108 protein-coding genes, 4 tRNA genes, 2 pseudogenes and 1 riboswitch (1 of these 115 running past the window's edge) are annotated in these 110,723 nt (G+C 69.6%); of the genes and pseudogenes, 36 read left to right on the forward strand and 78 right to left on the reverse strand.

Annotation, left to right across the window (positions count from 1 at the left end):
- The 5 genes from rplA to ACIQBL_RS39550 all read right to left on the reverse strand — a co-directional run.
- Window positions 1-181: the start of a 50S ribosomal protein L1 gene (gene rplA / locus ACIQBL_RS39530; RefSeq protein WP_401951341.1), read on the reverse strand. The gene continues 545 nt to the left of window position 1, outside the view; the window shows 181 of its 726 coding nt (coding positions 1-181); its start codon is at window positions 179-181; its stop codon lies off the left edge, out of view.
- Between the two features lie 77 nt (window positions 182-258).
- Complete coding sequence (rplK, locus tag ACIQBL_RS39535) at window positions 259-693, reverse strand: 50S ribosomal protein L11 (RefSeq protein ID WP_019072313.1); 435 nt, start codon at window positions 691-693, stop codon at window positions 259-261.
- A gap of 208 nt (window positions 694-901) precedes the next feature.
- A complete protein-coding gene (gene nusG, locus ACIQBL_RS39540) occupies window positions 902-1,765 on the reverse strand; it encodes a transcription termination/antitermination protein NusG (protein WP_401951344.1) in 864 nt (287 codons plus the stop codon).
- Window positions 1,766-1,843: 78 nt separating this feature from the next.
- On the reverse strand, window positions 1,844-2,131 hold the full coding sequence (gene secE, locus ACIQBL_RS39545; protein ID WP_043682763.1) for a preprotein translocase subunit SecE: 288 nt from the start codon (window positions 2,129-2,131) through the stop codon (window positions 1,844-1,846).
- Window positions 2,132-2,244: 113 nt separating this feature from the next.
- A tRNA-Trp gene (locus ACIQBL_RS39550) sits at window positions 2,245-2,317 on the reverse strand.
- A 260-nt stretch (window positions 2,318-2,577) separates the two neighbouring features.
- On the opposite strand from ACIQBL_RS39550, the gene ACIQBL_RS39555 reads away from it, so the two are divergent.
- Both ACIQBL_RS39555 and ACIQBL_RS39560 read left to right on the forward strand, forming a co-directional pair.
- The gene (locus ACIQBL_RS39555) at window positions 2,578-3,804 is read left to right on the forward strand and encodes a pyridoxal phosphate-dependent aminotransferase (protein ID WP_401951347.1); all 1,227 of its coding nucleotides are present in this window, start codon (window positions 2,578-2,580) and stop codon (window positions 3,802-3,804) included.
- 130 nt (window positions 3,805-3,934) lie between these two features.
- A complete protein-coding gene (locus ACIQBL_RS39560; RefSeq protein WP_401951350.1) occupies window positions 3,935-4,975 on the forward strand; it encodes an adenosine deaminase in 1,041 nt (346 codons plus the stop codon).
- Here ACIQBL_RS39560 and ACIQBL_RS39565 read toward each other — a convergent pair.
- Both ACIQBL_RS39565 and ACIQBL_RS39570 read right to left on the reverse strand, forming a co-directional pair.
- A complete protein-coding gene (locus ACIQBL_RS39565) occupies window positions 4,956-5,621 on the reverse strand; it encodes a hypothetical protein (RefSeq protein WP_401951353.1) in 666 nt (221 codons plus the stop codon). The genes ACIQBL_RS39560 and ACIQBL_RS39565 overlap by 20 nt on opposite strands.
- A gap of 30 nt (window positions 5,622-5,651) precedes the next feature.
- On the reverse strand, window positions 5,652-6,290 hold the full coding sequence (locus ACIQBL_RS39570) for a TetR/AcrR family transcriptional regulator (RefSeq protein WP_401951656.1): 639 nt from the start codon (window positions 6,288-6,290) through the stop codon (window positions 5,652-5,654).
- Window positions 6,291-6,415: 125 nt separating this feature from the next.
- Between ACIQBL_RS39570 and ACIQBL_RS39575 the strand changes: the two genes are divergently transcribed.
- A complete protein-coding gene (locus tag ACIQBL_RS39575) occupies window positions 6,416-7,048 on the forward strand; it encodes an NAD(P)-dependent oxidoreductase (RefSeq protein WP_401951356.1) in 633 nt (210 codons plus the stop codon).
- Window positions 7,049-7,067: 19 nt separating this feature from the next.
- On the opposite strand, the gene ACIQBL_RS39580 is transcribed toward ACIQBL_RS39575, so the two are convergent.
- The 3 genes from ACIQBL_RS39580 to ACIQBL_RS39590 form a co-directional block, all read right to left on the reverse strand.
- A complete protein-coding gene (locus ACIQBL_RS39580; protein ID WP_401951359.1) occupies window positions 7,068-8,123 on the reverse strand; it encodes a UDP-N-acetylmuramate dehydrogenase in 1,056 nt (351 codons plus the stop codon).
- A 393-nt stretch (window positions 8,124-8,516) separates the two neighbouring features.
- A complete protein-coding gene (locus tag ACIQBL_RS39585) occupies window positions 8,517-10,016 on the reverse strand; it encodes a DHA2 family efflux MFS transporter permease subunit (protein WP_401951361.1) in 1,500 nt (499 codons plus the stop codon).
- A 94-nt stretch (window positions 10,017-10,110) separates the two neighbouring features.
- Window positions 10,111-10,683 carry a TetR/AcrR family transcriptional regulator gene (locus tag ACIQBL_RS39590; protein WP_401951363.1) on the reverse strand — a complete coding sequence of 191 codons (573 nt, stop codon included), beginning with the start codon at window positions 10,681-10,683 and terminating at the stop codon, window positions 10,111-10,113.
- 47 nt (window positions 10,684-10,730) lie between these two features.
- Here ACIQBL_RS39590 and ACIQBL_RS39595 point away from each other — a divergent pair, with 47 nt between their 5' ends.
- Window positions 10,731-11,189 carry a hypothetical protein gene (locus ACIQBL_RS39595; protein WP_401951366.1) on the forward strand — a complete coding sequence of 153 codons (459 nt, stop codon included), beginning with the start codon at window positions 10,731-10,733 and terminating at the stop codon, window positions 11,187-11,189.
- A 97-nt stretch (window positions 11,190-11,286) separates the two neighbouring features.
- Here the strand turns inward: ACIQBL_RS39595 and ACIQBL_RS39600 are convergent, their stop codons facing one another.
- The 5 genes from ACIQBL_RS39600 to ACIQBL_RS39620 all read right to left on the reverse strand — a co-directional run bounded on the left by ACIQBL_RS39600 (window position 11,287) and on the right by ACIQBL_RS39620 (window position 12,705).
- A complete protein-coding gene (locus ACIQBL_RS39600) occupies window positions 11,287-11,715 on the reverse strand; it encodes a MaoC family dehydratase (RefSeq protein WP_401951368.1) in 429 nt (142 codons plus the stop codon).
- 1 nt (window position 11,716) lies between these two features.
- Window positions 11,717-12,169, reverse strand: coding sequence for a MaoC family dehydratase N-terminal domain-containing protein (locus tag ACIQBL_RS39605; protein ID WP_401951371.1), 453 nt, complete (start codon window positions 12,167-12,169; stop codon window positions 11,717-11,719).
- Between the two features lie 91 nt (window positions 12,170-12,260).
- Window positions 12,261-12,425 carry a 50S ribosomal protein L33 gene (rpmG, locus tag ACIQBL_RS39610; RefSeq protein WP_003948671.1) on the reverse strand — a complete coding sequence of 55 codons (165 nt, stop codon included), beginning with the start codon at window positions 12,423-12,425 and terminating at the stop codon, window positions 12,261-12,263.
- Window positions 12,426-12,513: 88 nt separating this feature from the next.
- Window positions 12,514-12,586 (reverse strand) — tRNA-Met (locus ACIQBL_RS39615).
- A gap of 46 nt (window positions 12,587-12,632) precedes the next feature.
- Window positions 12,633-12,705 (reverse strand) — tRNA-Thr (locus ACIQBL_RS39620).
- Window positions 12,706-12,971: 266 nt separating this feature from the next.
- Here ACIQBL_RS39620 and ACIQBL_RS39625 point away from each other — a divergent pair.
- A complete protein-coding gene (locus tag ACIQBL_RS39625) occupies window positions 12,972-14,249 on the forward strand; it encodes an amidohydrolase family protein (RefSeq protein WP_401951374.1) in 1,278 nt (425 codons plus the stop codon).
- Window positions 14,250-14,392: 143 nt separating this feature from the next.
- Window positions 14,393-15,049, forward strand: coding sequence for an NAD(P)H-binding protein (locus ACIQBL_RS39630; protein ID WP_401951377.1), 657 nt, complete (start codon window positions 14,393-14,395; stop codon window positions 15,047-15,049).
- Window positions 15,050-15,106: 57 nt separating this feature from the next.
- Here the strand turns inward: ACIQBL_RS39630 and ACIQBL_RS39635 are convergent, their stop codons facing one another.
- The 3 genes from ACIQBL_RS39635 to ACIQBL_RS39645 all read right to left on the reverse strand — a co-directional run bounded on the left by ACIQBL_RS39635 (window position 15,107) and on the right by ACIQBL_RS39645 (window position 15,777).
- On the reverse strand, window positions 15,107-15,319 hold the full coding sequence (locus ACIQBL_RS39635; protein ID WP_401951379.1) for a hypothetical protein: 213 nt from the start codon (window positions 15,317-15,319) through the stop codon (window positions 15,107-15,109).
- Window positions 15,320-15,366: 47 nt separating this feature from the next.
- A complete protein-coding gene (locus ACIQBL_RS39640; RefSeq protein ID WP_401951382.1) occupies window positions 15,367-15,597 on the reverse strand; it encodes a polysaccharide lyase family 7 protein in 231 nt (76 codons plus the stop codon).
- Between the two features lie 98 nt (window positions 15,598-15,695).
- A tRNA-Tyr gene (locus ACIQBL_RS39645) sits at window positions 15,696-15,777 on the reverse strand.
- Window positions 15,778-16,010: 233 nt separating this feature from the next.
- On the opposite strand from ACIQBL_RS39645, the gene ACIQBL_RS39650 reads away from it, so the two are divergent.
- Complete coding sequence (locus ACIQBL_RS39650; protein WP_401951384.1) at window positions 16,011-16,499, forward strand: YajQ family cyclic di-GMP-binding protein; 489 nt, start codon at window positions 16,011-16,013, stop codon at window positions 16,497-16,499.
- A gap of 136 nt (window positions 16,500-16,635) precedes the next feature.
- Here the strand turns inward: ACIQBL_RS39650 and ACIQBL_RS39655 are convergent, their stop codons facing one another.
- The 15 genes from ACIQBL_RS39655 to ACIQBL_RS39725 form a co-directional block, all read right to left on the reverse strand.
- On the reverse strand, window positions 16,636-16,902 hold the full coding sequence (locus ACIQBL_RS39655; protein WP_401951386.1) for a GlsB/YeaQ/YmgE family stress response membrane protein: 267 nt from the start codon (window positions 16,900-16,902) through the stop codon (window positions 16,636-16,638).
- A 202-nt stretch (window positions 16,903-17,104) separates the two neighbouring features.
- Complete coding sequence (locus ACIQBL_RS39660; RefSeq protein WP_401951389.1) at window positions 17,105-17,671, reverse strand: SMI1/KNR4 family protein; 567 nt, start codon at window positions 17,669-17,671, stop codon at window positions 17,105-17,107.
- A 110-nt stretch (window positions 17,672-17,781) separates the two neighbouring features.
- Window positions 17,782-18,939, reverse strand: a complete 1,158-nt coding sequence (locus tag ACIQBL_RS39665; protein ID WP_401951392.1) for a barstar family protein — start codon at window positions 18,937-18,939, stop codon at window positions 17,782-17,784.
- A gap of 12 nt (window positions 18,940-18,951) precedes the next feature.
- On the reverse strand, window positions 18,952-19,344 hold the full coding sequence (locus ACIQBL_RS39670; protein WP_366489084.1) for a YccF domain-containing protein: 393 nt from the start codon (window positions 19,342-19,344) through the stop codon (window positions 18,952-18,954).
- Window positions 19,341-20,204: a zinc metalloprotease HtpX gene (gene htpX, locus ACIQBL_RS39675; RefSeq protein WP_401951396.1), complete on the reverse strand. Its 864-nt coding sequence runs from the start codon at window positions 20,202-20,204 to the stop codon at window positions 19,341-19,343. Before htpX ends, ACIQBL_RS39670 begins: the two co-directional genes overlap by 4 nt.
- Window positions 20,205-20,393: 189 nt before the next feature.
- Window positions 20,394-21,917 carry an NADH-quinone oxidoreductase subunit N gene (locus ACIQBL_RS39680; RefSeq protein ID WP_401951399.1) on the reverse strand — a complete coding sequence of 508 codons (1,524 nt, stop codon included), beginning with the start codon at window positions 21,915-21,917 and terminating at the stop codon, window positions 20,394-20,396.
- Window positions 21,914-23,512, reverse strand: a complete 1,599-nt coding sequence (locus ACIQBL_RS39685) for a NuoM family protein (protein ID WP_401951401.1) — start codon at window positions 23,510-23,512, stop codon at window positions 21,914-21,916. The genes ACIQBL_RS39680 and ACIQBL_RS39685 overlap by 4 nt, the downstream gene beginning before the upstream one ends.
- Before the next feature lie 6 nt (window positions 23,513-23,518).
- The gene (locus ACIQBL_RS39690) at window positions 23,519-25,513 is read right to left on the reverse strand and encodes an NADH-quinone oxidoreductase subunit L (protein WP_401951404.1); all 1,995 of its coding nucleotides are present in this window, start codon (window positions 25,511-25,513) and stop codon (window positions 23,519-23,521) included.
- A complete protein-coding gene (nuoK, locus tag ACIQBL_RS39695; RefSeq protein WP_401951406.1) occupies window positions 25,510-25,923 on the reverse strand; it encodes an NADH-quinone oxidoreductase subunit NuoK in 414 nt (137 codons plus the stop codon). The genes ACIQBL_RS39690 and nuoK (ACIQBL_RS39695) overlap by 4 nt, the downstream gene beginning before the upstream one ends.
- Window positions 25,923-26,693, reverse strand: coding sequence for an NADH-quinone oxidoreductase subunit J (locus tag ACIQBL_RS39700; protein WP_401951659.1), 771 nt, complete (start codon window positions 26,691-26,693; stop codon window positions 25,923-25,925). Before ACIQBL_RS39700 ends, nuoK (ACIQBL_RS39695) begins: the two co-directional genes overlap by 1 nt.
- Window positions 26,694-26,755: 62 nt before the next feature.
- Window positions 26,756-27,337: a NuoI/complex I 23 kDa subunit family protein gene (locus ACIQBL_RS39705; protein ID WP_401951408.1), complete on the reverse strand. Its 582-nt coding sequence runs from the start codon at window positions 27,335-27,337 to the stop codon at window positions 26,756-26,758.
- Window positions 27,337-28,305: an NADH-quinone oxidoreductase subunit H gene (locus ACIQBL_RS39710; protein ID WP_401951410.1), complete on the reverse strand. Its 969-nt coding sequence runs from the start codon at window positions 28,303-28,305 to the stop codon at window positions 27,337-27,339. Before ACIQBL_RS39710 ends, ACIQBL_RS39705 begins: the two co-directional genes overlap by 1 nt.
- Complete coding sequence (locus tag ACIQBL_RS39715; RefSeq protein ID WP_401951413.1) at window positions 28,302-29,606, reverse strand: NADH-quinone oxidoreductase subunit C; 1,305 nt, start codon at window positions 29,604-29,606, stop codon at window positions 28,302-28,304. Before ACIQBL_RS39715 ends, ACIQBL_RS39710 begins: the two co-directional genes overlap by 4 nt.
- Complete coding sequence (locus tag ACIQBL_RS39720) at window positions 29,603-30,349, reverse strand: NADH-quinone oxidoreductase subunit B (RefSeq protein WP_401951416.1); 747 nt, start codon at window positions 30,347-30,349, stop codon at window positions 29,603-29,605. Before ACIQBL_RS39720 ends, ACIQBL_RS39715 begins: the two co-directional genes overlap by 4 nt.
- A complete protein-coding gene (locus ACIQBL_RS39725; RefSeq protein WP_329265568.1) occupies window positions 30,340-30,735 on the reverse strand; it encodes an NADH-quinone oxidoreductase subunit A in 396 nt (131 codons plus the stop codon). The genes ACIQBL_RS39720 and ACIQBL_RS39725 overlap by 10 nt, the downstream gene beginning before the upstream one ends.
- A 319-nt stretch (window positions 30,736-31,054) precedes the next feature.
- Between ACIQBL_RS39725 and ACIQBL_RS39730 the strand changes: the two genes are divergently transcribed.
- The 5 genes from ACIQBL_RS39730 to ACIQBL_RS39750 all read left to right on the forward strand — a co-directional run bounded on the left by ACIQBL_RS39730 (window position 31,055) and on the right by ACIQBL_RS39750 (window position 38,267).
- Window positions 31,055-32,281: a sensor histidine kinase gene (locus tag ACIQBL_RS39730; protein WP_401951418.1), complete on the forward strand. Its 1,227-nt coding sequence runs from the start codon at window positions 31,055-31,057 to the stop codon at window positions 32,279-32,281.
- Between the two features lie 274 nt (window positions 32,282-32,555).
- On the forward strand, window positions 32,556-33,905 hold the full coding sequence (locus ACIQBL_RS39735; RefSeq protein WP_401951420.1) for a sensor histidine kinase: 1,350 nt from the start codon (window positions 32,556-32,558) through the stop codon (window positions 33,903-33,905).
- Window positions 33,906-34,309: 404 nt separating this feature from the next.
- Window positions 34,310-34,969 (forward strand): response regulator transcription factor, encoded by a 660-nt coding sequence (locus tag ACIQBL_RS39740; RefSeq protein WP_026179104.1) that lies wholly within the window; start codon window positions 34,310-34,312, stop codon window positions 34,967-34,969.
- A gap of 297 nt (window positions 34,970-35,266) precedes the next feature.
- Window positions 35,267-37,195, forward strand: a complete 1,929-nt coding sequence (locus ACIQBL_RS39745; RefSeq protein ID WP_401951423.1) for a 2-oxoacid:acceptor oxidoreductase subunit alpha — start codon at window positions 35,267-35,269, stop codon at window positions 37,193-37,195.
- Complete coding sequence (locus ACIQBL_RS39750; protein ID WP_401951426.1) at window positions 37,188-38,267, forward strand: 2-oxoacid:ferredoxin oxidoreductase subunit beta; 1,080 nt, start codon at window positions 37,188-37,190, stop codon at window positions 38,265-38,267. The genes ACIQBL_RS39745 and ACIQBL_RS39750 overlap by 8 nt, the downstream gene beginning before the upstream one ends.
- A gap of 107 nt (window positions 38,268-38,374) precedes the next feature.
- Here ACIQBL_RS39750 and ACIQBL_RS39755 read toward each other — a convergent pair whose 3' ends face one another.
- Together ACIQBL_RS39755 and ACIQBL_RS39760 are read right to left on the reverse strand one after the other, a co-directional pair.
- On the reverse strand, window positions 38,375-38,632 hold the full coding sequence (locus tag ACIQBL_RS39755; protein WP_401951429.1) for a hypothetical protein: 258 nt from the start codon (window positions 38,630-38,632) through the stop codon (window positions 38,375-38,377).
- Window positions 38,633-38,742: 110 nt separating this feature from the next.
- The gene (locus ACIQBL_RS39760) at window positions 38,743-39,171 is read right to left on the reverse strand and encodes a winged helix-turn-helix transcriptional regulator (RefSeq protein WP_401951431.1); all 429 of its coding nucleotides are present in this window, start codon (window positions 39,169-39,171) and stop codon (window positions 38,743-38,745) included.
- A gap of 89 nt (window positions 39,172-39,260) precedes the next feature.
- On the opposite strand from ACIQBL_RS39760, the gene ACIQBL_RS39765 reads away from it, so the two are divergent.
- The 3 genes from ACIQBL_RS39765 to ACIQBL_RS39775 all read left to right on the forward strand — a co-directional run bounded on the left by ACIQBL_RS39765 (window position 39,261) and on the right by ACIQBL_RS39775 (window position 41,882).
- On the forward strand, window positions 39,261-40,115 hold the full coding sequence (locus ACIQBL_RS39765) for an SDR family oxidoreductase (RefSeq protein ID WP_401951434.1): 855 nt from the start codon (window positions 39,261-39,263) through the stop codon (window positions 40,113-40,115).
- A 271-nt stretch (window positions 40,116-40,386) separates the two neighbouring features.
- A complete protein-coding gene (gene rarD, locus ACIQBL_RS39770; RefSeq protein WP_401951437.1) occupies window positions 40,387-41,358 on the forward strand; it encodes an EamA family transporter RarD in 972 nt (323 codons plus the stop codon).
- A 38-nt stretch (window positions 41,359-41,396) separates the two neighbouring features.
- The gene (locus ACIQBL_RS39775) at window positions 41,397-41,882 is read left to right on the forward strand and encodes a VOC family protein (protein WP_401951440.1); all 486 of its coding nucleotides are present in this window, start codon (window positions 41,397-41,399) and stop codon (window positions 41,880-41,882) included.
- Window positions 41,883-41,903: 21 nt separating this feature from the next.
- Here ACIQBL_RS39775 and ACIQBL_RS39780 read toward each other — a convergent pair whose 3' ends face one another.
- Window positions 41,904-43,598: a tetratricopeptide repeat protein gene (locus ACIQBL_RS39780; protein ID WP_401951442.1), complete on the reverse strand. Its 1,695-nt coding sequence runs from the start codon at window positions 43,596-43,598 to the stop codon at window positions 41,904-41,906.
- A 210-nt stretch (window positions 43,599-43,808) separates the two neighbouring features.
- On the opposite strand from ACIQBL_RS39780, the gene ACIQBL_RS39785 reads away from it, so the two are divergent.
- Together ACIQBL_RS39785 and ACIQBL_RS39790 are read left to right on the forward strand one after the other, a co-directional pair.
- Window positions 43,809-44,339: a DUF6668 family protein gene (locus tag ACIQBL_RS39785; RefSeq protein ID WP_401951445.1), complete on the forward strand. Its 531-nt coding sequence runs from the start codon at window positions 43,809-43,811 to the stop codon at window positions 44,337-44,339.
- 179 nt (window positions 44,340-44,518) lie between these two features.
- Window positions 44,519-45,106 carry a flavodoxin family protein gene (locus ACIQBL_RS39790; protein ID WP_401951447.1) on the forward strand — a complete coding sequence of 196 codons (588 nt, stop codon included), beginning with the start codon at window positions 44,519-44,521 and terminating at the stop codon, window positions 45,104-45,106.
- Between the two features lie 37 nt (window positions 45,107-45,143).
- On the opposite strand, the gene ACIQBL_RS39795 is transcribed toward ACIQBL_RS39790, so the two are convergent.
- The 3 genes from ACIQBL_RS39795 to ACIQBL_RS39805 are packed head-to-tail and all read right to left on the reverse strand — an operon-like array spanning window position 45,144 to window position 48,249.
- Window positions 45,144-46,013: an ABC transporter permease gene (locus tag ACIQBL_RS39795; RefSeq protein ID WP_401951450.1), complete on the reverse strand. Its 870-nt coding sequence runs from the start codon at window positions 46,011-46,013 to the stop codon at window positions 45,144-45,146.
- Complete coding sequence (locus ACIQBL_RS39800; RefSeq protein WP_401951452.1) at window positions 46,000-46,974, reverse strand: ABC transporter ATP-binding protein; 975 nt, start codon at window positions 46,972-46,974, stop codon at window positions 46,000-46,002. Before ACIQBL_RS39800 ends, ACIQBL_RS39795 begins: the two co-directional genes overlap by 14 nt.
- A gap of 51 nt (window positions 46,975-47,025) precedes the next feature.
- Complete coding sequence (locus ACIQBL_RS39805; RefSeq protein ID WP_401951455.1) at window positions 47,026-48,249, reverse strand: outer membrane lipoprotein carrier protein LolA; 1,224 nt, start codon at window positions 48,247-48,249, stop codon at window positions 47,026-47,028.
- A gap of 367 nt (window positions 48,250-48,616) precedes the next feature.
- Here ACIQBL_RS39805 and ACIQBL_RS39810 point away from each other — a divergent pair, with 367 nt between their 5' ends.
- Window positions 48,617-49,144 (forward strand): hypothetical protein, encoded by a 528-nt coding sequence (locus ACIQBL_RS39810; RefSeq protein WP_401951457.1) that lies wholly within the window; start codon window positions 48,617-48,619, stop codon window positions 49,142-49,144.
- Between the two features lie 6 nt (window positions 49,145-49,150).
- On the opposite strand, the gene ACIQBL_RS39815 is transcribed toward ACIQBL_RS39810, so the two are convergent.
- Complete coding sequence (locus tag ACIQBL_RS39815; RefSeq protein ID WP_401951459.1) at window positions 49,151-50,161, reverse strand: polyprenyl synthetase family protein; 1,011 nt, start codon at window positions 50,159-50,161, stop codon at window positions 49,151-49,153.
- Window positions 50,162-50,385: 224 nt separating this feature from the next.
- Here ACIQBL_RS39815 and ACIQBL_RS39820 point away from each other — a divergent pair.
- The 3 genes and pseudogenes from ACIQBL_RS39820 to ACIQBL_RS39830 form a co-directional block, all read left to right on the forward strand.
- Window positions 50,386-50,673: pseudogene (locus ACIQBL_RS39820) on the forward strand (MFS transporter); the annotation flags it as partial.
- Window positions 50,674-50,677: 4 nt separating this feature from the next.
- Window positions 50,678-51,178, forward strand: a pseudogene (locus ACIQBL_RS39825) (peptidase S15); the annotation flags it as partial.
- 231 nt (window positions 51,179-51,409) lie between these two features.
- A riboswitch (cyclic di-AMP (ydaO/yuaA leader) is annotated at window positions 51,410-51,612 on the forward strand.
- 5 nt (window positions 51,613-51,617) lie between these two features.
- A complete protein-coding gene (locus ACIQBL_RS39830) occupies window positions 51,618-52,091 on the forward strand; it encodes a transglycosylase SLT domain-containing protein (RefSeq protein WP_401951461.1) in 474 nt (157 codons plus the stop codon).
- 102 nt (window positions 52,092-52,193) lie between these two features.
- Here the strand turns inward: ACIQBL_RS39830 and ACIQBL_RS39835 are convergent, their stop codons facing one another.
- From ACIQBL_RS39835 to ACIQBL_RS39855, 5 genes are all read right to left on the reverse strand, one after another.
- The gene (locus ACIQBL_RS39835) at window positions 52,194-53,009 is read right to left on the reverse strand and encodes an HAD family hydrolase (protein ID WP_401951463.1); all 816 of its coding nucleotides are present in this window, start codon (window positions 53,007-53,009) and stop codon (window positions 52,194-52,196) included.
- 106 nt (window positions 53,010-53,115) lie between these two features.
- Window positions 53,116-54,144 (reverse strand): LacI family DNA-binding transcriptional regulator, encoded by a 1,029-nt coding sequence (locus ACIQBL_RS39840; protein ID WP_401951465.1) that lies wholly within the window; start codon window positions 54,142-54,144, stop codon window positions 53,116-53,118.
- Window positions 54,145-54,202: 58 nt separating this feature from the next.
- Window positions 54,203-55,084, reverse strand: coding sequence for a carbohydrate ABC transporter permease (locus ACIQBL_RS39845; protein WP_401951468.1), 882 nt, complete (start codon window positions 55,082-55,084; stop codon window positions 54,203-54,205).
- Window positions 55,081-56,061 (reverse strand): carbohydrate ABC transporter permease, encoded by a 981-nt coding sequence (locus ACIQBL_RS39850; protein ID WP_401951471.1) that lies wholly within the window; start codon window positions 56,059-56,061, stop codon window positions 55,081-55,083. The genes ACIQBL_RS39845 and ACIQBL_RS39850 overlap by 4 nt, the downstream gene beginning before the upstream one ends.
- Window positions 56,058-57,392 carry an ABC transporter substrate-binding protein gene (locus ACIQBL_RS39855; RefSeq protein WP_401951474.1) on the reverse strand — a complete coding sequence of 445 codons (1,335 nt, stop codon included), beginning with the start codon at window positions 57,390-57,392 and terminating at the stop codon, window positions 56,058-56,060. Before ACIQBL_RS39855 ends, ACIQBL_RS39850 begins: the two co-directional genes overlap by 4 nt.
- A gap of 222 nt (window positions 57,393-57,614) precedes the next feature.
- Between ACIQBL_RS39855 and ACIQBL_RS39860 the strand changes: the two genes are divergently transcribed.
- The 4 genes from ACIQBL_RS39860 (at window position 57,615) to ACIQBL_RS39875 (ending at window position 61,999) form a co-directional block, all read left to right on the forward strand.
- Window positions 57,615-59,621 carry a beta-galactosidase gene (locus tag ACIQBL_RS39860; RefSeq protein WP_401951476.1) on the forward strand — a complete coding sequence of 669 codons (2,007 nt, stop codon included), beginning with the start codon at window positions 57,615-57,617 and terminating at the stop codon, window positions 59,619-59,621.
- Between the two features lie 60 nt (window positions 59,622-59,681).
- Complete coding sequence (locus tag ACIQBL_RS39865) at window positions 59,682-60,824, forward strand: arabinogalactan endo-beta-1,4-galactanase (protein ID WP_401951479.1); 1,143 nt, start codon at window positions 59,682-59,684, stop codon at window positions 60,822-60,824.
- 129 nt (window positions 60,825-60,953) lie between these two features.
- Window positions 60,954-61,808, forward strand: a complete 855-nt coding sequence (locus ACIQBL_RS39870) for a helix-turn-helix domain-containing protein (RefSeq protein WP_401951482.1) — start codon at window positions 60,954-60,956, stop codon at window positions 61,806-61,808.
- The gene (locus tag ACIQBL_RS39875; protein ID WP_401951485.1) at window positions 61,805-61,999 is read left to right on the forward strand and encodes a DUF397 domain-containing protein; all 195 of its coding nucleotides are present in this window, start codon (window positions 61,805-61,807) and stop codon (window positions 61,997-61,999) included. Before ACIQBL_RS39870 ends, ACIQBL_RS39875 begins: the two co-directional genes overlap by 4 nt.
- Window positions 62,000-62,118: 119 nt before the next feature.
- Here the strand turns inward: ACIQBL_RS39875 and ACIQBL_RS39880 are convergent, their stop codons facing one another.
- The gene (locus ACIQBL_RS39880) at window positions 62,119-62,391 is read right to left on the reverse strand and encodes a hypothetical protein (RefSeq protein WP_401951488.1); all 273 of its coding nucleotides are present in this window, start codon (window positions 62,389-62,391) and stop codon (window positions 62,119-62,121) included.
- Window positions 62,392-63,351: 960 nt separating this feature from the next.
- Between ACIQBL_RS39880 and ACIQBL_RS39885 the strand changes: the two genes are divergently transcribed.
- Window positions 63,352-64,071, forward strand: coding sequence for a formylglycine-generating enzyme family protein (locus ACIQBL_RS39885; protein ID WP_401951491.1), 720 nt, complete (start codon window positions 63,352-63,354; stop codon window positions 64,069-64,071).
- Window positions 64,072-64,118: 47 nt separating this feature from the next.
- On the opposite strand, the gene ACIQBL_RS39890 is transcribed toward ACIQBL_RS39885, so the two are convergent.
- Together ACIQBL_RS39890 and ACIQBL_RS39895 are read right to left on the reverse strand one after the other, a co-directional pair.
- Window positions 64,119-65,351 carry an FAD-dependent oxidoreductase gene (locus ACIQBL_RS39890; protein WP_401951493.1) on the reverse strand — a complete coding sequence of 411 codons (1,233 nt, stop codon included), beginning with the start codon at window positions 65,349-65,351 and terminating at the stop codon, window positions 64,119-64,121.
- 98 nt (window positions 65,352-65,449) lie between these two features.
- A complete protein-coding gene (locus ACIQBL_RS39895; RefSeq protein ID WP_401951496.1) occupies window positions 65,450-66,715 on the reverse strand; it encodes an ATP-grasp domain-containing protein in 1,266 nt (421 codons plus the stop codon).
- A 220-nt stretch (window positions 66,716-66,935) separates the two neighbouring features.
- Here ACIQBL_RS39895 and fahA point away from each other — a divergent pair, with 220 nt between their 5' ends.
- Together fahA and ACIQBL_RS39905 are read left to right on the forward strand one after the other, a co-directional pair.
- Window positions 66,936-68,174, forward strand: a complete 1,239-nt coding sequence (gene fahA / locus ACIQBL_RS39900) for a fumarylacetoacetase (RefSeq protein WP_401951499.1) — start codon at window positions 66,936-66,938, stop codon at window positions 68,172-68,174.
- A gap of 225 nt (window positions 68,175-68,399) precedes the next feature.
- Window positions 68,400-69,341: a M56 family metallopeptidase gene (locus ACIQBL_RS39905; protein ID WP_401951502.1), complete on the forward strand. Its 942-nt coding sequence runs from the start codon at window positions 68,400-68,402 to the stop codon at window positions 69,339-69,341.
- Window positions 69,342-69,610: 269 nt separating this feature from the next.
- Here the strand turns inward: ACIQBL_RS39905 and recQ are convergent, their stop codons facing one another.
- Complete coding sequence (recQ, locus tag ACIQBL_RS39910) at window positions 69,611-71,671, reverse strand: DNA helicase RecQ (RefSeq protein ID WP_401951505.1); 2,061 nt, start codon at window positions 71,669-71,671, stop codon at window positions 69,611-69,613.
- 255 nt (window positions 71,672-71,926) lie between these two features.
- On the opposite strand from recQ, the gene ACIQBL_RS39915 reads away from it, so the two are divergent.
- Window positions 71,927-72,496 (forward strand): hypothetical protein, encoded by a 570-nt coding sequence (locus ACIQBL_RS39915; protein WP_401951508.1) that lies wholly within the window; start codon window positions 71,927-71,929, stop codon window positions 72,494-72,496.
- A 58-nt stretch (window positions 72,497-72,554) separates the two neighbouring features.
- Here the strand turns inward: ACIQBL_RS39915 and nuoN are convergent, their stop codons facing one another.
- The 14 genes from nuoN to ACIQBL_RS39985 are packed head-to-tail and all read right to left on the reverse strand — an operon-like array spanning window position 72,555 to window position 88,509.
- Entirely contained in the window at window positions 72,555-74,210 is a 1,656-nt protein-coding gene (nuoN, locus tag ACIQBL_RS39920) for an NADH-quinone oxidoreductase subunit NuoN (RefSeq protein ID WP_401951511.1), read from the reverse strand.
- Window positions 74,207-75,778: an NADH-quinone oxidoreductase subunit M gene (locus ACIQBL_RS39925; RefSeq protein ID WP_401951514.1), complete on the reverse strand. Its 1,572-nt coding sequence runs from the start codon at window positions 75,776-75,778 to the stop codon at window positions 74,207-74,209. Before ACIQBL_RS39925 ends, nuoN begins: the two co-directional genes overlap by 4 nt.
- 5 nt (window positions 75,779-75,783) lie before the next feature.
- Entirely contained in the window at window positions 75,784-77,679 is a 1,896-nt protein-coding gene (nuoL, locus tag ACIQBL_RS39930) for an NADH-quinone oxidoreductase subunit L (RefSeq protein ID WP_401951517.1), read from the reverse strand.
- Between the two features lie 14 nt (window positions 77,680-77,693).
- The gene (gene nuoK, locus ACIQBL_RS39935; RefSeq protein ID WP_016437642.1) at window positions 77,694-77,993 is read right to left on the reverse strand and encodes an NADH-quinone oxidoreductase subunit NuoK; all 300 of its coding nucleotides are present in this window, start codon (window positions 77,991-77,993) and stop codon (window positions 77,694-77,696) included.
- Complete coding sequence (locus ACIQBL_RS39940; RefSeq protein WP_401951521.1) at window positions 77,990-78,835, reverse strand: NADH-quinone oxidoreductase subunit J; 846 nt, start codon at window positions 78,833-78,835, stop codon at window positions 77,990-77,992. The genes nuoK (ACIQBL_RS39935) and ACIQBL_RS39940 overlap by 4 nt, the downstream gene beginning before the upstream one ends.
- Window positions 78,832-79,434, reverse strand: a complete 603-nt coding sequence (nuoI, locus tag ACIQBL_RS39945) for an NADH-quinone oxidoreductase subunit NuoI (RefSeq protein ID WP_401951524.1) — start codon at window positions 79,432-79,434, stop codon at window positions 78,832-78,834. Before nuoI ends, ACIQBL_RS39940 begins: the two co-directional genes overlap by 4 nt.
- Window positions 79,427-80,797 (reverse strand): NADH-quinone oxidoreductase subunit NuoH, encoded by a 1,371-nt coding sequence (gene nuoH / locus ACIQBL_RS39950; RefSeq protein ID WP_401951527.1) that lies wholly within the window; start codon window positions 80,795-80,797, stop codon window positions 79,427-79,429. Before nuoH ends, nuoI begins: the two co-directional genes overlap by 8 nt.
- Entirely contained in the window at window positions 80,794-83,322 is a 2,529-nt protein-coding gene (locus ACIQBL_RS39955) for an NADH-quinone oxidoreductase subunit G (protein ID WP_401951529.1), read from the reverse strand. Before ACIQBL_RS39955 ends, nuoH begins: the two co-directional genes overlap by 4 nt.
- On the reverse strand, window positions 83,319-84,665 hold the full coding sequence (nuoF, locus tag ACIQBL_RS39960) for an NADH-quinone oxidoreductase subunit NuoF (RefSeq protein ID WP_388113623.1): 1,347 nt from the start codon (window positions 84,663-84,665) through the stop codon (window positions 83,319-83,321). The genes ACIQBL_RS39955 and nuoF overlap by 4 nt, the downstream gene beginning before the upstream one ends.
- Complete coding sequence (nuoE, locus tag ACIQBL_RS39965; protein ID WP_401951531.1) at window positions 84,665-85,513, reverse strand: NADH-quinone oxidoreductase subunit NuoE; 849 nt, start codon at window positions 85,511-85,513, stop codon at window positions 84,665-84,667. Before nuoE ends, nuoF begins: the two co-directional genes overlap by 1 nt.
- Window positions 85,510-86,847, reverse strand: coding sequence for an NADH-quinone oxidoreductase subunit D (locus tag ACIQBL_RS39970; protein WP_401951534.1), 1,338 nt, complete (start codon window positions 86,845-86,847; stop codon window positions 85,510-85,512). Before ACIQBL_RS39970 ends, nuoE begins: the two co-directional genes overlap by 4 nt.
- A complete protein-coding gene (locus ACIQBL_RS39975; RefSeq protein WP_401951537.1) occupies window positions 86,844-87,584 on the reverse strand; it encodes an NADH-quinone oxidoreductase subunit C in 741 nt (246 codons plus the stop codon). The genes ACIQBL_RS39970 and ACIQBL_RS39975 overlap by 4 nt, the downstream gene beginning before the upstream one ends.
- Window positions 87,581-88,135, reverse strand: a complete 555-nt coding sequence (locus ACIQBL_RS39980) for an NADH-quinone oxidoreductase subunit B family protein (RefSeq protein ID WP_007383964.1) — start codon at window positions 88,133-88,135, stop codon at window positions 87,581-87,583. Before ACIQBL_RS39980 ends, ACIQBL_RS39975 begins: the two co-directional genes overlap by 4 nt.
- A gap of 14 nt (window positions 88,136-88,149) precedes the next feature.
- Window positions 88,150-88,509 carry an NADH-quinone oxidoreductase subunit A gene (locus ACIQBL_RS39985; protein ID WP_007383963.1) on the reverse strand — a complete coding sequence of 120 codons (360 nt, stop codon included), beginning with the start codon at window positions 88,507-88,509 and terminating at the stop codon, window positions 88,150-88,152.
- Window positions 88,510-89,253: 744 nt separating this feature from the next.
- On the opposite strand from ACIQBL_RS39985, the gene ACIQBL_RS39990 reads away from it, so the two are divergent.
- Together ACIQBL_RS39990 and def are read left to right on the forward strand one after the other, a co-directional pair.
- On the forward strand, window positions 89,254-90,063 hold the full coding sequence (locus ACIQBL_RS39990; protein WP_401951541.1) for a C40 family peptidase: 810 nt from the start codon (window positions 89,254-89,256) through the stop codon (window positions 90,061-90,063).
- 210 nt (window positions 90,064-90,273) lie between these two features.
- Window positions 90,274-90,900, forward strand: a complete 627-nt coding sequence (gene def / locus ACIQBL_RS39995; RefSeq protein WP_401951543.1) for a peptide deformylase — start codon at window positions 90,274-90,276, stop codon at window positions 90,898-90,900.
- Window positions 90,901-90,930: 30 nt separating this feature from the next.
- On the opposite strand, the gene ACIQBL_RS40000 is transcribed toward def, so the two are convergent.
- Window positions 90,931-92,214: a geranylgeranyl reductase family protein gene (locus ACIQBL_RS40000; protein WP_401951546.1), complete on the reverse strand. Its 1,284-nt coding sequence runs from the start codon at window positions 92,212-92,214 to the stop codon at window positions 90,931-90,933.
- A gap of 97 nt (window positions 92,215-92,311) precedes the next feature.
- Between ACIQBL_RS40000 and ACIQBL_RS40005 the strand changes: the two genes are divergently transcribed.
- Both ACIQBL_RS40005 and ACIQBL_RS40010 read left to right on the forward strand, forming a co-directional pair.
- Entirely contained in the window at window positions 92,312-92,818 is a 507-nt protein-coding gene (locus ACIQBL_RS40005; protein WP_401951548.1) for a GNAT family N-acetyltransferase, read from the forward strand.
- A 120-nt stretch (window positions 92,819-92,938) separates the two neighbouring features.
- On the forward strand, window positions 92,939-93,253 hold the full coding sequence (locus ACIQBL_RS40010) for a PASTA domain-containing protein (protein WP_401951551.1): 315 nt from the start codon (window positions 92,939-92,941) through the stop codon (window positions 93,251-93,253).
- Here the strand turns inward: ACIQBL_RS40010 and ACIQBL_RS40015 are convergent.
- From ACIQBL_RS40015 to ACIQBL_RS40030, 4 genes are all read right to left on the reverse strand, one after another.
- Window positions 93,246-93,959 carry a demethylmenaquinone methyltransferase gene (locus ACIQBL_RS40015; protein WP_401951554.1) on the reverse strand — a complete coding sequence of 238 codons (714 nt, stop codon included), beginning with the start codon at window positions 93,957-93,959 and terminating at the stop codon, window positions 93,246-93,248. The two genes, ACIQBL_RS40010 and ACIQBL_RS40015, sit on opposite strands and share 8 nt — an antisense overlap.
- 92 nt (window positions 93,960-94,051) lie before the next feature.
- Window positions 94,052-95,416 (reverse strand): acyltransferase, encoded by a 1,365-nt coding sequence (locus ACIQBL_RS40020; protein ID WP_401951557.1) that lies wholly within the window; start codon window positions 95,414-95,416, stop codon window positions 94,052-94,054.
- Window positions 95,416-97,809, reverse strand: coding sequence for a bifunctional polysaccharide deacetylase/glycosyltransferase family 2 protein (locus ACIQBL_RS40025; protein WP_401951559.1), 2,394 nt, complete (start codon window positions 97,807-97,809; stop codon window positions 95,416-95,418). Before ACIQBL_RS40025 ends, ACIQBL_RS40020 begins: the two co-directional genes overlap by 1 nt.
- Window positions 97,810-97,828: 19 nt before the next feature.
- The gene (locus ACIQBL_RS40030) at window positions 97,829-98,137 is read right to left on the reverse strand and encodes a hypothetical protein (protein ID WP_401951562.1); all 309 of its coding nucleotides are present in this window, start codon (window positions 98,135-98,137) and stop codon (window positions 97,829-97,831) included.
- A gap of 401 nt (window positions 98,138-98,538) precedes the next feature.
- Here ACIQBL_RS40030 and ACIQBL_RS40035 point away from each other — a divergent pair, with 401 nt between their 5' ends.
- Window positions 98,539-99,585: a chitinase gene (locus tag ACIQBL_RS40035; protein WP_401951565.1), complete on the forward strand. Its 1,047-nt coding sequence runs from the start codon at window positions 98,539-98,541 to the stop codon at window positions 99,583-99,585.
- 94 nt (window positions 99,586-99,679) lie between these two features.
- Here ACIQBL_RS40035 and ACIQBL_RS40040 read toward each other — a convergent pair whose 3' ends face one another.
- The 5 genes from ACIQBL_RS40040 to ACIQBL_RS40060 form a co-directional block, all read right to left on the reverse strand.
- Entirely contained in the window at window positions 99,680-100,093 is a 414-nt protein-coding gene (locus tag ACIQBL_RS40040) for an imidazolonepropionase-like domain-containing protein (RefSeq protein WP_401951568.1), read from the reverse strand.
- A 7-nt stretch (window positions 100,094-100,100) separates the two neighbouring features.
- Window positions 100,101-101,300, reverse strand: coding sequence for a cyclic dehypoxanthinyl futalosine synthase (gene mqnC, locus ACIQBL_RS40045; protein WP_401951570.1), 1,200 nt, complete (start codon window positions 101,298-101,300; stop codon window positions 100,101-100,103).
- A gap of 73 nt (window positions 101,301-101,373) precedes the next feature.
- Window positions 101,374-101,952 carry a hypothetical protein gene (locus ACIQBL_RS40050; protein WP_401951573.1) on the reverse strand — a complete coding sequence of 193 codons (579 nt, stop codon included), beginning with the start codon at window positions 101,950-101,952 and terminating at the stop codon, window positions 101,374-101,376.
- A 7-nt stretch (window positions 101,953-101,959) separates the two neighbouring features.
- Complete coding sequence (locus tag ACIQBL_RS40055) at window positions 101,960-103,738, reverse strand: serine/threonine-protein kinase (RefSeq protein WP_401951576.1); 1,779 nt, start codon at window positions 103,736-103,738, stop codon at window positions 101,960-101,962.
- 60 nt (window positions 103,739-103,798) lie between these two features.
- Window positions 103,799-104,647, reverse strand: coding sequence for a menaquinone biosynthetic enzyme MqnA/MqnD family protein (locus ACIQBL_RS40060; protein ID WP_401951579.1), 849 nt, complete (start codon window positions 104,645-104,647; stop codon window positions 103,799-103,801).
- Between the two features lie 286 nt (window positions 104,648-104,933).
- On the opposite strand from ACIQBL_RS40060, the gene ACIQBL_RS40065 reads away from it, so the two are divergent.
- Together ACIQBL_RS40065 and ACIQBL_RS40070 are read left to right on the forward strand one after the other, a co-directional pair.
- The gene (locus ACIQBL_RS40065) at window positions 104,934-105,137 is read left to right on the forward strand and encodes a cold-shock protein (protein ID WP_003992177.1); all 204 of its coding nucleotides are present in this window, start codon (window positions 104,934-104,936) and stop codon (window positions 105,135-105,137) included.
- Between the two features lie 227 nt (window positions 105,138-105,364).
- Window positions 105,365-106,063 (forward strand): class I SAM-dependent methyltransferase, encoded by a 699-nt coding sequence (locus tag ACIQBL_RS40070; RefSeq protein WP_401951582.1) that lies wholly within the window; start codon window positions 105,365-105,367, stop codon window positions 106,061-106,063.
- Here the strand turns inward: ACIQBL_RS40070 and ACIQBL_RS40075 are convergent.
- The 5 genes from ACIQBL_RS40075 to kstD all read right to left on the reverse strand — a co-directional run bounded on the left by ACIQBL_RS40075 (window position 106,004) and on the right by kstD (window position 110,601).
- Window positions 106,004-106,582 carry a hypothetical protein gene (locus ACIQBL_RS40075; RefSeq protein WP_401951585.1) on the reverse strand — a complete coding sequence of 193 codons (579 nt, stop codon included), beginning with the start codon at window positions 106,580-106,582 and terminating at the stop codon, window positions 106,004-106,006. The two genes, ACIQBL_RS40070 and ACIQBL_RS40075, sit on opposite strands and share 60 nt — an antisense overlap.
- Window positions 106,560-107,834 (reverse strand): WXG100 family type VII secretion target, encoded by a 1,275-nt coding sequence (locus tag ACIQBL_RS40080; protein ID WP_401951588.1) that lies wholly within the window; start codon window positions 107,832-107,834, stop codon window positions 106,560-106,562. The genes ACIQBL_RS40075 and ACIQBL_RS40080 overlap by 23 nt, the downstream gene beginning before the upstream one ends.
- Window positions 107,834-108,136 carry a DUF6317 family protein gene (locus tag ACIQBL_RS40085; RefSeq protein WP_401951591.1) on the reverse strand — a complete coding sequence of 101 codons (303 nt, stop codon included), beginning with the start codon at window positions 108,134-108,136 and terminating at the stop codon, window positions 107,834-107,836. The genes ACIQBL_RS40080 and ACIQBL_RS40085 overlap by 1 nt, the downstream gene beginning before the upstream one ends.
- Window positions 108,136-108,624: an SAV_915 family protein gene (locus ACIQBL_RS40090; RefSeq protein ID WP_401951593.1), complete on the reverse strand. Its 489-nt coding sequence runs from the start codon at window positions 108,622-108,624 to the stop codon at window positions 108,136-108,138. The genes ACIQBL_RS40085 and ACIQBL_RS40090 overlap by 1 nt, the downstream gene beginning before the upstream one ends.
- A 201-nt stretch (window positions 108,625-108,825) precedes the next feature.
- A complete protein-coding gene (gene kstD / locus ACIQBL_RS40095) occupies window positions 108,826-110,601 on the reverse strand; it encodes a 3-oxosteroid 1-dehydrogenase (protein ID WP_401951596.1) in 1,776 nt (591 codons plus the stop codon).
- Window positions 110,602-110,723 lie beyond the last annotated feature (122 nt).

The following is a 110,723-nucleotide window of genomic DNA, read 5'->3' on the forward strand; positions in this document are numbered from 1 at the left end:
CACGGACCATCTGGTCGGCCTTGCGCGGGTCGACACCCAGGCGGAAGGCGACCTCGACGGTGCCGTCGAACTTGGTCGTGGAGGTCTCCTTGGCGAGACGGACGGCCTCGAGCGGGGCGTAGAGCTTGTCCCAGTCGATCTTGGCGTCCGCAGCGCGGAGAGACTTGCTGCGCTTGCTCACTACTGCTCCTGTGTATGTCTGAGGAGTCGTGGTACGGGCCGAGCAGGCCCCACCACGGTACTTCTACGGGGTGAAGGTCAGCCCTCGACCGTGATGCCCATGGAACGGGCGGTGCCGGCGATGATCTTCGACGCGGCGTCCAGGTCGTTGGCGTTCAGGTCGGGGAGCTTGGTCGTGGCGATCTCACGGACCTGCGCCTGGGTGATCTTGGCGACCTTGGTCTTGTGCGGCTCGCCCGAGCCCTTCTCGACACCGGCGGCCTTGAGGATCATCTTCGCGGCCGGCGGGGTCTTGGTGACGAAGGTGAAGGAGCGGTCCTCGTAGACCGTGATCTCCACCGGGATCACCCAGCCACGCTGCGACTCGGTGGCCGCGTTGTAGGCCTTGCAGAACTCCATGATGTTGACGCCGTGCTGACCGAGCGCGGGGCCGACCGGCGGAGCCGGGTTCGCCGCACCGGCGTTGATCTGGAGCTTGATGAGCCCCGTGACCTTCTTCTTCTTGGGAGGCATTGCTCTCCGGGTCCTTTCGATTCGGGTCCTGCCCACCTCCGGGAATCACCCGGACGCAGGCATACCGCACAACGATAGCGGGTATGACGCCGTGGCCAAAAACGAGAAAGGTCAGGGGGTTCACTGGGAACCCACCTGACCTGCCCCACCTAGGGGCGCGGGGAACTGCGCGACCAGCCCCCACGACCCGCAGTCGAAGTACTACTGGTTAGTTCTTCTGAATCTGATCGAACGAAAGCTCGACCGGCGTCTCGCGACCAAAGATCTCCACGAGACCCTTGACCTTCTTCGAGTCCGCGTTGATCTCGTTGATGGTCGCCTGCAGCGTCGCGAACGGCCCGTCGGTGACGGTGACCGAGTCGCCGACCTCGAAGTCCAGCACCTGGACCTCGACCTTGCGCTGCGGCATCGGCTTGCCCTCGGCCTCGGCCGCCTCACGCGCGGCCTTCTCCTCGGCCTCCGGAGCGAGCATCTTGACGATCTCGTCCAGGGTCAGCGGGTACGGGTCGTAGGCGTTGCCCACGAAGCCGGTGACACCCGGGGTGTTGCGGACGACGCCCCAGGACTCGTTCGTCAGGTCCATGCGGACCAGGACGTAGCCCGGGAGCTTGTTCTGCTTGATGGTCTTGCGGTCGCCGTTCTTGATCTGGACGACCTCTTCCTGCGGCACCTCGGCCGCGAAGATGTAGTCCTCGACGTTCAGCGAGACGGCGCGCTGCTCCAGGTTCGTCTTCACGCGGTTCTCGTAACCGGCGTACGTGTGGATGACGTACCACTCGCCGGGCAGGAGGCGAAGCTCCTCGCGCAGGGCGGCAACGGGGTCGACGGGCTCGGCCGGCTCGGCCTCTTCCTCGTCGCCCTCGACCGCGTCCTCGGCGTCGAGTTCCTCGGTCGCTTCCTCGTCCTCGTCCTCGTCGTCGACGTGTACGGCGGCTTCCTCGGCGGGCTCGCCCGCGTCTGCGTCTGCAGCCTCGACCTCGTCCAGGTCGTCGTCCGCGCCCTCGACGATGTCGAGTTCGTCTTCCACGGACTCGTCCGGCTCGACGGCCTCGTTCAGGTTCGGGTCAGACACGGTGGCTGCTTCTTCCTGGATACATGGGGGTGGAACACGCGAAAGGGGCGCCGGTCAGGGCGCCCTTCGCTTCCGGCCTCAGCCGAAGACGTACTTCGCGGCGTGATTGAGTCCATAGTCAATCACGGTCACCAGACCGATCATGATGAGGACGAAGAAGATCACGACCGTCGTGTACGTCGTGAGCTGGTTGCGCGTCGGCCAGACGACCTTGCGGAGCTCCGCGACGATCTGGCGGTAGAAGATGCCGAGGCGCTTCAGCGGGCCCTTCTTGGCGCGCTTGCCACCCTTGCGGGCCTTCTTCTTGGACTCCGACACCTCGTCCTGGGCATCAGGCATGTCGATGGAGCCCACGGCGTCCGCCATTCGTCCTCACCTGTTCCCGGGTCGTGGCCGTGCCGCGCCCGGTCTGAGCCGCACGGCGGTGCATTGCTGTGTAAACATGCGCTGCGCACACATCCTGGCGAAGGTGTGTGTAGCAGGGCCGGAGGGACTTGAACCCCCAACCGCCGGTTTTGGAGACCGGTGCTCTACCAATTGAGCTACGACCCTTTGTGACGTTCTCCAACGTACCGCATCCGCCCGAGTGCTCGGTGTGCACCAAGTAGGGCGCGGCTGTTGAAGGCCAACGAGCTAGGAGTGTACGTGCTCCGGGGCCGGTCGTCGAACAGAAAGTGCCTGTACGGGGATTGCCGGAGGAAGATCGCCCAGGCCTGGGCGGAAAACCGGACGGTTGTTCAGTGCCTTCCCGATCCTGTTCAGTCTGTGAAACCGGTGTGCCGGGCGGGTTTCCGGTCTGAAACGATGGGCCCATGAGCGCCTCAACCCCTCCCACCGAGCGCCGGGTCTCCGCCCGAGTCGGCGCGATCTCCGAGTCCGCCACCCTCGCCGTGGACGCCAAGGCCAAGGCCCTCAAGGCCGCCGGGCGTCCGGTGATCGGCTTCGGCGCGGGTGAACCGGACTTCCCGACCCCGGACTACATCGTGCAGGCCGCGATCGAGGCCTGCTCGAACCCCAAGTACCACCGCTACACACCGGCCGGCGGCCTGCCGGAGCTGAAGGCCGCGATCGCCGCGAAGACGCTGCGCGACTCGGGCTACGAGGTGGACGCCTCGCAGATCCTGGTCACCAACGGCGGCAAGCAGGCCATCTACGAGGCCTTCGCCGCGATCCTCGACCCGGGCGACGAGGTCATCGTCCCGGCGCCGTACTGGACGACGTACCCGGAGTCGATCCGGCTCGCGGGCGGTGTCCCGGTGGACGTCGTCGCCGACGAGACGACCGGTTACCGCGTCACCGTCGAGCAGTTGGAGGCGGCCCGCACCGAGAACACCAAGGTCGTCCTCTTCGTCTCGCCGTCCAACCCGACCGGCGCCGTCTACAGCGAGGCCGACGCCGAGGCGATCGGCCGCTGGGCCGTCGAGCACGGCCTGTGGGTCATGACCGACGAGATCTACGAGCACCTGGTCTACGGCGACGCCAAGTTCACCTCGCTGCCCGCGATCCTGCCGGAGCTGCGCGACAAGTGCATCGTCGTCAACGGCGTCGCCAAGACGTACGCGATGACCGGCTGGCGGGTGGGCTGGATCATCGGCCCGAAGGATGTCGTCAAGGCCGCGACCAACCTCCAGTCGCACGCCACCTCGAACGTCTCAAACGTGGCGCAGGTCGCCGCTCTGGCCGCCGTCTCCGGTGACCTGGAGGCCGTGGCGAAGATGGGCGAGGCCTTCGACCGCCGCCGGAAGACGATCGTGCACATGCTGAACGAGATCGACGGCGTGCTGTGCCCGGTACCCGAGGGCGCGTTCTACGTGTACCCGTCGGTGAAGGCGCTGCTCGGCAAGGAGATCCGCGGCAGGCGCCCGCAGGACTCGGTCGAGCTGGCCGCGCTGATCCTGGAGGAGGCCGAGGTCGCGGTCGTCCCGGGCGAGGCCTTCGGCACCCCCGGGTATCTGCGGCTGTCGTACGCCCTGGGTGACGAGGACCTCGTCGAGGGCGTCAGCCGCATCCAGAAGCTGCTGGCGGAGGCCACGGACTGACGTTTTCGTACCTCCACGCGTGCGTGCGGGCCGTTTCCCTCCGGGGAGGCGGCCCGCTGCTTTGTGCGAGCAAGACCACTATCGGGGAAAGTGGTACCGGCACGGAGGGAACGTACGGCAGGATTCCCGGATGGAGCGTGTACGTGATGTCTCTGAACTGCCGAAAGCCCATCTGCACCTGCACTTCACCGGGTCGATGCGGCCGGCCACCGTGCTGGAGCTGGCCGACAAGTACGGCGTGCGGTTGCCCGACGCCCTGACCGAGGCGCTGACCAGCGGGGAGCCGCCGAAGCTGCGGGCGACGGACGAGCGGGGCTGGTTCCGTTTCCAGCGGCTGTACGACGCGGCGCGGTCGTGCCTGCGGGAACCCGAGGACATCCAGCGGCTGGTGCGCGAGGCCGCCGAGGAGGACGTCAGGGACGGCTCGGGCTGGCTGGAGATCCAGGTGGACCCGACGTCGTACGCGCCCCGCCTGGGCGGGCTGATCCCGGCGCTGGAGGTCATCCTGGACGCGGTGGAGACGACCTCCCGCGAGACGGGGCTCGGGATGCGGGTGCTGGTGGCCGCGAACCGGATGAAGCACCCGTTGGACGCCCGCACACTGGCGCGGCTGGCCGTGCGGTACGCGGACCAGGGCGTGGTCGGTTTCGGCCTCTCGAACGACGAACGCCGGGGTATGGCACGGGACTTCGACCGGGCCTTCGCGATCGCCCAGGAGGGCGGCCTGCTGTCGGCCCCGCACGGCGGCGAGCTGGCGGGCCCGGCCTCGGTGCGGGACTGCCTGGACGACCTCCACGCGACCCGGGTCGGCCACGGGGTGCGCGCGGCCGAGGACCCGCGGCTGATGAAGCGGCTCGCGGACCGGGGCATCACCTGCGAGGTGTGCCCGGCGTCGAACGTGGCGCTGGGCGTCTACGAGAAGCCCGAGGACGTACCGCTACGGACCCTCTTCGAAGCGGGTGTGCCCCTGGCGCTCGGCGCCGACGACCCCCTCCTCTTCGGCTCCCGGCTGGCGGCCCAGTACGAGATCGCCCGCCAATACCACGGCTTCTCGGACCGCGAACTGGCCGAACTGGCCCGGCAGTCGGTACGGGGATCGGCGGCGCCGGAGGACATGAAGACCAAGCTCCTGTCCGGCATCGACGACTGGCTCAGCGCCCCGGTCGCTTGAAGTGCGCGTAGGGCGGATACGGCTTGAAGCAGATCGCGAGCTCGGGGTGGCGCAGGCCGCCCCTTGGGGGCACCAGTTCGTGGTGCAGACAGGTCACGCACGCCGCCTGCCCCTCGACGACCCGCTTCTCCCGCGGCCCCCAGCCGGCCGCGTAGGCGAACTCCGTCGCCGCGCCGGCGAGGACATCACGGCCGCCGATGAGGAAGTACGTGCGCGCGTGCGTCGTGTGCCGCAACAGCCCGCGGTCGTACGGCCGCTCCCGCCACGCGCGCGCGTGCAGCTCGGTACGCGCCTCGTCCGTGCGGACGGTGAGCGGTGTGCCGCGCCCCAACGCCCGCCGCAGTTCAGGCCATTGGGAGGGCCGCAGCCCCGTCTCCGGGCGGGCCAGCACCAGATCGACCAGTTCCCCGCACCCCTCGTCGGGCGGCACGCTCTCGCGCAGCGGGATGTGCACGATGGTGTGCCGGGAGTACGCGGCGAACGAGAAGAGCCCGGCCAGCCGGTTCAGCCCGTCATGGTCCCCCATGAGCATCCCGTACGACGCCGGGTCGCGCAGTGAGGTGTGGCGCAGGGGTTGCGCGGGCTGGACGACACGGTGTTCGTGCGGGCCGGTCCTGGGTCTGAACTGGCGGAGTCTCAGCTCCATTCGGGATGCCTCATACGGCAAGGGTCGCGGTCAGGAGGGGGCCTCGGCAACGGAGATTCCGCCCAGCAGGGTCCGGGCGATGCGTGGCGCGAACTCGTCCACGGGCGGGCGTACGCCGGTCTCCGTCGCCTCGTAGGCGAACACGCGCTGTGCGCAGGCGCCGAGGAGGAGTGACGCGGCGGCGAAGGTGTCCACGTCGGGGCGGACGCGGCCGGCGGTCTGTTCGGCACGGAGATAGGCGTCCAGGCCCTCGATCGGCTTGTGGGGGCCGGAGCCGAGTTGTCGCAGCGCCTCGTCGTGGCGGCGCTTGAGCTGGGTCTCGGCGTACAGGGAGGCCGCGATCGGGAAGCTCTGCTCGTAGAAAAGGGCCGCCTGGCGGGCGATCTCGGTGAGGTTGTCCTCCAGGGAGTGCTGTCCTGGCTCGGCGGCGAGGCTGCGCAGCAGCGGGCTCAGCTGGGGCAGCCGTTCCGCGAGGACGTGGATGAACAGCTCCTCCTTGCTCGCGAAGTACTTGTAGAGCGCGGCTTCGGAGCAGCCGGCCGCCTTGGCGATCTCCTTGGTGGTCGCCCGGGACAGACCGACGGTGAGCATCAACTCGTGGGCGGCGTCGAGGATGCGGACCCGGGCGGGCTTCTGCGCGGCGGGCTCCGCGGCCTGTTTCTGCTGCATGGGGTCCAAGGATTCCATGACCGGTTCCGTGCGGGCTTGACGGGTGGGTGAGTACTTACTCACTCTAGAGGGAGACAGGGGTGAGTGAACGCTCACCCACCTCGCGACAGGCGTAGGAGTAGGCCATGAAACTCACTGTCTTCGGTGCCACGGGAGGCATCGGCCAGGAGATCGTCCGCCAGGCGCTGGCCTCGGGCCACCAGGTGACGGCGGTCGTCCGGGATCCGGCGCGGCTGACCGTGCGGGGCGAGGGCCTGGAGCTGGTGCGCGCGGACCTCACCGACCCCGAGGCTCTGTGCCCGGCGGTCGCGGGCCGGGACGCGGTCCTGTCCGGGCTCGGCGCCCGCAGCCGCAAGGACGCGGGGGTCGCGACCCGGCTCACCCGGACGGTTCTGGCCGCCATGGAGGCGGAGGGCGTGCGCCGGGTGCTGGTGGTGAGCGCCGGTCCGGTCGGCCCGGACGCGGAGGGCGCCGGGTTCCTCGACCGCACCGCGCGCGGGCTGATCTCGGCGCTCCTGAAGGACGTCTACGCCGACCTGCGGGAGATGGAGGCCGAACTGGCCCGCAGCACCACCGACTGGACGTCGGTCCGCCCGCCACGCCTCCAGAACAAGCCGGTGACCGGCACGTACCGCACGGTCGTGGGCGGCTTCCCCGACAAGGGCCGGTTCATCGCGCGGGCCGATGTCGCCCACGCGATGCTGGCGATGACCGAGGATCCCCGGACGGTGAAGCAGGGGGTGGGGGTGGCCTATTGAGGCCCTCCGGAGGGGGCGATCAGAGGCTGACGCCGACCGTCACCGGTTCGTTGACCAGGGTGACCCCGAAGGTGTCGTGGACCCCGGCGACGACTTCGCGGGCCAGGGTGAGCAGGTCCTCGGTGGTCGCCTCGCCGCGGTTGGTGAGGGCGAGGGTGTGCTTGGTGGAGATGCGGGCGGGCCCGCCGCCGTACCCCTTGGTGAAGCCGGCCTTGTCGATCAGCCAGGCGGCGGAGGTCTTGGTGTGGCCCTCCCCCGCCGGGTACGCGGGCGGCTCCGCGCCCTCGCCGAGGCGCTCCTTCACGCGCGCGTGGAACGCGGTGAACTGCGCGTCGGTGAGGATCGGGTTGGTGAAGAAGGAACCGGCCGACCAGGTGTCGTGATCCTCGGGGTCCAGGACCATGCCCTTGCCCGCACGCAGCCCGAGCACGGTCTCACGGGCCCGCGCGAGCGGCACCCGGTCACCGGGCTCGACACCGAGCACACGGGCCGTCTCGGCGTACTTGACCGGCGCCGAAAGCCCGTCCGCGTCCTCCAACTCGAACCGGACACGCAGCACGACATAGCGCTCGGGGTCGGCCTTGAAGCGGCTGTGCCGGTACGAGAAGGCGCACTCCTCGTTGGTGAGGGCGACCGTCTCGCGGGTCGTACGGTCGTAGGCGATCACCTCGGTGATGGTGGCGGAGACCTCCTGGCCGTACGCCCCCACGTTCTGGATCGGGGTCGCGCCCGCCGATCCGGGAATCCCGGCGAGGCACTCGATCCCGGCGAGCCCGGCCTCCACGGTGCGAGCGACGGCATCGGTCCACACCTCACCGGCCGCCAACTCCAGCCGCGTGCCGTCGAGTTCGAAGCCGCGCGTGGCGATCCGCAGGGCGGTGCCGTCGAATCCCTTGTCCCCGATGACCAGGTTCGACCCGCCCCCGATCACCAGCAAGGGCGTCCCGGCGTCATCGGCCTCACGCACGGCGTCGATCACCTCGGCATCGGTGCTCGCGGTGACCAGCCGGGCGGCGGGCCCGCCCAACCGGAAGGTGGTGAGGGGGGCGAGGGGAGCGTCGTGGAGTTCCTGCACGGGGCCAAGAGTACGAGACGGGACTGACAACGCCGGGCGGGGTGGGGTGGGGCGCGTCTGCTTTTGGTGTGGGTGAGCGGGGTGGGCGGGTGTGCGTGCGGGGGCTGAGCGTAGGGCGGGGTGGAGCGGTACGAGGCAGGCGTTCGGTACCGAGGGCGCGGGCGGCACCCACCGGGTGGTACGCGTCCGGCACGGAGCACGCGTTCAGCGCAGGGCACTGCCGATCGCGCGGGGTGCGGATACGCGGGACGCGGGTGCCGCGTCCACCCTGAGCGGATGTCCACCCTGAGCAGACGCTCCCCGGACAGACGCCCACCACCGGCGAAGGCGCACACGCGCGTGGGGCCCCACCAGCGATGGCGGGACCCCACGCGTGCGTGCCGGATGTTCGGCTCAGCGGCTCGCAGCCTCCAGCACCGGGTCGGACCCGGAACCCCCGGCCGAATCCGCGCTCCCCGTCGGCTCCGCACCCTCCGCCGACTCAGCGGCGCCGCCCACCGCCGCGAGCTGCGCCGCCCGGCGCCTCGTCGGGATCAGCAGGGTCGCGACCCCGGCGAGGGCGACCACCGCCGCGCCGGTGACCAGCGCGGGCTTCAGGCCGTCGACGAAGGTCTGGGCGGTCTGGTAGCCGCCCTGGGCCGAGAAGATGGACGCCATGACGGCGATGCCGAGGGCGCCGCCGACCTCGCGGAGCGCGTTGTTGGCGCCGGAGGCGATGCCCTGTTCCTGCGGGCGGACGCTGGACATGACCAGGTTGGAGGCCGGCGCGAAGAACAGGGCCATGCCGATGCCACTGAGGATCAGGCCGGGCAGCTGGGCGGCGTAGGAGACGTCGGTGGTGACGACGTAGGACATGTAGCCGAGGCCGGCGGCCTGCAGGAAGAGGCCGCTGGCGACGACCGGGCGGCCGCCGATGCGGTCGGACAGGATCCCGGCGATGGGGGCGACGAGCATCGGCATACCGGTCCAGGGGAGCATCCGCAGGCCCGCCTCGGTGGGCGAGTAGCCGAGGACGCCCTGCATGTACTGGCTGAGCAGGAAGATCGAACCGAACATCCCGAGGAACATCAGCAGGCTCGCGGCGTTGATCCCGGAGAAGGCGCGGGAGCGGAACAGGCGCATCGGGAGCATGGGGTTCTTGGCGTTGACGCTGTAGAGGACGAAGCCAGCGAACAGCGCGCCGCCCGCGAACAGACCGGCGAGGACGAGCGAACTGGTCCACCCGTCGGCGGGCCCGCGGACCAGGCCGTAGACGATGCCGAAGAGGCCGCCGCTGGCGAGCAGGGTGCCGGGGATGTCGAGCGGGGCGCCGGTGCCGTGCGACTCGGAGAGGCGCAGTCGGGCGAGCGGGAGCAGGGCCAGACCGAGCGGGACGTTCAGCCAGAAGATCCAGTGCCAGGAGATGTGCTCGGTGAGGCTGCCGCCGATGAGCGGTCCTGAGGCGACGGCGAGTCCGTTCACCGCGCCCCATATGCCGTACGCCATCCCGCGCTTGGCGGCGGGTACGGCCGCCGTCAGCAGGGTCAGTGTCAGCGGCATCATGATCGCCGCGCCGACGCCCTGGACCGCGCGGGCCGCGATCAGGGACTCGATGCCGGGCGCCATGGCCGCGGCGGCGGAGGCGCCGGTGAAGACGGTGATGCCGACGAGGAAGAGCCGACGGCGGCCGAACCGGTCGCCGAGCGCCGCGCCGAACATGAGCAGGACGGCGAAGGTGAGCGTGTAGGCGCTCACGGTCCATTCCAGGTCGCCCAGCGCTCCCCCGAGGTCCTTGCGGATGGACGGCAGGGCGGTGGTGACGACGAGGTTGTCGAGGGCCGCCATGAATCCGGCGACGCTGGTGATGACGAGGGCCCAGACCATGCCCCCGCGCGGTGCGGTCTGTTCTGACATCGCTCCCCCAGTGGGTGATCGCTACTGGCGATTAGTTATCGATGACTAACTTTCGCGCTCACGAAAAGGCGCAGAATCCGCCTCTTGCCGGCGCCTATGACTTCTCCAGCCGACCGGTGACACGGGCCTCCGGGTACAACCCCTCCCAGACCCGGTGCTGGGGCGGAAAACCCATGGCCGCAAGAGTGTTGATCAGCATTCCGTACGCCAGGAAGGTCGTGGTCTGGTCCACATCCGCCCCCAGGGGCACATGCACGACGTCCCAGAGCCTCATCCAGCCCTTCCGCACGGCCTCGCCGAACTCGTGGTCGCCCTCCGCCTCGGCGGCGGCCACCGTGATGTACGTCTGCATCTGCATCTGGAGCTTCTCGGGATACTCCGTGATGAGCTGCACATAGGCGTTGGCCATGGCGTGCAGGGCCTCTTCGCCCTCCAGCCCCTTGCACGCCTTCTCCAGCACCTGGCACACGTCGCCGACACACCGCAGCGAGGCGGCGGCGAAGATCGCCTTCTTGCCCGGAAAGAGCCGGAAGAGATACGGCTGCGAGACCCCGACCCGCTTGGCGATCGCCTCGGTGGAGGTGCCGTAGTACCCCCGCTGCGCGAACTCGGCGATCGCCGCGCGGATGACGCTCTCGCGCCTCTCCTCTGCGCTCATCCTGACCATGCGAGAAAGTTAGTACTCAATCACTAACTACGTCAAGGGGTGGGTCGATGGGGTTCCGGAGCGGCGGCCGGGATACTGCTCCCGTGCTGCTGACCTGGATCGCGGAGCTGGCGGACGAGCCGCTGATACTGAACCCGGCCGACCGGAGTACGGAGTTGCACACCAACACCTGGCGGTTGGGCCCTGAGCCGGGCGACAGGCACGCCCCCTCCGTCGCCGCTGTGGTGACCGCCGTCGAGCGCACCGCCGAAGCCATCCGGTCCCGGATCCGCGAACTGGACTTCCAGGGAGTCGCGACGTTCTACGTGTGGCACGACACACAGTCGGGCCACCTCCGTTGCTCGACGGCGTCACTGCCGGTGACCGAATTGCCGTTCGGCGGACGCTACCGGCCCTCGTACGATCTCGCGCCCATCGTCGAGACCTTCCTCGCCGCGGATCTGCCCGAGTCGGACGACGCGCCGTTTCCCGTGTGGGTCCGGGAGGTCGGACGCCCGGCTCACTGACCGGCGACGGGTGCGGGGTTCACCGGCCCATAGGTAAGGGGCACCCGCAATGGCAGACGCCCCTTACCGCAACTCACCCCGGCCGATGTCCGACCGCTCAGGCCAGCCGTACGACCGCCCGTGACATCCCCAGCACCTTCTGCCCGGCGCTGGTCGCCACGAGGTCGACGCGGACCGTGTTGTCGTCGAGCTTGGCCGCGACCTTGGCGCTGACCTCGACGGTCGCGCCCCGGTCGTCGTTCGGGACGACGACGGGCTTGGTGAAGCGGACGCCGTACTCGACGACCGCGCCCGGGTCGCCGGCCCAGTCGGTGACCACGCGGATCGCCTCGGCCATGGTGAACATGCCGTGCGCGATGACGTCCGGGAGCCCGACCTCCTTGGCGAACTTCTCGTTCCAGTGGATCGGGTTGAAGTCCCCGGAGGCGCCCGCGTACTGGACGAGGGCCGCGCGGGTCACGGGGAAGGCCTGGGCGGGCAGCTCGGTGCCGACCTCGATGTCGTCGTACGCGATCTTCGCCGTCATGTCAGCTCTCCTCCGCCGCGCGGGCCACGAGCTTGGTCCAGGCGGTCACGACGTGCTCGCCCGCCTCGTCGTGGACCTCGCCGCGGATGTCCAGGATGTCGTTGCCCGCCATGGACTTGATCGCCTCGATCGTGGAGGTGACCGTGAGGCGGTCACCGGCGCGCACGGGGCGGACGTAGAAGAACTTCTGGTCGCCGTGCACGACCCGGCTGTAGTCGAGGCCGAGCTGCGGGTCCTGGACGACCTGTCCCGCGGCCTTGAAGGTGATGGAGAAGACGAAGGTCGGGGGGGCGATCACATCGGGGTGACCGAGCGCCTTGGCGGCCTCCGGGTCCGTGTATGCCGGGTTGGCGTCCCCCACCGCCTCCGCGAACTCACGGATCTTCTCCCGGCCCACCTCATAGGGGTCGGTGGGCGGGTAGGACCGCCCTACGAAGGACTGGTCGAGCGCCATGCCTCGGCACCTCCTGATGCTTACTTCTTCTGATAAACGACACGAGGCCGCCCCCAACATGCGGGGACGGCCTCGTGTACGAGCCTGATACTTATCGCGTTTCGCGATGCGCGGTGTGCGCATTGCAACGCGGGCAGTGCTTCTTCATCTCCAGTCGGTCCGGGTTGTTACGCCGGTTCTTCTTGGTGATGTAGTTCCGCTCCTTGCACTCCACGCAGGCCAGCGTGATCTTCGGGCGGACGTCGGTGGCAGCCACAGGAGTGCTCCTTGACGAACGGATGGGACTATGAACGCATAACAGAGTAGCCGATCGAAGGACCGACCCCACAATCGGCTACTGTCAGTAGCGGTGACCGGACTTGAACCGGTGACACAGCGATTATGAGCCGCTTGCTCTACCGACTGAGCTACACCGCTGTGATGGGATCGGTTCCCACCTTGCGGTAGGAACCTCTCACACCAGAGCCCCAATACGGAATCGAACCGTAGACCTTCTCCTTACCATGGAGACGCTCTACCGACTGAGCTATTGGGGCGAGCGATGAAGACATTACACGCTCCGCCGCCGTTCACCCAAATCCGTTTCGCGGCACGGCTCCAGCCCCTTCGGCGGCCCTCCCAGCGGCCTCAGGAGCCCCTCCCGCACGGCGGACCACACCGGTACGACTATTGCGCTCCTCCCGGCCGCGAGCGGATCACCGCCCTAGGCTCGACTCACTCTGCGTGATCTTGCGCCCCTTTGCGCAGCCCCAGTCCTGAGCCCCGAAGCCGAGCCCGCGAAGCCCCGATCCCCTGGAGCGCGATGCCCGACAGCCAGCCCCAGCCGTCCCACTCGTCGTCTGGTCCGTCGGGTTCCTCAGGCTCGTCGGGACCGGCCGACCCGGCCGCGCTCCTGTTGTGCGGGGCCCGGCTGACCGACGGCAGGACCGTGGACGTGCGGCTGGGCGGCGGGCGCATCGAGGCGGTCGGCACGGCCGGCAGTCTGGCGACGGACGCCACACGCGCGTGCGGGTCGCGGGTGGACCTCAGCGGCTACCTCCTCCTCCCGGCCCCGGCCGAGCCGCACACGCACAGTGACACCGCCCTGTCGGCCGAGAACGGCGGACCGGTCTCCTACGACCCCGACGACGTCCAGCGCCGCGCCACCGAGGCCGCCCTGCTGCAACTCGGGCACGGGGCCACGGCACAGCGGGCACACGTGCGCGTGGGGGACGTTCAGGGTTTGGGTGCCTTGGCCGCCGTACTGCAGGCGCGGCGGGCGCTGCGGGGGCTGGCGGAGTTGACGGCGGTGGCGATGCCTCGGCTGCTGACCGGAGTGGCGGGGGCTGACGGGCTCGCGATACTGCGGGACGCGCTGAAAATGGGTGCCTCCGTAGTGGGCGGTTGTCCAGATCTGGACCCCGATCCGACGGGGTACGTGGAGGCGGTCCTGGAGGTCGCGTCCGAGCACGGCTGCCCGGTGGATCTGCACACGGATGCCGCCGACCCGACCCGTCTCGCCCGGCTGGCGGCGGTCGCGGGCGGGATGCGCCCCGGGGTGACGCTCGGCCCGTGCGGCGGTCTGGGACGGCTGCCCGCGGACACGGTCACGCGGATCGCGGACCAACTGGCGGCGGCCGGCGTGACGGTGGTGTGCCTGCCGCAGGGCGGCTGCGGCGGCGTCGACCGACGGGGCACGGCTCCCGTACGACTGCTGCGCTCCGCCGGCGTCCAGGTGGCGGCGGGCAGCGGCGCCCTCCGTGACGTGTCCAACCCCGTGGGCCGCGGGGACCCCTTGGAGGCGGCCTACCTACTGGCCTCGCGACACGGGATGCGGCCCGAGGACGCGTACGACACGGTGAGTTCGTCGGCACGCGCGGCGCTCGGCCTGCCCGAGGTGCGGGTCGAGGCGGGGTTTCCGGCCGAACTGCTCGCGGTGCGCGGCGACCGCCTCGCGGGCGCGCTCTCGCTGGCGTACAGCCGGATCGTGGTGCACCGGGGGCGCGTGGTGGCACGGACGAGCGCGGTGCGGGAGTACTGCAACACGGCGGCGGGCTCGGAGTTGGGGCTGCCGCGGCAGGGACGGGGCGAGTTGTCGTGAGCCGCCGTTCCCGCGCCGGGGCGTACGCCTGAGGCGCTGGGGCTCGTGTTCGCGTGCCCGGCGCGTGCGCCGTGGACGCGTGCTGCTGGGACGCGGCTGAAGTCATGCGGCGCGTGCGGCCGTCCGGGCGTACGGTCGAAGGCATGCGCATTGTCATCGCTGGAGGTCATGGTCAGATCGCGCTGCGGCTGGAGCGCCTGCTCGCCGCGCGCGGTGACGAGGTCGCGGGCATCATCCGCAACGCCGGACAGAGCGAGGATCTACGGGCGGCCGGTGCCGAACCGCTCGTGCTCGACCTGGAGTCGGCCTCGGTCGAGGAGGTCGCGGCGCTGCTGCGGGGCGCCGACGCGGCGGTCTTCGCGGCGGGCGCGGGCCCGGGCAGCGGCACGGCGCGCAAGGACACGGTGGACCGGGGTTCGGCGGTGCTGTTCGCCGACGCGGCGGTCCTGGCGGGCGTACGGCGCCATGTCGTCGTGTCCTCGATGGGCGCGGATCCGGCGCACGGCGGGGACGGCGTGTTCGACGTGTATCTGCGGGCCAAGGGCGAGGCCGACGCGTACGTACGCGGCTTGAGTGCCCTGGACTGGACGATCCTGCGCCCCGGTTCGCTCACGAACGGCGCCGGCACCGGTCTGGTCCGGCTGGAAGCACACACCGGTCTCGGCTCGATCCCGCGCGACGACGTGGCCGCCGTACTCGCGGAGTTGGTGGAGACGCCGGCGACGGCCGGTCTGACACTCGAACTGATCGGCGGAACCGCGCCGGTGTCGGTGGCGGTGAAGTCGGTGGCGGGGAACTGAGGTTCGCCGCCGGACGTTGACGTACTGCCACTGCCTGGAACGTCCTACCGCCACCGTCTAGAACAGCGGCATCTGCCCGGGGAAATCCGGTACCGCGTATCCGTCCAACGCGGGCTGCGCCGCCCCGAGTTCGGCCTGCCTGCGGGACCCGGCGCACGACACGAGTTCCCCGCTCTGTCGCGCGCCGGGCGGGTCGTGCCGCGCGAACCGTCCGGCCACGACGGCGATTTCGCGACGGCACTCGGGGCAGCTTCTGCGGCGCGACGACATGGGCTCAGTCTGCCCCGCCGCAGACCGCGTCGGCTGCCGGGGCTCGCTCAGCCATGAGAGACGTTTCCGCCCGAGACGCCGATCGTGTAGCTCCATGCCCTGCCGACCGGCACGTTGCCGACGGTGTGCGGGGGCTGTCCTCCGGACGGCGAGTTCTCCGTGCCGAGGACGATGTCGCCGCTCGACCGGTAGTGCAGCTCAAGCAGCGGCTTGGTGGACGTACCGCTGGTGCCGAGGGGGATCCGGCCGACACAGACGTTCGAGGTGACGGCCCTCAAGGCTGGCGGCAGGGTGCTGCGACGCCATGGAATGCCCTGGGAACGACGAAAGGGTCTGTGATCAGCATTGCTGCTGATCACAGACCCTTTCGGTCGTGTGGCGGCGCCAGGGTTCGAACCTGGGTAGGCTAAGCCGGCAGATTTACAGTCTGCTCCCTTTGGCCACTCGGGCACACCGCCGGGTTTGCTGCCCCTCGAACCGCTTTTCGGCGGTGCTCCGTGGCAACGACGTAAACGATACCCGATGCACAGGGGTGCTTCGCCACCCGATAGATCGGCGTTCAGAGGGGAGGGGTGGCTAGGCTTATGCGGATGCGGCCCGGGGCCTACACCGGGCTCGGCGGCTGTCCCCACGCACGCCGATACGCAGAGACACGCATCGATACGCACCCCGATACAAGGAGCCACAGGACATGGCCGACTCCAGTTTCGACATCGTCTCGAAGGTCGAGCGGCAGGAGGTCGACAACGCCCTCAACCAGGCCGCCAAGGAGATCTCGCAGCGCTACGACTTCAAGGGCGTGGGTGCCTCGATCTCGTGGTCCGCCGAGAAGATCCTCATGGAGGCGAACTCCGAGGAGCGGGTCAAGGCGGTCCTCGACGTCTTCCAGTCCAAGCTGATCAAGCGCGGCATCTCGCTGAAGGCGCTGGACGCCGGTGAGCCTCAGCTCTCCGGCAAGGAGTACAAGATCTTCGCGTCGATCGAGGAGGGCATCTCCCAGGACAACGCGAAGAAGGTGGCGAAGATCATTCGTGACGAGGGTCCCAAGGGCGTGAAGGCCCAGGTGCAGGGCGACGAGCTGCGGGTCAGCTCGAAGAGCCGCGACGACCTTCAGGCCGTGCAGGCCCTGCTCAAGGGCAAGGACTTCGACTTCGCGCTGCAGTTCGTGAACTACCGGTAGAACGGCACTTCGCGCGTCCGCCGCGCGCGGGTACGAAGGAGTACGAGGAAGGGTGGGCACCCGTGTCGGTACCCACCCTTCTCGCCTGCTGGCTGCGGCACGGGGGCGCGCGAGGACCTGTCCGGCCCGAGAGGTCCTAGTTGCGCGAGTTGCCGAACAGGATGCGGTAGGCGATCAGGAGGACGAGCGCGCCGCCTATCGCGGAGGCCCAGGTGGCGCCGTCGTAGAAGTTCTTGGCGACCGGGTGGTCCAGCCAACGGGCCGATATCCAGCCGCCGATGAACGCGCCCGCGACGCCGATGACGGTCGTACCGATGAAGCCGCCCGGGTCGCGGCCCGGCAGCAGGAATTTGGCGATGGCTCCGGCCAACAGTCCCAGGATGATCCAGCTGATGATGCCCATGCCGTGAACCTGCCCTTCCACGCTGTGCTCGCACTGATCCGGAGCTGTGAATTCCGTCCGGACAGGCTGTGTTCGTAGGTCCTTGCGCACGGCCTGTGGCTGCATGTTGCGCCGTGTCGATGAACAGGACGTCACGGACGCGTGTGGTGGTTGCAGGCGTCCGCGAGGTGGTGCCTGGGAGGTCATCCGCGCCGGGGAGTGCTCAGGATCCCTCTGCCGTCGTACGGACGCGGAAGTCGGGCCACGGCTTCGGCTCGGCGTCGCCTTCGTCCTCCGCGTACCAACCCGTGCCGTCGAGCCAGCCCTGGAGCCACTCGGCGAGGCTGGGCGCGTCCACGTACCACGCGTGGTCCGCTTCGTCGGCGTTCGGCTCGTAGAGCAGGACGGTGGCCTGCGGGGTTCGGCAGTCCACGCACGCGTACATCGCGCAGCCCCAGTGGGATATCGGCAGGACTCCCTCGGGCCAGGGCCAGTCGGGGTCCTCGTGTCCGCTCTCGCGGTTGGCGAGGTACTGCGTGACGGCGGCGGGCTCGCCGGCGGGCGGGTCGTCGAGCAGGGGCAACAGGCCGTAGTCCGGGCCGAATCCGCCGTCTCCTATCCGCAGGTAGAGCGCGGCGAGCAGTGGGGGCAGGTTGAAGCCCAGGGCGGCCTCGGCGCGGGTCACCGTGGACTCGTCCACAGGGGCGGGGAGTGAAGTCCAGCCCCATGGGCGGGTGTTGCGTGCCTCGGTCGCCACTCGTGCCAGCAGTCGCTGCTCGTTCTCGGTCATGGCTTCATCGTGCCGCGCGCCACTGACAATCGGGGCGGCCTGTGGACAACCCGGCGGTTGTGGAAAAGCTGCAGGCAGCGAGCCTGGCGGGGTGGCTCGGTGAGGGACGGTCAGGCCAGGCGGACGTCGACATGCCTCTCGGCGAGGAAGGCGAGCAGGTCCTCGAACGTCGGCGGGCGCCGGCAGGTTTGCGGGCTGACGCCGAGACAGGTGCGGGCGACAGTGGCGTCGTGCCAGACGAGGGTGAAGGGCGTGGTGGCTCCCCAGCTGCCGCGCAGGCAGTCGTTCAGGGCGTCCAGGCCCCAACCGAGGTATCCGGCAGGTCCGTTGACCGCCTCGCCGAGGGCGCAGAAGAAGCCGGGCGGGTCGGTGATGTGTCTGCCGTCGAGGTGGTAAGTGGTGCCCGGGGGCCGGTCCGGGGTGGTGTGGGTGTGGTTCGCCAGGGCCGTGTCCAACCAGAATCGGCGGCCGTCGGCGGCACAGCCTGCCCAGCGGCCGGGCTCGGTGGGGCGGCCCTCACCCCACAGGTCCCATACCTCCCGGGCCGCGAGCGGTGGCCGTTCCGACCAGGGGTCGAGGGTGAGATCGACCAGGCCCGGGCCGCGCGCGGACGGGATCCAGGCCCGTAACTCGCCCTCGACGGCGGGCTGTACGGGCCGACCTGACGAGTCGATACGGACCACCTTGGCGTGGCCGAGATCCTCTTCCCCGCCGTCCAGTGCCGCTCGCAGCGCGCCGCGCGGGGAGCAGCCCAACAGGTGGAGGGGAGGCTCCAGCGGCTCGGGACGGTCCTCCTGGATGTGGGCCAAGTCCCGGCAGCCGCCCCATGGTTCCCCGTCCGCGCCCAGCATCCGGTAGCCCGGGGACAGGGGCGGGCACTGCGGATAGTCGTAGAGGTTGTCGTCGGACGGTCTGCCCTCGACGGTGACGTCTCTCAACGACAGGTCACGCGCGCAAGGGCGGTCACCGACGACGCGTACGTCCTCCAGCCACCACTCGCCCTCTCCCCCGCCGGCCTTGTCGAGGGTCTCCAGGGTGAGGCGGCCGAGCGGCGCCGAACCGTCGGCACGCGCGCGTGCGAGGGCCGTGCGCAACCCGCCCTCGGGTGCGCAGCCGAGCAGTTCGTACGTCTCCCGCGTGGGTGGGGACGGGTCGGCGAAGAGGTCGGCGGCGTCCTGGCACAGGGCCCAGGTCTGCTCGTAGCCGTGCTCGCCGGTGGACTCGGCCCCTTCGTCGTACGACAGCAGGACGTACTTCGGCGCCCCCACCACTGCCCGCCGTCAGCGGGTGGCGAACGGCTGGTCCGTGGGCACGATCTCGCGGCCCAGGGGGAACAGCGAGACCGGGATCAGCTTGAAGTTGGCGATGCCGAACGGGATGCCGATGATCGTGATGCACATCGCGATGCCGGTGACGATGTGCGCGAGGGCCAGCCACCAGCCCGCGAGGACCAGCCACAGGACGTTGCCGACGCAGGAGGGCGCGCCCGCGTCCCGGCGCTCGACCGTCGTGTACCCGAAGGGCCACAGGGCGTAGACGCCGATACGGAAGGCTGCGATACCGAAGGGGATGCCGATAATGGTGATGCACAGCAGCGCGCCCGCGAAGAGGTACCCGAGGAACAGCCAGAAGCCGCTCAGGACGAGCCAAATGACGTTCAGGATGGTTTTCACTGGGGGCGACCTGCCATCTTCTCGAGCCGGGCGATGCGCTCCGCCATCGGCGGGTGTGTCGAGAACATCTTGGAGAGTCCCTGGCCCGGGCGGAAGGGGTTCGCGATCATCATGTGGCTCGCGGTCTCGATGCGGGGCTCCGGAGGCAGCGGGAGCTGCTTGGTGCCGGCGTCGAGCTTGCGCAGGGCGCTCGCGAGGGCGAGGGGGTCTCCGGTGAGCTGGGCGCCGGAGGCGTCGGCCTCGTACTCCCTGGAGCGACTGATGGCCAACTGGATGAGGCTGGCCGCGAGGGGCCCCAGGATCATGATCATCAGCATGCCCAGGATGCCGGGGCCGTCGTCGTCGTTCGAGCGGCCGACAGGGATCAGCCAGGCGAAGTTGACCAGGAACATGATCACCGAGGCGAGGGCGCCGGCGACCGACGAGATCAGGATGTCGCGGTTGTAGACATGGCTCAGCTCGTGGCCGATGACTCCGCGCAGCTCGCGCTCGTCCAGGATGCGCAGGATGCCTTCCGTGCAGCACACGGCGGCGTTGCGCGGGTTGCGGCCCGTCGCGAAGGCGTTGGGTGCCTCCGTGGGCGAGATGTACAGGCGCGGCATGGGCTGGCGGGCCTGCGTGGAGAGCTCGCGGACCATGCGGTACAGGGCGGGGGCCTCGAACTCGCTCACCGGGCGGGCGCGCATCGCGCGTAGCGCCAGTTTGTCGCTGTTCCAGTACGCGTACGCGTTCGTGCCCAGCGCGATCACGACCGCTACGACGAGCCCCGTGCGGCCGAAGAAGCTGCCGATGACGATGATGAGTGCGGACAGTCCCCCGAGGAGAACTGCGGTCCTGAGCCCGTTGTGCCGGCGGTGCACGGTACGCCCTCCAAATCGTGCAGCAGGGGAACCCTTTGCTTGCTGATCTCTGATGCCACTGGTGTCGTGGTGCCACGTCCAGTGGACCCTCCCGTACTGGTCAACGCCAGGCGGGGGGCTCTAGTTCCCTTGTGCGTACGGCGCCGGGGGTGGGCCGTCCGGGTGAGGACGGTGGTATGCGCCGGTGGCTCAGAAGAGTCCGGTGCCGGCGAAGCGCAGGACCAACTGGGGTGCTCCGGAGAGGGCGATCCCGAGGGCGCCGGTGAGAGCGAGCGCGGCGGTGAGGGGCGCGGGGACGCGGTGTTTGGCGTGCTCGCCCTCGGGGGCGCGGAACAGCAGGGCCGTCCACTGGAGGTAGTAGAAGAGCGCGATCACCACGTTGACGGCCATGACGACGGCCAGCCAGCCCAGGCCCGCGTCGACGGCCGCCGAGAACACGGTGACCTTCGCGAAGAGCCCGATGACGCCCGGCGGCAGTCCGGCGAGGCACAGCAGGAAGAAGGCCAGGAGGAGGGCGGCCAGGGGGTTCGACGCGTACAGGCCGCGGTAGTCGCTGATGCGGTTGAGGGCCCTGTTACGGCCCACCAGGGCGGCCACCGCGAAGGCACCGAGGTTCACGGCGGCGTACATGAGGGCGTAGGCGACGGTGGAGCCGATCGACTTCTGGGCGTCCTTGGAGTACGCGGCGGCGGCGATCGGTACGAGGAGGTAGCCGGCCTGACCGACGGAGGACCAGGCGAGCAGCCGTACCGCGCTGTACGCGCGCGTGGCCTGTTGGTGCAGGGCGCCCAGGTTGCCGACCGTCATGGTGAGGGCGGCCAGTGCGGCGAGCGCCGGGCCCCACACGTCGGCGTACGACGGGAAGGCGACGACGGTGACGAGGATCAGGCCGGAGAAGCCGACCGCCTTGCCGACGACCGACAAGTAGGCGGCGATCGGGAGGGGCGCTCCTACGTAGGTGTCGGGTACCCAGAAGTGGAAGGGGACGGCGGCCGTCTTGAAGGCGAAGCCGACGAGGGTGAGGACGACGCCTGTCTGGGCGAGGGTGTGGAACTGGCCGTCGACGTGCTGGATGCGGTCGGCGATCCGGGTCAAGTACAGGGTGCCTGTGGTGGCGTAGACGAAGCTGACGCCCATGAGGCTGACCGCGGTCGCGGTGACCGACGACAGGAAGAACTTGAGGGCCGCTTCGGCGGACTTCCTGTCGCCGTGCCGGATGCCTACGAGGGCGAAGGCGGGCAGGGAGGCGACCTCCAGGGCGACGATCAGGGTCGCGAGGTCGCGGGAGGCGGGCAGGAGGGCTGCGCCCGCGGCGGAGGAGAGGAGCAGGAACCAGTACTCCCCTTCGGGGAGTCCCTTGTCGGCATCCTTCAGGGTGGTGATCGACAGGAGGGCCGCGAGGAGGGCGCCGCCGAGGACCAGGAACTGGATGACCAGGGTGAAGCGGTCCGCCGTATAGCTGCAGGCGGTCGCGTCTCCGGTGAGGCAGAAGGTGGCGCGGTCGCCGTCCAGGAGGGGCAGCAGCATCAGGGCCGAGGCCGCCAGTCCCGCGACCGACACCCAGCCCAGGAGTGCTTTTCGGGCCTCCTGGAGGAACAGGTCGGCGACGAGGACCACCAGGCCGACGACCGCCGTGATGGTGGGCGGTGCGATCGCGAGCCAGTCGACGGACTGGACCATCGACTCCGCGAGAGGCTGGGCCAGGGAGCTCATCGGGTGCCTCCTGCGAGGAGCTGCTGCACGGCCGGGTCGGTCAGGCCGAGGAGTGCCTTCGGCCACAGGCCGGCGGCGACGGTGAGGGCGACGAGCGGGGTCCAGGCCGCGAACTCGTACGTCTGGACGTCGGCGAGTTTCGGCGCCTCCTGCGCCACGGCCCCCATGCAGACGCGGCGGACCACGGCGAGCATGTACGCGGCGGTCAGCAGGGTGCCGAAGGCGGCGATGGCCATGAAGGTGAGGAAGGCCGGGCGGCTGAGGCCGGCGGCGGGTTTGAACGCGCCGAACAGCGTCAGCATCTCGCCCCAGAATCCGGCGAGTCCGGGCAGTCCGAGCGAGGCGACGGCGGCGAAGGCGAGCAGTCCGCCGAGGCGCGGGGCCTTGCCGTAGAGGGCCGCACCCGTCTCCTTGGCGAGGCTGTCGAGGTCCGTCGTGCCCGTGCGGTCCTTGAGGGCGCCGACGAGGAAGAAGAGCAGGCCGGTGATGAGGCCGTGGGCGATGTTGGCGAACAGCGCGCCGTTCACGCCGGTCGGGGTCATCGTCGAGATGCCGAGCAGGACGAAGCCCATGTGGCCGACGGAGGAGTAGGCGATGAGGCGTTTGAGGTCACCCTTCGCGCCCTGCTTGGCGAGGGCGAGGCAGGCCAGGGAGCCGTAGATGATCCCGACGACGGCGAAAGCGGCTAGGTAGGGCGCGAAGGTGTGCATGCCGTCGGGTGCGATCGGCAGCAGGATGCGGACGAACCCGTACGTGCCCATCTTCAGCAGGACGCCGGCCAGCAGGACCGAGCCGACGGTCGGGGCGGCGGTGTGCGCGTCGGGCAGCCAGCTGTGCAGCGGCCACATCGGCGTCTTCACCGCGAGCCCGATCCCGACCGCCAGAACGGCGATGACCTGCACGGATGTGGTCAGCGACCGGCCGTTGTCAGTGGCGAGTGCCACCATGTCGAATGTGCCCGCCTTGATTCCGATCAGGAGCAGGCCGAGCAGCATGACGACGGAACCGAGCAGGGTGAAGAGGATGAACTTCCACGCGGCCCGGGTCCGTTGGGCACCACCCCAGCGGGCGATGAGGAAGTACATCGGGATGAGGACGGTCTCGAAGGCGAGGAAGAAGAGGATCAGGTCGAGGACGGCGAAGGTGGCGAGGGTGCCGGACTCCAGGACGAGCAGCAGGGCGACGAACGCCTTCGGGGACGGGCCCGCTGCCCGCGGCGTCAGCCGCTGATGTTGCTGCTTGAAGTAGGAGTAGAGCGCGCAGAGGAAGGTCAGCAGCGCGGTCAGGACCAGGAGGGGGAGGGAGATGCCGTCGATGCCGAGGTGGATGCGCACGTCGAGTGCGGGGATCCAGCTGATGTCGGTCGTGGCCTGCATCTTCGACGGATGGTCGTGGTCGAAGCCGAGCGCGAGGACGATCGCGGCGATGAGGATCACGCCGGTCACGGTGACGCCGTGCCGTAGGACGGCCTGCTCGGGCGACTTCCCCTTCAGCCCGGGCGGGGCGGGCAGCAGGGCGGCGACGGCGCCGAGGAGCGGGCCCACGACGACGAACGCCAGAAGGACCTGCATCACGGACTCGTTGATATCGATCACGCCTGCTCACGCTCCCGTGGCGACGAGGAGGACGGCGACCGTCAGGACGACGGTGCCGGCGAGCAGCGCGCTCACATAGGTCTGCAGATTGCCGGTCTGGGCGCGCCGTACGGCGGCTCCGAGCAGGCGGGGCAGGGTGCCCGCGCCGCCTACGTAGGTGTCGACGACCTCGCGGTCGAGGAACCGGACGAGACTCGCCGCCGCCATCACCGGGCGGACGAACAGCGCCCCGTAGACGGCGTCCAGGTGGAAGCCGGAGGCCGCGTGGCGGTGCAGCGGGCCGAGCAGGAGGCGGCCCGGGTCCCCCGGGTCGGGTGCCGAGGCCACGTCTCCGTAGGCGGCGGTGTGGCTCGCGATGGCCTCGGCCTCGACGAGTCCGGCATCGCCCTCCGGGTGGGCCGCGACCGCACCCATCGGTGCGCGGGCCGCGAGCGCGGTGGTGTGCCGCCAGGCGCCGTAGGTGAGGATGCCGCCGGCGAGCGCGACACCCGTACCGAGTACGGATGTGGTGAGCGTCGGGGTGAGGTCGCGGCCGTCGAACCAGTCGGGCAGCACGCGGTAGGCGAGCCCGCCGAGGGCGAGGGACGGGACGGCGAGCACCCACAGCACGGCGTTCATCGCGACGGGCTGCCTGCCGTGGTCGGGTGCTTCAACTCCCCGGCCGTTGAAAGCGAGCAGCCACAGGCGCGTGGCGTACGCGGCGGTGAGCAGGGCCGCGAGCAGGCCGGCGACGAGGACGATCCAGCCCGCGGCGCCGGGGATGTGCGAGGTGTGCTCGGTGGCCGCGTGTTCGGCGGCGCCGAGGACGGACTCCTTGGAGAAGAAGCCGCTGAAGGGCGGGATCGCGGCGAGCGCGAGGAGCGCCACGGTCATCGTCCAGAAGGCGTCGGGGACACGGGCGCGCAGGTTGCCCATGCGGGACATGGCGGCCAGCGAGTTGGTGCCGGAGGCGTGGATGATCACGCCGGCCGCGAGGAAGAGCAGCGCCTTGAAGGCGCCGTGGGACAGGAGGTGGAAGACGGCGGCACCGCGGTCGCCGACGGCGAGGGCTCCGGTCATGTAACCGAGTTGGCCGATCGTCGAGTAGGCGAGGACACGCTTGATGTCGTCCTGGGCGAGCGCGGCGAGGCCCGAACCGGCCATCGTCACGGCGGCCATGACGGCGAGGACGACCATCGCGGCCGAGGAGGCCTCGAAGACCGGAAGGAGCCGGGCGACGAAGTAGACACCGGCGGCGACCATCGTCGCGGCGTGGATCAGCGCGGAGACGGGAGTGGGGCCGGCCATCGCGTCGGGGAGCCAGGTGTGCAGCGGGAACTGCGCCGACTTGCCCGCCACACCGGCCAGGAGCAGCAGGGCGATCAGCGTCGGATGGTGCAGGTCGCCGCTCGCGACGGTGCCGAGGACCTTGGTGATGCGGAAGGACCCGGCGTCGGTGGCGAGCGCGAACAGGCCGATCAGGAAGGGGACATCGCCGAGTTTGGTGACGAGGAAGGCCTTGATGGAGGCGGCGCGGGCCTCCGGGGTCTCCCAGTAGTGGCCGACGAGGAAGTAGGAGCAGATGCCCATGACTTCCCAGCCGACCAGCAGCACGATCAGGTCGCCGGAGTAGACGACGAGGAGCATCGCGGAGGTGAAGAGGGAGACGAGGGCGGCGTACGAGGGGTAGCGCGGGTCGTCGCGCAGGTAGCCCGTCGAGTAGATCTGCACGCAGGTGGCGACGAAGCCGACCAGGACGGCGACGAGAGCGGCGAAGCCGTCGATGTGCAGGGCGAGTTCGACGGGGACCGAGCCGGTGGGCGTGAGTTCGGTGGCCGAGTCGATGGCCGCGCCGCCGCCCTGGCGTACGGCGACGACCGCGGCCAGCGCGAGCGCGGCGAGCGTCGGCAGCACGGCGAGCGGGCGGACGAAGCCGGGGGCGGTGCGGCCCAGGAGCAGTCCGGCCGCGGCGCCCAGGAACGGGAGGAGGGGGACGAGGACGGCGAGGGTGGTCGTGGTCACGCGGTGGCCTCAGCCTTCTCGGCCGCGGGGGGCTCGGTGCCGTCGCCGTCGGCGGCGTCGCTGTCCGACCCGTCCGGGCCGTCGGATTCGTGGCCCTCGGCGGTGTCGCGGAGCTTGTCGATGTCCGAGGTGCCGCGGCCCCGGTATACGGCGAGGACGATCGCCAGGCCGATGCCGATCTCGGCGGCGGCGATGGCGATGGTGAACAGGGTCAGGGCCTGGCCGGAGTGCAGCTTGTCCTCGGCGGTCCTGCTGAGCCAGACGTCGAAGGCGACCAGGTTCAGGTTGACGGCGTTGAGCATCAGCTCGACCGACATCAGGACGAGGATCGCGTTGCGGCGGGCGAGGACGCCGTAGATGCCCGTGCAGAAGAGGAGGGCGGAGAGCACGGCGGGATAGGCGAGGTGCATCAGCGGGCTCCCTTCTGCTCGGCGGGGTTGTTCTGCTCCGACGGGGTGTTGCGCTCGGTGCCCGGCTCCGTGTTCCGCTCGGTGTCCGGCCCCGTGTTCCGCTCGGTCGGACCGTTGCCTTGAAGCCGGCCATTTCGCCCGAACGTGTGATTACGGGAATCCGGCACGGATGGGGAACTACCGGTCGCTGGCCGAGAGTTCACAGGGGGAGAGCTCGACTCCGCCTTCGCTTTGCGGGACAGGACGATCGCGCCGACCAGGGCCGCGAGGAGAAGGACGGAGAGGGCCTCGAAAGGGAGGACCCAGTTCTGGAACAGGCTCGCGCCGGTCACCGCGGTCGAGCCGGCGGCCGGGCCGTCCAGGTCCATCCAGGTCGCGCGGAAGGCGTCGACGACGACCCACACCAGGGCCGCCGCGGCGGCGCCGGCCACGGCGAGGGCGGCCCACCGGTTGCCGGAGTCGGCGTCCGGGGAGCGGCCGATGGGGGCCTTCGTGAGCATCAGACCGAAGAGAAGGAGAACGACGACGGAACCGACATAGATGAGGACCTGCACCCAGGCGATGAACTCGGCGGTGAGCAGGAGGTATTCGACGGCCAGGCCCCCGAGGGCCACCACGAGCCACAGGGCGGCGTGCACCAGCTGCTTGGTGGTGACGGTGACGAGGGCCGCGCCGAAGGTGACCAGGCCGACGAGGAGGAAGGCGATCTCGACGCCGGTCGGGGAGAGGAAGCCGTGCGGGTGGGTGGCGGCGACGGTTGCCGGGGCGATGGTGGCGGTTGTCGTGGCGGTTGCGGTTGCGGTTGCGGTTGCGGTTGCGGTTGCGGCGAGGGTCACGACTGTCCCTCCGGCGGGTCGGTGGGGTCGACGGGCGCTGCCTGCGCAAGGGCCTGAGTCGCGGCCAGCTTCTCGGCGGTCTTGTGGGCGGCGGCGATCTCCTTGGGTTCCTCGGCGCCGGGGTCGAGGGCGGGTGGGGCCGGGACGGTCCACATCCACTCGCGGAGCTTGTCGCGTTCGTGGGTGAGTTCGTGGATGTCGGTCTCGGCGTACTCGAACTCCGGGGACCAGAACAGCGCGTCGAAAGGACAGACCTCGATGCAGATACCGCAGTACATGCACAGGGAGAAGTCGATGGCGAAGCGGTCGAGGACGTTGCGGCTGCGCTCGCGGCCACCGGGGGCCGCCGCCGGGACCGTCTCCTTGTGGGAGTCGATGTAGATGCACCAGTCGGGGCACTCGCGGGCGCAGAGCATGCAGACCGTGCAGTTCTCCTCGAACAGGCCGATGACACCCCGGGTGCGGGGCGGGAGGTCGGGCTGGGTGTCGGGGTACTGCTCGGTGACGGTCTTCTTCGTCATCGTGCGGAGGGTGACGGCCAGACCCTTGGCCAGGCCGGAGCCGGGGATCGGGGACATCAGAGGAACACCACCTTCACGATGCCGGTGAGGGCGATCTGAGCGAGGGAGAGGGGGACGAGGAGGGTCCAGGAGAGTTTCTGGAGCTGGTCCTCGCGCAGGCGGGGATAGGTGACGCGGAGCCAGATGACGACGAAGGCGAGGAGTGCGGTCTTCAGCAGGGTCCAGACCCAGCCGAGGCCGTCCGCGCCCCACGGGCCGTGCCAGCCGCCCAGGAAGAGGACGGTGGTCAGGCCGCACAGGACGACGATTCCGGCGTACTCGGCGAGGAGGAAGAGGGCGAAGCGGAGACCGGTGTACTCGGTGTAGGCGCCGAAGATGATCTCGGAGTCGGCGACGGGCATGTCGAAGGGAGGGCGCTGGAGTTCGGCCAGGCCCGCCACGAAGAACACGATCGCGCCGACGAGTTGCCAGGGCAGCCACCACCAGTGGAAGGCGTCGAGGATGCCGGGGAGGGAGACCGTGCCGGCTGCCATCGCCACGGAGGCGGCGGTGAGCAGCATGGGGAGTTCGTAGGCGAGGAGTTGCGCGGCGGTGCGGAGGCCGCCGAGGAGGGAGAACTTGTTGGCGGAGGCCCAGCCGGCCATGAGGGAGCCGAGCACGCTCACGCCCATCACCGCGAGGACGAAGAAGATACCCGCGTCCAGGAGTTGGCCGACGGCGCCTTCGCTCGGGCCGATCGGGATGGCGAGGAGGACGAGCAGATACGGGAGGAGGGCGACAGCGGGGGCGAGTTGGAAGATACGGCGGTCCGCGCCCGCCGGGACGATGTCTTCCTTCTGTGCGAACTTCACGCCGTCCGCGACGAGTTGGGCCCAGCCGTGGAAGCCGCCGGCGTACATCGGGCCGAGGCGGCCCTGCATGTGGGCCATCACCTTGTGCTCGGTCTGACCGACGATCAGGGGGAAGGTGAGGAAGACGACGAAGACGATCAGGAGTCGCAGGGCGACGTCGAGCGCGTCGTTCACTGCGGGCCTCCTGCTGGGGTGTCGGGGGTGGGGTCGGCTGCGCCGGGGGTGGGGTCGGCTGGTTCTGGAGCGGGTTCGGTCGCTTCCGGAGTGGGTTCAGGTGCGACCGGAGTGGGTTCGGTTGCGGCCGGGTCGAGTTGAGCCGCTTCCGGAGCGGGGTCAGGTGCGGGTTCAGGTGCGGCCGAGTCGGTTTCGACTGACGGTCCGTCGGCCGGCCGATTCGCAGGGCTCGGCTTCGCCGCCGCCGCCGCTGGCTCGGGCTCGGGCTCGTCGAAGGCTGGGCGGGCGTAGTGCCACGGTGCGTCCGTGCTGCGGGGGGTGGTGGTGGGCTTGGTGGGGGCGCCCTCCCGCGCCGATTCCGGTGCCGGTTCTGTTGCGGGTGCCGGTACTGGCTCTGCTGGTGGTGCCGGTTCCGTCGCGGGGGCTGGTGCTGGCTCTGCTGGTGGTGCCGGTTCCGTCGCGGGGGCTGGTGCTGGCTCTGCTGGTGATGCCGGTTCCGTCGCGGGTGCCGGCACCGCGCCCCCGCCCGGTGCCGTCTGGCTCGCCGAGCCCTCCGATGCCGTGCGGGCGCGTCGTACCGGACGGTCGCCTACCGCGCGTACCGGGCGTTCACCTGCCGCTCGGGCCGGCCGCTCGCCCGCCGCTTGCCCCGGACGTTCACCTGCCGCTCGCACCGGGCGGTCTCCCGCCGCTCGGGCTGCGCCTCGGGTGGGGCGGGCGGGGGCCGGGGGGAGTTGGCCCTTCAGGGGGCCCCATTCGTTCGGGTCGGGGACGCCCGGTGGGAGCATCTGGCGGCGTTTGGGGCCGCCGTGGTCGGACTCGCCCGGTTCCTTGGCGCCGGGCCAGGCCTTGGCTACGCGGGCCGCCAGGACGAAGTCCTTGCGGAGGGGGTGGCCTTCGAAGGTTTCCGGGAGGAGGAGGTGGTCCAGTGCCGGGTGGCCCTCGAAGTCGACGCCGAACATCTCGTGGGTCTCGCGTTCGTGCCAGGCGGCGCCCGCGTAGACGTCCACGGCGGTGGGGAGTGCCGGGTTCTCGTGCGGAACCGTCGTACGGACGAGGAGACGGCGTACCGGTGCCAGTGCCACGACGTGGGCCGAGACGCGGAAGCCGGTGCCCGGTTCGTCGACCGCGCTGAGCCAGTCGAAGTAGGTGCAGCCCAGGTCGTCGCGGGCGGTGCGCAGGGCGGGGATCCAGGCGGTGGGTGGTACGTCGACCGTGAGGAGCTCGTACGACTCCTCGGCCGTGGCCTCCGTACCGAAGAGTTCCTCGGTGGGGGCGGGCAGCCAACCGACGGCGGTCATCGGGGATCCCCCGAGGCCGTACCAGCCGTACCAGCCGTACCAGCCGTACCAGCCGTACCGGAGTCGGAATCGGAGGACGACCCCTCACCTTCACCCGCACCCGTACCCGCACCCGTACCCGCACCCGCCGAGCCACCACCCCGCACCGGCGCTGTCACCAGCCCGCTCTGCAGTGCCGCCGTCGAGGGGCGCGCCCCCGCGGATCCGGCCCCGGACCCGGATCCGTACCCGTACCGCTCCCCCAGCGACTCCCGGGCGATCTTCTCCTGGAGTTTGAGGATGCCCTGGAGGAGGGCTTCGGGGCGGGGTGGGCAGCCGGGGACGTAGACGTCGACCGGGATGATCTGGTCGACGCCCTTGGTGACGGAGTAGGAGTCCCAGTACGGGCCGCCGCAGTTGGAGCAGGCGCCGAAGGAGATGACGTATTTCGGTTCCGGCATCTGTTCGTAGAGGCGTTTCACGGCGGGGGCCATCTTGTCGGTGACCGTGCCGGAGACGACCATCAGGTCGGCCTGGCGCGGGCCCGGTGCGAAGGGGATGACGCCGAGGCGGATGAAGTCGTGGCGGGCCATGGACGCGGCGATGAACTCGATGGCGCAGCAGGCGAGGCCGAAGTTGAAGACCCAGAGGGAGTAGCGGCGGCCCCAGTTGAGGACCACCTTCATCGGTTCGGGGGCGAGGCGGGCGAGGGTGCCCAGCCGTTTCGGCTCCGGCAACAGCACGGGCTCGGGGGTCACGTCCATGCCAGGACGCCCTTCTTGTATGCGTACAGCAGGCCCACGGCGAGGAAGCCGAGGAAGATGAACATCTCCACGAGGGTGGTCGCGCCGTAGCCCGGCGCGGCGAAGACCGTGGCCCAGGGGAAGAGGAAGATCGAGTCGACGGCGAAGACGACGTACAGGAACGCGTAGACGTAGTAGCGGACCTGGGTGTGGGCCCAGCCCTCGCCGACGGGGTCGACGCCGCACTCGTACGTCAGGAGTTTCTCAGGGGTGGGGACGACCGGGCGCAGCAGGCGGCCCGCGCCGAAGGCCACGGCGACGAAGAGGACGCCGACGACGGCGAGCAGGCCCACGACGGAGTAGGACCGGAAGTAGTCCGCCGCGACGACCACGGTCGGCTCCCGCAAGGTCTCCCGAAAGGTCCCCGCCAGGCTCTCCGGCAAGGTCCCTGGCAACGTCTCCCGCAAGTCCGACCCCTCCTCTTCGCCGGTGGCCGGCAGTTCGGCCCGGTACCTCGGCACCCCGGTGCCCCTGGTACCCCGGTGACCCGTGTGAACTCTGTGTTCGACGATCCGTACGCACGGGAGTCTAGGCCCTGTTAAAGGGACCGTAAGCAGCCCGTCACGGCTTGAGATCCGCCCGAGATGCCGTGGTGGGGTTTTCCCCCGGGGGCCGGGGCGGCAGACCTCATGGCGCCGGGGCGCGCCGCGCGGCACCCTGGCCCGTATGACCGTACGCATCCCCTTCGCCGACCCGGCGGCATCCGGCGGCGAGAAGCTCGACGAGCCCCTGCCGCGGGCCCGTTTCGCCTACGACAGACACACCTGGAAGGAGATCGCGCATCTCCTGGCGAATCTGCCGATGTCGGTGTTCGGCTTCGTCTACGTGGCGACGGTGCTGTTCACCAGCTCCCTGCTCACGATCACCGTGGTCGGGTTTCCGCTGCTCGCGCTGGGGTTGATGGGCGCGCGGCTGATCGGGAAGTTCGAGCGGGGCCGGGCCCGGCGGCTGCTCGGGGTGCGGATCGACGAGCCGAGCCCGTTGCCGTTGCCGTTGCGCAAGGGGGGCGGGCTGCTGCAACGGGTGTGGATGGCACTGAAGGACCCGGTGGGCTGGCGGACGGTGCTGTACGACGGGATGCGGTTGCCGTGGGGCATCGTCACCTTCACCATCACGCTGACCTCGCTGTTCGTGCTGTGGCCGGTGCTGCCGTTCATCGCGCGCGGGCTGGCGAACGCGGACCGGGCGATGGTGCGCGGCCTCCTCTCCCCCTCCGACGAGCTGGAGCGCCGTATCGCCGAACTGGAGTCCGACCGGGGGGTCGTGGTCGACACGGCGGCGGCGGATCTGCGGCGGATCGAGCGCGATCTGCACGACGGGGCGCAGGCCCGGCTGGTCAATCTGGCGATGGGGCTGGGGCTGGCCAAGGAGAAGCTGCTCGAAGGGCAGTCCGACGAGCACGTCGCCGCGATGGTCGACGAGGCGCACGGCGAGGTGAAGCTCGCGCTCCAGGAGCTGCGGGATCTGGCGCGCGGGATCCATCCCGCCGTCCTCACCGACCGCGGCCTCGACGCGGCTCTCTCCTCCGTCGCCTCGCGCTGCACGGTGCCGGTGAAGGTGACGGCCGACCTGGGCGCGCGCCCGGCGGCGGCGATCGAAGGCATCGCGTACTTCACGGTCTCCGAGCTGCTGCAGAACATCAGCAAGCACAGCGGCGCCCGTTCGGCGTCGGTGGACGTGTGGCGGGCGGAGGACCGGCTGCTCATCCAGGTCTGGGACGACGGCCGCGGCGGCGCCCGCCTCGACGGCGGCACGGGGATGCGCGGCCTCGCCGACCGCGTCGGGGCGGTCGACGGGCTCTTCGTCCTCGACTCGCCGCCCGGGGGGCCCACGACGGTGACGGCGGAGCTGCCGTGGCGCGAGCGGACCGCCGAGCCGGGTGGTCAGAGGTAGCGACCCCCGCTGCCCGACGGGCTGTTGTTCATCCTCGATTCCCCACCCCGGCGGCCCTACGACCGTCACGGCGGACCCGCCCTGGCGTGAACGGACCACCGAACCGGTCCGGGGAGGGCGGAGCCGCAGGTAGCGGAAAGCCGGGGGTAGGGAAAACCCCCCTCCCGAGAGGCCGACGGACTCCATGGTCCGCGGAGCTGCGGCCGAGCAGTCTGGAGATACGACAGCACGGCTGCGACACGGCTGCGGAAACGAGTAGAACGGGACGACGTCAATGGCCACGGAGTACGGGCAGGGGTACGGATCGCACGGCAGGTTCGACCTCGACGAGCGACGCCGAGGCCGGCGCCGGCTGCCGACCGCGCTGCGCGCCCCCCTGGAGGCGCGCCACTGGCGCGAGTTCGGCTACGTCCTGCTGAGCCTGCCGATCAGCATCCTGCTCTTCACCTACGCGATCACGATGGTGTCGCTGGGCGCGGGCCTGCTCATCACGTTCCTCGGTATTCCGGTCCTGGCGGGCGCGCTGGCCGGCTGCCGCGGCTTCGGCGCGCTGGAGCGGGCGCGGGCCCGCGGGCTGCTCCACCTGGACGTCGCCGACCCCGAGCCGCTGCGGATGAAGAAGAACGGCCCGATGTCCTGGATGGGAGCCGTCCTCAAGAGCGGCACGTCCTGGCGCCATCTGCTGTACGCGGTGCTGCACTTCCCCTGGGCGGTCTTCTCCTTCGTCGTCGCCCTCAGCTTCTGGGCGTACGGCTGGGCCATGCTGACGTACCCGCTCTGGTTCTGGCTCTTCCCGATGTACGGCGGTGGGGGCGGCCTTCAGCTCTACGGCGACGAGCACCACCGGATCTATCTGGACAACCCCTTCGAGATCACCGTGACCGCGCTGGTGGGACTGCTGTTCACGCTGGCCACGCCGTGGATCGTGCGGGCACTGACGATGGTGGACCGGCTGATGGTGCACGGGCTGCTCGGCCCGTCGAAGCTGGCGACGCGCGTCGTGGAGCTGGAGTCGGACCGGGGTGTCGTGGTCGACACGGCGGCGGCCGACCTGCGGCGCATCGAGCGGGACCTGCACGACGGCGCGCAGGCCCGCCTCGTGGCGCTGGCCATGGATCTGGGGCTGGCGAAGGAGAAGCTGACGGAGGACCCGGAGGCGGCGGCGCGGATGGTGGGCGAGGCGCACGGCGAGGTGAAGACGGCGTTGCAGGAGCTGCGGGATCTGGCGCGCGGGATCCATCCCGCGGTGCTGACGGACCGGGGGCTCGACGCGGCCCTGTCGTCCGTCGCCTCGCGCTGCACGGTGCCGGTGCAGGTGGACGTGGATCTGCCGGCGCGGCCGGCGGCGGCCATCGAGGGGATCGCGTACTTCACCGTCTCCGAGCTGCTGCAGAACATCAGCAAGCACGCGAAGGCCACGTCGGCGGCGGTGGACGTGTGGCGGGTCGAGAACCGGCTGATGCTTCAGGTCGTGGACAACGGGGTGGGCGGTGCGGATGCCTCCGGCGGTTCGGGGCTGGCCGGTCTTGCCGGGCGGCTCGATGCGGTGGACGGGATTCTGGTGGTCGACTCACCGGCGGGTGGGCCTACCCGGATCACGGCGGAGCTGCCCTGGCGGGGGTGAGGGGTGCGGAGTTGAGAGGTCGAGCCCCCTGCCCGTCCCCCTGGGGGCTGCGCCCCCGGACCCCCTTCGGCCTGAACGGCCTCGTCCTCAAACGCCGGACGGGCCGGTTGATGCCGGCCTGCGCTGAAAAGCGGACGCCGGACGGGCCAGATGTTGCCGATCCCCGCTGAAAGCGATCACCGAACCGGCTGGACGAACCCGTCCCCCACTGACAAGCGAGCCCCTCCCAGGCCGGAATCCGCTGGCCTGAACCCACCCCACCACCCCCCTATTCCAGTCGCCCGGACGCACCGCGGTCCGAATACTGGAATGCTGGACCTGCCGTGCGGACGGACGCGAACAGGGCGCGGCCGGCGCGGGACGGCGGGGCAGGCTATGGGGGGCCGAACATCGTGGAGGACAGGGTGCGGGTGGTCATCGCCGAGGATTCAGTGCTGCTCAGGGAGGGCCTGACCCGGTTGCTGACCGACCGGGGGCACGACGTGGTGGCCGGGGTGGGGGACGGGGACGCGCTGGTCAAGACCATCACCGAGCTGGCCGATCAGGGCGCGCTGCCGGACGTCGTCGTAGCAGACGTACGGATGCCGCCGACCCACACCGACGAGGGCGTACGGGCGGCGGTGGAGCTGCGCAAGGCGCATCCCGGTCTCGGCGTGCTGGTGCTGTCGCAGTACGTGGAGGAGCGCTACGCCACCGAACTGCTGGCCGGTTCCACGCACGGCGTCGGCTATCTGCTCAAGGACCGGGTGGCCGAGGTGCGTGAGTTCGTCGACGCGGTGGTGCGGGTGGCCTCGGGGGGTACGGCGCTGGACCCTGAGGTGGTCGCGCAGCTGCTCGGGCGCAGCCGTAAGCAGGATGTGCTGGTCCGGCTCACCCCGCGGGAGCGCGAGGTGCTGGGGCTGATGGCGGAGGGGCGGACGAACTCCGCGATAGCCCGGCAGCTGGTGGTGAGCGACGGCGCGGTCGAGAAGCACGTCAGCAACATCTTCCTGAAGCTGGGGCTGTCGCCGAGTGACGGGGATCACCGGCGTGTTCTGGCCGTCCTCACCTACCTCAACTCCTGACAAACTGACACTGTGTCAGCTGTCCGGCCATCCACCGGCGGTTGTCCGCCGCCGTCAGTCAGCCGTCAGTCCACTGTCAGCCGAGTCCGAGAACCAGCCAGCGCAACGGGAGCGTCTTCAAGGGAAGCGTCGGGGGGCGGGAAATCATGACAAGTCAGGGCGTCCAGCCGTCTCAAAACAGCGTCCATCATGCGAACGGCCGAAGGAAGGCGACCCTTACAGACGTAGGGTTGATCCTGGGAGGGTCGGCAGTACGACCATGCCCGGACAGCGTCCTCGAAGAGGAGGTCCAGTTCAGTGACCAGCCAGGTCAGTAGCCCAGCGGAGCAGGCCGACGGAGCCGTCGTAGGGGAACAGCGCAAACCGGCGGGGGTGAAGGACGTCCAACGCCTGGACCGGGTGATCATCCGGTTCGCCGGTGACTCGGGTGACGGTATGCAGCTCACCGGTGACCGCTTCACCTCGGAGACGGCGTCCTTCGGGAACGACCTCTCCACCCTGCCGAACTTCCCGGCCGAGATCCGCGCCCCCGCAGGCACCCTGCCGGGGGTTTCGTCGTTCCAGCTGCATTTCGCCGACCACGACATCCTGACCCCGGGCGACGCGCCCAACGTGCTGGTCGCGATGAATCCCGCCGCCCTGAAGGCGAACATCGCCGATGTGCCGCGCGGCGCGGAGATCATCGTCAACACGGACGAGTTCACCAAACGGGCGCTGCAGAAGGTGGGTTACGCCGCCTCCCCGCTCGACGACGGCTCACTGGACGGCTACAGCCTGCACCCCGTCCCCCTCACGACCCTCACCGTCGAGGCGTTGAAGGACTTCGGCCTGACCCGCAAGGAGGCCGAGCGCAGCAAGAACATGTTCGCGCTGGGCCTGCTGTCGTGGATGTACCACCGGCCGACCGAGGGCACCGAGAAGTTCCTGAAGTCCAAGTTCGCCAAGAAGCCGGAGATCGCGGCGGCCAACATCGCCGCGTTCAGGGCGGGTTGGAACTTCGGCGAGACGACGGAGGACTTCGCGGTCTCCTACGAGGTCGCCCCGGCCGCCACCGCCTTCCCGACCGGCACCTACCGCAACATCTCCGGGAACCTGGCCCTGTCCTACGGTTTGGTCGCCGCGTCCCAGCAGGCGGACCTGCCGCTGTTCCTGGGCTCGTACCCGATCACCCCGGCCTCCGACATCCTGCACGAACTCAGCAAGCACAAGAACTTCGGCGTACGGACCTTCCAGGCCGAGGACGAGATCGCGGGCATCGGCGCGGCGCTGGGCGCGGCCTTCGGCGGTTCCCTCGCCGTCACCACGACCTCCGGCCCGGGGGTGGCCCTGAAGTCGGAGACGATCGGTCTGGCCGTCTCCCTCGAACTGCCGCTCCTCGTCCTGGACATCCAGCGCGGCGGGCCGTCCACCGGGCTGCCGACCAAGACGGAACAGGCCGACCTGCTCCAGGCGATGTTCGGGCGCAACGGCGAGGCGCCGGTCCCGATCGTCGCCCCCTGCACGCCGGCCGACTGCTTCGACGCGGCGATCGAGGCCGCGCGGATCGCGCTGACGTACCGCACCCCGGTGATGCTCCTCTCGGACGGCTACCTGGCCAACGGCTCCGAGCCCTGGCGCATCCCCGACATCGACGAACTCCCGGACCTCACCGTCCAGTTCGCCCAGGGCCCGAACCACACCCTGGACGACGGCACCGAGGTCTTCTGGCCCTACAAACGCGACCCGCAGACCCTCGCCCGCCCCTGGGCCGTCCCCGGCACCCCCGGCCTCGAACACCGCATCGGCGGCATCGAGAAGCAGGACGGCACGGGCAACATCTCCTACGACCCCGCCAACCACGACTTCATGGTCCGCACCCGCCAGGCCAAGATCGACGGCATCGACGTACCGGATCTGACGGTCGACGACCCCCACGAGGCGCGCACGCTGGTCCTCGGCTGGGGCTCCACGTTCGGCCCCATCACCGCGGCGGTCCGGCGCCTGCGCGGGTCCGGCGAGTCGATCGCGCAGGCGCACCTGCGCCATCTCAACCCCTTCCCGCGGAATCTCGGCGCGGTCCTGAAGCGTTACGACAGAGTGGTGATCCCCGAGATGAACCTCGGCCAGCTCGCCACGCTGGTCCGGGCGAAGTACCTGGTGGACGCCCACTCGTACAACCAGGTGAACGGCATGCCGTTCAAGGCTGAGCAGCTCGCCACGGCTCTCAAGGAGGCCATCGATGGCTGAGACGTCCACGGAAGGCACGGGCACGATCGAGGCGCTCTCACTCGTCCCCAAGGCCGAGGCCGCGCAGTCCATGAAGGACTTCAAGTCCGATCAGGAAGTGCGCTGGTGCCCCGGCTGCGGTGACTACGCGATCCTCGCGGCGGTACAGGGTTTCATGCCGGAACTGGGCCTCGCCAAGGAGAACATCGTCTTCGTCTCCGGCATCGGCTGCTCCTCCCGCTTCCCGTACTACATGAACACGTACGGCATGCACTCGATCCACGGCCGGGCCCCCGCGATCGCCACCGGACTGGCGGCGAGCAGGCGGGACCTGTCGGTATGGGTGGTCACGGGCGACGGCGACGCGCTGTCCATCGGCGGCAACCACCTGATCCACGCCCTGCGCCGCAACGTCAACCTCAAGATCCTCCTCTTCAACAACCGGATCTACGGCCTGACGAAGGGCCAGTACTCGCCGACGAGCGAGGTCGGCAAGATCACCAAGTCCACGCCGATGGGCTCGCTCGACGCCCCCTTCAACCCGGTGTCGCTCGCGATCGGCGCGGAGGCGTCCTTCGTGGCCCGCACGATCGACTCGGACCGCAAACACCTGACCCAGGTCCTGCGCGAGGCAGCCGCCCACCCCGGTACGGCCCTGGTCGAGATCTACCAGAACTGCAACATCTTCAACGACGGCGCCTTCGACGCGCTGAAGGACCGCCAGCAGGCCGAGGAGGCGGTGATCCGCCTCGAACACGGGAAGCCGATCCGGTTCGGCGCGGAGGGCGCGCGGGGGGTCGTGCGGGACGCGGCCACGGGTGACCTGAAGGTGGTCGACGTGACCCCGGCCAACGAGTCCGAGATCCTGGTCCACGACGCCCACGCGACGTCCCCGACAACAGCCTTCGCCCTGTCCCGGCTGGCCGACCCGGACACCCTGCACCACACGCCGATCGGGGTGCTGCGGTCGGTGGAGCGGGCTGTGTACGACACGCAGATGGCCGACCAGTTGGACACGGCGATCGTGCAGAACGGGAAGGGTGACCTGGCCGCGCTGTTGGCGGGTGGGGACACCTGGACGGTCGTGGGCTGACAGCTTCCGTCTCTCTGAAGCATGAGGGCCTGGGCTCACTGCCCGGGCCCTCTTGTCCGCTCACGTCACGCGTCGGGTCACGTCGGGTCACGTCATGTCGGGTCACGTCACGCGTCGGGGATGTCCCGCTTGGCCCGGATCAGGGTCTCGCGGGTGATGACGACAAGGCGTTCGTGATCGGCACGGGATGCGTCGTTGGGGAGTAGTCGGTCGAGTTCCTCGGTACGGTCCGTCCCGATGACGGCGAAGTCTCCGTCGGCGAGCTCGAAGAGGTCGGGACAGGTCGCGCCGGAGCTGGAGCCGCGTCGACTCGGAGAATCGCCAAGGCGACGGACCATGCGGGCGGTTGAGGGCTCGTGGCGCATATGCATGGGCTCCTCTCGGACGGGCACACTCTCACGCCGGCCACCCCTTGGAAGCAGCGCGCGAGGCGGAAAGGGGGCGCACGGAAGGACGTGCCACGCACAGGGGAGGTCTAGAGCACCCCGGCGGTACCGGTTCGCCCCCTCGCCGCGTCATAAGCCTCCCGCGCCTTCTCCACCTCCCCCATCCGCTCCTGCGTCCACAGCGCCAGCCCCCGCACCTGCTCCGCCGCCTCGCGCCCCATCCCGGTCAGCGAATAGTCCACCCGCGGCGGAATCACCGGCTTGGCGTCGCGATGCACCAGGCCGTCCCGCTCAAGCGTCTGCAGCGTCTGCGCCAGCATCTTCTCGCTCACCGGCTTCACCTGCCCGACCGCCCGGCGGAGTTCGCTGAAGCGGTACGGGCGGTCGAGGAGTTCGATCAGGACCAGAACGCCCCAGCGGGACGTGACGTGTTCCAGGACCAGGCGGTACGGGCACATCGTCTCGCTGATCGTCTTGCCGTCGGCGTTCGCGCCTGCCACCTCACTGCTTACTGCCATGCCAGTACCTTACTTCAAAGTGGGTACTTTCGCAGAGTTAGCGCACCCCCTAGGGTTAGTGGCACCGCACCCCACAAGGAGTCGTCACCATGAGCATCGTCGTCACCGGAGCCACCGGACATCTCGGCCGTCACGTAGTGGAGCAGCTGCTGGAGAAGGTTCCGGCCGACCAGATCACCGCCGTCGTCCGCACCCCGGAGAAGGCCGCCGACTTCGCCGACCGCGGGGTGAAGCTCGTGGTCGCGGACTACAACACCCCCGAGACCTTCGGCACCGTCTTCGCCGCCGGCGACAAGGTGCTGCTGATCTCCGGCAACGAGTTCGACAAGGGCCGGGTCGAGCAGCACAAGGTCGTCATCGAGGCCGCCAAGACCGCCGGTGTCGCGCTCCTCGCCTACACCAGCGCCCCCGGCAGCCTCACCGCCGCGCTGGCCGACGACCACCGCGGCACCGAGGAGGCACTGCTCGCCTCCGGTCTGCCGTACACCCTGCTTCGCAACGGCTGGTACAACGAGAACTACACGGAGCAGCTGGCCCCGGTCCTGGAGCACAACGCGGTCCTGGCCGCCGCCGGTGACGGCCGGGTCTCCTCCGCCACGCGCGCCGACTACGCCGCTGCCGCCGTCGCCGTGCTGACCGGCGAGGGCCACGAGAACAAGACGTACGAGCTGGGCGGCGACGAGGCGTGGAGCTTCGCCGAGTACGCGGCCGAGCTGAGCACGCAGACCGGCAAGGAGATCGCCTACAACAACGTCCCCGGCGAGGTTCTCGTCGGCATCCTCACCGGTGCCGGACTGCCCGAGCCGTTCGCCGCGATCCTCGTCGGTGTCGACGCCTCCATCGGGAAGGGCGAGCTGGTCGTGTCCACCGGCGACCTCTCCCGCCTGGCCGGCCGCCCCACGACGCCGATGGCCGAGTCGATCGCGGTCGCACTCAAGGGCTGACACCCCCAAGGGCCCCAAGGACCCCAAGGCCCACCGAACCACCTAAGGGCCCCTAAGGGCCCCTAAGGGCCGCTGAAGGACCCTTGAGGACCCACCGCAGGACCCCGAAGGGCCACCGAAGCGCGAAGGACCCCCGAAGTCCGAAGGACGCCTCCCGCCCCCGTGCGTCATGACCGTATAGCGATACGGGCATGACACGCGGGGGCGCCCGGCGTTACCTTCGTCCTGGCTGCGCGGACGCAGTCGGGCGTGGCGTGCGAAGGAGGGGCCCGTGAGCGGGAAGCCGAAGGGCGAACAGCACCGGACAGGTCTGCTGAACGGCTTCGCCGCATACGGCATGTGGGGTCTCGTCCCACTCTTCTGGCCGCTGCTCAAGCCGGCCGGCGCCGCCGAGATCCTCGCCCACCGGATGGTGTGGTCGCTCGCCTTCGTCGCCGTCGCGCTCCTCGTGGTCCGGCGCTGGGCCTGGGCCGGTGAACTGCTGCGCCAGCCACGCAAGTTGGCGCTCGTCACGATCGCCGCGGCCTTCATCACCGTCAACTGGGGCGTCTACATCTGGGCCGTGAACAGCGGCCACGTCGTCGAGGCCTCACTCGGCTACTTCATCAACCCCCTCGTCACCATCGCGATGGGCGTCCTGCTCCTGAAGGAACGGCTCCGCCCGGCGCAGTGGGCCGCGGTCGGCGTCGGCGTCGCCGCCGTGCTCGTCCTGACCGTCGGCTACGGCCGGCCGCCGTGGATCTCCCTCTGCCTCGCCTTCTCCTTCGCGACCTACGGCCTGGTGAAGAAGAAGGTCAACCTCGGCGGTATCGAGTCGCTGGCCGCCGAGACCGCGATCCAGTTCCTGCCCGCGCTCGGCTATCTGCTGTGGCTGGGCGCGCACGGTGAGGCGACGTTCGCGCAGGAGGGCGTCGGCCACGCCACGCTCCTCGCCTCCACCGGCATCGTCACCGCACTCCCCCTGGTCTGCTTCGGCGCCGCCGCGATACGGGTGCCGCTGTCGACGCTGGGGCTGTTGCAGTACATGGCACCGGTCTTCCAGTTCCTGCTCGGCATCTTCTACTTCCACGAGTCGATGCCACCCGCACGGTGGGCGGGCTTCGCCCTGGTGTGGCTGGCCCTCGTCCTCCTGACGACGGACGCGTGGCGCACGGCACGCAGGGGCAGGGCGGCAGCGGCGGCGGTCCCGCACGACAGGACCGCGACCGCGCGTACGAACCCTGTCGACCCGGTCGAGGCGTAGCCCCGCGGGCGCGTCGCACCGGTGCCAGAGTGAGTGCCATGACACAGACTCCCGCGCCGACAGGCGGCACTCCCACCCCTCTCCACTGGAAGCTCGTCATCGACGCCGCCGACCCGCACGCGCAGGCCGACTTCTGGGCCGCCGCCCTCCACTACGAGGCCGAGGACAACAGCGCGCTCGTCGAACGGCTCCTGGAACTGGGCGCGTTGCCCGCCGCCGCGACCGTCGACTTCCACGGCCGCCCGGCCTTCCGTGACCTCATCGCCGTACGGCATCCCGACGACCCGTACGACAAGGAGCGCGGCACCGGGCTGGGCCGGCGGGTGCTGTTCCAGCGGGTGCCGGAGACGAAGACCGTCAAGAACCGGCTGCATCTCGATCTGCACCCGGGCGAGGGCCGGCGGGAGACCGAGGTGGAACGGCTGACCGCGCTGGGCGCGAGCGTGCTGCGCCGGGTGTCGGAGCCCGCCGGCGCGTGGGTGGTGATGGCGGACCCCGAGGGCAACGAGTTCTGCGTGGCGTAGCCGGCGGAACTCGGGCGTGCTTCAGCCGGTGGACCTGCGGGCGCGTTCGGTGAGGCGGCCCATGCGGGCGCGGGCGGACTCCAGTTGCTCTATGTCCTCGGCGGCGGGGCCGTCCTCGGTGGCGAGTTCGGTCCACAGGTCGATCAGGGCGCGGCCGAGGGCCAGGCCCTGCTCCGGGTCGCGTACGGCACGCCAGGCCGTGGCCGCGCTCTGCACGTTGCCGTAGGCGGCCTCCGCGTCGCGGGCACGGTGGCGGATGCCGGCGAGGTCGAGGGAGAGGTGGAAGGAGCGGAGCGGGTCACCGGCCAAGTAGGCGATGTAGGCGGTGAGTTCACGCAACCGCAGCACTTCCGGGTGCTCCGGCCCGAGCCCGCCCGCCGCCTCGTCCACGGTCCGCTCAGCGAGCCCCGCCGCCTCCTCCAGCCGCCCCGCCTTCACGGCCTCGTTGATCCGTCCCATCGGCTCCACGAGAAACGCGGTGCCTTCCCCGTCGGTCGCCATCGGCTCGTCCCCGAGCACCGCCTCGGCCACCGCGTCGAACCCCCGGGCGGGTGTCGGCTTGGGGTCCGGTTCCGGGGCGGTGAGGGCGAGATCGGGGATGGGGATGGGAGCGGGAATGGGAGCGGGAATGGGGGTGGCGCTTGCGATGGGGCTTGGGATGGGTGTCGGGCGGGGGGCGCGTTCGGGGGCGTACGTCGTCTCCGGTACGTCCGTCACGACCGGCCTCGCGTCCATGAACGGCGGTACGCCCGTGACCGGCGGCGGTACGTCCAAAACCGGCCTCACGTCCAGGACCGGCGCCGCCTCCGCAACCGACCCGGCGTCCCAGACCGGCGCCGCATCCGCGACCGGCCCCGCGTCCACGACCGGCGGCACATCCGCGACCGCCCCCGCGCCCCAGACCGGCGCGATATCCGCATCCGGCGCTACGTTCGCGACCGCCCCCGCGCCCAAGACCGGCGGCATGCCCACGACCGGCGCCCCGTCCATGCTCGGCGCCCCGTCCATGCTCGGCGGCGGCCCGAACGCCCCCGTCGGCGGCTGCACCGAGCCGAGTGGGATACCGCCCTGCCCCGACTCCGGCACGGCGTGCAGCGGGAACGTCGGCGCCGACTCCCCCGCCGCCTCGGGCACCGCCCGCAACGGGAAGGTCGGAACCACCTCCCCCGCCGACTCCGGCACCGCCCGCAGCCGATGCGTCACCGGGTCACCACCCCGACGCCGGTCGCCCTCGGGTTCCGGCTGCGCCTCCGGACGCCGTTCCGGTTCTACGACCGCCGCGACCGCCGCGACCCCCGTGACCTCCGCGGGCGCTACGACCTCCGCGGGCGGCACCGCGGGCGGCGCGGGAAACCCGGTCGCGGCCCCCGTCGCCCCCGTCGCCCCCGCCGACACCGCCCCCATCGCCACCGGCTCCGCCGAGAAGTGGCTGGAGCCGTCCGGGTCGACCTGGAGCGGTACGACGTACCCGATGCGGTCGTCATGGATCGTGGCGTGGACGGGGTGGCCGGTGGCTGTGGCAATGCGGTGGAGGTGACTGAGGACCACGTGCTGGATCTCCTCGCCGGGCGGCACCGCGACCGGCACGCCGCCGATCGACGCGCCGCCCGCGCTCGGGCCGTCCGCGGGTACCCGTACCTCGAAGGGGGACGCGGCGGGTGCCGAGCGTGCGGCTCGCTTCTGTTCCCGCTTCTGCTCGCGGCTGAGTCGAGTCATCGGTTCCCTCACTCGCATGCGTCGGAGAGGCGCGGCCAGCGCTCCCCAGCGTCAAGATCCGTTCGTACGCGTACTGTTGAGTCTCGCCGTTCCCTTCCGGTTCTCAGGTCACCGCGACGTCACAGCCTCGTCCCAGGAGTTCCCGGAGCCGTCGCGCGCCCGTTCGGATGCCGTGAGGATGCGGCGGGACCACGAGGGAGGAGCTCGGTCATGCAGACAGGTGGACAGCGGGGGCCGGAGATCTGGCTCCGTGGACCGGTGGACAACGGTCCGCACGCGGGGACACCGCAGGTGCCCGAGCGCCCCTCCAGTATCCCCGCCGCCCCGCGCCGTTTCTCCTGGGTCGCCACCCACGGCGGCGCCGGCGTCACCACCCTCACCTCCGTCTACGGCGGCCAGGACTGCGGACGCGACTGGCCCGGGCCCGAGGACCCGCCGTCGGTGCTGCTCGTCGCCCGCACGCACGCGGCCGGGCTGGCCTCCGTCTCCCGTGCCCTGGAGGTCTTCCGGCGTGGTGCGGCACCGGCGGGGCTCGGCCTCGACGCGGTCGTCCTCGTCGCGGACGCGCCCGGGCGGCTGCCCCGGCCGCTGGCCCAGTACGCCAAGGCCATCGAGTCGGTGATCGACGTGTACCGGGTGCCGTGGGTACCGGCCTGGCGCATCGGCGACCTGAGCGGCGAACCGCCCCGCGAGACGGAGACGCTGGCCCGGCTCACGGGCGCGGCCCGGCATCCTCGCTGACACCTCGTACACGGGCCCCCTGATCAGACACTCCATGGACGGACACCCCCATGGACCGACACCCCATGGACAGATGATTGCGCGTGCATATAATGCAGATGCCGGTAATCGCTGCGCGCCGATCGAATCTTCCTGAACCTGACTGAACCCAACCGAACCCGACCGAACCTGGGGGACCCATGACCCGCCGTTTCCTCTTCGTGCTGGGCAGCGCCCGTACCGAGGGCAACACCGAACTCCTCGCCCGCAGGGCCGCGGAACAGCTCCCCTCGGACGTCGAGCAGCGGTGGATACACCTCGCCGACCACCCGCTCCCCGACTTCGTGGACATCCGGCACGACGGTCCCGTCCAGGCGCCCACGGACGACAACGTCAAGCAGCTCCTCGACGCCACCCTGGCCGCGACGGACATCGTGATCGCCTCGCCGGTCTACTGGTACGCGCTCTCCGGTCTCACCAAGCGCTACCTGGACTACTGGTCCGACTGGCTGCGCGTCCCCGGCGCCGACTTCAGGGCGACGATGGCCGGCCGCACCCTCTGGGGCGTCGCCGCTCTCGCCGACGGCGAACCCCTGGTCGCCGACCCGCTGATCGGCACCCTCAACAACTCGGCCGCCTACCTGAAAATGCGCTTCGGCGGGGTCCTGCTCGGCAACGGCAGCGGACGCGGCGACGTACTGAAGGACTCGGGGGCGCTGTCCCGGGCGAAGACGTTCTTCGCGCAGGAAGCCGCCCTCGCCCGTTTCCCGCACGAGACCGGAGACTGACCGAGCCCTACGCCGTGTCGTCCTACGCGGTGTCGTCCTACGCCGTGATGTCCTTCGCCGTGAACCTCGCCCAGGCCGCCGACCCGAACACCGCCACGTACAGGGCCTGGAGACCGAGGTTCTTCACCAGGTCGTCCCAGTAGACCGGTTCGCGCATGAGGTCGGCGAAGGACAGCCAGTAGTGGGAGAAGAAGTACGGCTGGAGCGCGTGCAGTTGGGGGATCTGGTCGAGGATCTGGACGGTGATCAGCAGGCCCACCGTCGTCGCCATCGCCGCGATGCCGCTGCTCGTCATCGTCGAGATGAACAGGCCCAGGGCGGCTATGCCGGTCAGTGACGCGGCGACCACCAGCGCGATCAGCAGGGCCCGGCCCAGGCCCTCCGCGAAGCTGATCTGGGTGCCGGAGATCGTCGTCAGATCGCCCAGGGGGAAGAGCAACGCCCCCACCGTGAGCGCGGAGAGCGCCACGACCAGGGTGGCCACCAGGCAGAACGTCATCACCGTCGCGTACTTGGTGAGCAGCAGGCGGGTGCGGCCGGCCGGGGCGACCAGGAGGTAGCGCAGGGTGCCGCCGCTCGCCTCGCCCGCGATCGCGTCGCCCGCGACGACCCCGATGGCCATGGGGAGGAAGAAGGGGAGGGTCGCGGCGAGTGCCGTGAACACCAGGAACAGGCCGTTGTTGGTGATCTGCGCGATGAACACCGGGCCGCCCCCGCCGTCCCCGCGCCCCGCCCCGCCCTGCGTCTCCAGCTTGACCGCGATCCCGACCAGGATCGGCACGGCGGCCAGCACACCGAGCAGCGCGATCGTCCGCCAGCGGCGGAAGGTGGTCACCAGCTCGTTGCGCAGCAGTCCGAAGGTCCACGTCAGGCGGGGCGCCCGCACGGCGAGGTCAGCCTGCGACATCGAAGCCCTCCCCCGTGAGCGCCACGAACGCGTCCTCCAGGGAGGCCCGTTCGACCCCGAAGCCGCGGACGCGGACTCCGGCGGTCACCAACGCCGCGTTCAGTTCGGCGAGTTCACGGTCCGGCGGCTCCGCCGTCACCCGCTCCTCGGCTACGGCCACGTCCGCCAGCCCCTGTTCCTTCAGTACCCGTGCCGCGTCCCCGGTGTCGGGGGTCGTCACGAACAGCCGGCCCCTGGTGCCTGCCGCCAGCTCGGCCACCGAGCCCTGGGTGATCAGCTTGCCCTGTGCCATCACCGCCGCGTGGGTGCACACCTGCTCGATCTCGTCGAGGAGGTGGGAGGAGAGGAAGACCGTCGTGCCGTCGGAGGCCAACTCCCGGATCAGGGAACGGATTTCGCGCATGCCCTGCGGGTCGAGGCCGTTCGTCGGCTCGTCGAGGACGAGCAGCTTGCGGGGCTGGAGCAGTGCGGAGGCGAGGCCCAGCCGCTGCTTCATGCCCAGGGAGTACGCCTTCGCCTTCTTGCCGGCGGCGGCCGTCAGACCCACCCGGTCGAGGGCGGCGGCGACACGGTCCCGCCTCGTGCGCGGGTCGGCGGTCGGGTCGGCGGCGTCGTAGCGCAGGAGGTTGTCGCGGCCGGAGAGGAAGCCGTACAGGGCGGGGCCCTCGATCAGGGCGCCGACGTGCGGGAGGACGGTACGGACGGATCTCGGCATGGGGCGGCCCAGGACGCGGGCCGTGCCGGAGGTCGGTTCGATCAGGCCCATCAGCATGCGGATGGTGGTGGTCTTGCCCGAGCCGTTCGGGCCGAGGAAGCCGAAGACACTGCCCGCCGGGACGGTCAGGTCGAGACCGTCCACGGCGAGCTGTCCGCCGCGGAAGCGCTTGGTGAGACCGCGGGTGGCGATGATGCCGTCACCCGCCCCCACACGTTCCGTCTCGTCAGCGGACGGTTCGCCCATCGGCTCCCTCAATTCCTCGTCCCCCTACGGCGGTTGGCCGGCCGTAGGTGTCTACTTCGCCGCGTCGGCCGCCTTCACCAGCGCGCTCTTGGTGACCGCGCCGACGTACACCTTGCCGTCGTCGGTGACCAGGGCGTTGATCAGGCGGGTCGAGAAGACCGTGCCCGAGCCGAACGTGCCCTTCACCTTGTCGCCGAGCGAGCTGATGACGCCGCCGAGGTCGCCGCCGCCGGACGCGGAGCCGGACGGGACGCCCTGGCCGCCGGTGTCGAAGGTGGCGATGGAGTTCCAGCCCTTGCCGAGGACCGTGAGGCCGTCGGGGCCCTTGCCGAGGTCCCCGCCGGACTTGCCGGGCTTGCCGAGCCTGCCCGGCTTGCCGGAGTGGTCCGGGGCCGCCTTCTTGGCGCTGTCCTCCGTGGTGACCTTCGCGCCCTTGGGCGTCTTGAAGTCGAAGGTCGAGGCGGCCGGCTTGGCGAGGCTGAGCTGGGTGAAGCCGACGTCTACGACGGCCGCGCCGCCGCTCGCCGGGGTGAGCGTGAACTTGAGCGGCAGGCCCGTCTTGGAGTCCACCGCGATGCTGATCGTGCCGACCGTCGTACCGGACTGCTTGGGCTTGATCAGCAGCTTGTAGGCGTCGCGGCCCGCGACGTGCTCGGTGCCGTCGACGGTGACCGAGGTGGTGGCGTCGACCGACTTCAGCGCCTCGTCGGTGAGGCCCTTGGGTGTGGCCCTGGTCTCGTCGCTCTTCGAGGAGTCGGCGGCGGTGCCGTGGTAGACCTCGTTCGACTGGCTGTCGTAGCCCCAGACGTCCTTGCCGTTGTGGATGAGGCTGTACTCCGCCGCGTTCTCCAGGAGGGAGATCTTCTGCTTGTCGGGGCCGTCGGCCGCGACGCGCAGGGTGTGGGTGCCGGTGGCCAGCTCGGTGAGCTTGGTCGTGGGGTCGGCGGAGGAGCCGTCGCCGGACTTCGTGGCGCCGGACAGCATGCTGCTCTCCAGGCCGCCGAGGTTGGGCAGGCCCAGGTCAGTGCTGATCTTCACGGTGCCGGACAGCTGCTGGACGTCCGACTTGGCGATCTTGTCGATGAGCTGCTGTGCGGTGATCTTCGGGAGATTCGGGTCGCCGGAGTCGGCGAGCGCCGGGACCAGTCCGATGGTCGCCGCCGCCACCCCCACCACGGTGACCGGGACGATGTACCGCGCCGCCCTGCGCCGCCCGGCCCGGAGCTCGTCGCGCTCTCCGGTGTCCGCGCTGTCGTCGGTTTCGTACGGTGCCATGTCTGCCTTACCTCCGTCGTCGGCGGCGGCCAGTCCGTCCTCTGCACGTCCCACCCTGTGCCGCCATTCTCACCCGAATCGGTGAGGAGTGGTGATTTCCGTGTTCTCCATCTGACCAAATCCCCGAGGGATAAGCGTCAGACCCGGGAGCCAACTCCGCGTACGACTGGGGTATGACACACGGAGGCCGTGCCTCCCCCAAACCCCTAGGGGGAAGGCACCGCCCGCGCAAGGCAGTTGACCGGGACCGGCCAGGACGACCCCGTCCCGCGGCCCACTCCGAAGTCGTACGCGTCGCATCGAGTCACAAACCGCCTGAATCCGTACTTATGGGTGGCAGCACACCGCATCGACCGAAGGGGTCGCCATGCACGCCACCCAGCACCTCACCGGATACGCGGCCACGGGCGCCGCGGTCCTGGCACTCGCACTCGCCGGATGCGGAAGCGGCGGCAGTAGTGGAAGCGGCGGCTCGGCCGCCGCACCGGCCGCGGTCACCACGTCGACGACCCTGATGACCGCCAAGGTCGCCAAGGTGGGCACCGTCGTGACCGACAGCAAGGGGTACGTCCTCTACCGCTTCGACGCGGACTCGATCCACCCGACGAAGGTCAGCTGTTACGGCACCTGCGCGGTGGTCTGGCCCGCCGCGACCGCCAAGGGCGCCGTCAGCGTCAAGGGCATCGACAAGAAGCTCGTCTCCACGGTCAAGCGCTCCGACGGGACCTCGCAGCTCACCCTGGCGGGCTGGCCCCTGTACCGGTACGCCAAGGACGACCAGCCCAAGGAGGCCTACGGCCAGGGCGTGGACGGCACCTGGTGGGCGGTGACACCCACCGGAGCGAAGGCCGCGGCGGCCACCGCCTCCGGCAGCACGGGAGGCAGCGGCTACTGAACGGGCTCAGCCCGCGCGGTGCACCACCGCGTCGCACATCTCCAGGAGGGCGACCTTCGCGTCGCACTCGGGGAGCGGCGCCAGGGCCGCGCGGGCGTCCTCCGCGTAGCGCACGGTGTCGCGGCGGGCCTGCTCCAGGGCGGGGTGTCCACGGAGGCGGGAGAGGGCCTCGGCGAGCCGGGCGTCGTCCGTGAGGTCGGAGTCGAGGAGTTCGCACAGGGCGATGTCCTCGGCGAGACCGAGGCGGGCCGCCCGCTCCCTCAGCCGCAGCACCGGCAGGGTGGGGATGCCCTCGCGCAGGTCCGTGCCCGGGGTCTTGCCGGACTCGTGGCCGTCGGAGGCGATGTCCAGGACGTCGTCGGCGAGTTGGAAGGCCACGCCGAGCCGCTCGCCGTACTGGGTGAGGACGTCCACGACCGTGTCGTCGCAGCCGGCCATCATCGAGCCGAAGCGGCACGCCACCGCGACCAGGGAGCCGGTCTTGCCGCCGAGCACGTCGAGGTAGTGCTCGACCGGGTCGCGCCCGTCGGACGGGCCGGCCGTCTCCAGGATCTGGCCGGTGACCAGCCGTTCGAACGCCTCGGCCTGCACGCGCACCGCTTCGGGGCCGAGGTCGGCCAGAGTGTGCGACGCGCGCGCGAAGAGGAAGTCGCCGGTGAGGACCGCGACCGAGTTCCCCCAGCGGGTGTTGGCGCTGTCCACGCCCCGGCGCACGGCCGCCTCGTCCATCACGTCGTCGTGGTACAGCGTGGCGAGATGGGTCAGCTCGACGACGACGGCCGAGGGCACGACACCCGGCGCGTAGGGGTCGCCGAACTGGGCGGCGAGCATCACGAGGAGCGGCCGGAACCGCTTCCCGCCCGCGCGCACGAGGTGCTGGGCGGCCTCCGTGATGAAGGGGACCTCGCTCTTGGTGGCTTCGAGCAGACCCTCCTCGACTGCCGCCATTCCGGCCTGGACATCGGCTTCCAGAGCCTGGTCCCGCACGCTCAGCCCGAACGGCCCGACGACGGTCACGAGGGGTCTCCTGTCTGCTGGTGTCCCTGGGCGGTCACACGGATTGTCGATAGGTCGCTGCCATCACTCAAGTCAGCGTATCCGGTCGGCATTCGATCACCGGTGCCACCCACCCCCGTCCAGGCCAGGCGGTATCGGATCACGACCGGTATGTTTTTGATCAACTGATAAGAACGGACATTTATCGACTTACCTGGAAGTAGTGGAGCGCGTCCCGAACCGCACTGGAAGCCGAGCCCGACAGCGAGCCGCCTCCCGAGGACGACCACGCCTTCTTCGGCCAGCCCAGGGGCCTGCTCACACTCTCGGGGCTGGAGGTCTGGGAGCGCTTCTCGTTCCTCGGCATGCAGGCCATCCTCGTCCTCCACTTCGCGGATTCGGTCGCGCACGGCGGCATGGGCATGTCGTCCGGAACGGCCGCGTCCGTGTCCGCAGCCTACGGAACGCCGGCCTATCTCGTCTCGGTCTCGGACGGCTGGCTCGCCGACCGCATCCTCGGCCTGGTCAAGGCAAGCACCCGGGCGTCGCATCCGGCTCGCGGTGTCGTCGGCGTACTGGCCGTGGATCTGGCCCCAGCCGGAGTCGGCGGCGGGGTTCACGCCGGACCCGGAGGGGAGTGCGCTGGAACTCCCGGTGCGGGACCGGGAGTTGACTGCCGATATTCGTTTCGGCGAACCCGAGGAGGCCGAGCCGCTCGGGGTGCACCACCCGGCCACGCTCGACGAACCCCGGCACGGCGGCACGCGCGTGTACCCGGACGGGCTCGAATTCACCGAGGACGCGCTGGAGACGTACACGATCGACGAGGCGGACCCGTTGTCGGCCCGTACGCGGTCCGACCGGTCGATCCGGCCGCACCGGCCGGAGCCGGGGTGGGACACGACCGTGCGGACGCGGTCGGAGATCACTTGCGACGAAACGGACTTTCTCACCTCTAACGAGGTGATTTGCACCGAGGGTGGCGAAGTGATCTTTCACCGGACCCGGGAGAAAAGGATTCCGAGAACTGCCAGTTGAGGATGAATGCCCGATTTGCCGTTCTTCATTCTTCCGTGAGTTGGGTCACGCGTTTCCATGAATGGCCTGTGTCCCGGTCTGCCCGCGTTTCCCCTTGCGCCGTTTGACAGTTGAAGCTTGGCTCGCGCAAAGGATCAAGTGCCCCATACGCCCCAGACCAAGGTCAATAGGGGTGAGGTGTGATTCCGCCACTTGTTCCGGACATGTGCTCTCGCATACGTTCCCGGCCTGTCGAGCGGAACGCCGAATCCTGCCGCCGCCCGGCATCCCAGTCACGAACACATCTCGCACGGCAGGAGCGGGGGAACCAGGTAAGTCGCCGGACCGGCCATTGCACCGGGACGGCTTGGGGTTAAGTCACGTCCGTGAGGGCGTGGCCGGGCACCTCCCAGCCCGAACCCGACAGCTCACCTCGCAGGCGACGGAGAGGAACCTCGTCATGCCTGCAACCGCTCAGTCCCGCCGCGCCCGCCTTGTCCGCCGTGCCGTTGTCGCCGGTACCGGTGTCGCGATCCTCGCCCTGCCGATCGTCGGGGCGACCTCCGCTTCCGCGGCCACCACGTCTTCCACCTCGACCACGCTCGCCGGGTACCCCAACACCCTTGACGGGTGGATCCGGGAGTCGCTCGCGATCATGGCGCAGAAGGGGATTCCGGGGACGTACAACGGGATCTACCGGAACGTGATCCGTGAGTCGTCCGGTAACCCGTACGCGATCAACAACTGGGACTCCAACGCGGCGGCCGGTACGCCGTCGAAGGGGTTGCTTCAGGTGATCGACCCGACGTTCAGCGCGTATCACGTTGCCGGGACTGCGTTCGATCCGTATGACCCGGTTGCGAACATCACGGCTGCTTGTAACTACGCGGCGGCGGTGTACGGGTCTATCGACAACGTTTACGGGGCTTACTAGAAAACGTTGGATCAGCCACGACGGTTGTGTTTTGAGTGGCACCGCCGTCGTGGCTGGTCGCGCCCGCGCGGCGGAGCCGCAAATTGATACAGCCCCGCGCCCCTAAAAACCTTCGCTGAGGAGTCTTTCCAGGACCAGGGCGATTCCGTCGTCCTCGTTCGATGACGTCACCTCGTCCGCCACCGCCTTCAGTTCGGGGTGGGCGTTGGCCATCGCCACTCCGTGTGCCGCCCAGTCGAACATCGGGATGTCGTTCGGCATGTCGCCGAAGGCGATGGTGTCGGACGGGGTCAGGCCCAGGTGTTGGGCGGCGAGGGCCAGGCCGGTCGCCTTGGTGATGCCGAGTGGCTGGAGTTCGACGGTGCCGGGGCCGGACATGGTGACCGAGGCCAGTGAACCGACCACCGAGCGCGCCGTGGACGCCAACTCGTCGTCCGCCAGGGCGGGGTGGCGCAGCAGCACCTTGCTGATGGGTTCGGACCAGAGGTCGTCGCGCCGGCCCACCCGTACCGCGGGGAGCGTGGGGTGCGGCATCAGGTAGCCGGGCTCGATCAGGGTGAGGCCGTCCACGCCGTCCTGGTCGACGGCCGCGTACACCTGGCCCACCTCCGCCTCGATCTTGCCGAGCGCGGTCTCGGCCAGCTCCCGGTCCAGGGTGACCGACCAGAGCAGACGGTCCGCGCCGGCGTCGTACAACTGCGCGCCCTGTCCGCACACCGCGAGCCCCCTGCTGCCGAGGTCGTCGAGGAGCGGGCGCACCCTCGGGGCGGGCCGGCCGGTGACGACGAGGTGCCGGGCGCCGGCCGCCGTGACCCGTCGCAGTGCGGCGAGGGACCGGTCGGAGAGCGTGTCGTCGCCGCGCAGCAGCGTTCCGTCCAGGTCGGTGGCGATCAGTGCATATGCGAGGGGTGCGGCCATGATCAGAGAATACGGATGGAAAGGCCCCCGGACTCGACGCGAACCGGACGGCTGCCGCCTTCACATGCGTTGACCGGTGTTCCGGTTGACTTGACGGTGACGGCGGTCATGCCGACTCCCGGACGACCAGTTCCGTCGGCAGGATCACGCCCGCCGTGTCCTCTCCGGCGATCTGGGCCAGCAGCATCCGCACCATCTCGGCGCTGATGCGGTCGTAGGGCTGGCGCATGGTGGTGAGGGCCGGGGTGATGGAGGTGGCCGCCGCCGAGTCGTCGAAGCCTCCGACAGCGATGTCATCGGGGACCGAACGGCCGGATTGTTGAAGGGTGTTGACGACTCCCAGGGCCATGAGGTCCGAGGCTACGAACACCGCGTCGATGTCGGGGGCCTGGGACAGGAGTCTGCGGGCCGCTTCCTCGCCGCCCGTGCGGCGGTAGTCGCCCTCGACCACGAGCGCGGGGTCGTGGGGCAGACCCGCCTCGGTGAGGACGTCCCGGTAGCCGGCCAGGCGGTCGGGGCCGCCCGGGGCGTCGAGCGGGCCGGTGACCATGCCGATGCGGCGACGACCCCCGGCGACGAGGTGGCGGACCATCTCCTGGGCGCCGTCCCGGTCGGCCGCGGCCACGTAGCTGTACTTGGAGGCGGTGCCGAGCGGCTTGCCGCAGGCCACCAACGGGATGCCGGCGTCGCGGAGTTCGGCCGCGACCGGGTCGCCGCTGTGGTTGGAGACCAGGAGGACGCCGTCGACGTGGCCCGAGGTGATGTACCGCGTGAGGCGGCGGCGGTCGTCCTTGGAGGAGGCCAGCATCAGCAGCAGCGGGATGTCGTGCCGGGCCAGGTGTTCGGTGCAACCCCGCAGCAGGACATTGAAGTTGGGGTCCTCGAAGAACTTCTCCTGCGGCTCGGTGAGGAGGAACGCCACCGAGTCCGACCGTCCGGTGCTCAGGGAGCGGGCGTGCCGGTTGACGACGTAGCCCGTCTTCCTGATCGCCGTCTCCACGGCGGTGCGCGCGGCCGGTGAGACGTAGTGGCCGCCGTTCAGGTACCGGGAGACGGTCCCCCGGGAGACCCCTGCCTCCCGGGCCACGTCGTGGATGGTGGGCGGTTTTCGGCGTCCGTTCGGACTGGTGGTCATGTTCCTCGTTCTGCCCGTTCGGGTGCGGTGGGGGGAGGTACGACTCAGTGCTTGTGTCTCAGGCCTTTACCGATCCGCTCAAGAGATCCAGTGACCAGAACCGCTGGATCACCAGGAAGAGCCCGATCAGCGGCAGGATCGCGAGGAAACAGCCCATGATGACCAGGGTGTAGAGCGCCGGTTGCGAGGCGCCCTGGGAGAGCAGGGTGTAAAGGCCCAGTGTGAGCGGGAACTTGTTGTCGTCCGCGAGCATCACGTACGGCAGCAGGAAGTTGTTCCAGATGGCGACGAACTGGAACAGGAACACCGTGATGAGCCCCGGCATCATCATCGGCACCGCGATCCGCGAGAAGATCCGCCACTCGCTCGCGCCGTCCATGCGGGCGGCTTCGAGGAGTTCGTTGGGCACGGCCGCCGCCGCGTAGATACGGACGAGGTAGACGCCGTAGGGAGAGAGGATCGACGGCAGGAGCATCGACCAGTACGAGTCGGCCAGGCCCATCTTGGACAGCAGCAGGTACTGCGGGACGGTCAGCACGATGCTCGGGACCAGGACGCCGGCCAGCATCAGCTTGAAGACGAACTCCCGGCCGCGGAAGGCGAATCGGCCCAGCGCGTAGCCCGCGGCGGCGGAGACCGCGGCGGAGAGCAGGGCGCCGCCGCCCGCGTAGAAGAGGGAGTTGAGCATCCACTGCCAGAAGATGCCGTCCCGGTAGGAGCTCAACTCCCTGAAGTTGTCGAGGAATCCGGTGCCGGGGGCGAAGGTGAACGTGGAGAAGAGTTCGCCGCGGCCCTTCGTCGCCGCGATGACCACCCAGATCACGGGGATCAGGCAGTACAGCGAGCCGAGGACCAGCACCAGGGTGGGTACCCAGGCGGTGCGCTTCGGCTTCGCGGGGCCCTGCCGGGTGTCGACGGCGGTGAGGGTGAGGGGGGTCATGCCCGGTCCTCCCGGGTGTAGCGGTCGGAGACGCGCAGCAGCGTGAAGGAGAGCGCGAAGGTCGCCAGGGCCAGCACCACGGCGGTGGCGGAGGCGCCGTAGATGTCCGACCTGAGGAAGGCGGCGTCGTAGATGGCCATCAGCGGACTCCAGGAACTGGAGAGGCCGTTGGTCAGCGGCTTGAGTGCCATGGGCTCGGTGAAGACCTGGAGCGTGGCGATGACCGAGAAGAAGAACGTGAGCACGAGGGAGGGCAGCACGATCGGGATCTTGATCCGCAGGGCGATCTTCAGGTCGGAGGCGCCGTCGATCTTCGCGGCCTCGTAGATCTCCTGCGGGATCGCGCGCAGGGCGGTGTAGATGACGATCATGTTGAAGCCGGTGCCGCCCCACACCGCGATGTTCGCGAAGGACAGGTACAGGTTGCCGCCGTCGAACAGGTCCGGCTGCGGGAGGTTGAACTCGCGCAGGAGGTAGTAGAAGGGGCTGACCGCCGGCAGGTACAGGAAGCCCCACATCAGGGCGGCGATGATCCCGGGGACGGCGTACGGCAGGAAGATCGCGAGCCGGGCGAACTTGGCGCTGCGCGCCTGCGGGGTGTCCAGCATCAGCGCGAAGACCAGCGCCAGACCGAGCATCGTGGGGATGACGATCAGCCCGTAGCCGAAGGCGCGCAGGACGCTGTGGCCGAACTCGGAGTCGTGCAGGACGTCGGTGTAGTTGCCGATGCCGTTCCACACCTGCTGGCGGGCGCCCTTGCCGAGGCCGATGCCCTTGACCTGGACCTTGTGGAGACTGAGCCACACCGCGTACCCGATCGGTACGACGGTGAAGGCGGCGAACAGGAGCACGGCCGGTACGAGGAACCAGTACGGCGCGCTGCGGCCACGGCGGCGGGGGCGGACGGAGGTGGCGGTGCCGTCCGCCAAGGGCCCGGCCGTCAGCCGGTCGGAGCCCTTGAGCGGAGTGCTGGTCATGCCTCGGTCACCTTGAAGCCCTGCTTCTTCATGTCGGTGAAGGTCGCCGACTGCATGGTGGCGAGCGCGGTGTCGAACTGGGCGGACTTCTTCGCCTTGCTGGCCTTGCCGAACGCGTCGCTGAACGTGTCGTAGGCGACCTGGACGTTCGGGCCCCAGGCGGAGGCGGCCGTGGTCGCGGCGATCTTGGCGGCCGTGTCGTAGAAGTCGGTCTGGTTCGGGAAGAACGCGGGCGTGGTGAGCACCGAGCCGGACTGGCCCTTGGTGGCCGCCGGGTAGATGCCCGCCTCCTTGACCAGGGCGGCCAGCGCCTCCGGGTCGGTGTTCAGCCAGTTCGCGAACTTGGTCGCGGCCTCGGCGTGCTTGGAGTCGGTGGAGACACCGGTGGAGGAGCCGCCCCAGCTGCCGGTGACGCTCTCGCCCGCGCTCCACTGCGGGAGCGGCGCCATGCGCCACTTGCCCTTGGTGTCGGGGGCCGAGCTGATCAGGACACCGGGCGCCCACACGGCGGAGACCCAGGCGAGGTGGGTGCCCTTGTTCAGGGCGCTGCTCCAAGCCGGCGTGTACATCGGCTGGTTGTCGATCACGCCCTCCTGGACGAGACCGCCCCAGAAGTCGGTGACCTTCTTCGTCGCCGCGTCGTCGATGCCGACGGTCCACTTGCCGCCGCTGCCCACGGTCCACCACTTGGCGCCGGCCTGCTGCGCCAACCCCGCGAACAGACCGGGGTCGTTGGACGAGAACGTCGTCAAGTAGGCGTCCGGAACGGCCTTCTTGGCGGCACGGGCGGTCTTGGCGAAGTCGTCCCACGTCGTCGGGACGGTCAGATTGTGCTGCTTGAACAGGTCCTCGCGGTAGAAGAACATCAGCGGCCCGGAGTCCTGCGGGATCGCGTACACGGCGTCGGTGCCGAGCGTGACCATGGCCCAAAGGCCCTCGGCGAACTCGGACTTGGCGGACTTCGCGTACTTAGAGATATCCGCGAGCACGTCGTTCGAGACCAGCGTCGGCAGCGACTGGTACTCGACCTGGATGAGGTCGGGGGCGTTGCCCGCCTTCTTCGCGGTGATCAGCTTGGAGACGATGTCCTTGCCGGCGGCCTGCTTGGACACGGTGACCGTGATGTCCGGGTTCTTCTTGTTCCAGATCGCGGCGACCTTGTCCATGTTCGGCGCCCAGGACCAGTAGGTCAGCTTGACGGGCCCGCTGCTCTTGCCGGAGCTGTCGTCGGAACCGCCGCAGGCGGCGAGGGTGCCGGTGAGGCCGACGGCTGCTGCCCCGGCAAGAATGCCGCGCCTGCTCAACTGGTGGCGGTAGATCGACATGTTCATCTCCCCTGACTGAGTGCGAGCCGGTCCCCGATGTCCCATCGGAGATCCCGCATGCCCCGCACGGCTCTGTGACCGTGCACAGTAGAGAATTGTTTCGGACCCTTGTCAATGGATGAAGCCTGGGGTTACCTACTTGTTGCTGACGGGTGGCAGCCACGACCACCTATGTGCACGATCACAGAACCAGCCGAGTTTTAGCCGCCGACCTCCGGGAGCGAACCCATGCCGTCACCCGCCCCGCACGACCGTCTGCCGCTCGCCTTCGGAGGTGACTACAACCCCGAGCAGTGGCCGCAGGAGGTCTGGGAGGAGGACGTACGGCTGATGCGGGAGGCCGGCGTCACGGCGGTCTCCCTCGGCGTCTTCTCCTGGGCCCGCATGGAGCCGCGCCCCGGCGAGTACGACTGGGAGTGGCTCGACACGGTGCTGGGCCTGCTGCACACGGCCGGGATCTCCGTGAACCTCGGCACGCCCACCGTCGTCCCGCCGGCATGGTTCTACCGCGCGCACCCCGACGCGCTCCCGGTGACGCGCGAGGGCGTGCGCCTCGCCTTCGGCTCGCGGGGCGCGATCTGCCACTCGAACCCCGACTACCGTGCGGCGGCGGCGACGATCACGCGGGTGCTGGCCGAGCGCTACGGCAGCCACCCGGCCGTGGTCCTGTGGCACGTCCACAACGAGTACGGCGCCCCCGTGCTCGCCTGCTACTGCGATGTGTGCGCGGCGGCTTTCCGCGACTGGCTGCGCGTGCGCCACGACACCCTCGACGCCCTCAACCAGGCCTGGGGAACGGCCTTTTGGGGCCAGCAGTACGGCGACTGGGAGGAGATCACTCCGCCCCGGGCGACCCCGTCCGTATGCAATCCCACCCAGCAACTGGACTACCGGCGCTTCGCCGACGCCCAGGCCCGCGCCAACTTCGTGGCCGAGCGCGACATCCTGCACCGCCTCTCCCCCGGCGTCCCCGTCACCACCAACTTCATGGTCGCGCCGAGCCAGGGCCAGACCGTCGACTACTGGGCCTGGGCCAAGGAGGTCGACCTGGTCACCAACGACCACTACCTGATGACCGACGGCCGCCGCACCCACGTGAACCTGGCGCTGGCGGCGGACCTGACCCGCTCGGTGGCGGGCGGCGCCCCGTGGCTGCTGCTGGAACACGCCACGTCGGGGGTCAACTGGCAGCCGTACAACCCGGCGAAGCGCCCCGGCGAGATGGCCCGCAACTCACTCGGGCACGTGGCGCGGGGCTCCGAGGGCGCGATGTTCTTCCAGTGGCGGCAGTCGCAGTCGGGCGCGGAGAAGTTCCACACGGCGATGCTGGCGAACTCGGGTACGGACAACCGGGGTTGGCGCGAGGTGACGGAACTCGGCCACCGCGTCGGGGAGTTGAGTCGGGCCGGTCTGCGCGGCACGCGGACCCGGGGCGACGTGGCGATGGTGTGGTCGTGGGACTCCTGGTGGGCGCAGAGCCTGGAGTGGCGCCCGAGCCAGGACCTGGACGCGCGGGAACGCCTGGACTCCTTCTACGAGGCGCTCTACGACCGGCACTTGACGGTGGACTTCCTCCCGCCGACGGGGTTGGCCGACCTGGACCCGGCGAGGTATCCGCTGCTGGTGGTACCGCAGTTGTACTCGGCGCCGGCCGGGGTGGGCGCGGACCTGGAACGGTACGTGGCGCGGGGCGGCACGCTGCTGGTCTCCTTCTTCTCCGGGATCGTCGACGAGAACGACACGTTGCACGCGGGCGCGTATCCGGGGGCGCTGCGGGACGTACTCGGCCTGACGGTCGAGGAGTTCGACCCGTTGCTGCCGGGTGAGGCGGTGTCGGTACGGGGGACGGACGGCGCGCTGTACACGGCGGACCTCTGGTCGGAGGTCGTGGTGCCGGGTGCGGGCTGCGAGACGCTCGCCGTCTTCGCCGACGGCCGTACGACGGGCGGCCCGGCGCTGACCCGGCACGCGCTGGGGTCGGGGGCGGCGTGGTACCTGGCGACGCGGCTGACGGGCGCCGACCTGGCCGCCGTGGTGGACCTCGCCCTCGCGGACGCGGGGATCACGCCGGTCGATCTTCCCCGCGATGTCGAACTCGTCGTACGGGAGGGCGAGTCGGGGACGTTTCGCTTCGCGGTGAACCACACCGGGGGCGAGGTGAAGGTGGTGCTGCCGGACGGGAGCCGGGCGGCCGTACCGGCGGGCGGGGTGGAGATCTTCCGGGACCCGCACTGATCAACTCCCTTGCTTTGGAGCCCAGTTACTTCTTCTCTGTCAGTGAAAGGGAACTTCGCAATGCGCAGACGCAGTGTTCTTACGGCGGCCGGTGCCGCCGCGCTCGCGGTACCGGTACTGGGCGCGACGCCCGCGATGGCCGCGGACCGGCGCTGTCTGGAGATCCGGGGAATGGACATCTCGTCCCTCCCCAAGGACGAGGCGTACGGCGCGGTGTACCGCCGCGCGGACGGCCGCAGGGACGACCCGATCCGCATCCTGGCCGACGCGGGCATCACGCACGCCCGCCTCAAGGTCTGGGTGAACCCGGCCGACGGCTACAACACCAAGCAGCACATCCTGCCGCTGGCCAGGCGGTTGCGCCGGGCGGGCATCGGCATCTGGGTCGACTTCCACTACTCCGACACGTGGGCCGACCCGTCCCACCAGACCAAGCCGGCGGCCTGGGCCGACCTGGACGTGGCGGGCCTGACGAGGGCGGTCTACGACCACACGGCCGACGTACTGGGCGCCCTGCGCCGCCAGGGCACCCCGGCCGACCTGGTCCAGATCGGCAACGAGATCAACGGCGGCCTGCTCTGGCCCACCGGCAAGAACTGGGGCGACGACGCCGGGGGTTGGAGCACCCTGACGACGTTCCTCAAGGCAGGCCTGAACGCGGCGCGCGACACGACCCCGCGCATCCGCACGATGCTCCACATCGCCTCGGGCGGCGACAACGGCACGTCCCGCTGGTGGTACGACAACGTGGTGGCCGACGGGGTCGACTTCGACATCATCGCCCAGTCGTACTACCCGTTCTGGCACGGCGCCCCGGCAGCGGCGGCGGCCAACTTGGCGGATCTGGCGGCACGTTACGACAAGCCGGTGCTGATCGCGGAGACGGCGTACCCGTTCACGCTGGAGAGCGAGGACGCGACGAACGACATCATGTACGACCCCTCGCAGCTGACGGAGGGGTACCCGGCGACTCCGGCGGGCCAGGCCGCGTGGCTCCGCACGGTCGCCGACCTGATGGCGAACGTCCCCGGCGGCAAGGGCCTCGGCTACTGCTACTGGGAAGGCGTCTGGACCTACCGCAAGGGCGACGGCTGGGACCCGGCCGACCCGACGTCCGGCAACGCGTGGGAGAACCTGGCGCTGTTCGACTTCGACGACAAGGCGCTGCCGGGGTTGAGGACTTTGGGCCGCTACCGGTCATAACGCCTCCGCGTGACGAGTCCAACCCGTACGGTGACTTGTCCAGTGCTTGTCCGGTGCTGTCCGGACTGCTGGCAAGTGCTGTACGGGTAGGGGCGTGTGCGGCATGGCCGTACGACGGAGGAGCGCGGGATGAGCGTGGACAACGAGGTGGACGAGCCGGGTTGGGAGGTGGACCCGGACGACGAGTGGGGTTTGGCGGTCCTCGCGACGGTCGGGCGGCAGTTGAGGCTGCGGCGCGAGGCGGTGGGGATGCGGGTCGCGGACTTCGCGGTGACGGCGGGGTACGGCGAGGACCTGGTCTACAAGATCGAGGGCGGGAAGCGGATTCCCCGGCCCGAGTATCTGGACAAGGCCGAAGAGGTGCTGAGGGCAGATGGACTGATCGCGGCGATGAAGGAGGACGTCGCGCGGGTCCGGTACCCCAAGAAGGTGCGGGCGCTGGCGAAGATGGAGGCACAGGCGGTCGAACTTCAGCTCTACGATCCCCTGAACATCCACGGATTGCTCCAGACGCCGGAGTACGCACGCACCCTTCTTCTTATGAGGCGCCCCGCGTACACCGAGGACGAGGTGGAGCGGTACATCGCCGCACGTCTGGCCCGCAAGGCGATCTTCAAGCGGGACCCCGGGCCCGAACTGAGCTTCGTCCTGGAGGAGTGGACGCTACGACGTCCGCTCGGAGGGAAGGCATTGCTGCGCCGACAGCTGGAACATCTCCTGGAGACAGGACAGTTGAGGAACGTAGAGCTTCAGGTGATGCCGATGGACCGCGAGGAGCACGCGGGAGTCGACGGCGGAATCGATGTGCTGAAGTTCGCCGACGGCTCGGCGGTGGGACGCTCGCCGGTGGTGGCGAACGGCCGACCGGTCTCGGAGCCCAGGCAGCTACGTATCCTTGAACTGCGGTATGGCATCATCCGGGCTCAGGCTCTCACCCCGCGTGAGTCAACAGCCTTCATCGAGCAACTGCTGGGGGAAACATGATCCGCGAGCCCGAACTGGCCTGGTTCAAAAGCAGCTACAGCAGCGGCTCCGAAGGCGACTCCTGCGTCGAAGTAGCCAACACCCCCGCCACGATCCACATCCGTGACTCCAAGCACAACACCCAGGGCCCCCGGTTCACCGTCACGGCAGCGGCATGGACGAACTTCGTGACGTACGCGTCCGAAGCCTGACCCACCCCCCACCCCCACCCTTCGCCAAAAATGTGACACTCCACCCCGAAGTGTCACATTTCCGCTACAGCATCCGCCGGGCAAAGGCCACCGCTCACCGCTCACCTCAACGAGCGTCTCTACTCGGAGAGTTGTGCGATGGCCGCCTGTACCGTTTCCAGCAGCGCGGCCAGGCCGGGCACCTCCCACTCCGCGGCCGTATAGGTCATGATGACGCTCGTCCCCACGGCGTCGATCTCCACGACCCGCCTCCCCTTCCGGTCGGGGCCGGTGACACTCAGGCGCATGTGCCGGATGTGGAAGCGTTTGGGGTAGTTGCCGAAGATCTCCAGAATCCGACCGTCGAACGAGTACAACTGGTGGCCGACCACAGCCATGATCTCGTCATTCATACGGGAAACCCTATGCACGGTGATCAACCGGTGCCAGGCCCCCGTCGCGCACCACTACCCCCACTCCCCCCACCACCACCGAACCCCACCTGCACGCGCACAAGTTGGTCCTGAGGTCGAAGAACTGGCAGGACGCCCCGCCTTGGTGATCGGTAGGTATCGACAGGCCGGAGTGGGGGACGCGATGTTGCAGGTTCTGTACAACAGGGAAACCCGAGAGCTCGAAAAACCGGCACCCCTCCCCCTACGAGAGGCCGCTGTCCGAGATCGCGTCCCGGGAGGATCCAGACCGCGACACCGCATCGATCGTCACGGAGGACAGGATCCTGAGGATCCAGGGAGGGCGAAAAGCTCTCAACCTCCTCGCCGACAACATCGAAGGCTTCGCCTCCGAGGCAGACACAAGCGATCATCTCCACGTCGACTCCCCGACGTACGACTACATCGCGCCGAAGTCGGACCCGTTGGTGATTGCGTTCATGAGATGACCGGGAAGCTCTCGACGTCATCCGCGTGATCCTGCTGCCCGGGTGGGTGGAGCTGGACATCACCTCGCACCGGAGTCCGAGTTCGGCGCCCGGGGACCGCCCCGGCGGTTGAACGCCACGGCGTGGCAGGGCCGCCACCCGCGTACGGCGCGAAGGTGACGTGTCGGGGGGTGTCCGCCCGCAGCGGTTGGCGCGTCAACACGGCCGCGTTGGTAGGCAACCGATTCCGCGCCGTTCCGAGGACGGATACCCCCCGGCGCGGCACCGACCCACAACGAAACCGCAGGCGAACCACCCACACACCCGCACCCGGCCACCCACCGCAACCCACCAACCCGCCAACCCACCAACCCACCAACCCGCCAACCCACCAACCCGCCAACCCGCCACCGCACCAGAACCCCGCCCCGCCCTGACCACGACGATCACGTCCACGACGATCGCGTCCACAACAACGGAGCCGACGTAACACATGGGCACGACCACACACATCGACCTCACCCCCGTCCCGTCCGGCCAGGTCACCCTCTCCGACCGCCGCACGGAACGCAGTTGGACCGTCGACCTGGCCCCCTTCCACCTCGGCACCCTCCCCGTCACCCAGGAGCAGTACGCCCAGGTCACCGGCGAACACCCCAGCACCGCACGGGGCGACCGTCTCCCCGTAGAAACCGTGTCATGGCGCGACGCGGCACACTTCTGCAACTCCCTTTCCCAACAAGAGAAGTTGACCCCCGCGTACGACTTCGCCGCCCCCGGCGAGGCCGGCGAAGCCGACGAAGCCCCCGAAGCCCCCGAAGCCGCCGTCCGGCAGAACCTCTCCGCCGACGGCTACCGCCTCCCCACCGAGGCCGAGTGGGAGTACGCGTGCCGGGCAGGGACAAGCGGCCCACGCTACGGACCACTCGACGACATCGCCTGGCACCGCGGCAACTCCGAGGAACGCCCCCACGAACCAGGCACCCGACAGCCCAACCCGTGGGGCCTGCACGACATGCTGGGCAACGTATGGGAATGGTGCTGGGACCTCTACGACCCCGAGATCTACGGTACGTACCGCGTACTACGCGGCGGCGGATGGTTCGACGAACACTGGAGCTGCCGTGCCTCCGTACGACGCCGAAGCCACCCGACCTTCCGCGTCGACGACGTGGGCTTCCGCGTCGCCCGATCATCGACTCTGCCGAAGTAACGGCCCGTCAACCAGCCCGTCAACCAACCCGTCAAGCAGCCCGTCAACTACCCGTGCGCCGCCGCCAGATGCCTGGCCAACCTCGGCGAAGCGAACTCCGTCCCGCACACGAACCGCATCACCGGCCCGTACGACGAAGCCGCAGGCAATCCCGTGAAGTACACCCCCGGCACGGACGACACATACCCCGCCCCGAGCTTCGGCGTACCCCGGCTCACCGCCAACCGGGTCCGCAACTCATGCCCCAGGAAGTCCATCGCCGCGATGTCCACCCGATACCCCGTCGCGGATATCACGTGATCGGCGGTCAGCTGCTGCGTACCCCCACCCGGAGTCGCGACCGTGAGCACAGGCCCGCCGTTCACCCCGCCCACCTCCGCCCGCACGATCCGCTCGACCTCGCTGACCTGCACCTTCCCCTCGAACCGCTCACGCAGCCACCACGCCCCGAGCGGACCGAGCACCCGGCGGACCAGGTAGTGCCGGGTCTGCTCGGGCAGATAGCGGTACGGCTGCGGGTAGTAACTCAACGCCCACAGCGACCACGCCCGCCCGAACGGCGACTCGGGACGCAGCTTCGGCTGCTCCCACGGCGCCGCGCCGAAGGAGACCCGCCCCCGCCCGCGCGAGACGATCCGCACACTCGCCCCCGCCTCCGCCGCGAGCGCCGCCGTCTCCAGCGCGGACTGCCCGGCGCCGACGACGATCAGCTCCTTGCCCTTGAACCCGCTCAGGTCGTGGTGCTGGGAACTGTGCGAGACGGGACCGGTGGGCGCGGGCCCGTCGGCCGCCGCTGCGGCCAGCTCGGGCGGGAGCTTGGCGAGCCCGGAGAGCCCGGTCGCCACGACCACCGCCCGCGCCGTGAACAACTCCCCCGAGTCCAGCTTGATCTCGAAGCCACCGCCCTTGTTCCGGTCCACGTTCCGATCGACGTTCCGGTCCACGGACACGACCCGCACCCGCTCCAGCTCGGGCACCAGCTTCTGCTGGAACCACTCGCCGTAACCGATGAAGGTCTCCACCGGGATGATGTCCTCGTCGGTGACCAGGCGGGGGATGCCGGCCGCGTCGCAGTAGTCGACGAGCTTGTGGCCGGGCTGCGGGGCGTCGAAGCTGGAGGCGGCGGGGGTCGACTTCAGGAGCATCCCGGCGGGCATGTGGTCACGCCAACTGACCATGGGCTCGCCGAAGACACGGACCGGAATGCCGCGCGCCCGCAGATGCGCGGCGGTGGAAAGGCCGAACGGCCCGGCGCCGATGACTGCTACCGGTTGAATCACGAAGTCCCTCCCGAGGACGTCAATTCGTCACTTCGTGCTGGTACTGCTGCCAGAGGTCACTGGCTACTTGCCCACTCCTAGCCACTAGCCACTAGCCACTAGCTGGTACTGGTACTGCTGCCACGCCGATTGGTACGCCACAGCTGGTAGAGATGCCGCGCGCCCGGCCGCACAAAGCGGGCGAGCATCGTGAAGAACGGCCGCAGATCGTCACCCGCGAGCCAGGCCAGCTCCGTCCCGGTCGCCCTCGCCGGCGCGTGCGGTGTCGTATAGCCGCTGCGCCGGTAGGCGAGGAGGGCGGGCAGGTCGATGTTCTCCACGATGTACCGGTGCCCGGCGCGCTGTTCCCCCTCCGGGACGGAGCGGCCGGTCAGGTCGAGGTGCATGGCGCGGACTACGTCCACCCCCGACTCGTTCTCGAAGAGCCGGAACTGGGCGCCCATGCGGGGGTTGAAGTCGAGCAGTTTGTACTGACCGTCGCGCCGGTCGAAGCGCAGGTCTAGGTCGACGATTCCGGTGAAGCCGATCTGTTTGATGAAACGCGCGGCGAGGTCCGCGAGTTCCGGATTGTCCACGACATACGCATTCGCCGTCATGCCCGCGTGCGGCGGCCAGGAGCGCACCTTGACGCCGGTGAACATGGCGAGCGGGGTCGAGTCCTGGTCGAAGTAGGCGTGCACGATCCAGTCCTCGGCGTCCTCCCTCGGCAGGTACTCCTGGAGGATCACGCCGGGGTGCTCACCCCAGTCACGGGCGAGCGTGAGCAGCCCCTCGCGGGTGGTGATCTTCGTCGTACCGTTCACCGCCGGCTGCGAGCGCCGTACGAACGCCTCCCTGTTCTTGGCCACGATCGGGAAACGGGCCTTCTCCGCGAAGTCGACGATGTCGTCGTACGACTGCGGGAAGGCGGCCGTGGGGCTGGGTATGCCGTGTTCCACGCAGAGTTCGTGCAGTCCCTGCTTGCTCGCGAGGTGGCGCGGCAACTCCCGCTCCACGCGCGGGAAGAGGAAGCGGTCGCCGAGCGCGTCCTGGTGCTCGGCGATCAGGACGGCGGCCTCTTCGTCGGTGGGTATGAGGACCGTGGGACGGCCGATACGGCGCCCGATGCGCAGCAGACCCTCCACGAGTCGCCCGGGTTCCTCCGTGCCGGTCGTCGGCCACACGAACGCGCGCTCCAGATAACGGGACACGGCCGCCGGCGTGTAACGGTCCTCCGTAATCGCATACATCGGCACGCCGAGGCGCCCCAGACTGCGGATCGCGCCCACGCCTCCGTGATGCAGCGGATAGTCGCCGAACTTCACGATCAGGCCCGGCACTTGGCGGTCGGCCTCGAAAGGCACGCTGCCGGTGCTTTTGGCCACGGGTCCCCCCACGTGTCCCCCCTACGGACCGGACCCACCCCGTCCGTGTCCCCCAAAGGACGCTAAGCCGGAATTGCCGCTTCCGACAAGACCTATTCGGACATTGCGAACTCTTTAGACACTGCCGAGACGTGCAACTCACCCGTAACGTTTGGCGCGGCGATACGCCATCACCCGACATACGGATCGCACGAGTACGCACGAGAGTGAGGCAGTACCCATGCCCCCCTTCGACCTTCCCGAGGGCGACCCCTTCGGTCCGCACAACCTTCCGTACGGCGTCTTCTCCCCGACCGGCTCCCCGACCGGCTCCCCAACCGGTTCGGACCGGCGGACCGTCGGCGTCCGGCTCGGCGACCACGTGCTCGACGCGGGCGCCGCCGCCACCGCGCTCGGCTCGCCGTACGTCTCCCTGCTCGCGCACCCCACCCTCACCCCGCTGCTCGCCGCCGGCCACACGGCCTGGTCGGACGTCCGGCGCGCGCTGACCGCGTGGGTCACGGTGCCGTCCCACCAGGAGACGATCGCGCCCTACTTCCACCCACTCTCGTCGGTGACCCTGCACCTCCCCTTCGAGGTCGCGGACTACGTCGACTTCTACGCCTCCGAGAACCACGCCCGGAACGTCGGCCGCATCTTCCGCCCCGACGCCCCCGACTCGCTGACCCCCAACTGGAAGCACCTGCCCATCGGTTACCACGGCCGCTCCGGCACGATCGTGGTCTCGGGCACGGATGTCGTACGCCCGTCCGGCCAGCGCAAGGCCCCGTCCGACCCGGCGCCCGTCTTCGGCCCGTCCGTCCGGCTGGACATCGAGGCGGAGGTCGGGTTCGTGGTCGGGACGCCGTCCGAGATGGGCGAACCGGTGGCTCTCGCCGACTTCCGCGAGCACGTCTTCGGCCTGTGCCTCCTCAACGACTGGTCGGCACGGGACATCCAGGCCTGGGAGTACGTCCCCCTCGGCCCGTTCCTCGGCAAGTCCTTCGCCACGTCGGTGTCGGCGTGGATCACCCCGCTGGACGCGCTGGAGGAGTCGCGGGTGGCACCGCCCGAGCGCACGCACGAACTCCTGCCCTACCTGGACGACTCGGCCGAGGAACCCGGCGGCTACGACCTCCGCATCTCCGTCGCGATCAACGGCCACACGGTCTCCGAGCCGCCGTTCTCCACCATGTACTGGACGGCCGCGCAGCAACTCGCCCAGATGACGGTCAACGGCGCCTCCCTGCGCACCGGCGACCTGTACGGCTCGGGCACGGTCAGCGGGCCGGCGGAACGCGAACGCGGTTCGCTGCTGGAACTGACCTGGAACGGCCGGGACGCCCTCGAACTCCCGGACGGCAAGCGGACGTTCCTGGAGGACGGGGATGTCGTGACCCTGTCGGCGTGGGCGCCGGGGGCGGACGGTACACGAGTCGGGCTGGGCGAGGTCATCGGGCGGATCGTGGCACGGGACTGAGGTGCGGGGCGCGGCGGACGGGGTGGGTCCGGTGCTCGCCGTACACCTGACTCCGGCCGCCGGTGCCGTCATACTGACGGCGGGCGACCCACACGCCGTGGCCCCGCCCGCGGGTACAGCCGCACCCGCACGTTCCGCCCCTCCCACCCTTCCCGCCCCTTCTGTTCCTTTCATTCGTTCCGCCCCTTCTGTTCGTTCCGTTGACCAGGATCCGGAGCCCGTGGCATGACCGTCTGCCTGCTCCTGCTGAGCGTCGTCGCCGTCTCGGCCGCCGTTCCGGCTCCGCGCGCGCTGACCCGGGCCGTGTGGCCGGAGCGGGAACCCGTGGTCGGCCTGTGGGCATGGCAGTGTCTGGTCGCGACCGTCCTGCTGTGCTGTCTGGCCGCCCTCGTGCTGGGTGCCGCCGCCGTCTTCCACACCGTCCGTGACCATGTCTTCGCCCCCGCTCCCTCCGCCGTCACCGCGGCCTACGACCTCTCCGCCGCCCCCGTCTGGGCGGTCGCCCTCACGCTGTCACTCGCCTGCGGTGCCGCCTGGACCACGGCGATGCTGGCCCGCGAACTCGCCGAGGCCCGCCGCCGTCGCGGCCAGGCCCGCGCGCATCTGCGCGAGCGCGCCCCCGACCTGCCCGCCGGCCTGCCCCCCGCACGGGGTCCTCTGCTCGTCCTGGAGGACGAGTACCCGGACGCCTGGTGGATGCCGGGCCATCCGCCCCAACTGGTCGTCACCACGGGCGCCCTGCACCGCCTCACCGGCCACCAGCTCGACGCGGTCCTCACCCACGAACGCGGTCATGCCCGCGCCCACCACGACTGGCTGCTGCACCTGTCGACCGCGCTGGCCTCCGGCTTCCCGCACGTCCCCCTGTTCGCCCACTTCTGCGACCAGACCCACCGCCTGGTCGAACTCGCCGCCGACGACACCGCCTCCCGTCAATGCGGCCACCTGACCACGGCGTTGGCGCTGATCGAGCTGAACAACCACCGAGGCGTCCTCTCCTGCGCCTCCAGCCACCGCCTCCTCGGCGAACGCGTCGACCGCCTCCTGGACCCCCGCCCGAGGCTGGGCCGCCGACGCCGCGCCCTGACGACGACAGTGGCGGCCCTGGTCCCGCTCCTGCCCCTGCTGATCGTGTTCGCACCGGGGCTTCTTACGACCCTGAGCTGAGGGCCGTGAGCTGAGGGCCCTGGGTTAACGGCCCTCGACTGGGGTCCCGGACTTACGGCCCTGGCCGGAGAGCCCCGAACTTACGGTCCTGGACCGAGCGTCTCGGGCTGACGGTCCTGGACCGAGGGGGCCCGGACTTACGGCCCTGGCCGGAGAGTCCCGAACTTACGGTCCTGGACCGAGGGTCTCGGCCTGACGGTCCTGGACCGAGGGCAGCACCGGGCTCCGTACCGGCCTCCCTCCCGGTCCCTGCACCCCGGTCCCGGCCCCTATATCCAGTCCTCGGGCTCCGGCTCCGCATCCATCTCCGGCCAGTAATCCGCGCCGGGGTCAACGTCCTTCGCCGCCCGACCCGGCGCGGGTGCCGACACCGACACCGATGCCTGTGCCCGCACCGGCACCTGCGCCGCAGCGGGAACCTCAGCCGGAGCCGGAGCCTCACCCAGCGAAGCCAGCACCCCGATCACACCCTCCCCGTACGTCGCCAGCTTCTTCTCGCCGACCCCGCTGATCTCGCCCAACTGCGCCACCGACGTGGGCCACACCGTCGCGATCTCCCGAAGCGTGGCGTCATGGAAGATGACGTACGCCGGAACCCCCTGCTCACGCGCCTGCTCCGCACGCCACGCACGCAGGGCCTCGAAAGCGGGCTGAAGCGACTCGGGCAACTCCACCGCCGCCGCCTTGGCCTTGCGCTCGCCCCGACCCGAGGACGACGACCCCGACCGCGAACCCGTCGGCTTCTTCGGCTCCTTGCGCAGCGGCACCTCCCGCTCGCGCCGCAGTACCGTGCCGCTCGCCTCGGTGAGCACCAGCGTGCCGTACTCCCCCTCGACCGCGAGCAGCCCCTGTGCCAGCAACTGCCGTACGACGCCCCGCCATTCACCCTCGGCGAGGTCCTCGCCGATGCCGAACACGGACAGCTGGTCGTGGTCGAACTGGATCACCTTGGCCGTCCGGTGCCCCATGAGGATGTCGACGATCTGCACGGCGCCGAACTTCTGGCCCCGCTCCCGCTGCAACCGCACCACCGTCGACAGCACCTTCTGCGCGGCGACCGTGCCGTCCCAGGTCTCCGGCGGGGTGAGGCAGGTGTCGCAGTTGCCGCAGGCCGCCGCGTCCGGGTCCTGGCCGAAGTAGGCGAGCAGTTGGCCGCGTCGGCACTGCGCGGTCTCGCACAGCGCGAGCATGGCCTCCAGGTGGGCGGCGGCCCGGCGGCGGAACGCCTCGTCGCCCTCGCTGGACTGGATCATCTTGCGCTGCTGTATGACGTCGTTCAGGCCGTACGCCATCCAGGCCGTGGACGGCATTCCGTCACGCCCCGCGCGGCCCGTCTCCTGGTAGTAGCCCTCGACGGACTTGGGCAGGTCGAGGTGGGCGACGAACCGCACGTCCGGCTTGTCGATGCCCATGCCGAAGGCGATGGTCGCGACGACGATGAGGCCGTCCTCGCGCAGGAACCGGGACTGGTGCGCCGCGCGGGTGCCCGAGTCCAGGCCCGCGTGGTACGGCACCGCCTCGATGCCGTTGCGGGACAGGAACTCGGCGGTCGCCTCCACGGACTTGCGCGAGAGGCAGTACACGATGCCCGCGTCGCCCGCGTGCTCCTCGCGCAGGAAGCTCAGCAACTGCTTCTTGGGGTCGGCCTTCGGCACGATCCGGTACTGGATGTTGGGCCGGTCGAAGCTCGCCACGAAGTGCCGGGCGTCCGGCATCTTCAGCCGCTGGGTGATCTCCTGGTGCGTCGCGTCCGTGGCCGTCGCCGTGAGGGCGATCCGCGGGACGTCCGGCCAGCGCTCGCCCAGCAGGGAGAGGGACAGGTAGTCGGGCCGGAAGTCGTGACCCCACGAGGACACGCAGTGCGCCTCGTCGATCGCGAACACCGAGATCTTGCCGCGCGAGAGCAGGTCCAGGGTGGAGTCGAGCCGCAGCCGCTCCGGCGCGAGATAGATCAGGTCCAGCTCGCCGGCCAGGAACTCCGCCTCGACCACGCGCCGCTCGTCGAAGTCCTGCGTGGAGTTCATGAACCCGGCCCGCACGCCGAGCGCCCGCAGCGCGTCCACCTGGTCCTGCATCAGCGCGATCAGCGGCGAGACGACGACGCCCGTACCCGCTCTGACCAGGGACGGAATCTGGTAGCACAGCGACTTGCCGCCACCGGTCGGCATGAGGACCACGGCGTCACCGCCGGCCACCACATGCTCGATGACCTCTTCCTGCGCGCCGCGGAAGCTGTCGTAGCCGAAGACGCGGTGGAGCGTGGCCAGTGCCTCGCTCTCGCCGTGTGCCGTCGGCGTCCGTACTTCGGTCGTCACAACCGTCCCGCCCATCCCGTGCATCGCTCGTCCCCCGTACGTCGTCCCTCGACCACTGCGTCCACGATAGGGCTCCGCGCTGACAGCGTCGGAGTTATCCACAGGCTGGTGACGGTGACGGGGCGTGGTCAGCCGAATGGCTGTCGTCACATGGCGCGACCGATACGGCCGGGACATGCTGCTCGGGCGGGACGGGGGAGGTCCGTCACGCCACCGAACGGACGGCGCGCCGTGTGTGCGGACGCCTCACGAAGTCCAAGGAGCCCCACCATGTCCCCTCGGCCACTGTCCCCTCGGCCCCCCTCCCGGTTCCTGCCGGGCGCCGTCAAGGCCGCCGTCGCGGTGGCGACGGCCGCGGCCTTCGCGCTGACCGCCGCCCCCGCCCACGCAGCGTCCGACCCCGACCCGTCGGTGTGGACCACGCTGAGCAAGACGTACCAAGCCACCTCGAAGTACGGGTACGAGGGCTTCGCGGCGGGCGGGGGCTACGTCCGCACCGACACCTGTGTCGCCGACCCGACCGAGGGCGGTATGGGCTACCACTACGTCAACCCGGCGAACATCGGCTCACTCGATCCGGCGAAGCCGGCGGCCCTGCTGTACGCGGACGGGTTCAAGAGCGACTACGCGGACGGGTCCGAGTTCACCGACGGGCGCAAGCTGGTCGCGGTGGAGTGGGTGGTGAAGGACACGGGGCAGGCCGTGCCGACGCTGTTCGGGCAGACCTTCCAGAGTGGCCAGCTGCCCGGCTACTTCACCCTCCACGCCTGGATCTACAAGCCCAACTCTTCGGGTCTGTTCGCCGCGTGGAACCCCGAGGTCGTCTGCCCGACAGCCTGACCGCACATGCGCGAAGGCCCCGGCTCCCACGAAGGGAACCGGGGCCTTCGCGCTGCGCTCAGCGGACGAAGACTCCCGCCTGGTTCGCCAGGTCCAGGAAGTACTGCGGGGCCACACCGAGGACGAGCGTGGCCGCCACGGCCACCCCGATCGTCGCCATGGTCAGCGGGGAGGGGACCGCGACGGTGGGGCCGTCGGGCCTCGGCTCGCTGAAGAACATGAGCACGATGACGCGGATGTAGAAGAACGCCGCGATGGCGGAGGAGAGCACACCGACCACGACCAGCGGGGCCGCGCCGCCGGCCGCCGCCGCCTTGAACACGGCGAACTTCCCGGCGAAGCCGGCCGTCAGCGGAATGCCCGCGAAGGACAGCAGGAACACCGCGAACACGGCCGCGACCAGCGGTGACCTGCGCCCGAGCCCGGCCCACTTGGACAGGTGCGTCGCCTCGCCACCGGCGTCCCGTACGAGAGTGACGACCGCGAAGGCGCCGATCGTCACGAACGAGTAGGCGCCCAAGTAGAAGAGCACGGACGAGACGCCGTCCCGGGTGGTCGCGATGACACCCGCGAGGATGAAGCCCGCGTGCGCGATCGACGAGTACGCCAGGAGCCGCTTGATGTCGGTCTGGGTGATCGCGACGATCGCGCCGCCCAGCATCGTGATGATCGCGACGCCCCACATGACGGGCCGCCAGTCCCAGCGCAGGCCCGGCAGCACGACGTAGAGGAGCCGGAGCAGCGCCCCGAAGGCGGCCACCTTGGTCGCGGCGGCCATGAAGCCGGTGACCGGGGTCGGCGCGCCCTGGTAGACGTCGGGCGTCCACATGTGGAACGGCACCGCACCCACCTTGAACAGCAGCCCCATGACGATCATCGCGCCGCCGATGAGCAGCAGCGCGTCGTTGCCCATGGTGTCGGCGAGGGCGGGGTCGATATTGGTGATGGAGCCGTCGACGACCTGCGCGATCGTGGAGTACGACATCGAGCCCGCGTAGCCGTAGAGCAGCGCGATACCGAACAGGGTGAACGCGGAGGCGAAGGCGCCGAGGAGGAAGTACTTGACCGCGGCCTCCTGGGACAGGAGCCGCTTGCGGCGGGCCAGGGCGCACAGGAGGTAGAGCGGGAGCGAGAAGACTTCCAGGGCCACGAACAGGGTCAACAGGTCGTTGGCGGACGGGAAGACCAGCATGCCGGAGACCGCGAAGAGCAGGAGCGGGAACACCTCCGTGGTGGTGAAACCGGCCTTGACCGCGGCCTTCTCGCTGTCGCTGCCCGGCACGGACGCGCCCTGCGCGGCGAACGAGTCGACCCGGTTGCCGTGCGCCTCGGGGTCGAGCCGCCGCTCCGCGAAGGTGAACAGGCCGACAAGGCCGGAGAGCAGGATCACGCCCTGGAGGAACAGGGACGGTCCGTCGACCGCGATCGCGCCCATCGCCGCGATGTGCGCCTTGGTGGTGCCGTACCCGTCCGCCGCGAGCGCCACGACCGCCGCGAAGGCTGCGCAGAGCGCTACGACGGACACGAACACCTGCGCGTAGTAACGGGACTTGCGCGGGACGAACGCCTCGACCAGCACCCCGATGAGCGCCGCGCCGAGGATGATCAAGGTGGGCGACAATTGCGCGTACTCGATCTTCGGCGCGGGGATCTTCGCGATCGGGTCCGCGGTTGCCGCCGTTGTCCACAGGCTGTGGACGGCTGTTGCGCTCACTTGGCCGCCTCCACCGAGGGCTTGGGATCCTTCTTGTGTACGTCGGACATGGTCTGTTTGACCGCCGGGTTCACGATGTCCGTGACCGGCTTCGGGTAGACGCCCAGGAAGATCAACAGCACGATCAGCGGGGCGACGACCACGAGTTCACGCGCGCGGAGGTCCGGCATCGCGGCGACCTCGGGCTTCACCGGGCCGGTCATCGTCCGCTGGTAGAGGACGAGGGTGTAGAGCGCGGCGAGGACGATGCCGAAGGTGGCGATGATCCCGATGGCCGGGTAACGCGTGAACGTGCCGACCAGGACCAGGAACTCGCTCACGAAGGGCGCGAGTCCCGGCAGCGACAGGGTCGCAAGGCTGCCGATCAGGAAGGTGCCGGCGAGCACCGGGGCCACCTTCTGCACCCCTCCGTAGTCGGCGATCAGACGCGAGCCGCGCCGCGAGATCAGGAATCCGGCGACCAGCATCAACGCGGCCGTGGAAATACCGTGGTTGACCATGTAGAGCGTCGCGCCGGACTGGCCCTGGCTGGTCATCGCGAAGATACCCAGGACGATGAACCCGAAGTGCGAGATCGACGCGTACGCCACCAGCCGCTTGATGTCCCGCTGTCCGACCGCGAGCAGCGCCCCGTAGATGATGCTGATCAGGGCGAGGACCAGGATCACGGGCGTCGCCCACTTGCTGGCCTCCGGGAAGAGCTGGAGGCAGAAGCGGAGCATCGCGAAGGTGCCCACCTTGTCGACGACCGCCGTGATGAGCACGGCGACCGGCGCGGTGGACTCCTGCATCGCGTTGGGCAGCCAGGTGTGCAGCGGCCACAGGGGCGCCTTCACCGCGAAGGCGAAGAAGAAGCCCAGGAACAGCCAGCGTTCGGTGTTGGTCGCCATGTGCAGCGTGCCGTTGGCCCGCGCCTGCGCGATCTCCGCGAGCGAGAAGTTCCCGGCCACTACGTAGAGACCGATCACGGCCGCCAGCATGATGAGGCCGCCGACCAGGTTGTAGAGCAGGAACTTGACGGCGGCGTACGACCGTTGGGTGGCCGCCGCTTCGTCGCCGTGCTCGTGGGCCCGGTCCCCGAAGCCTCCGATGAGGAAGTACATCGGGATCAGCATGGCTTCGAAGAAGATGTAGAAGAGGAAGACGTCGGTGGCCTCGAAGGAGATGATCACCATCGCCTCCACCGCCAGGATGAGCGCGAAGAAGCCCTGGGTGGGCCGCCAGCGCTTGCTGCCGGTCTCCAAGGGGTCGGCATCGTGCCAGCCCGCGAGGATGATGAACGGAATCAGCAGCGCCGTGAGCCCGATGAGCGCCACCGCGATGCCGTCCACACCCAGCTCGTAGCGGACCCCGAAGTCGGCGATCCAGGCGTGGGACTCGGTGAGTTGGTAGCGGTCGCCGCCCGGGTCGAACCGCACCAGGATGACGACGCCCAGCGCGAGCGTCGCCAGCGAGACGAGCAGCGCCAGCCATTTCGCGGCGGTGCGCCGCGCGGCCGGGACGGCGGCCGTGGCGACCGCCCCGAGGGCCGGAAGCGCCGCCGTCGCTGTCAGCAGAGGAAAGGACATCGGTATCAGACCGCCCTCATCAGCAGGGTCGCGGCGACGAGGATGGCCGCACCGCCGAACATCGAGACCGCGTACGACCGCGCGTAGCCGTTCTGCAGCTTCCGCAGCCTTCCGGAGAGGCCGCCCATCGAGGCCGCCGTGCCGTTGACGACACCGTCGACCAGGGTGTGGTCGACGTAGACCAGGGAGCGGGTGAGGTGCTCGCCGCCGCGGACCAGGACGACGTGGTTGAAGTCGTCCTGGAGGAGGTCGCGGCGGGCGGCCCGGGTGAGCAGCGAGCCGCGCGGGGCGACGGCCGGGACCGGGCGGCGGCCGTACTGTGCCCAGGCGATCCCGACGCCGATGACGAGCACCACCATGGTCGCCAGGGTGACCGTCAGGGCGCTGACCGGGGAGTTGCCCTCCTCGTGGCCGGTGATGGGCTCCAGCCAGTGCAGGAAGCGGTCGCCGATGCCGAAGACGCCGCCGGCGAAGACCGATCCGAAGGCCAGCACGATCATCGGGATCGTCATCGTCCTCGGGGACTCGTGCGGGTGCGGCTCGTGGCCGTTCTCGTCGGGCTGCCAGCGCTTCTCGCCGAAGAACGTCATCAGCATCACGCGCGTCATGTAGAACGCCGTGATGGCCGCGCCCAGCAGGGCGGCGCCGCCGAGGATCCAGCCCTCGGTGCCGCCCTTGGCGAAGGCTGCTTCGATGATCTTGTCCTTGGAGAAGAAGCCGGACAGGCCCGGGAAGCCGATGATGGCGAGGTAGCCGAGGCCGAAGGTGATGAAGGTGACCGGCATGTACTTCCTGAGGCCGCCGTACTTGCGCATGTCGACCTCGTCGTTCATGCCGTGCATGACCGAACCGGCGCCGAGGAACAGCCCGGCCTTGAAGAAGCCGTGTGTCACCAGGTGCATGATCGCGAAGACGTAGCCGATGGGGCCGAGTCCGGCGGCGAGCACCATGTAGCCGATCTGCGACATCGTCGAGCCGGCGAGGGCCTTCTTGATGTCGTCCTTCGCGCAACCGACGATCGCACCGAACAGGAGCGTGACGGCACCGACGACGGTGACGACGAGCTGCGCGTCCGGCGCGGCGTTGAAGATCGCTCCGGAACGGACGATCAGGTACACGCCGGCGGTCACCATGGTCGCCGCGTGGATGAGGGCCGAGACCGGGGTCGGGCCCTCCATCGCGTCGCCGAGCCAGGACTGCAGCGGCACCTGGGCGGACTTGCCGCAGGCGGCCAGCAGCAGCATCAGGGCGATGCCCGTGAGCTTGCCCTGGGAGGCGTCACCGACATGGCTGAGGACCGGCCCGAAGGCGAACGTCCCGAACGTCGTGAACATCAGCATGATGGCGATCGACAGGCCCATGTCGCCGACCCGGTTGACCAGGAAGGCCTTCTTCGCGGCGGTCGCCGCGCTGGGCTTGTGCTGCCAGAAGCCGATCAGCAGGTAGGACGCCAGACCGACGCCCTCCCAACCGACGTACAGAAGCAGGTAGTTGTCGGCGAGGACGAGGATCAGCATCGCCGCGAGGAACAGGTTCAGATAGCCGAAGAAGCGGCGGCGGCGCTCGTCGTGCTCCATGTACCCGACCGAGTACAGGTGGATCAGTGAGCCGACGCCGGTGATCAGCAGGACGAAGGTCATCGACAGCTGGTCGAGGCGGAAGGTGACGTCCGCCTGGAAGCCCTCGACGGGGACCCAGGTCCACAGGTGCTGCATGAGCGTCCGGTGCTCGGCGTTCTTCCCCAGCAGGTCGGTGAAGAGGACGACACCGATCACGAAGGAGGCGGACGACAGGAGCGTGCCGATCCAGTGGCCGACGGCATCGAGCCGCCGGCCGCCGCACAGCAGTACGACCGCTCCGAGCAGAGGCGCCGCTACCAGCAGCGCAATCAGGTTCTCCACGATTCAGCGACCCCTCAGAGCTTCATCAGGCTGGCGTCGTCGACCGAGGCCGAGTGGCGGGAACGGAACAGCGACACGATGATCGCGAGCCCGACCACGACCTCCGCGGCGGCGACGACCATCGTGAAGAAGGCGATGACCTGACCGTCGAGATTGCCGTGCATCCGGGAGAAGGTCACGAACGCGAGGTTGCAGGCGTTGAGCATCAGCTCGATGCACATGAAGACGACGATCGCGTTCCGCCTGATCAGCACGCCGGTCGCGCCGATCGTGAACAACAGGGCGGAGAGATAGAGGTAGTTGACGGGGTTCACTTCGACGCCTCCTCGGTCCGCTTGAGGTTCGCCGGCGCGATCTCGGTCCGCTCCAGGCGCTCCTCGGCGCGCTGTTCCAGGGCCCGCAGGTCGTTCAGTGCCTCGCTGGACACGTCACGGATCTGGCCGCGGTCACGGAGTGTCTTGCTGACCGTCAGCTCGGACGGGGTGCCGTCGGGCAGCAGGCCCTGGACGTCCACCGCGTTGTGCCGGGCGTAGACGCCGGGGGCCGGGAGCGGCGGGACGTGCTTGCCCTCGCGGACGCGCTGCTCGGACAGCTCGCGCTGGGTCTTGGGCCGCTCGGTGCGCTCGCGGTGCGTGAGCACCATGGCGCCGACGGCGGCCGTGATCAGCAGGGCGCCGGTGATCTCGAAGGCGAAGACGTACTTGGTGAAGATGAGGGCGGCCAGGCCCTGCACGTTGCCGTTCGCGTTGGCCGTACCCAGGCCGTCGAACTGGCTGAGGGAGGCGTTGCCGATGCCCGCGCACAGCAGGATGCCGAAGCCGAGCCCGCAGAGAAGGGCCAGCCAGCGCTGGCCCTTGATGGTCTCCTTCAGGGAGTCCGCCGCCGTGACGCCCACCAGCATCACCACGAACAGGAACAGCATCATGATCGCGCCGGTGTAGACGACGATCTGTACGACGCCCAGGAAGTAGGCGCCGTTGGCGAGGTAGAACACCGCCAGGATGATCATGGTCCCGGCGAGCGAGAGGGCACTGTGCACGGCCCTCTTCATGAGGATCGTGGACAGGGCGCCGATCACCGCGACCGTGCCGAGGACCCAGAACTGGAAGGCCTCGCCGGTGGAGGTGGAGTAGGCAGCCGCGAGCTGGGGGCTCATGCTTCCACCCCCTCTTCGGTGGGCTTCTCGCCCTTGGAGACGGCGACTTGGGGCACCGTGCCGGGCGCGGCCTCCGTCACCAGGCCCCGGTAGTAGTCCTGTTCGGTCATCCCCGGGTAGATGGCGTGCGGGCTGTCGACCATGGTGTCGTCGAGGCCGGCGAGCAGCTGTTCCTTGGTGTAGATGAGGTTGGCGCGGCTGGTGTCGGCCAGTTCGAACTCGTTGGTCATCGTCAACGCGCGCGTGGGGCACGCCTCGATGCACAGGCCGCACAGGATGCAGCGGGCGTAGTTGATCTGGTAGACGCGGCCGTACCGCTCGCCCGGCGAGTAGCGCTCCTCGTCGGTGTTGTCGGCGCCCTCCACATAGATGGCGTCGGCGGGGCAGGCCCAGGCGCACAGCTCGCAGCCGACGCACTTCTCCAGGCCGTCCGGATGGCGGTTGAGCTGGTGCCGTCCGTGGAACCGGGGGGCGGTGGTCTTCTGCTGCTCCGGGTACTGCTCGGTCAGCCGCTTCTTGAACATGGCCTTGAAGGTCACGCCGAAGCCGGCCACGGGGTTCTGAAAACCGGGTTTGGTTTCCTTGGGCTCCTCAGCCATCGGACGCCTCCTTTCCATCCAGAGATCCGTCACTGCCAGTATCCGAGCCACCACTGACAATCAGCTCCCGCTCGCGTCGCGAGGGGCGCCGAGGCACCGGTGGCAACTCCTGTCCCGGCAGCGGCGGTACGGGGAATCCGCCCGCCATCGCGTCGAACCCGGCGGGTTCCTCGGCCGCCTGCGCGCTCTCGTTCGCCTTCTGGCGGAACATGTCCGCGATGAAGGACAGCAACAGCAGGGCGAGGACACCGCCGCCGATGTAGAGGGCGATGTCGGCGAAGTCGTAGTTCTCGTTCTTGAGGGTCCGTACGGTCGCGACGAGCATCAGCCAGACCACGGAGACCGGGATGAGGACCTTCCAGCCGAGCTTCATCAACTGGTCGTAGCGCACGCGCGGGAGGGTGCCGCGCAGCCAGATGAAGAAGAACAGCAGCAGCTGGACCTTGACGACGAACCAGAGCATCGGCCACCAGCCGTGGTTCGCGCCCTCCCAGAAGGAGCTGATCGGCCACGGGGCCCGCCAGCCGCCCAGGAAGAGCGTGGTCGACACCGCGGAGACCGTCACCATGTTCACGTACTCGGCGAGCATGAAGAGCGCGAACTTGATGGACGAGTACTCGGTGTTGAAGCCGCCGACCAGGTCGCCCTCGGACTCCGGCATGTCGAAGGGGGCGCGGTTGGTCTCGCCGACCATCGTGATGACGTAGATGATGAAGGAGACCGGCAGCAGGATGATGTACCAGCGGTCGTGCTGTTGTTCAACGATCGTCGACGTGGACATCGACCCGGAGTAGAGGAACACCGAGGCGAACGCGGCGCCCATGGCGATCTCGTAGGAGATCATCTGGGCGCAGGAGCGCAGGCCGCCCAGGAGCGGGTAGGTGGAGCCGGAGCTCCAGCCCGCGAGGACGATGCCGTAGATGCCGACCGAGGCGACCGCGAGGATGTAGAGCATCGCGATCGGCAGGTCGGTGAGCTGCATCGTGGTGCGGTGGCCGAAGATCGACACCTCGTTGTCGGCCGGTCCGAAGGGGATGACCGCGATCGCCATGAAGGCCGGGATGGCCGCGACGATCGGCGCGAGGACGTAGATCACCTTGTCCGCGCGCTTGACGATCAGGTCTTCCTTGAGCATCAGCTTCACGCCGTCGGCGAGCGACTGGAGCATGCCCCAGGGGCCGTGCCGGTTGGGGCCGATGCGCAGCTGCATCCAGGCGACGACCTTGCGTTCCCAGACGATGGAGAACAGCACGGTGATCATCAGGAACGCGAAGCAGAACACCGCTTTGACGACGACCAGCCACCAGGGGTCGCGGCCGAACATCGAGAGGTCTTCGGCAGCGAGGTACGGGTACGGGCTCATGCCTCCACCTCCTTGGGGGCCTCGCCCGCGAGCGTGGCCGGGCCGATGCGGACGAGTGCGCCGGGCAGCGCCCCGGTGTCGGAGGCGACGCCCCCGCCGGTGGAGTTCAGCGGGAGCCAGACCACCCGGTCGGGCATCTCGGTGATCCGCAGCGGGAGTTCGACGGTTCCGGAGGTGCCGGTCACGGCGAGGGTGTCGCCGTCCTTCACACCCGCCTCGGCGGCCGTGGCGGCCGACACGCGCGCGTGGGCGGCGTGCCGGGTACCGGCGAGCGCCTCGTCGCCCTCCTGGAGGACACCCTGGTCGAGCAGCAGCCGGTGTCCGGCGAGCACGGCCTCCCCGGCGGCCGGCCGGGGCAGCACGCCCGCGGTCTCCAGCGGTTCGGTGGCCCGCGGCCCGTCCCAGGCACCGAGCCGGTCCAACTCCGCGCGCGTGGTGCGCAGATCCGGCAGACCCAGGTGTACGTCCATGGCGTCGGCCAGCATCTGCAGGACGCGCGCGTCGGTCGGGGCGAGGTGCCGGGTCATCTGGTCGGGCTTGAGCGCGGCGTCGAAGAAGCGGACCCTGCCTTCCCAGTTGAGGAAGGAGCCCGCCTTCTCCGGGACCGCCGCGACCGGCAGGACGACGTCGGCGTGCTCGGTGATCTCGCTGGGCCGCAGTTCGAGCGACACCAGGAAGCCCACTTCCTGAAGTGCCGCACGCGTGCGTGCCGGGTCGGGCAGGTCGCCCGCCTCCACACCGGCGACGAGCAGCGCCCGCAGCTCACCGCCGGCGGCGGCCTCGACGATCTGGCCTGCGTCGCGGCCGTAGCGGTGCGGGAGTTCGGCGACGCCCCAGGCGACGGCGACCTCCTCACGCGCGCGGGGATCGGTGGCCGGGCGCCCGCCCGGCAGCAGCGACGGCAGCGCCCCCGCCTCGATCGCCCCGCGCTCCCCGGCCCGGCGCGGAATCCACACCAGGTGGGCACCGGTCGCGGACGCGGCCCGTACAGCCGCGGTGAGGCCCCCTGCGACGGCGGCCAGCCGCTCGCCGACGACGATCACCGCGCCCTCGGTGCGCAGCGCCTCGGAGGCGCGGGCTCCGTCGTCCTCCAGACCGAACCCGCTGGCGAGCGCGTCCAGCCACTCGGTCTCGGTGCCGGGAGCGGCCGGCAGCAGGACACCGCCCGCCTTCCTCAGTCCGCCGGTGGTGTGCGTGGCGAGCGAGAACACCCGCTGCCCGTGCGTGCGCGAGGCCTTGCGCAGCCGCAGGAAGACGCCGGGCGCCTCCTCCTCGGACTCGAACCCGACCAGCAGAACGGCGGGCGCCTTCTCCAGGGAGGTGTACGTGACGCCCTTGCCGTCGAGGTCCCGGCCGCGTCCTGCGACCCGGGCGGCCAGGAAGTCGGCCTCCTCGCTGCTGTGCACGCGCGCGCGGAAGTCGATGTCGTTCGTGTCGAGCGCCACGCGCGCGAACTTGCTGTACGCGTAGGCGTCCTCGATGGTGAGCCGGCCACCGGTCAGGACACCGGTCCGGCCGCGCGAGGCGAGCAGTCCCTGCGCGGCGATCTGCAGCGCCTCCGGCCAGGAGGCCGGGACGAGTTCGCCCTCGGGGTTGCGGATCAGCGGCGTCTCCAGCCGGTCGCGCTGCTGCGCGTACCGGAAGGCGAAGCGCCCCTTGTCGCAGATCCACTCCTCGTTGACCTCGGGGTCCACCGCCGCCAGGCGCCGCATGACCTTGCCGCGCCGGTGGTCGGTGCGGGTCGCGCAGCCGCCGGAGCAGTGCTCGCACACGGAGGGCGTGGAGACCAGGTCGAAGGGGCGGGAGCGGAATCGGTACGCCGCCGAGGTCAGCGCGCCCACCGGGCAGATCTGGATGGTGTTCCCGGAGAAGTACGACTCGAAGGGGTCGCCCTCGCCGGTGCCGACCTGTTGCAGCGATCCCCGCTCCAGCAGCTCGATCATCGGGTCGCCCGCGATCTGGTGGGAGAAGCGGGTGCAGCGGGCGCACAGCACGCAGCGCTCGCGGTCGAGCAGCACCTGGGTGGAGATCGGGACGGGCTTCTCGTAGGTCCGCTTCTTTCCTTCGAAGCGGGACTCGGCGTTGCCGTGGGACATCGCCTGGTTCTGCAGCGGGCACTCGCCGCCCTTGTCGCAGACCGGGCAGTCCAGCGGGTGGTTGATGAGGAGCAGTTCCATCACACCGTGCTGGGCCTTCTCGGCCACGGGCGAGCTGAGCTGGGTCTTGACGACCATGCCGTCCGTGCACGTGATCGTGCAGGACGCCATCGGCTTGCGCTGGCCCTCGACCTCGACGATGCACTGACGGCAGGCGCCGACCGGGTCGAGGAGAGGGTGGTCGCAGAACCGGGGGATCTCGATGCCGAGTTGCTCGGCGGCGCGGATGACCAGGGTGCCCTTGGGCACGCTGATCTCGGCGCCGTCGATCGTCAGCGAGACGAGATCCTCCGGCGGGACCGCCGCCTCTCCCCCACCGGAGGTGCGCTGGCCCGCGGCGGAGCCGCTATCAGATTGCTGTACGGTCATGCGTTCACCTCCGTGCGGTCGGCCCAGGCCGTGGACTTGGCCGGGTCGAAGGGGCAGCCCCGGCCCGTGATGTGCTCCTCGTACTCCTCGCGGAAGTACTTGAGCGAGGAGAAGATCGGCGAGGCGGCGCCGTCGCCGAGGGCGCAGAAGGACTTGCCGTTGATGTTGTCGGCGATGTCGTTCAGCTTGTCGAGGTCGGACATCGCGCCCTTGCCGGCCTCGATGTCGCGCAGCAACTGCACGAGCCAGTACGTCCCTTCACGGCACGGGGTGCACTTGCCGCAGGACTCGTGGGCGTAGAACTCGGTCCAGCGGGTGACGGCACGCACGACGCAGGTCGTCTCGTCGAAACACTGCAGAGCTTTTGTGCCGAGCATGGAACCCGCGGCACCCACTCCTTCGTAATCAAGAGGGACGTCGAGGTGCTCGTCGGTGAACATCGGCGTGGAAGAACCGCCCGGCGTCCAGAACTTGAGGCGATGTCCGGCGCGCATCCCGCCGCTCATGTCGAGCAGTTGGCGGAGTGTGATGCCGAGCGGCGCCTCGTACTGACCGGGACTGGTGACATGGCCGCTGAGCGAGTAGAGCGTGAAGCCCGGAGACTTCTCGCTGCCCATCGACCTGAACCATTCCTTGCCTTTTTGTAGAATCGCGGGAACTGACGCGATCGACTCGACGTTATTCACCACAGTCGGGCACGCATAGAGGCCCGCGACGGCGGGGAAAGGGGGACGGAGCCGCGGTTGACCACGGCGGCCTTCGAGCGAGTCGAGCAGTGCGGTCTCCTCACCGCAGATGTACGCGCCGGCGCCCGCGTGCACGGTGAGCTGCAGGTCGAGTCCGCTGCCCAGGATGTTCTCGCCGAGGTAGCCCGCCGCGTAGGCCTCACGCACGGCCTCGTGCAACCGCCGCAAAACGGGGACGACTTCACCACGCAGATAGATGAAGGCATGCGACGACCTGATGGCATAACACGCGATGACAATGCCCTCGATGAGGCTGTGCGGGTTCGCGAAGAGGAGCGGGATGTCCTTACAGGTTCCGGGCTCCGACTCGTCGGCGTTGACAACTAGATAGTGTGGTTTTCCATCCCCTTGGGGAATGAATTGCCATTTCATTCCGGTGGGGAAGCCGGCGCCACCGCGACCGCGCAGACCGGAGTCCTTCACATACGCGATGAGGTCGTCCGGCGACATGGCGAGCGCCTTGCGGAGCCCCTCGTAACCCTCGTGCCTTCGGTACGTGTCCAGAGTCCAGGACTCGTCCTCGTCCCAGAAGGCCGACAGCACGGGTGCGAGCAGCTTCTCGGGGCTGTGGTCTTTCAGTTCGGGTGCCAAGGTCATCACTCCCCCTCCTCGGCGACAGGCCCCGCCGGGTGGGCGGGGTCGGAGGCCGACGTGTCCTGCGGCGCATCGTGCGAACCGAGGTGCTCGGTCGGCGGCTCGTTCTGCGGCGCTCCGGAGCCGCGCGGATGGACCACGCGCGCGGGTGCGGTCTCTCCCCTGGCCAGGCGGAGGCCCACCAGCGACGCGGGTCCCGCACCGCCGCTCGCCTCGACGGCCCCGGGCCGCTCGTCGGGGAAGCCGGCCAGGATCCGCGCGGTCTCCTTGAAGGTGCACATCGGCGCCCCGCGCGTGGGCTCCACGGGTGCGCCCGCGCGCAGGTCGTCGACGAGGCGGCGGGCGCTGGCCGGGGTCTGGTTGTCGAAGAACTCCCAGTTGACCATCACCACCGGCGCGAAGTCGCAGGCCGCGTTGCACTCGATGTGCTCCAGGGTGACCTTGCCGTCGTCGGTGGTCTCACCGTTGCCGACGCCCAGGTGCTCCTGGAGCGACTCGAAGATCGCGTCGCCGCCCATCACCGCGCACAGCGTGTTGGTGCAGACCCCGACCTGGTAGTCACCGCTCGGCCGGCGCCGGTACATCGAGTAGAAGGTCGCCACGGCGGCGACCTCGGCCGTCGTCAGCTCCAGCAGGTCCGCGCAGAACTGCTGTCCTGTGCGCGTGACATGACCCTCCTCCGCCTGCACGAGATGCAGCAACGGCAGGAGGGCCGAGCGGGAGTCCGGGTAGCGGGCGATGATCTCCCGCCCGTCGGCCTCCAGCCGGGCCCGGACGTCGTCCGGGTAGGCGGGCGCGGGCAGTTGGGGCATGCCCAGACTGACGCCCTGCTCCGAAGAACTGGTGGTCACCGGTCGACGCCTCCCATCACGGGGTCGATGGACGCGACGGCGACGATGACGTCGGCGACCTGGCCGCCCTCGCACATCGCCGCCATGGCCTGAAGGTTGGTGAAGGACGGGTCCCTGAAGTGGACCCGGTAGGGGCGGGTGCCTCCGTCGGACACGGCGTGCACCCCGAGTTCGCCCTTGGGCGACTCGACCGCCGCGTACGCCTGTCCCGGCGGGACGCGGAAGCCTTCGGTCACCAGCTTGAAGTGGTGGATCAGGGCCTCCATGGAGGTGCCCATGATCTTCTTGATGTGGTCGAGCGAGTTGCCCAACCCGTCCGGCCCGAGGGCGAGTTGGGCGGGCCAGGCGATCTTCTTGTCGGCGACCATGACCGGGCCGGGCTGCAGCCGGTCCAGGCACTGCTCGACGATCCTCAGCGACTGGCGCATCTCCTCAAGACGGATGAGGAAACGGCCGTAGGAGTCACAGGTGTCGGCGGTCGGGACGTCGAAGTCGTACGTCTCGTAGTCGCAGTACGGCTGCGACTTGCGCAGGTCGTGCGGGAGGCCGGTGGAGCGCAGGATCGGGCCGGTGGCGCCGAGGGCCATGCAGCCGGCCAGGTCGAGGTAACCGACGTCCTGCATACGGGCCTTGAAGATGGGGTTCCCGGTGGCGAGCTTGTCGTACTCCGGAAGGTTCTTCTTCATCTTCTTCACGAACTCGCGGATCTGGTCCACCGCGCCGGGCGGCAGGTCCTGGGCGAGTCCGCCGGGGCGGATGTACGCGTGGTTCATCCGCAGGCCCGTGACCAGCTCGTAGATGTCGAGAATCATTTCACGATCACGGAATCCGTAGATCATGATCGTGGTGGCGCCGAGTTCCATCCCGCCGGTAGCGATGCACACCAGGTGGGAGGACATCCGGTTCAGCTCCATCAGGAGCACCCGGATGATCTTCGCCCGCTCGGTGATCTGGTCCTCGACACCGAGGAGTTTCTCGACGGCGAGACAGTAGGCCGTCTCGTTGAAGAAGGACGTCAGATAGTCCATGCGCGTCACGAACGTGGTGCCCTGCGTCCACGTGCGGTATTCGAGGTTCTTCTCGATACCGGTGTGGAGGTAGCCGATGCCGCAGCGGGCCTCGGTGACCGTCTCGCCGTCGATCTCCAGGATGAGGCGGAGCACACCGTGCGTGGAGGGGTGCTGGGGCCCCATGTTGACGACGATGCGCTCGTCGTCGGCGCGGGCCGCGGACTGGACGACCTCGTCCCAGTCGCCACCGGTGACCGTGTATACGGTGCCCTCGGTGGTCTCCCGCGCCGAAGCGGCCGAAGCGGATGCTGACTGCGTGCTCACGAGTACGACCTCCGCTGGTCCGGAGCCGGGATCTGGGCGCCCTTGTACTCGACGGCGATGCCGCCGAGGGGGTAGTCCTTGCGCTGCGGGTGGCCCTGCCAGTCGTCCGGCATCATGATCCGCGTCAGGGCCGGGTGACCGTCGAAGACGATGCCGAAGAAGTCGTAGGTCTCGCGCTCGTGCCAGTCGTTGGTCGGATAGACCGAGACCAGTGACGGGATGTGCGGATCGCTGTCCGGGGCGCTGACTTCGAGGCGGATCAGCCGGTTGTGGGTGATCGAGCGCAGGTGGTAGACGGCGTGCAGCTCGCGGCCCTTGTCGTGCAGGTAGTGCACCGCGCTGACACCCATGCAGAGTTCGAAGCGCAGGGCCGGGTCGTCGCGCAGGGTGCGGGCGACGCGGAGCAGGTGCTCGCGTTCGATGTGGAAGGTGAGTTCGTCCCGGTCGACGATCGTCTTCTCGATCGCGTTGTCGGGCAGCAGGCCCTGTTCCTCCAGGGCGCCCTCCAACTCGTCGGCGACCTCGTCGAACCAGCCGCCGTAGGGCCGGGTGGCCGCTCCCGGGAGGCGGACCGAGCGGACCAGGCCGCCGTAACCGGACGTGTCGCCGCCGTTGTCGGCGCCGAACATGCCGCGCTGGACGCGGATCTCCTCGCCCTCGCCGCGTTGGCCGGGGAGGTGGGAGGCGCCCGGATCCTGCTCCGGGTCGGCTCCGTTGGTGCCGTTCGCGTCACTCACCGCAGCAGGCCCTTCATCTCGATGGTGGGCAGAGCCTTGAGCGCCGCTTCCTCCGCCTCGCGGGCAGCCTCCTCGGCGTTCACACCGAGCTTGGAGGACTGGATCTTCTGGTGGAGCTTGAGGATCGCGTCCATCAGCATCTCGGGCCGTGGCGGGCAGCCCGGGAGATAGATGTCGACCGGGACGATGTGGTCGACGCCCTGCACGATCGCGTAGTTGTTGAACATGCCGCCCGACGAGGCGCAAACGCCCATGGAGATCACCCACTTGGGGTTGGGCATCTGGTCGTAGACCTGCCGCAGGACCGGCGCCATCTTCTGGCTGACCCGGCCCGCGACGATCATCAGGTCCGCCTGGCGGGGTGAGCCGCGGAAGACCTCCATGCCGAAGCGCGCCAGGTCGTAGCGGCCGGCGCCGGTCGTCATCATCTCGATGGCGCAGCAGGCGAGTCCGAACGTGGCCGGGAAGACGGACGCCTTGCGCACCCAGCCCGCGGCCTGCTCGACGGTGGTGAGCAGGAAGCCGCTCGGCAGCTTTTCTTCGAGTCCCATGAGTTAAAGGCCCCTCAGTCCCATTCCAGGCCGCCGCGCCGCCATACGTACGCGTACGCGACGAAGACGGTGAGCACGAAGAGCAGCATCTCCACGAGCCCGAAAACACCCAGGGCGTCGAAGGTGACGGCCCAGGGGTAGAGGAAGACGATCTCGATGTCGAAGACGATGAAGAGCATCGCCGTCAGGTAGTACTTGATGGGGAAGCGCCCGCCGCCGGCCGGCGTGGGGGTCGGCTCGATGCCGCACTCGTACGCTTCGAGCTTGGCCCGGTTGTACCGCTTCGGACCGATCAGCGTGGCCATGACCACGGAGAAGATCGCAAAGCCTGCCCCGAGGGCTCCCAGTACGAGGATGGGCGCATACGCGTTCACCGCTCCTCGCTCCTCTCAGTCGGCACTGACTGCTGGCGATGGCGTCGGACTCACACCCACCTCACACACTCCGCAACTCCCGCCCGTCCCGGCGAAGATCGCGAACATGTGAAGCAGGTCACAAGCCCAACCGCTCCGCATCTTATGCCCGCCGCTCTGTGATCTGCGACACGGGGTATTACACAAGCTTTGTGATCTCCACCACCCGGCGATGGATCACCGCGTCGGACAGGCGGTGATCTTCACACGCGAAGCGCCCAGGCGATCACCAGAGGTGACATTTCCGCTCGTCACCACAGCCGGAGGGTGGCGTCTCAATATCAAGAGACTTCCCTTGCATGCAAATTGGAGTTGGACGCGACGGCTTGATAGTGGAAGCCCGTTCACACATCAGAGGGAGGCCGCGGCACGGTGTGGACGCGTGCACACGTTCACGAAGTCAGCCGCCGGCGATACCCACGCGAGACGCGAGCATTCCGGTAACCGTTCCGTGACCTGCACCACACTCATGAGAGGCGCATGAGAACCGGGCTTGGCCACCTGTCCCAACAGGTGGTAGGCACCAGGCAATTCGGGCGTAACGACGAAAGCCCGTGATCACGGGCCGGATCACCCAGGTCCGCAATGTCCGTTACGGCGTCAATAAGGAACGACACACCCGGGGTTGGTGGGGCCCATTGAACAATTGTGGCGCAGCACACGTTTCTTGAAGGTATGGAGGAGCCCCTGATACCGGTTGGTCTCATGTCCCACACCGCTCACATACGCAGCCACCGGAAACCCCGCCGCAGCGCGACGACGAACATCGCCGTGCGTGCCGGAGTTGCCGGTGGCGTTCTCAGCATGGCGGCGGCTGGTGCGGCCTCGGCCAACGCCGCCGAGACGACACAGACCCTGCAACTGCCCACCCTGACAGCCGATCTGTCCGCACAGGTCGCCCAGTCCGCCGAGGCCACGCAGCAGGCCGCGGCGAACTACCAGCTGCAGGCCGAGCGCGACACGGCCGCCGCAAACGCCGCGAAGCAGGCCAAGGCGGACCTCGCGGACGCCAAGCAGAAGGCGGAGGCCAAGAAGAAGGCCCAGGAAGCCGCTCGTAAGGACGCTGCGGCCCGCGCGGCGTCGCGGAGCACCCAGAGGACCACCCTGGCCTCTACCGCGACCACGAGCACCTCCACGAGCACGAGCACGTCGACGGCCACCGGTTCGGCCGCGGAAGTCGTGGCCTTCGTGAAGGCGCAGATCGGCAAGTCCTACGTCCTGGGCGCCACCGGCCCCAGCGCCTACGACTGCTCCGGTCTCGTCGGTGCCGCCTTCAAGCAGGTCGGCATCAGCCTGCCGCGCGTCTCCCAGGACCAGTCGACCGCCGGTACTCAGGTGTCCCTGAGCAACCTGCAGCCCGGCGACATCCTTTACTGGGGCAGCGCGGGCAGCGCCTATCACGTGGCCGTGTACGTGGGCGGCGGCATGTTCGTCGGCGCGCAGAACCCCTCCACCGGCATCGTGGAGCGGCCGCTGTCCTACGACCCGCCGACCGGCGCGGTGCGGGTGCTCTGACACCCGCGCACGACGCCGTGAGCATGGGACCGTTGCCTCGGGGGCAGCGGTCCCCTCGGCGTCTCTTCCGGCGCCCCGGACACACGGGGCGTTCCCTCCACCGGAGTTCGCGGCCCTCCTGAAAAACTCTGTTCTCTGAAAGGCTCTGTTCTCAAGGTTCTCAAGTTCGGCTGACCAGATGGCCGGACGCCAACCTGAGGAGAGCAAGTCATGCCACGTGTCTTCGTCCAGGGGAATCCCGTGGACTCCTACCCCCGCCCCGCACCCGAGGCCGGACGCGGTTCCGTGCGGCGCGTCACCGAGGTCGGCGAAGAGGTGCTGCACCGTCCGAGCCGGGACGTCACCGAGTTCGGGCCCGACCTCGCCGCGCTCATCGACGACATGTTCCTCACCATGTACGTCGCCGAGGGAGCCGGCCTCGCGGCCAACCAAGTGGGCGTCGATCTGCGCCTGTTCGTGTACGACTGCCCCGACGACGACGGTGTCCGGCATGTCGGACACATCATCAATCCGGTGCTGGACCCGCTGGACCCGGCCGGGCGCCGGCTGCTCGACGAGGGCGAGGGGTGCCTGTCGGTGCCGGGTGCGGTCATGGACGTACCGCGTCCGGACCGGGCCGTGGTGCGCGGGCTCGACAAGGACGGCGACCCGCTGGTGATCGAGGGCACGGGGTACTTCGCGCGCTGCCTCGCCCATGAGACCGACCACGTCAACGGTCAGGTCTATCTGGACCGGCTCTCCAAGCGGGACCGCAAGGAGGCGCTGCGGCAGGTGGCGGACCGGCGGGACGAGGTGTTCGCCCGCCGGGCCGCCAAGACGGCCGCGCTCAGCGGCTGATCGCGCCCGAACCCGGCCCTACGGCCACCGCTACGCCTTCGGCGCCACCTTGCTCAGCCCGTTGATGATCCGGTCCATCGCGTCGCCGCCCGTGGGGTCGGTGAGGTTGGCCAGCATCTTCAGGGTGAACTTCATCAGCAGGGGGTGCGTCAGGCCCCGCTGGGCCGCGATCTTCATGACCTTCGGGTTGCCGATGAGCTTCACGAAGGCGCGGCCCAGCGTGTAGTAGCCGCCGTAGGTGTCCTTGAGGACCTGCGGGTAGCGCTGGAGGGCCAGTTCGCGCTGGGACGGGGTGGCGCGCGCGTGGGCCTGGACGATGACGTCGGCGGCGATCTGGCCGGACTCCATGGCGTAGGCGATGCCCTCGCCGTTGAAGGGGTTCACCAGGCCGCCGGCGTCGCCGACCAGCAACAGCCCCTTCGTGTAGTGGGGTTGACGGTTGAAGGCCATCGGGAGGGCGGCGCCGCGGATCGGGCCGGTCATGTTTTCGGGGGTGTAGCCCCAGTCCTCGGGCATGGACGCGCACCAGGCCTTGAGGACCTCGCGCCAGTCCAACTCCTTGAAGGAGTCAGAGGTGTTGAGGACGCCGAGGCCGACGTTCGAGGTGCCGTCGCCCATGCCGAAGATCCAGCCGTAGCCGGGGAGGAGACGGTCCTCGGTGCCTCGCCGGTCCCACAGTTCCAGCCAGGACTCCAGGTAGTCGTCCTCGTGGCGGGGGCTCTCGAAGTAGGTCCGCACCGCGACACCCATCGGGCGGTCCTCGCGGCGGTGCAGGCCCATCGCGAGGGAGAGGCGGGTGGAGTTGCCGTCGGCGGCGACCACCAGGGGCGCGTGGAAGGTGACTTCGCGCTTCTCCTCGCCGAGCTTGGCGTTGACGCCGGTGATCCGGCCGGTGCGCTCGTCGATGAGCGGGGCGCCGACGTTGCAGCGCTCGTAGAGGCGGGCGCCCGCCTTCTGGGCGTTGCGGGCGAGCTGCTCGTCGAAGTCGTCGCGCTTGCGGACGAGGCCGTAGTCCGGGAAGGAGGCGAGATCCGGCCAGTCCAGCTGGAGGCGGACGCCGCCGCCGATGATGCGCAGGCCCTTGTTGCGCAGCCAGCCGGCCTCCTCGGAGATGTCGATGCCCATGGCCACGAGCTGCTTGGTGGCGCGCGGGGTGAGTCCGTCACCGCACACCTTCTCGCGCGGGAACTCGGTCTTCTCCAGCAGGAGTACGTCGAGTCCGGACTTGGCGAGGTGGTAGGCGGTGGCGGAGCCGGCTGGCCCCGCGCCGACGACGATGACATCGGCGGTGTTTTCGGAGAGGGGCTCGGTCACGGCGGGATCTCCCCAAGTTCGGAATCTGCGTGCCGACCGGCACTGGACATGGGCAGTCTATTCAGCGCCACTGATCACCAGGCTGAAGGGCTGCCCCGTGAACCGAGCTCTCCCCGCAGTACGGCTGCGCGTCCCGACCGACGAGGACGCCGTCGCCTGGCACCGGACCTTCGACCACCCCGACGTCATGGAGTTCCACGGCGGGAAGTCCGCGGAGCTGTCCGTCTACGAGGAGCTCACCGCCCGCCAGCGCCGGCACGACGCGGAACGCGGTTTCTGCCTGTGGACCATGCTCGACGACTCGGACCGGGTCATCGGCTTCACCGGCGCCCAGCCGTGGCCGCAGGACTGGGGTCCCAAGGGCGAGATCGAGATCGGCTGGCGGCTCGGGCGGGAGTTCTGGGGCCAGGGGTACGCCACGGCGGCGGCCGAGCTGACCCTGGAGCGGGTGCGGGCGGCCGGGGTGGAGAGCGTGGTGGCGATGGTGCTGGCCCGCAACGCCCGGTCGATCGCGGTGACCCGGCGGCTGGGCATGCACCTCGACGAGGTGTTCACCACGCCCTCGCGCGCGGAGGAGGGACACTGCTACCGGCTCGTACTGTAACTCAGAGTAACTAACGGCTACAGAACGACACTTGACGCTTCCGGTCGGGACCGGACCGGGGTTACCCTTCCGGTACCGCTGGGGGTGACATCTGTGCGCTTAACACCCAAAACACCCGAAGTGCGCGTGCCGCGGCTCGTCGGCCTGATGGCCGTGGACGCGCGCGAGACGGCCAAGGCGCGCGGCCTGTTCGTCAACGCGCCGGACCGGCCCGACTTCCATCTCGCCGTCGTCGACTACGTCGTACGGCAGTATCCGCAGCCCGACGCCGAGGTGCCGCGGGACTCCGTGGTGTACGTGTGGTTCGACTTCGGTGAGGGGGACGGCGGGGGCGGTATGCGTGAGCCGCGCGTCCCCAGGCCGCCGAGCGGCGGGATGCAGCGCGAGCTGGACGAGCCGCCGGGCGACGCGTACTTCGCGACGGTGATCAGCTAGCGGAGTCCGAGCGGTCGTCCTTGAAGCCCCGGTGCAGGGCCACGATTCCGCCGCTCAGGTTGCGGTGGGCGACCCTCGACCAGCCGGCCTTGCGCAGCCGTTCGGCGAGGGCGGGCTGGTCGGGCCAGGCGCGGATGGACTCGGCGAGGTAGACGTACGCGTCCGGGTTCGAGGAGACGGCGCGGGCGACCGGCGGCAGCGCGCGCATCAGGTACTCGGTGTAGACCGTGCGGAAGGGCGCCCAGGTCGGGTGCGAGAACTCGCAGATCACCACCCGGCCGCCGGGCTTGGTCACCCGGTACAGCTCGCGCAGCGCGGTGTCCGTGTCCTGGACGTTGCGCAGCCCGAAGGAGATGGTCACGGCGTCGAACGTGTCGTCCTTGAACGGCAGCCTGGTGGCGTCGCCGGCCGTGAGCGGCAGCCAGGGGTGGCGCTTCTTGCCGACCTGGAGCATGCCGAGGGAGAAGTCGCAGGGGACGACGTAGGCGCCGCTCTGGGCGAAGGGCAGTGAGGACGTGGCCGTACCGGCGGCCAGGTCGAGGATCTTCTGCGCGGGGCGGGCGTCGACCGCCTTGGTGACCTCCTTGCGCCATCGGCGGTCCTGGCCGAGCGACAGCACGTCGTTGGTGAGGTCGTACCGTTCCGCCACGTCGTCGAACATCGAGGCGACTTCGTGCGGCTGCTTGTCCAGGGATGCGCGGGTCACGGGCCCATTGTGGCAGTACGGGCCGGGCACCCCGAAGGCGCCCGGCCCATGCGGCCCCTTCGTGAAAGAAGCTCACGACGTGAAGGGGAGCCTCACGACGGCAGGAGTCTCGGTTTCTTCTTCGCCGCCACGTCCTCCACCCAGCCGCAGAGCAGGATGAAGACGGCGATGAGAATCCAGCCGATGCCGAACATGAACCACTGGCTGGCCAGCGGCAGCCACTTCTCGAAGGCGGGCACCTTCCAGAACTGGTCGGTCAGCGGCACGGCGAGCACCAGCGCGATCTCGTGCCAGAGATAGACGGTCACGGCCCGCGCGTTGAAGATCGTGACGATCCGGTCGAGCCGCTTGAAGCGGGTCAGCCAGGCGAAGTCGATGGTGAAGTAGGCCTTGGCCCACATCAGCAGCATGACGTAGCCGGCCGACCAGTACGTCTGGGCGAGCGGGTTCTCGTCCAGGTCGTAGGTGCCCGCCTCGGCCTGGTGCGTGAAGGCGTACCAGCCGCCGAAGACGATCGCGGCGATCGACAGTGTGACCACCAGGAAGGGCTTCAGCTTCTGGAGCACGCCGTCGCGGTGCGCGAAGCCGAGGATCCAGCAGAAGAGGTACGTCGACAGGTCCCACAGCGCGTTGCCGAAGCGGTTGTCCGGCCCCGACCACACGTACTTGAGGACGACGATCGGCACGAGGGTGAGCAGCAGCACCGGGATCGGCGCCTTGCGGAAGATCCACAGCAGGGCCGGTGAGAGGAGGACGAACCAGAGATACGTCCGCAGGTACCAGAGGATCTCCCAGGCCTGCAGCCCCCAGGCGTTGCCCGGCGGGTCACCGACCGGCACCACCCAGAACACGATCTGCCAGCCCGGCATCCAGTCGTGGATCATCATCGCCAGGACCACGAAGAAGCCCCAGAACCAGAACGGCGGCAGCAGCCTCCGCATCCGGCTCCTGACCACCTTGGCCGCGGGCCGCTCCAGCGACTTCGCCATCAGCGTGCCGGCCAGCCCGAACATGATCCCCATGGAGGGGAACACCATCCCGCACCAGGCCCACCCGAAGGTGTGATAGGTCACGACCCGGATCAGCGCGACGGCCCGCAGGGTGTCGAAGTACCGGTCCCGGCCCGCCGGTTGGGGCGCGGGCTGCTCCGCCACTTCCTTGACGGGCTCCTCGACCACCGGCTCCGGGGCGGTCTCCGGCTCCAACTCCGGCTCCAACTCCGGCTCGAACTCCGGTTCTACGACGGGAAGAGGCGCCGTGGCGTACACCGGCTGCCCGTAGTCGACGTACTGCGGCTGCTGTTGCTGTTGCTGCTGTTGATACGGGTACGGCTGCTGCGGCTGGCCGTACGACTGGGGCTGGCCGTATCCCTCGTAGCCGTAAGGCTGTTGGGGGTACTGAGGCTGCTGGGGCGAACCGTAGCCACCGCCGTATCCCTGTTGCTGTTCCCAGGTCATCAGCTCGCCCCCGCCGGTGTGCCGACCTCGCCGGTGCGCTTGAGTTTCTGCCAGCGCAGCCGGCCGCCGGTCAGGGCGGTGATGCTGGAGTGGATGAGGACCAGGTACATCATCTGGCGGTAGGCCAGTTGCTGGAGCGGCATCATCAGCAGATAGCGGTACTTCTCCCGGTCCAGCCTGAACGCGTAGGCCGCGCACAGGAGTTGGATGCCGAGGACCGCGAACCACATCGCGAGGGACGCCCAGAAGTCGACGAAGATCATCGAGTAGACGGTGAAGACGTCGATGAGCGGGGCGAAGACCGGGGTGATGATCTGGAAGATCACCACCAGGGGCATGCCGACCCGGCCGAAGCGGCCCGAAGGACCCTTGTCCGTAAGGGACTTGCGGTGCTTCCACAGGGCCTGCATGGTGCCGTAGGACCAGCGGTAGCGCTGGGACCAGAGCTGCTTGAGGGAGGCCGGGGCCTCGGTCCAGGCCCTGGCGTGCTCCTGGTAGACGACCCGCCAGCCCTCGCGGTGCATGGCGATGGTGATGTCCGTGTCCTCGGCGAGGGTGTCCTCGCTCATGCCGCCGACCTGGAGCACCGCCTCGCGGCGGAACGCGCCGATCGCGCCCGGGATGGTGGGCATGCAGCGCAGCAGGTCGTACATGCGGCGGTCGAGGTTGAAGCCCATCACGTACTCGATGTGCTGCCAGGCGCCGATGACCGTGTTGCGGTTGCCGACCTTGGCGTTGCCCGCGACCGCGCCGACCTCGGGATCGGCGAAGGGCTGCACCAACTGCCGTACGGTGTCGGGTTCGAAGACGGTGTCGCCGTCCATCATCACGACGATGTCGTAACTCGCGCTGCGCACACCGTTGTTGAGGGCGGCGGGCTTGCCGGCGTTCTCCTGGCGGATGACGCGGACGTTGTCCATGCCGAACGAGCGGGCCGCCTCGCGGGCGATCTCCGAGGTGCCGTCCGAGGAGCCGTCGTCGACGACGATGATCTCGATCGGGTGGGTGCTCTTCGCCAGTGACTCAAGGGTGTTGGCGATGCACTCCTTCTCGTTGTACGCCGGGACGATCACGGTCACCGGGCGGGTGACGGTCGGTCCCCAGCTGAACCGGCGTTTGTTGCGCTGTCTGTAGTGGCGCCGGGCGAGGATCAGCATCATCCCGAACCGGCTCATCACGGCGACGCCGACGACGGTGAGGCCGGCCGCGAGCCCCGGCACCACCCACTCGGCGACCGTGACGGCGTAGATGAGCGCCTTGCCCTCGTAGAGGGTCATGCCGGTGGCCTCGCGGTGGGCGCCCTGGAGGACCGAGGTCCGCCGCGTGCCGCTCCGGGTGCCGCTCCCGGTGCCGCCGACGGCCGACCCGACCGTCGTGCTGCCGCCGGGCGCGGCGGTGGGCGCTCCGGAGGGTGCCCCGCCGGCCTCGACCGTGCCGGTGCTCGCGCCGGTGCCGCTCGCGCCGGTGCTCGTGCCTGCGGCGGCGCCCGTGCTCGTGACGGGCCGGGCGGAGTCGTTCTTGGCGAGGGCGCCGCTCACGGTGGTGAACGTGTAGCCCTTCGCCTTCATCTTCTCGATGTACTTGGGCAGCGCCTTCATGGTCTGCGAGCGCACACCGCCGGCGTCGTGGAAGAGCACCGAGGAGCCCGAAGTCCCGGACGGCGTCGCCCACTTGATGATCTTCTCGACGCCGGGCTGCTTCCAGTCGTCGCTGTCGGTGTCGACGAAGACGCTGGTGTAGCCGTCGGCGCCGAGCTTCTTGTAGACGGGGTAGCTGTAGTTGTCGATGGCGTCCGTCTCCGAGGAGTACGGCGCGCGGAACAGCGTCGTCGTGATGCCGGCCGCGCCCGCCAGCGCGAGCTGCGTCTGCTGCATCTCGCGCGTGATGCGGGCGTCGCTCTGGTAGGAGAGGTCGACGTGGGTGAAGGTGTGGATGCCCACCTCGTTGCCCTCCGCGACCATCTGCTTCACGATGCTCGGGTAGCGCGAGACCATCGAGCCCACCAGGAAGAACGTGCCCGGGACGTCGTACTTCTTGAGGATCTTCAGGACCGTGGGCGTGTAGGTGGGGTTCGGGCCGTCGTCGAAGGTGAGGACGATGGTCTTCTTCGGGATGGTCTGGGTGACCGGCCGGCCGTTGCGGAAGGTCAGGATCGGGCCCCCGTTGAGGACCTTGTCGGGGACCTTGCTGGCGCTCGCGCCGTCCCGGACGCGCTGGTCGCCGCCGACTTCCGCGCGCAGGTAGCCGTCGAGCAGCATCACACAGGTGAGACCGAGCAGGAGCAACAGGGCGAGAATCACTCGGGGCCGTTGGAGCGCGGCGGCCTTGCCGGCCGCGCGCTCCATCCGAGTGGGGGCGCGTCGGCGCCCACGCGAGGGAGTCGTCGTAGTCATGGCTGCGGGTGGGCTCCGGTCAGTGTGCGGTGGCTGAGGAGGACGGGGCCGCACCCGTGGGGGCGCCCGAGGGGATGTCGGTCGGAGCGCCGGTCGGAACACCGGAGGGCGCTACGCCGCCTCTGCCTCCGTTGGGGGCATAGCCGCCCCCGGGAGCCGAACCGGCCTGACCGCCGCCGAACGGCAGCAGCGAGGAGGGGGTGACGGAGATGCCCCAGCCCATGAACGCCATGCCGAGTACGAACGCGTACCCGAGGCAGACGGTGCCCATGAGGAGGCCGATCCGGCGCAGCACCTTTGACCGGCGGCCGGAGTTGTCAACGAACACAGGGCCTTCTGCTGACCCGTTGCCGCGTTTGCGGCGGCGACCCCGATCAGAGGCGCGGTTTTCGATGGCGGACTCGGATTGCATTCCCCAGACATTAGGCCGCCTTTATGTGACCAAAACTCTGGTTCTCTTGTGAGCCCGCCAAGAGAAACGCCGCAACCTGTGCCTTTCCATAGAGAACCCAGGAATTGCCTTATGAGCAGCCGGTGTCGGTAGTGTCCTCAATATTCCGATCCGTCGCCCGAATTGACCGTTTCTTGCGACGATACCCGTGGGTTTCCTATGCTTCTTCTGTCTTCGCGAGACACAGCCCGATGTGCTTCATTTAGGCTTCGGAAACCGACTCTGTTTCCATCCTGAGACAGAAATCACCGTCCCGAGACGGAAAGGGTGCATGCTCAATGAGGAGTTTCCTGAAACCGGCGGCCGGGCTCACCTGCTTGTTTGCCCTCGCGGTCACCGGATGCTCCTCGAGCTCCGACGACTCGTCCGACGCGGCCCCGTCGGCGACACAGAAGGCGAGCACGACCCCCTCCGAAAGCGCCTCTTCGACGCCAACGACATCGTCGTCGACCACGTCCTACGCCCCCTACGTGAGCGTCACGACCGCCGCCGACACGGACAGCGCCGGGTCGCCGACGACGTACAACCTCGCCTTCGCGATCTCCGACGGCAGCACGTGCACGCCGAAGTGGAACGGCACGACGGCCATCGGCAACGCGGCCGTGACATCCCGGATCGCGGCGCTCAAGACGTCCGGCGCCACCGTCCGCGTCTCCTTCGGCGGGGCCTCCGGGAAGGAGCTGGCGGAGACCTGTACGAGTGCGACCGCGCTCGCGAAGGCCTACGGCGAGGCGCTGGACGCGGCCGGCTCCACACAGGCCGACTTCGACATCGAGGGCGACACCCTCACCGACTCCGGCTCGGTCGCCCGGCGTTCCCGGGCGATAGCCCTGCTCCAGAAGGAACGCACCGGCCTCAAGGTCTCCTTCACCCTCCCCGTGATGCCGTCCGGCCTCGACTCCGACAGCCTGGCGCTGCTGGAGTCCGCCAACGACAACGCGGTCGCCGTCTCCACGGTCAACATCATGACGATGAACTACGGCGAGTCGTACACCGGTGACATGGGCGACTACGCGGTCACGTCTGCCACGGCCACGCACACCCAGTTGAAGAAGGTGTTCGGGTTGTCGGACGCGGGGGCCTGGCAGGGGATGGCGCTCACGTCGATGATCGGGGTGAACGATGTGTCCGGTGAGACGTTCTCGCTCTCGGATGCGGCGCAGGTGCGGAAGTTCGCCGAGGAGAAGGAGATCGCGTGGGTGTCGATGTGGTCGACGTTTCGGGATCAGCGGTGTGAGAGCGGGAGTTCGGATGACGATGCTGCTACTGATTGCAGTGGGGTGACGCAGACATCTGGAGCGTTCGGGGAAGCGTTTGCCGGGTGACTGGTGCGTTGCCGACTTGCGGTTCGTTGTGGCTGGTCGCGCCCACGCGGCGGAGCCGCAAATGTCACAGCCCCGCGCCCCTAAGGCAATGCCCCTAGCGGAGTCTGTGAAGTAGCCGGCCCGCACACACCGTTGCGATGCATGTGCCGGCCTTGTCGAATACGGCCAGGTCGGCACGGTCACCAGCTACCACGGCCGTAGGGCGTGGGCCGACGAGGATCTCGACCCCGTTCCGGTCTGCCGCCGCCCGGAGTTCGGGTGAGTCGACGTGTGCCGCCAAGACAGCGGTCGCCCCCGTCTTCAGCACGGCGTGGACGCGCTCGCGTGGGCTCGGGGCGTCCGGAAGTGGGCCCTCATGGATGCGGGACGGGCCCAGGACGCCCGGCCAACTCCGCACCCGCGCACCCGGAAACCGCTCCAGGACCTCCGCCGGCGTCCCCACACCCACCACCCGGGCACCCTCGACGGCGACGGCCCCGCCCTCGTCCGCCGTGTGAATCGTCAGCACGGGCAGGTCAGTTGGCCGACAGGAGCTTCAGCTCCGGGTGGGCCGTGCCGCCTTCGATCGCCGTGGACGAGATGTGGGACATGACCCGCTCGTCGACGGGGTCGTTCGCCGGGTCGTCGTGGACGACGATGTGCTCGTAGGTGGTGGTGCGTTGGGCGGGGACCCGGCCCGCCTTGCGGATCAGGTCGATGATCTCCAGGCGGTTGGAGCGGTGCTTGGCGCCGGCGCTGGAGACGACGTTCTCCTCCAGCATGATCGAACCGAGGTCGTCCGCGCCGTAGTGCAGGGAGAGTTGGCCGACCTCCTTGCCGGTGGTGAGCCAACTGCCCTGGATGTGGGCGATGTTGTCCATGAAGAGGCGCGCGATGGCGATCATGCGCAGGTACTCGAAGAGCGTGGCCTGCGTGCGGCCCTTCAGGTGGTTGTTCTCGGGCTGGTAGGTGTACGGGATGAAGGCCCGGAAGCCACCGGTGCGGTCCTGTACGTCACGGATCATCCGCAGGTGCTCGATGCGCTCGGCGTTGGTCTCGCCGGTGCCCATGAGCATGGTCGACGTCGACTCGACGCCCAGCCCGTGCGCGGTCTCCATGATCTCCAGCCAGCGCTCGCCGGACTCCTTGAGCGGGGCGATCGCCTTGCGGGGGCGGGCGGGGAGCAGCTCGGCTCCCGCGCCCGCGAAGGAGTCGAGACCGGCCGCGTGGATGCGCGAGATGGCCTCCTCGACGGAGACCTTCGAGATGCGGGCCATGTGCTCGACCTCGGACGCGCCGAGGGAGTGGATGACCAGCTGCGGGTAGGCGGCCTTGATCGCGGCGAAGTGCTTCTCGTAGTACTCGACGCCGTAGTCCGGGTGGTGTCCGCCCTGGAACATGATCTGCGTGCCGCCGAGTTCGACGGTCTCGGCGCAGCGCCGCAGGATGTCGTCGAGGTCCCGCGTCCAGCCCTTGGCGGTGTCCTTGGGCGCGGCGTAGAAGGCGCAGAACTTGCACGCCGTGACGCACACGTTCGTGTAGTTGATGTTCCGCTCGATGATGTACGTCGCGATGTGCTCGGTACCCGCGTACCGGCGTCGGCGTACGGCGTCTGCGGCAGCGCCGAGCGCGTGCAGCGGGGCGTCGCGGTAGAGGTCGAGGGCCTCTTCGGGGGTGATGCGCCCGCCCTCGGCGGCACGGTCGAGGACGGACTGAAGCTCGGCCTTCTCGGTCACCGGGGAATTCCCTTTCGTCAAGGGTTGTGGACGGACTCAGCCAGCCTACGCCAGCGGATTTCCTGCCCCGACCTCAGGCCGTGTACGCGCCGACCAGTAGGCCGAAGAAGGCACCGGCGAGCAGAAACGGGCCAAAAGGGGCTGCCGTCCTCCCCTTTCGGGCAAGGACACCCCCGTAGACCGCCCTGAGCGCGAACCCCGCGAACGTGCCCAGCATGACCGTCGGCCAGCCGTACCACCCGAGCACGACGCCCGCCGCGACCCCGAGCCTCACTTCCCCGATACCCAGCCCACCTCCGCCGGGATCGAGGCGCGACAGCCCGAAGTACCCGGCACCGAGCGCGCAGGCCCCGAGCAGCGCGGTCGTCCAGTGCCCGGCGTGCTCGGGCACGAACGTCACGACACCGAGGAGGGCGAGGGCGACACCCGCGGCGGGCAGCGCCAGGTCGGCGGCGGACAGTACGGCGACGGGCGCGAGCAGCAGCCAGACCCCCACCTCGGGCCGGATCCCGGTGGCGACGGCGAGGGCGACGCACACCAGCACCACGAGGAGCGCGGTACCGGCACCGCGCCGCCCGACCCGCGCCACCACCGCTCCCGCACCGGCGCCCCACACCCCCGCGAGGGCGATCAGGAGATGGCCGTAGTCCATCGGACGGCTACTTGACCTTGGACAGTCGCGCGGTCGGGGAGCCCTCGGCGGAGCTGTCCGACACGTACGTGAGGTCGTCGCCGGTGGGGGTGAGGGTGACGGTGTGGGCGGCCTGGTTGCATACGTCGCGGTTCGAGGTCGCGCCCGCTGCCGTCGCGACGAGCTGGGTCTTCGTGACCTGCTTCAGGGTCAGTACGTCGTCGCAGACACCGCCGAGCTGGTCGGTCTGCCGGAGGATGCCCAGCCGCTGGCCCACGCCGACCTTGGCGACCGTGATCCGGAAGGTCCCGTCGGGGAGCGTGCCGCCGAGGGCGGTGCCCGTGCCCTGCCAGGTGCCGAGGTAGGCGGCGGGCACGGTCTGGGCGGGGGCGGGGCCCGGGGTGCCGACGGTCGCGCTCGGCGCGCTGCTCGGGGTGGGGGTCGGGGTGGGGCTCCGCCCGTCGCTCGTCGTGCTGCTCGGCCCGCCGCTCGCCGTCGGCTCGGTGGCGGAGCCCGCGGCGGAGTCCGAGCCCTTCTCGCCGGGCAGCATCGAGTACAGGGCGAGCGACCCCACGGTCACCCCGGCGAACGCGGCGACGACCAGCACCAGCGTGCAACTGACCCTGCGCCCCCGCCGGTTGCCGTCCGGAGCCGCCGTGGCGGCGACGGAGACGGACACCTTCCCGGTACGGCGACCCGACTGCGGCGGAACGGTGTCGTGCGGCGGCGGCGCGTCCCGGAACTCCGGTACGGGCGCGAGGAACGGCGGCGCGGTCGGCGCCGGCGTCTTCGCCCAGTCCACCGAGCCCTCCATCACAGGCGGCGGCCCGAACGCCCCGGCACCGCCACCGCCTCCCACCGAGGGACTGCTGAACCCCACCGGCCCCGAGGGCACCCCCTCGGCCACCCCCGCCGCCTCAAGATTCAGCAGCTGTACGGCACTTCGGCTGACCTGCTCCACCAACGCCCCCGGCAGCCACCCACCGGCCACCAGCCGCGCCGCCCCGTCGGGAGCGAGCCGCCGGGCCACCTCGCCCGGAGTAGGCCGCGCGGCAGGGTCCTTGGTGAGACAGGCGAGGGCCAGTTCCCGCAACTCGCCGTCCATCTCACCGAGTTGGGGCTCCTCGTGCACCACCTTGTAGAGGAGAGCGGCCGAGGAGTCACCGGGAAAGGGCGACTCGCCGGTGGCCGCGTAGACCAGCACCGCACCCAGCGAGAAGACGTCCGACGCACCCGTCGCGCCCTTCCCGAGGATCTGCTCGGGGGCCATGTATCCGGGCGAGCCGACGGAGACACCGGTGGAGGTGAGGGACGCCGTGCCGTCCGTGGCGCGGGCGATCCCGAAGTCGATGAGCAACGGCCCGTCGAGGGTGAGCAGCACGTTGGACGGCTTCACGTCCCGGTGCACGAGCCCCAGTTCGTGGACCGCCGTCAGCGCTTCCGCGAGCCCCGCGCCCAGCGCCCGTACGGAAGCCGTGGGCAACGGCCCGCCGTCCGCGACGGCGGCGGAGAGGGAGGGCCCGGCCGCGTACGCGGTGGCGACCCACGGCACGGAGGCCTCGGGGTCCGCGTCCAGCACGGGGGCGGTCCAGGCGCCGCCCACCCGGCGCGCGGCGTCGACCTCGCGGCGGAAACGGGCGCGGAACTCCTCGTCGAGCGCGAAGTGCGGATGCACGATCTTGACCGCGACCGTACGACCGCCCGCGCTGCGCCCGAGATAGACCCGGCCCATCCCGCCGGAACCGAGCCGCCCGAGCAGCCGGTAGGGCCCCACGACCGCGGGTTCGTCGCCTCCGAGCGGCTGCATGCCGTCCACCCCTCCCCCGTAGGACTTCCAGCAGGGTAGTGCGCCGTACCCCTCCGCTACTTACGGCTGGAGCAGATCCACGTTCACGTCGGCCGGGAAGCCGGTCGTCGGGCCGACCCGGCGGGCGAACTCGGCGACCGCCGCCAGCTGGGGTGCGCCGAAGCGGAAGTCGAGGGTGGTGAAGTACCGCTCCAGGACCTGCTCGTCGAACTCCTCCCAGCGGGCGGCCTGTTCGGCGACCTTGCCGACCTCTTCGAGGGAGAGGTTGCGGGAGGCGAGGAAGGCCTCGTGGACCTTGCGGGTGATGACGGGCTCGCGCTCCAGGTAGTCGCGGCGGGCGGCCCACACGGCGAAGACGAACGGCAGCCCGGTCCACTCCTTCCACAGCGTCCCGAGGTCGTGCACCTCAAGCCCGAAGCGGGGCCCGTCGAGCAGGTTGGCGCGCAGGGCCGCGTCACCGATGAGTACGGCGGCCTCGGCCTCCTGCATCATCAGGCTCAGGTCGGGCGGGCAGGTGTAGTACTCGGGCCGGACGCCGTAGCGCTCGGCGAGCAGGAGCTGGGCGAGGCGGACGGAGGTCCGCGAGGTGGAGCCGAGGGCGACCCGGCGGCCGTCCAGCTGGTCCAGCGGGACCTGCGAGACGATCACGCAGGACATCACCGGGCCGTCGCAGCCGACGGCGATGCCGGGGAAGGCGACCAGGTCGTCCGCGTTGCGGAGGAACTCGACGAGCGTGATGGGCCCGATGTCGAGGTCCCCCCGCACCAGCTGCTCGCTGAGCTTCTCCGGGGTGTCCTTGGTCAGCTCGAAGTCGAGAAGCGTGCCCGTTCTCGCGAGCCCCCAGTACAAGGGCAGGCAGTTCAGGAACTGGATGTGGCCGACGCGCGGCCGGGTGCGAGAATTGTCCACGACGTGAGGCTAGACCTCATGAGGTACGCTCCATACTTCGGCCCCACAGTCAAGCCTCCGGCGATCTTCAAACGTCCGGGTGATGTGATCTTGGCCTCTATTGCTTTCGGCTGCCCAAGTGCTAGGCTCGCCGCAAGTTGCAGTTTGGTTTCCCTTGCAGTACAGAGCCTGCGGAGCATGTAACCGCGGGCTCTTGTCGTTTTCAGACGTATGCAGTAGTGCGGGACTTGTTTTCACACTTGCAGGGTTCTGGAGCAGGGCAACCCTTTGGGCCCAAGGAGGGCTTATGGCTACCGGAACCGTGAAGTGGTTCAACGCCGAAAAGGGCTTTGGCTTCATCGCCCAAGAAGGCGGAGGCCCCGACGTCTTCGTTCACTACTCCGCGATCAACGCGAGCGGCTTCCGTTCGCTGGAGGAGAACCAGCAGGTCTCCTTCGACGTGACCCAGGGTCCGAAGGGCCCGCAGGCGGAGAACGTCACCCCCGTCTGAGTCACCTGATCGCAGTTATTCGGTCTCGGAGCCTGGTGCTTTGATCCGGAACAGATAGCAGTACCCAAGGAGCCCCGCGCCGCAAGGTGCCGGGGCTCCTGCCTTTGCCTCCGGCGGTGGGGCGGGCTGGCTGTCGCCGGGCGCGTGTCCTCGGCTCGGCCGGTTGCCACCGGGCGGGTGTCGGAGGCCCGGCCGGTTGTCAGTGGGAGTCGCTAATCTCCCGGCTCATGACATCCGCCAAAGGCGAGGCCGAAGCCGAAGCCGATTTCGTGACCACCACTCGGACCTTCTACGACGCGATCGCCGAGGACTACGCCGAGATGTTCGCGGGTGAGCCCGGCGGCAGGCCTCGCGACTGGACGGTGCAGGCCGCCTTCGCCGAGCTGGTGATCCGCAGCGGGGGCGGGACGGTGGCCGACCTGGGCTGCGGCCCCGGCCGGACGACCGCACACCTCGCCTCCCTCGGCCTGGACGTCTTCGGCCTCGACCTCTCCGCGTCGATGCTCACGATCGCCCGCCGCGAGAACCCGGGACTCCGCTTCCGGCAGGGCTCGATGCTGGCCCTGGACATCCCCGACGGAACACTCACGGGGGCCGTCTCCTGGTACTCGTCCCTCCACACCCCTGTGGACCGACTCCCGTCCCTCTTCACGGAGTTCCACCGCGTCCTGGCCCCGGGCGGCTACCTGCTCATCGCCTTCCAGACGGGCGACCGCCCCCTCACCCTCGACCGGCCCTTCGGCCACCCGGTACGCCTGGACTTCGAACGGCGACGACCGGAGCGGGTGGCCGAGCTGCTGGAGACGGCGGGGTTCGCGGTGCGGTCACGGACGGTCCGGGAGGCGGACGAGGAACTCAGGGAGTCGTCACCGCAGGCGTTTCTGCTCGCCCGGAAGACTGCGGCTGCCGCTGCCGCTGCGCTCTAGGGCTCGGCGGGCACCGACCTCGCTGGGGTATTCGCGGACGGTGGTCCAGGCGGCGAGCCAGCCGACGAGGTACGCGGCGAAGGCCGGCATGACGGGTGCCGCCAGGGCGATGAGCACCCGCCCGCCCGCGGCGCCGAATCCGGCGGACCTGCCCGCCTGCCGGTTGTGGTCGCGCTTGGCGATCCAGGTCTGCTTCGGGCTGGGCGGGTCCAGGAGGGCCTGTCGATGACTCCGGCGCTGCTTGATCCAGCCCCAGACCAGGGCTGCGCAGCACAGGACGACCTGCGCCCAGTCGTAGGCGGTGCGGGTATGGGACGGCAGCAGGTCGCGGACCCCCTGGAAGAGGCCGAAGGTGAAAAGGCAGTAGAAGGCCATGAAGACGAGCAGGAAGACCGTCGTACGCGCACGGCACAGCCAGTAGAGCGTGCCGCGCTCGTACCAGGTTCTGCCGAGTTTCGGCAGTTTCGGGATCTCCACGGGGACCCCCGCCGTGGCCTCAGAAGAGGCTCGTGACGCCATGCCACACGTCCTTCAGTAGTCGTTTCCCGTCGTCCACCGTCTCTGTGGCGACATCACCGGCGCCGTGCAGTACACCGCCGACGACACCGTGGTCGTGGATGTCCTCGCTCCAGTGCTCGTGGAAAGCGTGATCGAGGACGCTGGTCGCGACGATGGTCGCACCGACACCGACCGCCGCCACCGCCACCGCGCCCTCGACCGGCAACGCGACCACCGCCAACGCCCCCACCGCCACACCCCCAACAGCCACCCCGACATCCACCGTCACGGAGTGCTGCCACGACCAGCCCTTGTCGTGGTCGTCCTTCGCCTCCACCAGCCCGCACGCGGCGGCCGCGGCGACGTCGATGACCGGTACCTCCTTGAGGAACTCGGGGAGTGCCTCAAGGCCCTTGCCCAGCCGCAACGCGTCCGCCGCGTCGGCGAGTTTGACGTTCAGGAGCCGGTCGTACGGCAGCTTGCCGCTGCCGACGTCGGCGCGGGCGATGGCCTCCTCCAGGGAGTCGACCTGCATGACCGCGTCACGGTAGGCGCCCTTGGCGGGCAGGTCCTTGGGGAGGGAGCGGCCCGCTTTCTGGTACGCCTTGCGCTCCGCCCGGAGTTCCTTCTTCGCCGTCTGCTCCGCGGCCTTCGCGTCGTCGAGTTCGGCGCGCGCCTTCTTGCCGCCGGCCCGCGCGTCCTCCGCGTCGTAGGCGTACAGACCGCGCAGCGCGTCGGCGATGGTGATCTTGTCGCCGGTCGACACCTTGTCCGTGACCTGCGCGTACAGCCCGCGCAGCTTGTCCGCGGCGACGAGCCGGGCGTGCTGGGCGGTGTGCGTGACCTGCCGGCGGACCGTGTCGTACTCGGTCATCGCGGAGATCGTCTTCTGGTCGGCCGCGCTGGGCGGGTTCGCCGTGAGCACGGGCAGGGGGACGCCCTTGTCGCCCATGGGCACACCCTTGCCCGTCGCGACGTGTTCCGCGTTCTGCAGTGCCGTCTCGCACGTGGACAGCGCGTCGGCGAGGGTGCCGAGGATGTCCCCGACCTCGAACACCAGACTGGCGAAGGCGCCCGCCGTCAGCGCGTCCTCGCTCCACTTCGCGCGGAACTCCTCCGCCGCGTCGCCCTTCCAGCCCGCGTCGTCGACGAGCGACTCGACGGCACTGGTGACCGGGCGGACGACGTCGTCGAGTTGGTCCTTGGCGTTCTTGTACGTGGTGGCCATCGTGTGCAGCCCGCCGATGTCGCCGCCCACCCAGCTGTCGCCCATCAGCCCTCCCCCACCATCAGGTCCTCGAACACGCCGTGGACGTCGACGTCGTGCCGGTGGAACGAGTCGCGCGCGTACGCGACCTTGTCGCCGTGGTCGTCCAGCCGGTCGGCGAAGCCGATGTGCAGGCCGAGGATGAGGTGCGCGACCTCCTTGATGGCGTCGTCGAGCCCGGCGTCCCCGCCGCTCACCACGGGCGGGGAGACCTGGGGTCGCAGCTTCCGGTAGTCGGTGGCCTGGTCGTGGAAGGTCGTCGCCATCGACGTGAGGTCGCTCAGTACCGCCTTGAAGTCGGCCGACATCAGCGCACCTCCCGCGCGTAGGCGGCCAGGTCGGCCGACCGCCAGTTGTGCCGGCCCGGGGCGACCCTCGGGTCGAGGAGGACGGTGGCTCCCCGCTCGCCGAGCGCCTCGGCGAGCGGCCCGATCGAGGTGATCACCCACGGCTGGGCCTCGCCGAACGCGTCCACCAGCTTCTCCACCGTGGTGAAGGCGTAGGCCGCGGTCCGCCGCGCGGGATGCTCGAAGAGCTCGTAGACGACGAACGGCACCCGCACCGGCCGCCCGTCCTCGTCCACCGCGTCGGCATACCGGGGATGCGCCGGCACGAACACCGCCGTCTCGTACGGCGGCACCCCCGGCCTGGGCCCCGGTCGCCCGTCCGACGTCGGGCGGGCCGCCGGCTCCGCCTCCGCGTAGTCGAGCAGGCTGGACCGGCGCGGCCCCGGCGGCTCCGCCGCCACCGCCCCCTGTGTGTAGTCAAGAAGGCGTGAACGGTTCGGCTCCCCCACCGCCGTCTCCTCTTCCCTGTGATGCAGCGTGGCCACTGTGGACGTGTTCGCGCCATCACAGTAGCCACCGACCGAGGGCCCAAATCCGGCTATGTCAGCCCTCCGAACCCGTTGCATGCGCAATGCATACGGCCGCTTGGCCCCGGCCTGGTCATCCCTTGACCCCGTGCTGACCAGACCACGGCACCGGTGCCACGACCGCTACAGCGCCCCCGCCAGATCCAGCGCCGCCACATACCCGAACGTCATCGCCGGACCGATCGTCGAGCCCGCGCCCGCGTAACTGTGCCCCATCACCGCCGCACTCGCGTTCCCCGCCGCGTACAGGCCGGGGATCACCGAACCGTCCGCCCGCAGCACCCGTGCCCGTGCGTCCGTGCGCATACCGCCCTTGGTGCCGAGGTCGCCGGGGACGATGCGGAAGGCGTAGTACGGGGGGAGCCAGAGGGGGGCGAGGCAGGAGTTGGGGAGGACCGACGGGTCCGTGTAGTAGTGGTCGTAGGCGCTGTTGCCGCGCCCGAAGTCGGTGTCATTGCCGCTCGCCGCAAGGGAGTTGAAGCGGCTCACCGTGGAACGGAGGGCCGCCGCCGGGACACCGATCGACGAGGCCAGGGCGTCCAGCGTCCACTCCTTGTACGCGGCGCCCGAGCTGTACCAGTTGTCGGGGAAGGTGAACGTCGGCAGGACGTCCTTGAAGAGGTAGCGGTTGCGGTAGTTCTGGTCGACGATCAGCCAGGCCGGGATGTCGGGGGCGGAGGTGTTGCGGTCGTACATGGTGTGGACGACGTCGCTGTACGGCGCGGCCTCGTTGACGAAGCGGGAACCGGCCTGGTTGATCAACAGGCCGCCGGGGAGGGTGCGTTCGGCGAGGCAGAAGTACGGCTGGTCGGGGAGGGGGATGGACGGGCCCCACCAGGCGTCGTCCATCAACGCGAGCGAGGCGCCCACCCGTTGGCCCGCCTGGATGCCGTCGCCGGTGTTCTCCTTCGCGCCGACGGTCCAGTCCGTGCCGATGGGCTGGCGCTGGTACTGGGCGCGCATCGCCGCGTTGTGCTCGAAGCCGCCGGAGCCGACCACCACCCCGCGCCGGGCGCGGACCAGTCCGGCGGCGCCGCCGCTCGTGACGACGGCTCCGGTGACGGTGCCGTTCTCCACGTAGAGGTCGGTGAGCGGGGTGTTGAGCCACACCGGCACCCCCGCGGACTGGAGTCCGGCGCGCAGGCCGGCGGCGAGGGACTGGCCCATGGTGAGCGGCTTCTGGCCGAGCAGGGCGGCCTTGGTGCCCCGGGCCAGGCACTCGGTGGCGACGGCCGCGCCCTTGACGCTCACGGCGGCCAGGGCGAGCCACTTGTAGTCGGCGCTGAAGACGACCATGCCGGACGGGACGGCCAGGTACGGCGGGTTGAGGTGGGCGAGTTCGGTGCCGAGGATGTTGCCGTCGAGCTGATCGGGTTCCATGGAACGGCCGTTGGGGAGGCCGCCCGGCAACTCCGGGTAGTAGTCGCTGTATCCCTCCATCCAGCGGAACCGCAGCGGGCTGTTCGCCATGACGAAGGAGATCATGGCGGGGCCGTGGGAGAGGAAGGACTGCTGGCGGTCCGCCGACACGTCGGAGCCGACGACCGCGGCCAGGTAAGTGGCCGCCTTGGCGGGGGTGTCGGGGACTCCGGCCGCCAGGATCACCGGGTTGTTGGGGATCCAGATCCCGGCGCCCGAGCGGGCCGCGGACCCCCCGAACGTCGGCGCCTTCTCGACCACCACGCAGCTCAGGCCCTGTTTGGCGGCGGTCAGCGCGGCCGTCATCCCGGAGGCTCCCGAGCCGATCACGACGACGTCGTAGGTGCCGAGGAGGGGGAGGTCGGCGGCGTGGGCCGCCTGGGGCAGCCCGGCGGCGACGGCGAGCGCGGCGACCGCACCACCGGCCAACACGCGTCTTCTGCCAGGGAGTTCCGTATGTGCGTCCGTGCTCGGGGTCATGGCCCCTCCAGCCCGACGAGGAAATGGGCTGGGAATGTCGCGCGGGGGTCTTGTGAAGTCAATAACCAGGTCCGCACCATCTCACCAAATCGCCCCGAACGGCGCTTAGTTCGCGTACTGGA

It is taken from the genome of Streptomyces sp. NPDC088350 (assembly GCF_044753545.1).
Lineage (GTDB): Bacteria > Actinomycetota > Actinomycetes > Streptomycetales > Streptomycetaceae > Streptomyces.

Bases quoted from the DNA above. Each gene is read 5' to 3' on its own strand.
- ACIQBL_RS39785 (WP_401951445.1), top strand. From the start codon at position 43,809: ATGCAGACAGGTGGACAGCGGGGGCCGGAGATCTGGCTCCGTGGACCG.
- ACIQBL_RS39730 (WP_401951418.1), top strand. From the start codon at position 31,055: ATGACCGTACGCATCCCCTTCGCCGACCCGGCGGCATCCGGCGGCGAG.
- ACIQBL_RS39705 (WP_401951408.1), bottom strand. From the start codon at position 27,337: ATGTCCCCGATCCCCGGCTCCGGCCTGGCCAAGGGTCTGGCCGTCACC.
- ACIQBL_RS39830 (WP_401951461.1), top strand. From the start codon at position 51,618: ATGCCTGCAACCGCTCAGTCCCGCCGCGCCCGCCTTGTCCGCCGTGCC.
- ACIQBL_RS40085 (WP_401951591.1), bottom strand. From the start codon at position 108,136: ATGTCGGCCGACTTCAAGGCGGTACTGAGCGACCTCACGTCGATGGCG.
- ACIQBL_RS39860 (WP_401951476.1), top strand. From the start codon at position 57,615: ATGCCGTCACCCGCCCCGCACGACCGTCTGCCGCTCGCCTTCGGAGGT.
- ACIQBL_RS39925 (WP_401951514.1), bottom strand. From the start codon at position 75,778: ATGTCCTTTCCTCTGCTGACAGCGACGGCGGCGCTTCCGGCCCTCGGG.
- ACIQBL_RS39605 (WP_401951371.1), bottom strand. From the start codon at position 12,169: ATGGCGCTCGACCAGTCCTTCGTAGGGCGGTCCTACCCGCCCACCGAC.
- ACIQBL_RS39870 (WP_401951482.1), top strand. From the start codon at position 60,954: ATGAGCGTGGACAACGAGGTGGACGAGCCGGGTTGGGAGGTGGACCCG.
- def (WP_401951543.1), top strand. From the start codon at position 90,274: ATGCCACGTGTCTTCGTCCAGGGGAATCCCGTGGACTCCTACCCCCGC.
- ACIQBL_RS39805 (WP_401951455.1), bottom strand. From the start codon at position 48,249: ATGGCACCGTACGAAACCGACGACAGCGCGGACACCGGAGAGCGCGAC.
- ACIQBL_RS39590 (WP_401951363.1), bottom strand. From the start codon at position 10,683: ATGGTCAGGATGAGCGCAGAGGAGAGGCGCGAGAGCGTCATCCGCGCG.
- ACIQBL_RS39760 (WP_401951431.1), bottom strand. From the start codon at position 39,171: ATGGCAGTAAGCAGTGAGGTGGCAGGCGCGAACGCCGACGGCAAGACG.
- ACIQBL_RS40020 (WP_401951557.1), bottom strand. From the start codon at position 95,416: ATGACCTGGGAACAGCAACAGGGATACGGCGGTGGCTACGGTTCGCCC.
- secE (WP_043682763.1), bottom strand. From the start codon at position 2,131: ATGGCGGACGCCGTGGGCTCCATCGACATGCCTGATGCCCAGGACGAG.
- ACIQBL_RS39625 (WP_401951374.1), top strand. From the start codon at position 12,972: ATGCCCGACAGCCAGCCCCAGCCGTCCCACTCGTCGTCTGGTCCGTCG.
- ACIQBL_RS40070 (WP_401951582.1), top strand. From the start codon at position 105,365: ATGACATCCGCCAAAGGCGAGGCCGAAGCCGAAGCCGATTTCGTGACC.
- ACIQBL_RS39915 (WP_401951508.1), top strand. From the start codon at position 71,927: ATGTCCCCTCGGCCACTGTCCCCTCGGCCCCCCTCCCGGTTCCTGCCG.
- ACIQBL_RS39595 (WP_401951366.1), top strand. From the start codon at position 10,731: ATGGGGTTCCGGAGCGGCGGCCGGGATACTGCTCCCGTGCTGCTGACC.
- recQ (WP_401951505.1), bottom strand. From the start codon at position 71,671: ATGGGCGGGACGGTTGTGACGACCGAAGTACGGACGCCGACGGCACAC.
- ACIQBL_RS39660 (WP_401951389.1), bottom strand. From the start codon at position 17,671: ATGACCGAGAACGAGCAGCGACTGCTGGCACGAGTGGCGACCGAGGCA.
- ACIQBL_RS39635 (WP_401951379.1), bottom strand. From the start codon at position 15,319: ATGTCGTCGCGCCGCAGAAGCTGCCCCGAGTGCCGTCGCGAAATCGCC.
- ACIQBL_RS39835 (WP_401951463.1), bottom strand. From the start codon at position 53,009: ATGGCCGCACCCCTCGCATATGCACTGATCGCCACCGACCTGGACGGA.
- ACIQBL_RS39715 (WP_401951413.1), bottom strand. From the start codon at position 29,606: ATGACCGCCGTCGGTTGGCTGCCCGCCCCCACCGAGGAACTCTTCGGT.
- ACIQBL_RS40055 (WP_401951576.1), bottom strand. From the start codon at position 103,738: ATGCAGCCGCTCGGAGGCGACGAACCCGCGGTCGTGGGGCCCTACCGG.
- nuoI (WP_401951524.1), bottom strand. From the start codon at position 79,434: ATGGCTGAGGAGCCCAAGGAAACCAAACCCGGTTTTCAGAACCCCGTG.
- ACIQBL_RS39570 (WP_401951656.1), bottom strand. From the start codon at position 6,290: ATGCAGCAGAAACAGGCCGCGGAGCCCGCCGCGCAGAAGCCCGCCCGG.
- ACIQBL_RS39765 (WP_401951434.1), top strand. From the start codon at position 39,261: ATGAGCATCGTCGTCACCGGAGCCACCGGACATCTCGGCCGTCACGTA.
- ACIQBL_RS39775 (WP_401951440.1), top strand. From the start codon at position 41,397: ATGACACAGACTCCCGCGCCGACAGGCGGCACTCCCACCCCTCTCCAC.
- kstD (WP_401951596.1), bottom strand. From the start codon at position 110,601: ATGACCCCGAGCACGGACGCACATACGGAACTCCCTGGCAGAAGACGC.
- ACIQBL_RS39650 (WP_401951384.1), top strand. From the start codon at position 16,011: ATGGCCGACTCCAGTTTCGACATCGTCTCGAAGGTCGAGCGGCAGGAG.
- ACIQBL_RS39840 (WP_401951465.1), bottom strand. From the start codon at position 54,144: ATGACCACCAGTCCGAACGGACGCCGAAAACCGCCCACCATCCACGAC.
- ACIQBL_RS39855 (WP_401951474.1), bottom strand. From the start codon at position 57,392: ATGAACATGTCGATCTACCGCCACCAGTTGAGCAGGCGCGGCATTCTT.
- nuoK (WP_401951406.1), bottom strand. From the start codon at position 25,923: ATGCACCTCGCCTATCCCGCCGTGCTCTCCGCCCTCCTCTTCTGCACG.
- ACIQBL_RS39940 (WP_401951521.1), bottom strand. From the start codon at position 78,835: ATGAGCCCCCAGCTCGCGGCTGCCTACTCCACCTCCACCGGCGAGGCC.
- ACIQBL_RS39810 (WP_401951457.1), top strand. From the start codon at position 48,617: ATGCACGCCACCCAGCACCTCACCGGATACGCGGCCACGGGCGCCGCG.
- ACIQBL_RS39800 (WP_401951452.1), bottom strand. From the start codon at position 46,974: ATGGGCGAACCGTCCGCTGACGAGACGGAACGTGTGGGGGCGGGTGAC.
- ACIQBL_RS39680 (WP_401951399.1), bottom strand. From the start codon at position 21,917: ATGAGCTCCCTGGCCCAGCCTCTCGCGGAGTCGATGGTCCAGTCCGTC.
- ACIQBL_RS39790 (WP_401951447.1), top strand. From the start codon at position 44,519: ATGACCCGCCGTTTCCTCTTCGTGCTGGGCAGCGCCCGTACCGAGGGC.
- ACIQBL_RS39795 (WP_401951450.1), bottom strand. From the start codon at position 46,013: ATGTCGCAGGCTGACCTCGCCGTGCGGGCGCCCCGCCTGACGTGGACC.
- ACIQBL_RS39575 (WP_401951356.1), top strand. From the start codon at position 6,416: ATGAAACTCACTGTCTTCGGTGCCACGGGAGGCATCGGCCAGGAGATC.
- ACIQBL_RS39565 (WP_401951353.1), bottom strand. From the start codon at position 5,621: ATGGAGCTGAGACTCCGCCAGTTCAGACCCAGGACCGGCCCGCACGAA.
- ACIQBL_RS39845 (WP_401951468.1), bottom strand. From the start codon at position 55,084: ATGACCCCCCTCACCCTCACCGCCGTCGACACCCGGCAGGGCCCCGCG.
- ACIQBL_RS40080 (WP_401951588.1), bottom strand. From the start codon at position 107,834: ATGGGCGACAGCTGGGTGGGCGGCGACATCGGCGGGCTGCACACGATG.
- ACIQBL_RS39555 (WP_401951347.1), top strand. From the start codon at position 2,578: ATGAGCGCCTCAACCCCTCCCACCGAGCGCCGGGTCTCCGCCCGAGTC.
- ACIQBL_RS39720 (WP_401951416.1), bottom strand. From the start codon at position 30,349: ATGGACGTGACCCCCGAGCCCGTGCTGTTGCCGGAGCCGAAACGGCTG.
- ACIQBL_RS39865 (WP_401951479.1), top strand. From the start codon at position 59,682: ATGCGCAGACGCAGTGTTCTTACGGCGGCCGGTGCCGCCGCGCTCGCG.
- ACIQBL_RS39980 (WP_007383964.1), bottom strand. From the start codon at position 88,135: ATGGGACTCGAAGAAAAGCTGCCGAGCGGCTTCCTGCTCACCACCGTC.
- ACIQBL_RS40050 (WP_401951573.1), bottom strand. From the start codon at position 101,952: ATGGACTACGGCCATCTCCTGATCGCCCTCGCGGGGGTGTGGGGCGCC.
- nuoF (WP_388113623.1), bottom strand. From the start codon at position 84,665: ATGACCTTGGCACCCGAACTGAAAGACCACAGCCCCGAGAAGCTGCTC.
- nuoH (WP_401951527.1), bottom strand. From the start codon at position 80,797: ATGAGCCCGTACCCGTACCTCGCTGCCGAAGACCTCTCGATGTTCGGC.
- ACIQBL_RS39630 (WP_401951377.1), top strand. From the start codon at position 14,393: ATGCGCATTGTCATCGCTGGAGGTCATGGTCAGATCGCGCTGCGGCTG.
- ACIQBL_RS39780 (WP_401951442.1), bottom strand. From the start codon at position 43,598: ATGACTCGACTCAGCCGCGAGCAGAAGCGGGAACAGAAGCGAGCCGCA.
- ACIQBL_RS39560 (WP_401951350.1), top strand. From the start codon at position 3,935: ATGGAGCGTGTACGTGATGTCTCTGAACTGCCGAAAGCCCATCTGCAC.
- rplK (WP_019072313.1), bottom strand. From the start codon at position 693: ATGCCTCCCAAGAAGAAGAAGGTCACGGGGCTCATCAAGCTCCAGATC.
- ACIQBL_RS39905 (WP_401951502.1), top strand. From the start codon at position 68,400: ATGACCGTCTGCCTGCTCCTGCTGAGCGTCGTCGCCGTCTCGGCCGCC.
- ACIQBL_RS40065 (WP_003992177.1), top strand. From the start codon at position 104,934: ATGGCTACCGGAACCGTGAAGTGGTTCAACGCCGAAAAGGGCTTTGGC.
- ACIQBL_RS39875 (WP_401951485.1), top strand. From the start codon at position 61,805: ATGATCCGCGAGCCCGAACTGGCCTGGTTCAAAAGCAGCTACAGCAGC.
- ACIQBL_RS39585 (WP_401951361.1), bottom strand. From the start codon at position 10,016: ATGTCAGAACAGACCGCACCGCGCGGGGGCATGGTCTGGGCCCTCGTC.
- ACIQBL_RS39600 (WP_401951368.1), bottom strand. From the start codon at position 11,715: ATGACGGCGAAGATCGCGTACGACGACATCGAGGTCGGCACCGAGCTG.
- ACIQBL_RS39655 (WP_401951386.1), bottom strand. From the start codon at position 16,902: ATGGGCATCATCAGCTGGATCATCCTGGGACTGTTGGCCGGAGCCATC.
- ACIQBL_RS40035 (WP_401951565.1), top strand. From the start codon at position 98,539: ATGAGGAGTTTCCTGAAACCGGCGGCCGGGCTCACCTGCTTGTTTGCC.
- fahA (WP_401951499.1), top strand. From the start codon at position 66,936: ATGCCCCCCTTCGACCTTCCCGAGGGCGACCCCTTCGGTCCGCACAAC.
- ACIQBL_RS40075 (WP_401951585.1), bottom strand. From the start codon at position 106,582: ATGGCGTCACGAGCCTCTTCTGAGGCCACGGCGGGGGTCCCCGTGGAG.
- ACIQBL_RS39880 (WP_401951488.1), bottom strand. From the start codon at position 62,391: ATGAATGACGAGATCATGGCTGTGGTCGGCCACCAGTTGTACTCGTTC.
- ACIQBL_RS39885 (WP_401951491.1), top strand. From the start codon at position 63,352: ATGGGCACGACCACACACATCGACCTCACCCCCGTCCCGTCCGGCCAG.
- ACIQBL_RS39990 (WP_401951541.1), top strand. From the start codon at position 89,254: ATGTCCCACACCGCTCACATACGCAGCCACCGGAAACCCCGCCGCAGC.
- ACIQBL_RS39750 (WP_401951426.1), top strand. From the start codon at position 37,188: ATGGCTGAGACGTCCACGGAAGGCACGGGCACGATCGAGGCGCTCTCA.
- ACIQBL_RS39755 (WP_401951429.1), bottom strand. From the start codon at position 38,632: ATGCGCCACGAGCCCTCAACCGCCCGCATGGTCCGTCGCCTTGGCGAT.
- ACIQBL_RS39735 (WP_401951420.1), top strand. From the start codon at position 32,556: ATGGCCACGGAGTACGGGCAGGGGTACGGATCGCACGGCAGGTTCGAC.
- ACIQBL_RS39850 (WP_401951471.1), bottom strand. From the start codon at position 56,061: ATGACCAGCACTCCGCTCAAGGGCTCCGACCGGCTGACGGCCGGGCCC.
- ACIQBL_RS39955 (WP_401951529.1), bottom strand. From the start codon at position 83,322: ATGACCGTACAGCAATCTGATAGCGGCTCCGCCGCGGGCCAGCGCACC.
- ACIQBL_RS40025 (WP_401951559.1), bottom strand. From the start codon at position 97,809: ATGACTACGACGACTCCCTCGCGTGGGCGCCGACGCGCCCCCACTCGG.